This window comes from Pseudomonas sp. JQ170C (assembly GCF_035581345.1).
Taxonomy (GTDB): domain Bacteria; phylum Pseudomonadota; class Gammaproteobacteria; order Pseudomonadales; family Pseudomonadaceae; genus Aquipseudomonas.
On sequence record NZ_CP141608.1, the window covers coordinates 3779760 to 3892121 of the forward strand.

At 63.6% G+C, this 112362-nt stretch carries 109 protein-coding genes, 1 tRNA gene and 2 pseudogenes (2 of these 112 running past the window's edge); 53 read left to right on the top strand and 59 right to left on the bottom strand.

Going from position 1 to position 112362, the window contains the following annotated elements; all coding sequences use genetic code 11:
• The 6 genes from U9R80_RS17070 to U9R80_RS17095 form a co-directional block, all read left to right on the top strand.
• Nucleotides 1-187: the 3' portion of a hypothetical protein gene (locus U9R80_RS17070; protein WP_301842949.1), read on the top strand. 110 nt of this gene lie to the left of the window's left edge; 187 of the gene's 297 nt are visible here — the last part of the coding sequence; the start codon falls outside the window, past its left edge; the stop codon is at nucleotides 185-187.
• Nucleotides 188-265: 78 nt separating this feature from the next.
• On the top strand, nucleotides 266-580 hold the full coding sequence (locus tag U9R80_RS17075; RefSeq protein WP_301842950.1) for a hypothetical protein: 315 nt from the start codon (nucleotides 266-268) through the stop codon (nucleotides 578-580).
• Complete coding sequence (locus tag U9R80_RS17080) at nucleotides 577-1017, top strand: hypothetical protein (protein ID WP_301842951.1); 441 nt, start codon at nucleotides 577-579, stop codon at nucleotides 1015-1017. The genes U9R80_RS17075 and U9R80_RS17080 overlap by 4 nt, the downstream gene beginning before the upstream one ends.
• 61 nt (nucleotides 1018-1078) lie before the next feature.
• A complete protein-coding gene (locus U9R80_RS17085; RefSeq protein WP_301842952.1) occupies nucleotides 1079-1558 on the top strand; it encodes a class I SAM-dependent methyltransferase in 480 nt (159 codons plus the stop codon).
• A gap of 44 nt (nucleotides 1559-1602) precedes the next feature.
• A complete protein-coding gene (locus tag U9R80_RS17090; protein WP_301842953.1) occupies nucleotides 1603-1839 on the top strand; it encodes a DUF4224 domain-containing protein in 237 nt (78 codons plus the stop codon).
• Nucleotides 1840-1842: 3 nt separating this feature from the next.
• Nucleotides 1843-2907: an integrase gene (locus U9R80_RS17095; RefSeq protein ID WP_301842954.1), complete on the top strand. Its 1065-nt coding sequence runs from the start codon at nucleotides 1843-1845 to the stop codon at nucleotides 2905-2907.
• Between the two features lie 99 nt (nucleotides 2908-3006).
• Here U9R80_RS17095 and U9R80_RS17100 read toward each other — a convergent pair.
• Nucleotides 3007-3080: transfer RNA gene (locus U9R80_RS17100), tRNA-Cys, on the bottom strand.
• Between the two features lie 307 nt (nucleotides 3081-3387).
• On the opposite strand from U9R80_RS17100, the gene alkB reads away from it, so the two are divergent.
• From alkB to U9R80_RS17115, 3 genes are all read left to right on the top strand, one after another.
• Nucleotides 3388-4044 (top strand): DNA oxidative demethylase AlkB, encoded by a 657-nt coding sequence (gene alkB / locus U9R80_RS17105; protein ID WP_301842955.1) that lies wholly within the window; start codon nucleotides 3388-3390, stop codon nucleotides 4042-4044.
• Between the two features lie 77 nt (nucleotides 4045-4121).
• Nucleotides 4122-5399, top strand: coding sequence for a bifunctional O-acetylhomoserine aminocarboxypropyltransferase/cysteine synthase (locus U9R80_RS17110; protein ID WP_301842956.1), 1278 nt, complete (start codon nucleotides 4122-4124; stop codon nucleotides 5397-5399).
• 167 nt (nucleotides 5400-5566) lie between these two features.
• Nucleotides 5567-7480: a DNA topoisomerase III gene (locus tag U9R80_RS17115; RefSeq protein ID WP_301842957.1), complete on the top strand. Its 1914-nt coding sequence runs from the start codon at nucleotides 5567-5569 to the stop codon at nucleotides 7478-7480.
• A 62-nt stretch (nucleotides 7481-7542) separates the two neighbouring features.
• Here the strand turns inward: U9R80_RS17115 and U9R80_RS17120 are convergent, their stop codons facing one another.
• The 3 genes from U9R80_RS17120 to U9R80_RS17130 are packed head-to-tail and all read right to left on the bottom strand — an operon-like array spanning nucleotide 7543 to nucleotide 11105.
• The gene (locus U9R80_RS17120) at nucleotides 7543-8364 is read right to left on the bottom strand and encodes a class I SAM-dependent methyltransferase (protein ID WP_301842958.1); all 822 of its coding nucleotides are present in this window, start codon (nucleotides 8362-8364) and stop codon (nucleotides 7543-7545) included.
• Nucleotides 8365-8412: 48 nt separating this feature from the next.
• The gene (locus U9R80_RS17125; protein ID WP_301842959.1) at nucleotides 8413-10506 is read right to left on the bottom strand and encodes a TonB-dependent siderophore receptor; all 2094 of its coding nucleotides are present in this window, start codon (nucleotides 10504-10506) and stop codon (nucleotides 8413-8415) included.
• Nucleotides 10507-10562: 56 nt separating this feature from the next.
• On the bottom strand, nucleotides 10563-11105 hold the full coding sequence (locus tag U9R80_RS17130) for a hypothetical protein (protein WP_301842960.1): 543 nt from the start codon (nucleotides 11103-11105) through the stop codon (nucleotides 10563-10565).
• A 153-nt stretch (nucleotides 11106-11258) separates the two neighbouring features.
• On the opposite strand from U9R80_RS17130, the gene U9R80_RS17135 reads away from it, so the two are divergent.
• Nucleotides 11259-12266 carry a GlxA family transcriptional regulator gene (locus U9R80_RS17135; protein WP_324803354.1) on the top strand — a complete coding sequence of 336 codons (1008 nt, stop codon included), beginning with the start codon at nucleotides 11259-11261 and terminating at the stop codon, nucleotides 12264-12266.
• Here U9R80_RS17135 and rarD read toward each other — a convergent pair.
• On the bottom strand, nucleotides 12230-13165 hold the full coding sequence (gene rarD, locus U9R80_RS17140) for an EamA family transporter RarD (RefSeq protein ID WP_301842962.1): 936 nt from the start codon (nucleotides 13163-13165) through the stop codon (nucleotides 12230-12232). The two genes, U9R80_RS17135 and rarD, sit on opposite strands and share 37 nt — an antisense overlap.
• 100 nt (nucleotides 13166-13265) lie before the next feature.
• On the opposite strand from rarD, the gene U9R80_RS17145 reads away from it, so the two are divergent.
• The gene (locus tag U9R80_RS17145) at nucleotides 13266-13736 is read left to right on the top strand and encodes an Lrp/AsnC family transcriptional regulator (RefSeq protein ID WP_301842963.1); all 471 of its coding nucleotides are present in this window, start codon (nucleotides 13266-13268) and stop codon (nucleotides 13734-13736) included.
• 94 nt (nucleotides 13737-13830) lie between these two features.
• Here U9R80_RS17145 and U9R80_RS17150 read toward each other — a convergent pair whose 3' ends face one another.
• Both U9R80_RS17150 and U9R80_RS17155 read right to left on the bottom strand, forming a co-directional pair.
• Nucleotides 13831-14292 (bottom strand): FAD/FMN-containing dehydrogenase, encoded by a 462-nt coding sequence (locus U9R80_RS17150; RefSeq protein WP_301842964.1) that lies wholly within the window; start codon nucleotides 14290-14292, stop codon nucleotides 13831-13833.
• Between the two features lie 63 nt (nucleotides 14293-14355).
• Complete coding sequence (locus U9R80_RS17155; protein WP_301842965.1) at nucleotides 14356-15846, bottom strand: DASS family sodium-coupled anion symporter; 1491 nt, start codon at nucleotides 15844-15846, stop codon at nucleotides 14356-14358.
• 366 nt (nucleotides 15847-16212) lie between these two features.
• Here U9R80_RS17155 and U9R80_RS17160 point away from each other — a divergent pair, with 366 nt between their 5' ends.
• Together U9R80_RS17160 and U9R80_RS17165 are read left to right on the top strand one after the other, a co-directional pair.
• A complete protein-coding gene (locus U9R80_RS17160; protein ID WP_301842966.1) occupies nucleotides 16213-16545 on the top strand; it encodes a hypothetical protein in 333 nt (110 codons plus the stop codon).
• Between the two features lie 103 nt (nucleotides 16546-16648).
• The gene (locus U9R80_RS17165) at nucleotides 16649-17071 is read left to right on the top strand and encodes a group II truncated hemoglobin (protein WP_301842967.1); all 423 of its coding nucleotides are present in this window, start codon (nucleotides 16649-16651) and stop codon (nucleotides 17069-17071) included.
• On the opposite strand, the gene U9R80_RS17170 is transcribed toward U9R80_RS17165, so the two are convergent.
• The 3 genes from U9R80_RS17170 to U9R80_RS17180 all read right to left on the bottom strand — a co-directional run bounded on the left by U9R80_RS17170 (nucleotide 17062) and on the right by U9R80_RS17180 (nucleotide 18177).
• Entirely contained in the window at nucleotides 17062-17364 is a 303-nt protein-coding gene (locus U9R80_RS17170) for a hypothetical protein (RefSeq protein WP_301842968.1), read from the bottom strand. The genes U9R80_RS17165 and U9R80_RS17170 overlap by 10 nt on opposite strands.
• 143 nt (nucleotides 17365-17507) lie before the next feature.
• Nucleotides 17508-17696, bottom strand: coding sequence for a hypothetical protein (locus U9R80_RS17175; protein ID WP_301842969.1), 189 nt, complete (start codon nucleotides 17694-17696; stop codon nucleotides 17508-17510).
• Nucleotides 17697-17856: 160 nt separating this feature from the next.
• A complete protein-coding gene (locus U9R80_RS17180) occupies nucleotides 17857-18177 on the bottom strand; it encodes a YbjQ family protein (RefSeq protein WP_301842970.1) in 321 nt (106 codons plus the stop codon).
• 177 nt (nucleotides 18178-18354) lie between these two features.
• On the opposite strand from U9R80_RS17180, the gene U9R80_RS17185 reads away from it, so the two are divergent.
• Together U9R80_RS17185 and U9R80_RS17190 are read left to right on the top strand one after the other, a co-directional pair.
• The gene (locus tag U9R80_RS17185) at nucleotides 18355-19785 is read left to right on the top strand and encodes an MFS transporter (protein WP_301842971.1); all 1431 of its coding nucleotides are present in this window, start codon (nucleotides 18355-18357) and stop codon (nucleotides 19783-19785) included.
• A gap of 36 nt (nucleotides 19786-19821) precedes the next feature.
• Nucleotides 19822-20496 (top strand): helix-turn-helix transcriptional regulator, encoded by a 675-nt coding sequence (locus U9R80_RS17190; RefSeq protein ID WP_301842972.1) that lies wholly within the window; start codon nucleotides 19822-19824, stop codon nucleotides 20494-20496.
• Here U9R80_RS17190 and U9R80_RS17195 read toward each other — a convergent pair.
• From U9R80_RS17195 to U9R80_RS17205, 3 genes are all read right to left on the bottom strand, one after another.
• Nucleotides 20477-20962: a DUF2165 family protein gene (locus U9R80_RS17195; RefSeq protein ID WP_301842973.1), complete on the bottom strand. Its 486-nt coding sequence runs from the start codon at nucleotides 20960-20962 to the stop codon at nucleotides 20477-20479. The two genes, U9R80_RS17190 and U9R80_RS17195, sit on opposite strands and share 20 nt — an antisense overlap.
• A 78-nt stretch (nucleotides 20963-21040) precedes the next feature.
• A complete protein-coding gene (locus tag U9R80_RS17200; protein ID WP_301842974.1) occupies nucleotides 21041-21934 on the bottom strand; it encodes an EamA family transporter in 894 nt (297 codons plus the stop codon).
• An 89-nt stretch (nucleotides 21935-22023) separates the two neighbouring features.
• Complete coding sequence (locus U9R80_RS17205) at nucleotides 22024-24348, bottom strand: FdhF/YdeP family oxidoreductase (RefSeq protein ID WP_301842975.1); 2325 nt, start codon at nucleotides 24346-24348, stop codon at nucleotides 22024-22026.
• Between the two features lie 385 nt (nucleotides 24349-24733).
• Here U9R80_RS17205 and moaA point away from each other — a divergent pair, with 385 nt between their 5' ends.
• Nucleotides 24734-25747, top strand: coding sequence for a GTP 3',8-cyclase MoaA (gene moaA, locus U9R80_RS17210; RefSeq protein WP_301842976.1), 1014 nt, complete (start codon nucleotides 24734-24736; stop codon nucleotides 25745-25747).
• 26 nt (nucleotides 25748-25773) lie between these two features.
• A complete protein-coding gene (locus U9R80_RS17215; RefSeq protein WP_301842977.1) occupies nucleotides 25774-26673 on the top strand; it encodes a bestrophin family protein in 900 nt (299 codons plus the stop codon).
• 141 nt (nucleotides 26674-26814) lie between these two features.
• On the opposite strand, the gene U9R80_RS17220 is transcribed toward U9R80_RS17215, so the two are convergent.
• Together U9R80_RS17220 and moaB are read right to left on the bottom strand one after the other, a co-directional pair.
• Nucleotides 26815-28020: a molybdopterin molybdotransferase MoeA gene (locus tag U9R80_RS17220; RefSeq protein ID WP_301842978.1), complete on the bottom strand. Its 1206-nt coding sequence runs from the start codon at nucleotides 28018-28020 to the stop codon at nucleotides 26815-26817.
• Complete coding sequence (gene moaB, locus U9R80_RS17225; protein WP_301842979.1) at nucleotides 28017-28556, bottom strand: molybdenum cofactor biosynthesis protein B; 540 nt, start codon at nucleotides 28554-28556, stop codon at nucleotides 28017-28019. The genes U9R80_RS17220 and moaB overlap by 4 nt, the downstream gene beginning before the upstream one ends.
• Nucleotides 28557-28785: 229 nt before the next feature.
• On the opposite strand from moaB, the gene U9R80_RS17230 reads away from it, so the two are divergent.
• Nucleotides 28786-29673 carry a LysR family transcriptional regulator gene (locus tag U9R80_RS17230; protein WP_301842998.1) on the top strand — a complete coding sequence of 296 codons (888 nt, stop codon included), beginning with the start codon at nucleotides 28786-28788 and terminating at the stop codon, nucleotides 29671-29673.
• A 15-nt stretch (nucleotides 29674-29688) separates the two neighbouring features.
• On the opposite strand, the gene U9R80_RS17235 is transcribed toward U9R80_RS17230, so the two are convergent.
• Nucleotides 29689-30639: a Dyp-type peroxidase gene (locus tag U9R80_RS17235; RefSeq protein WP_301842980.1), complete on the bottom strand. Its 951-nt coding sequence runs from the start codon at nucleotides 30637-30639 to the stop codon at nucleotides 29689-29691.
• A gap of 172 nt (nucleotides 30640-30811) precedes the next feature.
• Here U9R80_RS17235 and U9R80_RS17240 point away from each other — a divergent pair, with 172 nt between their 5' ends.
• From U9R80_RS17240 to U9R80_RS17250, 3 genes are all read left to right on the top strand, one after another.
• Nucleotides 30812-32233, top strand: a complete 1422-nt coding sequence (locus tag U9R80_RS17240; RefSeq protein WP_301842981.1) for a purine-cytosine permease family protein — start codon at nucleotides 30812-30814, stop codon at nucleotides 32231-32233.
• A 126-nt stretch (nucleotides 32234-32359) separates the two neighbouring features.
• The gene (locus U9R80_RS17245; RefSeq protein ID WP_301842982.1) at nucleotides 32360-32992 is read left to right on the top strand and encodes a hypothetical protein; all 633 of its coding nucleotides are present in this window, start codon (nucleotides 32360-32362) and stop codon (nucleotides 32990-32992) included.
• A 13-nt stretch (nucleotides 32993-33005) separates the two neighbouring features.
• Complete coding sequence (locus tag U9R80_RS17250; RefSeq protein ID WP_301842983.1) at nucleotides 33006-33623, top strand: helix-turn-helix transcriptional regulator; 618 nt, start codon at nucleotides 33006-33008, stop codon at nucleotides 33621-33623.
• Here the strand turns inward: U9R80_RS17250 and U9R80_RS17255 are convergent.
• Complete coding sequence (locus tag U9R80_RS17255) at nucleotides 33618-33833, bottom strand: TOBE domain-containing protein (RefSeq protein ID WP_010227092.1); 216 nt, start codon at nucleotides 33831-33833, stop codon at nucleotides 33618-33620. The genes U9R80_RS17250 and U9R80_RS17255 overlap by 6 nt on opposite strands.
• 211 nt (nucleotides 33834-34044) lie before the next feature.
• On the opposite strand from U9R80_RS17255, the gene U9R80_RS17260 reads away from it, so the two are divergent.
• Both U9R80_RS17260 and U9R80_RS17265 read left to right on the top strand, forming a co-directional pair.
• Nucleotides 34045-35220: an acyl-CoA dehydrogenase family protein gene (locus U9R80_RS17260; protein ID WP_301842984.1), complete on the top strand. Its 1176-nt coding sequence runs from the start codon at nucleotides 34045-34047 to the stop codon at nucleotides 35218-35220.
• Between the two features lie 10 nt (nucleotides 35221-35230).
• Nucleotides 35231-36331, top strand: coding sequence for a sigma-54 interaction domain-containing protein (locus U9R80_RS17265; protein WP_301842985.1), 1101 nt, complete (start codon nucleotides 35231-35233; stop codon nucleotides 36329-36331).
• 215 nt (nucleotides 36332-36546) lie between these two features.
• On the opposite strand, the gene U9R80_RS17270 is transcribed toward U9R80_RS17265, so the two are convergent.
• The 10 genes from U9R80_RS17270 to U9R80_RS17315 are packed head-to-tail and all read right to left on the bottom strand — an operon-like array spanning nucleotide 36547 to nucleotide 50379.
• Nucleotides 36547-37959, bottom strand: a complete 1413-nt coding sequence (locus U9R80_RS17270) for an MFS transporter (RefSeq protein ID WP_301842986.1) — start codon at nucleotides 37957-37959, stop codon at nucleotides 36547-36549.
• A 1-nt stretch (nucleotide 37960) separates the two neighbouring features.
• Nucleotides 37961-39169 (bottom strand): acyl-CoA dehydrogenase family protein, encoded by a 1209-nt coding sequence (locus U9R80_RS17275; protein WP_301842987.1) that lies wholly within the window; start codon nucleotides 39167-39169, stop codon nucleotides 37961-37963.
• A 27-nt stretch (nucleotides 39170-39196) separates the two neighbouring features.
• Nucleotides 39197-40858 (bottom strand): dipeptide ABC transporter ATP-binding protein, encoded by a 1662-nt coding sequence (locus U9R80_RS17280; protein WP_301842988.1) that lies wholly within the window; start codon nucleotides 40856-40858, stop codon nucleotides 39197-39199.
• On the bottom strand, nucleotides 40855-41757 hold the full coding sequence (locus tag U9R80_RS17285; RefSeq protein WP_301842989.1) for an ABC transporter permease: 903 nt from the start codon (nucleotides 41755-41757) through the stop codon (nucleotides 40855-40857). Before U9R80_RS17285 ends, U9R80_RS17280 begins: the two co-directional genes overlap by 4 nt.
• Before the next feature lie 30 nt (nucleotides 41758-41787).
• Entirely contained in the window at nucleotides 41788-42843 is a 1056-nt protein-coding gene (locus U9R80_RS17290; protein WP_301842990.1) for an NADP(H)-dependent aldo-keto reductase, read from the bottom strand.
• A gap of 26 nt (nucleotides 42844-42869) precedes the next feature.
• Nucleotides 42870-44213 (bottom strand): LLM class flavin-dependent oxidoreductase, encoded by a 1344-nt coding sequence (locus tag U9R80_RS17295; protein WP_301842991.1) that lies wholly within the window; start codon nucleotides 44211-44213, stop codon nucleotides 42870-42872.
• A 22-nt stretch (nucleotides 44214-44235) separates the two neighbouring features.
• Nucleotides 44236-45525, bottom strand: coding sequence for an acyl-CoA dehydrogenase family protein (locus tag U9R80_RS17300; protein ID WP_301842992.1), 1290 nt, complete (start codon nucleotides 45523-45525; stop codon nucleotides 44236-44238).
• Nucleotides 45526-45545: 20 nt separating this feature from the next.
• Entirely contained in the window at nucleotides 45546-46478 is a 933-nt protein-coding gene (locus U9R80_RS17305) for an ABC transporter permease (RefSeq protein WP_301842993.1), read from the bottom strand.
• Nucleotides 46475-48184, bottom strand: coding sequence for an ABC transporter substrate-binding protein (locus tag U9R80_RS17310; RefSeq protein ID WP_301842994.1), 1710 nt, complete (start codon nucleotides 48182-48184; stop codon nucleotides 46475-46477). The genes U9R80_RS17305 and U9R80_RS17310 overlap by 4 nt, the downstream gene beginning before the upstream one ends.
• Nucleotides 48185-48228: 44 nt before the next feature.
• The gene (locus U9R80_RS17315) at nucleotides 48229-50379 is read right to left on the bottom strand and encodes a TonB-dependent receptor family protein (protein ID WP_301842999.1); all 2151 of its coding nucleotides are present in this window, start codon (nucleotides 50377-50379) and stop codon (nucleotides 48229-48231) included.
• Between the two features lie 456 nt (nucleotides 50380-50835).
• Here U9R80_RS17315 and fdnG point away from each other — a divergent pair, with 456 nt between their 5' ends.
• From fdnG to U9R80_RS17340, 5 genes are read left to right on the top strand one after another with little or no spacing between them, the layout of a single operon-like run.
• Nucleotides 50836-53886, top strand: coding sequence for a formate dehydrogenase-N subunit alpha (gene fdnG, locus U9R80_RS17320; RefSeq protein ID WP_301842995.1), 3051 nt, complete (start codon nucleotides 50836-50838; stop codon nucleotides 53884-53886).
• Nucleotides 53887-53902: 16 nt separating this feature from the next.
• Nucleotides 53903-54793: a formate dehydrogenase subunit beta gene (fdxH, locus tag U9R80_RS17325; RefSeq protein WP_301843000.1), complete on the top strand. Its 891-nt coding sequence runs from the start codon at nucleotides 53903-53905 to the stop codon at nucleotides 54791-54793.
• Entirely contained in the window at nucleotides 54790-55434 is a 645-nt protein-coding gene (locus U9R80_RS17330; protein WP_301842996.1) for a formate dehydrogenase subunit gamma, read from the top strand. The genes fdxH and U9R80_RS17330 overlap by 4 nt, the downstream gene beginning before the upstream one ends.
• Entirely contained in the window at nucleotides 55431-56339 is a 909-nt protein-coding gene (gene fdhE / locus U9R80_RS17335; RefSeq protein ID WP_301842997.1) for a formate dehydrogenase accessory protein FdhE, read from the top strand. Before U9R80_RS17330 ends, fdhE begins: the two co-directional genes overlap by 4 nt.
• Nucleotides 56340-56363: 24 nt before the next feature.
• The gene (locus tag U9R80_RS17340; RefSeq protein ID WP_028941721.1) at nucleotides 56364-56591 is read left to right on the top strand and encodes a hypothetical protein; all 228 of its coding nucleotides are present in this window, start codon (nucleotides 56364-56366) and stop codon (nucleotides 56589-56591) included.
• Nucleotides 56592-57585: 994 nt separating this feature from the next.
• Here the strand turns inward: U9R80_RS17340 and U9R80_RS17345 are convergent.
• Nucleotides 57586-58230 (bottom strand): RES family NAD+ phosphorylase, encoded by a 645-nt coding sequence (locus U9R80_RS17345; RefSeq protein WP_301843335.1) that lies wholly within the window; start codon nucleotides 58228-58230, stop codon nucleotides 57586-57588.
• On the bottom strand, nucleotides 58223-58852 hold the full coding sequence (locus U9R80_RS17350) for a hypothetical protein (RefSeq protein WP_301843334.1): 630 nt from the start codon (nucleotides 58850-58852) through the stop codon (nucleotides 58223-58225). Before U9R80_RS17350 ends, U9R80_RS17345 begins: the two co-directional genes overlap by 8 nt.
• Nucleotides 58853-59015: 163 nt before the next feature.
• On the opposite strand from U9R80_RS17350, the gene U9R80_RS17355 reads away from it, so the two are divergent.
• Entirely contained in the window at nucleotides 59016-59630 is a 615-nt protein-coding gene (locus U9R80_RS17355; RefSeq protein WP_301843333.1) for a LysE family translocator, read from the top strand.
• A 12-nt stretch (nucleotides 59631-59642) separates the two neighbouring features.
• Nucleotides 59643-61166: an FAD-dependent monooxygenase gene (locus U9R80_RS17360; protein ID WP_301843332.1), complete on the top strand. Its 1524-nt coding sequence runs from the start codon at nucleotides 59643-59645 to the stop codon at nucleotides 61164-61166.
• Nucleotides 61167-61176: 10 nt separating this feature from the next.
• Here U9R80_RS17360 and U9R80_RS17365 read toward each other — a convergent pair whose 3' ends face one another.
• From U9R80_RS17365 to U9R80_RS17375, 3 genes are all read right to left on the bottom strand, one after another.
• Entirely contained in the window at nucleotides 61177-61299 is a 123-nt protein-coding gene (locus U9R80_RS17365; protein WP_301843331.1) for a putative transporter small subunit, read from the bottom strand.
• Complete coding sequence (locus U9R80_RS17370) at nucleotides 61290-62957, bottom strand: sodium:solute symporter family protein (protein WP_301843330.1); 1668 nt, start codon at nucleotides 62955-62957, stop codon at nucleotides 61290-61292. The genes U9R80_RS17365 and U9R80_RS17370 overlap by 10 nt, the downstream gene beginning before the upstream one ends.
• Nucleotides 62958-63302: 345 nt before the next feature.
• Nucleotides 63303-64496, bottom strand: a complete 1194-nt coding sequence (locus U9R80_RS17375) for a sugar transporter (RefSeq protein ID WP_301843328.1) — start codon at nucleotides 64494-64496, stop codon at nucleotides 63303-63305.
• A gap of 245 nt (nucleotides 64497-64741) precedes the next feature.
• On the opposite strand from U9R80_RS17375, the gene U9R80_RS17380 reads away from it, so the two are divergent.
• The 3 genes from U9R80_RS17380 (at nucleotide 64742) to U9R80_RS17390 (ending at nucleotide 65843) form a co-directional block, all read left to right on the top strand.
• Nucleotides 64742-64966, top strand: coding sequence for a hypothetical protein (locus U9R80_RS17380; RefSeq protein WP_028941714.1), 225 nt, complete (start codon nucleotides 64742-64744; stop codon nucleotides 64964-64966).
• Between the two features lie 84 nt (nucleotides 64967-65050).
• Entirely contained in the window at nucleotides 65051-65314 is a 264-nt protein-coding gene (locus U9R80_RS17385; RefSeq protein ID WP_301843336.1) for a PepSY domain-containing protein, read from the top strand.
• A gap of 1 nt (nucleotide 65315) precedes the next feature.
• Entirely contained in the window at nucleotides 65316-65843 is a 528-nt protein-coding gene (locus U9R80_RS17390) for a cytochrome b/b6 domain-containing protein (protein WP_301843327.1), read from the top strand.
• A 68-nt stretch (nucleotides 65844-65911) separates the two neighbouring features.
• Here the strand turns inward: U9R80_RS17390 and U9R80_RS17395 are convergent, their stop codons facing one another.
• From U9R80_RS17395 to U9R80_RS17405, 3 genes are all read right to left on the bottom strand, one after another.
• Nucleotides 65912-67978, bottom strand: coding sequence for a TonB-dependent receptor (locus U9R80_RS17395; RefSeq protein WP_442964981.1), 2067 nt, complete (start codon nucleotides 67976-67978; stop codon nucleotides 65912-65914).
• A gap of 236 nt (nucleotides 67979-68214) precedes the next feature.
• A complete protein-coding gene (locus U9R80_RS17400) occupies nucleotides 68215-68685 on the bottom strand; it encodes a copper chaperone PCu(A)C (protein ID WP_301843324.1) in 471 nt (156 codons plus the stop codon).
• A complete protein-coding gene (locus U9R80_RS17405) occupies nucleotides 68685-69293 on the bottom strand; it encodes an SCO family protein (RefSeq protein WP_028941709.1) in 609 nt (202 codons plus the stop codon). Before U9R80_RS17405 ends, U9R80_RS17400 begins: the two co-directional genes overlap by 1 nt.
• A gap of 292 nt (nucleotides 69294-69585) precedes the next feature.
• Here U9R80_RS17405 and U9R80_RS17410 point away from each other — a divergent pair, with 292 nt between their 5' ends.
• Entirely contained in the window at nucleotides 69586-70266 is a 681-nt protein-coding gene (locus U9R80_RS17410; protein WP_301843323.1) for a TetR/AcrR family transcriptional regulator, read from the top strand.
• Here U9R80_RS17410 and U9R80_RS17415 read toward each other — a convergent pair.
• The 3 genes from U9R80_RS17415 to U9R80_RS17425 form a co-directional block, all read right to left on the bottom strand.
• Entirely contained in the window at nucleotides 70263-71846 is a 1584-nt protein-coding gene (locus tag U9R80_RS17415; RefSeq protein ID WP_301843322.1) for a sensor domain-containing diguanylate cyclase, read from the bottom strand. The two genes, U9R80_RS17410 and U9R80_RS17415, sit on opposite strands and share 4 nt — an antisense overlap.
• 43 nt (nucleotides 71847-71889) lie before the next feature.
• Complete coding sequence (locus U9R80_RS17420) at nucleotides 71890-72345, bottom strand: YbaK/EbsC family protein (protein ID WP_301843321.1); 456 nt, start codon at nucleotides 72343-72345, stop codon at nucleotides 71890-71892.
• Nucleotides 72346-72436: 91 nt separating this feature from the next.
• Nucleotides 72437-72940, bottom strand: a complete 504-nt coding sequence (locus U9R80_RS17425) for a GNAT family N-acetyltransferase (protein ID WP_301843320.1) — start codon at nucleotides 72938-72940, stop codon at nucleotides 72437-72439.
• 146 nt (nucleotides 72941-73086) lie between these two features.
• Here U9R80_RS17425 and U9R80_RS17430 point away from each other — a divergent pair, with 146 nt between their 5' ends.
• Nucleotides 73087-73785 (top strand): methyltransferase family protein, encoded by a 699-nt coding sequence (locus tag U9R80_RS17430; RefSeq protein WP_301843319.1) that lies wholly within the window; start codon nucleotides 73087-73089, stop codon nucleotides 73783-73785.
• Between the two features lie 38 nt (nucleotides 73786-73823).
• Here the strand turns inward: U9R80_RS17430 and U9R80_RS17435 are convergent, their stop codons facing one another.
• The 6 genes from U9R80_RS17435 to U9R80_RS17460 all read right to left on the bottom strand — a co-directional run bounded on the left by U9R80_RS17435 (nucleotide 73824) and on the right by U9R80_RS17460 (nucleotide 82309).
• Complete coding sequence (locus U9R80_RS17435) at nucleotides 73824-76337, bottom strand: TonB-dependent siderophore receptor (RefSeq protein ID WP_301843317.1); 2514 nt, start codon at nucleotides 76335-76337, stop codon at nucleotides 73824-73826.
• Nucleotides 76338-77274: 937 nt separating this feature from the next.
• Nucleotides 77275-78249, bottom strand: coding sequence for a FecR family protein (locus tag U9R80_RS17440; RefSeq protein WP_301841872.1), 975 nt, complete (start codon nucleotides 78247-78249; stop codon nucleotides 77275-77277).
• A 5-nt stretch (nucleotides 78250-78254) separates the two neighbouring features.
• Complete coding sequence (locus U9R80_RS17445; RefSeq protein WP_301841873.1) at nucleotides 78255-78773, bottom strand: sigma-70 family RNA polymerase sigma factor; 519 nt, start codon at nucleotides 78771-78773, stop codon at nucleotides 78255-78257.
• Nucleotides 78774-78867: 94 nt separating this feature from the next.
• Complete coding sequence (locus U9R80_RS17450; RefSeq protein WP_301841874.1) at nucleotides 78868-79254, bottom strand: DUF1850 domain-containing protein; 387 nt, start codon at nucleotides 79252-79254, stop codon at nucleotides 78868-78870.
• Entirely contained in the window at nucleotides 79251-81275 is a 2025-nt protein-coding gene (locus U9R80_RS17455) for a TRAP transporter permease (protein WP_301841875.1), read from the bottom strand. The genes U9R80_RS17450 and U9R80_RS17455 overlap by 4 nt, the downstream gene beginning before the upstream one ends.
• 80 nt (nucleotides 81276-81355) lie before the next feature.
• A complete protein-coding gene (locus U9R80_RS17460; protein ID WP_301841876.1) occupies nucleotides 81356-82309 on the bottom strand; it encodes a TAXI family TRAP transporter solute-binding subunit in 954 nt (317 codons plus the stop codon).
• Between the two features lie 161 nt (nucleotides 82310-82470).
• Here U9R80_RS17460 and U9R80_RS17465 point away from each other — a divergent pair, with 161 nt between their 5' ends.
• The 3 genes from U9R80_RS17465 to U9R80_RS17475 all read left to right on the top strand — a co-directional run bounded on the left by U9R80_RS17465 (nucleotide 82471) and on the right by U9R80_RS17475 (nucleotide 83965).
• Nucleotides 82471-82800: a hypothetical protein gene (locus U9R80_RS17465; protein ID WP_301841877.1), complete on the top strand. Its 330-nt coding sequence runs from the start codon at nucleotides 82471-82473 to the stop codon at nucleotides 82798-82800.
• A 50-nt stretch (nucleotides 82801-82850) separates the two neighbouring features.
• Nucleotides 82851-83237: a GFA family protein gene (locus U9R80_RS17470; protein ID WP_301841878.1), complete on the top strand. Its 387-nt coding sequence runs from the start codon at nucleotides 82851-82853 to the stop codon at nucleotides 83235-83237.
• Nucleotides 83238-83632: 395 nt separating this feature from the next.
• On the top strand, nucleotides 83633-83965 hold the full coding sequence (locus U9R80_RS17475) for a YegP family protein (RefSeq protein WP_301841879.1): 333 nt from the start codon (nucleotides 83633-83635) through the stop codon (nucleotides 83963-83965).
• Between the two features lie 29 nt (nucleotides 83966-83994).
• Here the strand turns inward: U9R80_RS17475 and U9R80_RS17480 are convergent, their stop codons facing one another.
• The 4 genes from U9R80_RS17480 to U9R80_RS17495 form a co-directional block, all read right to left on the bottom strand.
• On the bottom strand, nucleotides 83995-84747 hold the full coding sequence (locus U9R80_RS17480) for a FecR domain-containing protein (protein ID WP_301841880.1): 753 nt from the start codon (nucleotides 84745-84747) through the stop codon (nucleotides 83995-83997).
• A gap of 90 nt (nucleotides 84748-84837) precedes the next feature.
• The gene (locus tag U9R80_RS17485; protein WP_301841881.1) at nucleotides 84838-85173 is read right to left on the bottom strand and encodes a DUF2790 domain-containing protein; all 336 of its coding nucleotides are present in this window, start codon (nucleotides 85171-85173) and stop codon (nucleotides 84838-84840) included.
• A gap of 66 nt (nucleotides 85174-85239) precedes the next feature.
• Nucleotides 85240-85992: an anti-sigma factor family protein gene (locus U9R80_RS17490; protein WP_301841882.1), complete on the bottom strand. Its 753-nt coding sequence runs from the start codon at nucleotides 85990-85992 to the stop codon at nucleotides 85240-85242.
• Nucleotides 85989-86498: a sigma-70 family RNA polymerase sigma factor gene (locus U9R80_RS17495; protein WP_301841884.1), complete on the bottom strand. Its 510-nt coding sequence runs from the start codon at nucleotides 86496-86498 to the stop codon at nucleotides 85989-85991. The genes U9R80_RS17490 and U9R80_RS17495 overlap by 4 nt, the downstream gene beginning before the upstream one ends.
• A 145-nt stretch (nucleotides 86499-86643) precedes the next feature.
• On the opposite strand from U9R80_RS17495, the gene U9R80_RS17500 reads away from it, so the two are divergent.
• The 4 genes from U9R80_RS17500 to U9R80_RS17515 all read left to right on the top strand — a co-directional run bounded on the left by U9R80_RS17500 (nucleotide 86644) and on the right by U9R80_RS17515 (nucleotide 90131).
• Nucleotides 86644-87690, top strand: coding sequence for a catalase family peroxidase (locus U9R80_RS17500; RefSeq protein ID WP_301841885.1), 1047 nt, complete (start codon nucleotides 86644-86646; stop codon nucleotides 87688-87690).
• A complete protein-coding gene (locus tag U9R80_RS17505) occupies nucleotides 87687-88229 on the top strand; it encodes a cytochrome b (RefSeq protein WP_301841886.1) in 543 nt (180 codons plus the stop codon). The genes U9R80_RS17500 and U9R80_RS17505 overlap by 4 nt, the downstream gene beginning before the upstream one ends.
• A gap of 76 nt (nucleotides 88230-88305) precedes the next feature.
• Entirely contained in the window at nucleotides 88306-89526 is a 1221-nt protein-coding gene (locus U9R80_RS17510; protein WP_301841887.1) for an MFS transporter, read from the top strand.
• A gap of 56 nt (nucleotides 89527-89582) precedes the next feature.
• On the top strand, nucleotides 89583-90131 hold the full coding sequence (locus U9R80_RS17515; protein WP_028941688.1) for a cupin domain-containing protein: 549 nt from the start codon (nucleotides 89583-89585) through the stop codon (nucleotides 90129-90131).
• Nucleotides 90132-90173: 42 nt separating this feature from the next.
• Here U9R80_RS17515 and U9R80_RS17520 read toward each other — a convergent pair whose 3' ends face one another.
• Together U9R80_RS17520 and U9R80_RS17525 are read right to left on the bottom strand one after the other, a co-directional pair.
• Nucleotides 90174-90734 carry a thioredoxin family protein gene (locus U9R80_RS17520; RefSeq protein WP_301841888.1) on the bottom strand — a complete coding sequence of 187 codons (561 nt, stop codon included), beginning with the start codon at nucleotides 90732-90734 and terminating at the stop codon, nucleotides 90174-90176.
• 23 nt (nucleotides 90735-90757) lie between these two features.
• Nucleotides 90758-91024, bottom strand: coding sequence for a DUF2790 domain-containing protein (locus tag U9R80_RS17525; protein ID WP_301841889.1), 267 nt, complete (start codon nucleotides 91022-91024; stop codon nucleotides 90758-90760).
• Nucleotides 91025-91248: 224 nt separating this feature from the next.
• On the opposite strand from U9R80_RS17525, the gene U9R80_RS17530 reads away from it, so the two are divergent.
• Both U9R80_RS17530 and U9R80_RS17535 read left to right on the top strand, forming a co-directional pair.
• Complete coding sequence (locus U9R80_RS17530) at nucleotides 91249-91989, top strand: response regulator (RefSeq protein WP_301841891.1); 741 nt, start codon at nucleotides 91249-91251, stop codon at nucleotides 91987-91989.
• 8 nt (nucleotides 91990-91997) lie between these two features.
• Entirely contained in the window at nucleotides 91998-93293 is a 1296-nt protein-coding gene (locus U9R80_RS17535) for an ATP-binding protein (RefSeq protein WP_301842108.1), read from the top strand.
• A 429-nt stretch (nucleotides 93294-93722) separates the two neighbouring features.
• Here U9R80_RS17535 and U9R80_RS17540 read toward each other — a convergent pair whose 3' ends face one another.
• From U9R80_RS17540 to U9R80_RS17560, 5 genes are all read right to left on the bottom strand, one after another.
• The gene (locus U9R80_RS17540) at nucleotides 93723-94127 is read right to left on the bottom strand and encodes a cupin domain-containing protein (RefSeq protein ID WP_301841892.1); all 405 of its coding nucleotides are present in this window, start codon (nucleotides 94125-94127) and stop codon (nucleotides 93723-93725) included.
• A 22-nt stretch (nucleotides 94128-94149) separates the two neighbouring features.
• A complete protein-coding gene (locus tag U9R80_RS17545) occupies nucleotides 94150-94905 on the bottom strand; it encodes an SDR family oxidoreductase (RefSeq protein WP_301841893.1) in 756 nt (251 codons plus the stop codon).
• A 75-nt stretch (nucleotides 94906-94980) separates the two neighbouring features.
• Nucleotides 94981-96018, bottom strand: coding sequence for a histone deacetylase family protein (locus tag U9R80_RS17550; RefSeq protein ID WP_301841894.1), 1038 nt, complete (start codon nucleotides 96016-96018; stop codon nucleotides 94981-94983).
• A 10-nt stretch (nucleotides 96019-96028) separates the two neighbouring features.
• The gene (locus U9R80_RS17555; RefSeq protein WP_301841895.1) at nucleotides 96029-97258 is read right to left on the bottom strand and encodes a Zn-dependent hydrolase; all 1230 of its coding nucleotides are present in this window, start codon (nucleotides 97256-97258) and stop codon (nucleotides 96029-96031) included.
• A 28-nt stretch (nucleotides 97259-97286) separates the two neighbouring features.
• Nucleotides 97287-98591, bottom strand: coding sequence for an MFS transporter (locus U9R80_RS17560; protein WP_301841896.1), 1305 nt, complete (start codon nucleotides 98589-98591; stop codon nucleotides 97287-97289).
• A gap of 169 nt (nucleotides 98592-98760) precedes the next feature.
• Between U9R80_RS17560 and U9R80_RS17565 the strand changes: the two genes are divergently transcribed.
• The 4 genes and pseudogenes from U9R80_RS17565 to U9R80_RS27365 all read left to right on the top strand — a co-directional run.
• Nucleotides 98761-99696 (top strand): LysR family transcriptional regulator, encoded by a 936-nt coding sequence (locus U9R80_RS17565; protein WP_301841897.1) that lies wholly within the window; start codon nucleotides 98761-98763, stop codon nucleotides 99694-99696.
• A gap of 327 nt (nucleotides 99697-100023) precedes the next feature.
• Nucleotides 100024-101376, top strand: coding sequence for an APC family permease (locus U9R80_RS17570; protein WP_301841898.1), 1353 nt, complete (start codon nucleotides 100024-100026; stop codon nucleotides 101374-101376).
• Nucleotides 101377-101707: 331 nt separating this feature from the next.
• A pseudogene (locus U9R80_RS27360) lies at nucleotides 101708-102670 on the top strand (PDC sensor domain-containing protein); the annotation flags it as partial.
• A 390-nt stretch (nucleotides 102671-103060) separates the two neighbouring features.
• Nucleotides 103061-103576: pseudogene (locus U9R80_RS27365) on the top strand (methyl-accepting chemotaxis protein); the annotation flags it as partial.
• 45 nt (nucleotides 103577-103621) lie between these two features.
• Here U9R80_RS27365 and U9R80_RS17580 read toward each other — a convergent pair.
• From U9R80_RS17580 to U9R80_RS17590, 3 genes are read right to left on the bottom strand one after another with little or no spacing between them, the layout of a single operon-like run.
• Nucleotides 103622-104953, bottom strand: a complete 1332-nt coding sequence (locus U9R80_RS17580; RefSeq protein WP_301841900.1) for an MFS transporter — start codon at nucleotides 104951-104953, stop codon at nucleotides 103622-103624.
• Between the two features lie 38 nt (nucleotides 104954-104991).
• Nucleotides 104992-106521: a class I adenylate-forming enzyme family protein gene (locus U9R80_RS17585; RefSeq protein WP_301841901.1), complete on the bottom strand. Its 1530-nt coding sequence runs from the start codon at nucleotides 106519-106521 to the stop codon at nucleotides 104992-104994.
• A gap of 2 nt (nucleotides 106522-106523) precedes the next feature.
• Nucleotides 106524-107702, bottom strand: coding sequence for an acetyl-CoA acetyltransferase (locus tag U9R80_RS17590; RefSeq protein WP_301841902.1), 1179 nt, complete (start codon nucleotides 107700-107702; stop codon nucleotides 106524-106526).
• A 148-nt stretch (nucleotides 107703-107850) separates the two neighbouring features.
• Here U9R80_RS17590 and U9R80_RS17595 point away from each other — a divergent pair, with 148 nt between their 5' ends.
• The 5 genes from U9R80_RS17595 to U9R80_RS17615 all read left to right on the top strand — a co-directional run bounded on the left by U9R80_RS17595 (nucleotide 107851) and on the right by U9R80_RS17615 (nucleotide 111925).
• Nucleotides 107851-108423, top strand: a complete 573-nt coding sequence (locus U9R80_RS17595) for a LuxR C-terminal-related transcriptional regulator (protein WP_301841903.1) — start codon at nucleotides 107851-107853, stop codon at nucleotides 108421-108423.
• A gap of 161 nt (nucleotides 108424-108584) precedes the next feature.
• Entirely contained in the window at nucleotides 108585-108776 is a 192-nt protein-coding gene (locus U9R80_RS17600; RefSeq protein ID WP_301841905.1) for a hypothetical protein, read from the top strand.
• A 212-nt stretch (nucleotides 108777-108988) separates the two neighbouring features.
• A complete protein-coding gene (locus U9R80_RS17605) occupies nucleotides 108989-109228 on the top strand; it encodes a helix-hairpin-helix domain-containing protein (protein WP_301841906.1) in 240 nt (79 codons plus the stop codon).
• Nucleotides 109229-109967: 739 nt separating this feature from the next.
• Nucleotides 109968-111176 (top strand): S1C family serine protease, encoded by a 1209-nt coding sequence (locus tag U9R80_RS17610; protein ID WP_324803416.1) that lies wholly within the window; start codon nucleotides 109968-109970, stop codon nucleotides 111174-111176.
• A 281-nt stretch (nucleotides 111177-111457) separates the two neighbouring features.
• Nucleotides 111458-111925 carry a hypothetical protein gene (locus U9R80_RS17615; RefSeq protein WP_301841910.1) on the top strand — a complete coding sequence of 156 codons (468 nt, stop codon included), beginning with the start codon at nucleotides 111458-111460 and terminating at the stop codon, nucleotides 111923-111925.
• 218 nt (nucleotides 111926-112143) lie between these two features.
• Here the strand turns inward: U9R80_RS17615 and U9R80_RS17620 are convergent, their stop codons facing one another.
• Nucleotides 112144-112362: the final stretch of a hypothetical protein gene (locus U9R80_RS17620; RefSeq protein ID WP_301841911.1), read on the bottom strand. Its footprint extends 276 nt past the window's final position; only the last 219 of its 495 coding nucleotides appear in the window; its start codon lies beyond the right edge, outside the window; the stop codon is at nucleotides 112144-112146.

A 112362-nucleotide genomic window follows, 5' to 3' on the forward strand; every position in this document is an offset into this window, starting at 1 on the left:
TTACCGGGGGCTACTGGCCCAGGGCTGCATCAAGGCGCTGGCCGGGTGGCACCAAGGCCACACGATCACCACCATCCTGGAAGAGCTTCGCCTGATCAGTTGGAACAGGCAGGCCAGTAAGATCAAGGTCACCGCCAAAGGCCGGCACTATATCTGGCTGGCCTTCAAATGCCGCCCCGGCACTTAAGAGCACATTTGTACTCCTTCTGATTTAACCCCTCTCCCCTCTATTGAACAGCCGCGATATGGCGGCCAAGGAATCGTCATGCCTGAAGAAATCAAGCTGATCCAACGTGTGGCCGTCGAGCGTGACCAGGACGGCTGGTGGAGCCACCCGGACGAACCGGACTTCGATGAAGACCTCGCCGCCTTCAAGGCATGGCTCGCACAGCAGGGGCTGGAGTTGAAGCAGTGGCACATGGACGCGGATATCAACGACCACCACCCCTACGATGACGGCGAGTGCCATTGCCTCGGGTGGGATCCTGAATCCCCTGGCCACGATTGGTTCCTCCTCGGGATCTTCGACACCGAGGATGGTCCGTGCGTGAGCTGGGCGCGCCGTAAGGTGCAACCATGAGCCGCAGCGGATACAGCGACGACTGCGATGGCTGGAGCCTCATCTGCTGGCGAGGCGCGGTGAAGTCGGCCATCAGGGGCAAGCGCGGCCAGGCACTTCTGGTCGAGCTCCGTGATGCACTGGACGCCATGCCGGACAAGCGCCTGGTAACTGACACACTCGAAGCCGACGGCCAGTTCTGCACCCTCGGCGCGCTCGGCGCCAAGCGCGGCCTCGACATGACCAAGATCGACGCCCATGACCGCGAGAGCGTGGCGCAGGCCTTCGGGATCGCTGAGGCCATGGCTGCTGAAATCGTCTACGAGAACGACGAGAGCCCAGGCGAGCTCGTGCAGGAAGCGGATGGGAGGTGGAAGTTGCTCTCGGACACGCCTGAGCAGCGGTGGCGGCGCATGCGCGCTTGGGTCGAATCCAACATCCAGCAGGTGCAGCCATGATGCTCCTACCCATCGCCGCCCCGCTCTACATGGCCTGGCTCATCTGGAAGGGGCCGAGGCCATGAGCGCTGCAGCCAAAGTTCTCGACCCCTGCAGCGCCAGCCGAATGATGTGGTTCGACAAGCAGGATCAGCGCGCCCTGTTCGGCGACATCCGCGACGAGCAGCACCTGCTCTGTGATGGCCGGGTGCTGAAAGTCGAGCCGGATGTGCTCATGGACTTTCGGCGGTTGCCGTTCGAGGCCTCGACGTTTCGCCTGGTGGTTTTTGATCCTCCGCACCTGACCCGCGCCGGCGTCGATAGCTGGATGCGCGCCAAGTATGGAGTGCTCACCTCCGACTGGCGCGAAGACATCCGCAAGGGCTTCGCCGAATGCTTCAGGGTGCTGGAGCCCGAAGGAATCCTGATCTTCAAGTGGAACGAAACCCAGGTGCTGGTGAGTGAGCTGCTTTCCCTGACCGACGAAAAGCCCCTGTTTGGCCACAAGTCCGGTAAGCGTGAGAAAACGCACTGGATCACCCTCATGAAACGCCCCGCCTAACCCCTCCCCACCTCTGCCGCCATACGCGGCGTGGAGACCATCTCATGGAACATGCAAGCGAGTTTCTCGACGAGGAAGAGGTGGTGCGGATCACCGGCTACCAGCTCCCGAGCAAACAGATCGCGTGGCTGGCCAACAATGGCTGGCAGTACACGCTGACTGGGGCCAGGCGCCCAATCGTCGGCCGTGTATACGCCCGACTCAAGATGGCCGGAGTGAAACCAACTGCAACTAATGCCACAGCAGAAACCTGGGCACTTGACCTGTCACGCGTGGGATAGCAAATGCGCCATAGAAAGAAGGAAAACCGGGACCTGCCGGAGCGACTGCTTCGCAGGACCAGGAAGAGAAAGAAAGGGAAATTGTGGGTGGCGTACTACTACTGCGGTAGAGACGCTGAAGGAAGGAGGGTTGAAATCCCTTTGGGGCAGGACCTCGCGGAGGCCAAGCTAGAGTGGGCGCGCCTCGAGCAGAAAGCTATGCCGAAAGCGATGGCAACGATGGGCGAACTGTTCGACCGGTACGAGCGGGACATCATCCCGACCAAATCACCCCGCACCCAGAAAGACAACAAGTACGAGCTGGAGCGGCTGCGCAAGGCGTTCGCGGACGCGCCGATTGAGGCCATCACGCCACCGGTCGTTGCTCAGTACCGAGACGCCCGCACCGCGAAGACCAGAGCGAACCGGGAAATAGCCCTGCTCTCGCACGTTTTCACTGTGGCTATGGAGTGGGGATTCGCAGAGCGCAACCCATGCCTGGCTGTACGCAGGAATAAGGAAAAGGTGCGCGACTTCTACGCGGCCGACGACATTTGGGATGCGGTGTATGCCGAGGCAGATCAAGGCCTGAAAGACGCCATGGACCTGGCCTATCTGGCTGGCCAGCGCCCTGCGGACACATTGAAGTTCAGCACCGTCGACCTGGACGATGACTATCTCTGGGTTGATCAGAACAAGACCGACAAAAAGCTACGCATCCGGCGGCATGTGAATGGCGAACTGACCGGTTTGGGCTTGTTCATCGATGCGCTACTTGAACGTCGGAAGCTGCAAGGCGTCCGCAACTCACGCCTCATCACCAACGACTCTGGCCTGCGCATGAGCTGGGAAATGCTGAGGAACCGCTTCAGCGAAGCCAGAGACAAGGCAGCCAGGAAACTTGTCGCCGATGGCAACGCGGACCTGGCAGCCAAGGTTCGGCAATTTCAGTTTCGTGACATCCGGCCAAAAGCCGCTTCTGAGATAGAGGACCTTACCCAGGCTAGCAGGCTGCTCGGACACTCCAAGGAGGAGATTACCAAGCGCGTTTATCGTCGAGTTGGTGAGGTCGTCAGCCCGACAAAATAGATCGAGTTGCGGAACACATGCCTAAAGTTGCGGAACACTTTGCTTTTTCCAGCCCAAACGAAAAACCCCGCAGACGTTAATCTGCGGGGCTTTCAATAATGGAGGCCGAGGTCGGAATCGAACCGGCGTAGACGGATTTGCAATCCGGAGCATAACCACTTTGCTACTCGGCCTCAAATGCCCGAGACTCAAAAAAAGCAATCTCAAACATATACAACTCTTTAAGGAAACAACTCGCTAAAACCGCTATCTCCTTGAAAACGCTAGCCTTTTCAGCTACCTCGTTTTCGATGGACGCAATTATGTACTCATTCCTTTGTGCTGACAACCCCTTGAATTCAAAAAGTTTTATTTTTTTCAATCAAGGGCTCATACATGCCGCTGTGCCGGGGTTTACTCGCAGGATTCGGGGTGACGCCGGCCCGGCAAAGGGTCTTATCATACAGGTTATGCCCTGCCCCGTTCCGGATATCCGCACCGATGATGCAAACCGAACTGGATCTGTTCAACCCCACAAGCCCGCAGCCACCGCAGTGGGTCGCTGCGCGGGCGGTGGTGCTGCCCGGTTTTGCCTTGTCTACGGTACAGGCGTTGTTGCCAGCGTTGCGCAAGGTCATCGGCGATGCGCCGTTTCGCCATATGGTCACGCCGGGTGGGTTGAAGATGGCGGTGGGGTTGACCAACTGTGGGCACTTGGGGTGGGTCAGTGATGTTCAGGGCTACCGTTACAGTCCGGTCGATCCACTGAGTGGTCGTCCCTGGCCAGCGTTGCCCGATGCGCTGCTGACGCTGGCCAGTACTGCTGCCGCTGCCGCCGGGTTTGAAGAATTCGTACCCGATGCCTGCCTGGTCAATTGCTACCGCCCCGGTAATCGCTTGAGCCTGCATCAGGACCGCGACGAGCGCGACTTCACTCAGCCCATTGTGTCGGTGTCCCTGGGGTTGCCGGCGGTGTTTCTATTGGGTGGCCACAAACGCGGCGATCCCACCCAGCGTATCGAACTGCGCCACGGCGATGTGCTGGTCTGGGGTGGCGAGGACCGGCTGCGCTTTCATGGCGTGCAGCCTCTCAAGCCGGGGGTGCATCCGCTGCTGGGCAGTCGGCGGATCAACCTGACCTTGCGCAAGGCCGGATAACCCGCCCGATACCTTGACCGGCGCCTGGCCGCCGCTCCATGATCGGCCTCTTTCCCCGCCTTTCAAGGAACGATTGCATGAAGCTGGAAACCCTGGCCATCCACGCGGGCTTCAGCCCCGATCCCACCACCAAGGCCGTGGCGGTACCGATCTACCAGACCACCTCATTCGCCTTCGACGACACCCAACATGGTGCCGACCTGTTTGACCTGAAGGTCGCCGGCAACATCTATAGCCGCATCATGAACCCTACCAATGATGTGCTCGAACAGCGCATGGCCGCCCTCGAAGGCGGGGTCGGTGCGCTCGCGGTAGCGTCGGGCATGGCGGCCATCACTTATGCCATCCAGACCGTGGCCCAAGCCGGTGACAACATTGTTTCGGTGGCCAAGCTCTATGGCGGCACCTATAACCTGCTGGCCCACACCCTGCCGCGCTTCGGTATCCAGACCCGCTTCGCCGCCCACGACGACATCGCCGCGCTTGAAGCGCTGATCGACAGCAACACCAAGGCGGTGTTCTGCGAGTCGATCGGCAATCCGGCCGGCAACATCGTCGACCTGCAAGCGCTGGCCGATGCCGCCCACCGCCACGGCGTGCCGTTGATTGTCGACAACACCGTGGCCACTCCAATCCTGTGCCGGCCGTTCGAGCATGGCGCCGATATCGTCGTGCACTCGTTGACCAAATACATCGGCGGCCACGGCACCAGCATTGGCGGCATTGTGATCGACTCGGGCAAATTCCCCTGGGCCGATCACAAGGAGCGCTTCGCCCTGCTCAATACGCCCGACCCCTCCTACCACGGCGTGACCTACACAGAAGCCTTCGGCCCTGCGGCCTTTATCGGTCGTTGCCGGGTGGTGCCGCTGCGCAACACAGGAGCGGCGCTGTCACCGTTCAACGCCTTCCTCATCCTGCAAGGCCTGGAAACCCTGGCCTTGCGCATGGAGCGCCATACAGAGAACGCCTTGAAAGTTACCCATTACCTGCAGGCCCATGACCAGGTGGCCTGGGTCAAGTACGCAGGCCTGCCCGACCACCCCGAGCATGCGCTGGCCGTGCGTTACACCCAGGGCAAACCGGCTTCGATCCTGTCGTTCGGGATCAAAGGCGGGCAGGAGGCCGGTGCGCGCTTTATTGATGCACTGAAGCTGGTGGTACGGCTGGTGAACATCGGGGATGCCAAATCCCTGGCCTGCCACCCGGCCTCCACGACTCACCGCCAGCTCAATGATGAAGAGCTGGAAAAGGCCGGCGTGCCGCGCGACATGGTGCGCTTGTCGATTGGCATCGAGCATTGCGATGACATCATCGCCGACCTGAGCCAGGCGCTGGAGGCCAGCCGGCCATAACCTTGTAGGAGCGGGCTTGCCCCGCGATGCGATGTGCCTGACAGATCGCTATCGCGGGGCAAGCCCGCTCCCACATAGCTGTATATTCATACAGATAAAACTTGCCACTCCCGCCGATCCTGCGCATGCTATGCCCTCCCCCAGCCACAGAACGACACCTCGCCGGCATGCGCCTGTTTCTCTGCGAAAAACCCTCCCAGGCCAAGGATATTGCCAAGGTCCTCGGCGCCAACCGCCGCGGTGACGGCTGCTGGGTAGGCACCGATGTCACTGTCACCTGGTGCATCGGCCACCTGCTCGAAACGGCCCCGCCCGACAGCTACGACGCCCGCTACAAGCGCTGGGCCCTGGCGGATCTGCCGATCATCCCGAGCCAGTGGAAGATGCTGGTCAAACCCAAGACCGCCAGCCAGTTCAAGGCGGTCAAGCGTCTGCTCGGTGAAGCCCGGGAGCTGGTCATCGCCACCGATGCCGACCGCGAGGGCGAGATGATTGCCCGGGAGCTGGTGGAGCACTGCCGCTATCGCGGGCCGATTCGCCGGCTGTGGCTGTCGGCACTGGATGACGCCTCGATTCGCAAGGCACTGGCCGCGCTCAAGCCCGACAGCGAGACCTTCAGCCTTTACCATTCGGCCCTGGGCCGCTCGCGGGCCGACTGGCTGATCGGGATGAACATGAGCCGGCTCTTCACCCTGCTCGGACGTCAATCCGGCTACCAGGGCGTACTCCCCGTGGGCCGGGTACAAACCCCGACCCTGCGCCTGGTGGTTGACCGCGACCGCAGCATCGCCGACTTCGTGCCGGTGGCGTTCTGGGCCATCGATGTCCAGCTCGACAGCGCCGGCGCTCGCTTCACCGCGCAATGGCGCGCCGCCGAAGACGCCTGCGACGATCAGGGGCGCTGCCTCAATCAAGCCCTGGCCCGGCAGGCTGCAGCGGCCATCGGCAATGCGGCCGCTGCCCGGGTTGTAAAGATAGCCACTGAGCGCGTGCGTGAAGCCGCGCCCCTGCCCTTCGACCTCGGCACCCTGCAGGAACTGTGCTCGAAGAAGCTCGGCCTCGGCGCCCAGGAAACCCTCGACATCGCCCAGGCCCTGTACGAAACCCACAAGCTGATCACCTACCCGCGCAGCGACTGTGGCTACCTGCCGATAAGCCAGCACGCCGAGGCCCCGGCGATTCTTGCCGCCTTGCTGCGTGCCGATCCAAGCCTTGCGCCATTACAGGAACACCTGCAAGCCCAGCGCCGCTCACGGGCCTGGAACGACGCCAAGGTCAGCGCCCACCACGGCATCATCCCTACGGCCGCGGCCAGTGATCCCTCACGACTGCCGGCCAAGTACAAGGCGGTCTATACCCTGATTCGGGCCCGCTACCTCGCACAGTTCCTGCCCAACCACGAGTACGACCGTACCCAGGCCGACTTCGACTGCGCAGGCTTTGCCTTGCGCGCGGTGGGCAAGCAAATCGTCGAGCCTGGCTGGCGCCGCGCCCTGCCCGAAGCCCTGACCCCGGCCAAAGGCCGTGAAGCGCCGGTGGCCCAGGTGCTGCCGACATTGCGCGAAGGCCAGGACTGCGCCGTGGCCGAGGTCAACCTCAAAGACTTATGGACCCAGCCGCCGAAGCCCTTCACCGAAGGCGACCTGATCAAGGCAATGAAGAACGTCGCCAAGCTGGTAGACGACCCGCGTCTTAAACAAAAGCTCAAGGACACCACCGGCATCGGCACCGAAGCCACCCGTGCCGGCATCATCCAGGGCTTGCTGGACCGTGGCTACCTGGTCAAGAACGGCAAGGCCCTGAGCGCCACCCCGGCAGCCTTCAGCCTGATCGATGCGGTGCCGCGCGCGATTGCCGACCCGGGGACCACAGCGATCTGGGAGCAGGCTCTGGACATGGTCCAGAGTGGCGAGATGAGCCTGGAAGAATTCGTCGCCAAGCAGTCGACGTGGATGAGCAAGCAGGTGGAGCGCTGCGCCGGATTGAGCCTGACCATCAGCGGCCCGGCACCGGCGAGTGCGCCGTGGAAGAAGAAGCGCAAGAGCAACACCCGCAAACCCAAACCCAAAGCCAAACCGTAGGAGCGGGCTTGCCCCGCGATAGCGATCTGTCAGACACAGCGCATCGCGGGGCAAGCCCGCTCCTACGGTTTCAACGCCTGCAAGGTGTAGCTCAGCGGCAGCCGCCAGCGGTCCTGGCTCAATGCCCACTCGCCGTTGTCCTGCAGGCTCATCTGCCCCGGCAAGGCTTCCCAGGGGATGCTGTCATGCTCCACCAGTGCGGTGATCTGCAGGCCATGGCCCAGCAAGGCGCTGACGACCTCGCCCAGGCCGTGGTTCCATTCATGGGTGACGGTCTTGGTCAGCGGCGTGTCGGTCTGGACGTAGGTCTGGTCACTCTCCCAGAGCATCGGCGACTCACGCTCGAAGTACGGGTACTCGATCACAAGCTTGTCCCGATGATCCTCGTTCACGGCCAGCAACATCGGATGCCCTTCGCGCAAGAACAAGCGCCCTCCCGGCTTGAGCAACGCCGCCACGGTGCGCGCCCAGCGCTCGATGCTGGGCAGCCAGATCAACGCACCGATGCCGGTGTACACCAGATCAAAACTGCCGGCTGCCAGCACCTGGTCTGCGGCATACACATCCGACTCGACATACTCGATCGACGCCCCGCAACGCCCGGCCAGGGTACGGGCCTGAACCAGTGACTGCGCAGAGAAGTCCAGCCCCGTCACCTGGGCACCCAGTCGCGCCAGCGACAAGGTGTCGGTGCCGATATGGCATTGCAGGTGCACCGCCCGTGCTCCGCGAATGTCCCCTAGCCGTGGCAGGTCAAAACGCACCACCTCACTCAAATGTTCGGGGTCGGTAACGAACGCATCGACCTCATAGTCGCTGGACGCCGCATGCAGCGGCGCCCGCTCGTCCCAGCTCTGGCGGTTCAGTTCCATTGAGTCGTTCATGTCAGTCCTTGCGGGAGCAATTGCCGAAGAGCTGGAACTATAGTCGGCTCACAGCTCCAGACTCAAACTGACCATCAGATTGCGCGGCTCACCCGGCAGGTTCCATACCGCGTTGTAGCCGCGCTCGTAGTATTTGCGGTCGAACAGATTGTTCAGGTTGAGCCCGACAGTGGCGTGTTCATTGACCTTGTAGTGGGCCAGCAAATCCACGGTGCTGTAGCTCGGCAGCCGGAAGCTGCTGCCCGCCTGCCCCGACCGCTCACCCACATAGTTGGCCGCCGCCCCCAGATCCGATCCCTGCAGAAACCCGCTCTGGAATTCATACACGGCCATCAGGCTGCCGCTATGTTGCGGGATGCCCAGCAGATCGCTGCCCTTGGGCAGGTTGGCGTCGCCCTTGGTCACTTCGGCATCGATATAGGCATAGGCACCAATCACTCGCAGCGCCTCGCTGAGCTGGCCGCTGAACTGCACATCGACGCCCTGGCTGCGCGCCTTGCCGGCGGCGATGCTGTCACCGAAGGCATCGGTGGTGATGACGTTTTCCTTGTCGATGTGAAACAGCGCCAGGGTAGCCCCCAGGCGGCTGTCGAACAGGTCGAGCTTCAAGCCCGTTTCATAGCCCAGGCCCTTCTCCGGCTTGTACACCTGGCCCTGGGTACCGATGCTGTTGGGCTTGAACGAAGTGGAGGCGTTGGCGAACACACCCACCTCGGGTGTCAGTTGATACAGCAGCCCCACGCGTGGGGTGGCGACGTCTTTTTCCTGTGTATTGCTGACCTGGCTGGTTCGGTTCTGCGCGGTCTGCTCGATGTGCTCCAGGCGCACGCCGACCAGGCCGCGCAGGCGTTCGGTGATGGTGATCTGGTCTTGCAGGTTGAGCGCGTAGCTTTCGGTGCGCTCGAAGAAGTCGTTGGGGTTGACCAGATCAGGCTTCGGCTTGCCGTACACCGGGTTGTAGATGTCCAGGCCATAGCTGGGCGAGGTGATGCTCTGCGGGTACTTCTGACTGTTGCGGTAGTTCTCGTATTCGAGGCCGATCAGGCTCTGGTGCTGCCAACTGCCAACGTCGAACTGGCCGTGCAGCTCGGCCTGGGTGATGTTGTCGTTCCACTCGAAATCTCGCTCGCGGTAAAAGCGGCTGAGGGTCGTGTCCACCAGGCGTTGCGGCTCGGAACTGTTGCCCTTGAGTCGGCCCTGGGTGTAGTGGTTGGCCAGGCGTAGCTTCCAGCGCTCGGAGAGGTAGTGCTCCAGGGTCAGGTCGAGGGTCTGGTTGTCGTTGCGGATGCGCCCGTCATTGGGCTCGCCGAAAAAGCTGGAACGGCTGACCGGCCCCAACTCGTTGTTCACTGCCGGTATGCCGCGGTCAAACACCGACTCGGTGCGCGAGAACTCGCTGTCGATCGACACCAGGGTGTCCGGGCTCAGCTGCCAGCTCAGCGACGGGCTGACGATACGGCGCTCGCTGCCGACGTAATCGCGGAAGCTGCCATTGTCCTCCACCGCCATGTTCACCCGCGACAGCACGCGACCGTCTTCGCTCAGGGGCGTGTTCACGTCCAGGCTGCTGCGGTAACGATCCCAACTGCCGGCGCTCGCCTTGAAGTGGGTGAAGGCCTCGGCCTGAGGGCGCTTGGTGACAATGTTCACCAGCCCACCCGGATCACCCCGCCCATACAAGCTGGCGGCCGGCCCCTTGAGCACTTCGATGCGTTCGATGTTCGAGCTGTCCGGAGCGCTGTAACTGCCGCGATTGACGGCAAAACCGTTCTTGTACAACTCGCCGGTGGTAAAGCCACGCACGCTGTAGTTGAGAAAGGTCAGGCCGCCGAAGTTGTTCTGCCGGCTCACCCCGCCGGCAAAATCCAGGGCGCGGTCGATACGCGTGGTGTTGAGGTCATCAAGCACCTGGCTCGGCACCACGGCGATGCTCTGGGGCGTGTCGCGAACGTCGGTATCGGTCTTGGTGGCCGTGCTTGAGCGGGTCGCGCGATAGCCCTGCACGGGGCCCGTGGCGGTTTCTTCGAGTGAACGTTCGGTGACGCTCAAGGCTTCGAGCAAGACGGGTTCGACGGCCGCTGCCGGAAGGGCGAGCAACGAGGCAGACAAACCGAGGGACAACCTTCCTAGGGGGGCGTGCATGGGGGGCTCCTTAAAATTATGTAATAACATAACAATTCAGAGCGAAACATAAAAGATCAGCGGCCAAAGACCGCCAGCTCTCCCCCCGTCGCCAGCACCAGGCTCAGGCCGCTATAGGAAAACCCGAACGCGCGCACTTCAAGCTCCACTCCCAGCTTGTGAAATACCGCCGGCCGGTGATACCGCGCCCCGTGCAGCCACGAGCCCGGCTCGACCAGCAACAGGTGCTGCTCGGGCCAGGCCAGGGTGATGTCCTCGGTCATCCAGCCATCGGCAGTGGCTAACGGCAGGCGACCGCCATGGATGCCGGCCATGGGGATGACCCGGTCCTGCAACGGCCCCAGGCCCCGGGTTTCCAGAAAGCGGTCGCTGCCCAGGTTGTCGGTGCGATCGCGCGCGACCTTCTCACCGGTGCGGCAGTCGATCACGCTGCGCCCAGAGCTTGCGGCCACCAGCAACAGCTCGCTGTCGCGGTCGAAGCCGACTTCCATCAGGCCCACGATGGTAAAGCGCGCCTTCAACTGCCACGGCGCGGGGGGAAGTGTGACTTGCAGCTGCGCGATCTCCCGGCGCAGCGGGTCAAGGTGGGACGTGGGCATGGCGCGACTCCGAGTGTACGGCGGGCGTACCCTCGATTAGGCCCTATCCCGGGCGCGAAAGCGATACGCCACCGGCACATTGAGACGCGGTGCAAAGCGCCAATCTCTGGCATCATCCAGCGGTGCCGTCACCCCTGCCCTGCGGAGCTCAAATTGCCCACCCCTCGTCACTTCAGCCAAAAAACCAGTACAACAAACATGCTGAACCTCAAGCACCCGCAGGGCCCGTCCGCACCGACCTATCGCGTGGGCTTTCTGCTGCTGGAGAACTTCTCCATGGCCAGCTTCACCGTGGCCATGGATGTGCTGGTCACCGCCAACCTGCTACAGCCCAACCTGTTCGCCATCACCCCGCTGTCGCTGGGCAGCGAACGGGTGACCAGCGACCTGGGCCTGGAGATCTATGCCTCCAGCGTCGAGCGCAACACGCTGGAGTCGCTGGACCTGCTGGTGGTCTGCGGTGGCCTGCGCACCCCGCTCAAATACCCTGAACTCGACCGCCTGCTCGCCGATGCCGCCGCCCATGGCCAGGCCCTGGGCGGGTTGTGGAACGGTGCCTACTTTCTCGGCCGCGCCGGGGTGCTGGACAACTACAGCTGCACCATCCACCCCGAACAACGGGCCAGCCTGGCCGAGCGCAGCGCCCAGAGCACCATCACCCCGGCAAGCTTTGTGGTAGACCGCGACCGCTTGACCGCCGCCAGCCCGAACGGCGCGCTGGAGATGATGCTGGCCTTGCTCAAGGTGCAACAGGGTGAGGCGCTGGCCGGTGGCGTCGAGGAGATCCTGGCGTTTTCCGGCGCACGCTTTCGGCGGGTGGACAGCAGCTCGAAAAAGTCCATGAGTGCGCCACTGCGCACCATCGTCGAGCTGATGGAAAACAACCTGGAAGAAACCTTGAGCCTGGACCAGCTGGCGGAATACAGCGGGCGCTCACGCCGCCAGATCGACCGCCTGTTCCAGGCCCAGCTGGGCACCTCGCCCAGCCGTTACTACATGGAACTGCGCATCACCAAGAGCCGGCGCCTGCTGCAGTATTCGGACCTGCCACTGATGGATGTGGCCATCGCCTGCGGCTTTGTTTCGGTGTCGCACTTCAGCAAGTGCTACAGCGCCTACTTCGGCTATCCGCCTTCTCGGGAGCAGCGGCTGGGCGAGTAACCGCGACGGCGGCTACCCAGGCTCATCGTCCCTTCCAGCACCAGCACCAGCACTGCCAGCCAGATGGCAATGTACGTCGGCCATTGCGCGGGGGCGATGGTCTCGCCCAGCAGCACCGAAGCCAGCACCAGCAACACCGGCTCAACGTAGATCAACAGGCCGAACAGGGTCAGGTTCAGGCGCGGTCCCGACAGCGCCTGCAACGCCAGGGCCGAGGCACTGATCGCACCCAGCCCCATCACCAGCCAGGGCAAACTCGAACCACTACCGGCCACACCCAGCACCACCCCGCCCTTGAGCACCAGCAGCAGGCTGACCGGCAGGCTCAGGCTCATGTCGAACCACAACCCGCCCATGGTGTTGCTGTCGCTGACCCGGCGCAGCCAGAAGTACAGCGGGTAGCCCAACCCCACCGCCAGCACCGGCCAGGTAATGGCCTGGGCGATGGCAATCTGGTTGATGACACCCAGCGCCGCCAACGCGCACGCCAGCAGTTGCAGGCGGCTGATGCTGTCGTTGAAGGCCAGACGACCGACAATGACCATGGTCAGCGGCATCAGAAAATAGCCAAGCGACACATCCAGGCCATAGCCATTGATCGGTGCCCACATGAACAACCACAACTGCACACCGAGCAACGCCGCCGACAACAGGCGCACGGCCCAGAACAGCCGTTCCCGAAGCACCCGCGCAAACAGGCGGCGTACCTCGTGCCAATGGCCGCTGGCGATCACCATCAGGGTCAGGCAAGGCACCGTCAGCAGGATGCGCCAGCCGTAGATTTCCTCACCGCCCAGGTCTTGCAGCAAGTGGGTATAGGCGTACATCACCGCGAACAGCACCGAGGCGAGAATATTGAGCACAAAGCCAAGGGTGGCATTGGGGGTGCGAGTGTCCATGGTGCAAGCCTTCTTGTCAGGGGGCAGAGAGTGATAATTTATTGCGTTGCGCCTGAAAAGTGCCCTCGTTTTCCACCCTGCAAATGAGAAAATCTTGCACATGAACACTGCGCTAGACGACTTCGACCTTGCCCTGCTCGACGCCCTGCAACAGGACAACAGCCTGCCCCTGCGCGAACTGGCCGAGCGGGTACACCTGTCCACGGCATCGGTACAACGGCGCATACAGCGGCTGAAAAAGACCGGCTCCATCCAGGCCAATACGGCGGTGATCGACCCGGAAAAAGTCGGCCAGGTAATCACCTTGATGGTCGAGATACACGCCGATCGCACCCAGTCGGCGGACCTTGAAGTGATGAAACGCACCTTCTCGGGGCCGGAAATCCAGCAGTGCTACTACGTCACCGGTGACGCCGACTTCATGCTGGTGCTGACGGTGGCGAGCATGAGCGAGTTCCAGGCCCTCACCCAGCGCCTGTTCCACGATAACCCCAATGTGAAATGGTTCAGGACCATCGTGGTGCTGGAGCGGGTCAAGTCGACGTTACACGTGCCCCTGACCCGCCCGTAGGAGCGGGCTTGCCCCGCGATGCGATGTGTCTGACGTGAATGAATCTGCGTAAGCGGTTGAGACTGTATCGCGGGGCAAGCCCGCTCCTACGGCGTCAGTCCTGTCCCAGCGCCTGACGCAGCTCCTGCGCCGTAGCGTACTCACGCTGGGCCACGACCTGCCCCTTGTCCAGCTGCAACCACAGCACCTTGTCTTCGGCACCCGCGTAGCGCGTGGCCACGCTGCCCTCACGATCGAGCAGCACGCGGTAGCTGTAGTCGCGCATGGCCGGGATGGCGAAGAGTTTGGAGATCAACGCCGGCATGCGCTGGATGTCGGCAACAAACACCGCATTGCGTTCCTCCAGATACCCCTTGGGGCGATCAGCCAGGGCCGCCTTGACCAGCTTGGCGCCATCCATCGTGCGCGCCACCAGCAAGATGCGGGTCTGGTCGTTGAGGCTGTAGGCCTGGTCATGCTGGTCCTGCAACGTCCAAGGCGCCAGGCGCTCGCCCACTTCAACCGCCTGGGCCAGCAGCGGCATCAGGCTCAACAGCAACACTATCGGGTATTTCACAGGTGACCTCATTGTCGAAAAAATCAATGCCGATCCTACCCTGAAAGGCCGACCGCAGCGTCACTACATCCACCCCAGCCATTTCCACCAGGTCGCCGCAAACACCAGCATCAGCAGATACCCGATCAAGGTGATCAGTATCCCGACGCGGGCGAACTGCCTGGCACTGAAAGTTTCGGTGCCCAGGCACACCATGTTCTGCGGGGCATTGATCGGCAGGATGAAGCCATAGCTGACCACAAAGCCCAGGGCCATGGTCATGCCCAGGCGACTGAAGTCACCCGGCAAGGTCTGCAACACCGAGATCAGGATCGGCAGCAGCGCCGAGGTCAGCGCCGTGGCACTGGCAAACCCCAAGTGAATCAGAATCAGGAACGCCGCCAGGATCGCGAACACGCCCAGGGTGCCCAGTTGATCCAGCCCGGTGTGGGCCACCACCTGCGCGCCGAGCCATTGCCCGGCCTGGGTGGTCAGCAAGGTGGTACCCAGGCTGATGCCGACCCCGAAGACAATCACCGTGCCCCACGGAATGCGTGCCTGTACGTCTTTCCAGGTCATTACCCCAAGGTGCGGCAACAGCAGAATCACCAGGCCTGCATAAGTGGTCGAAGTGGTATCGAAGTGATGCAGCTTGCCCTCCGTGGCCCAGGCCAGCAACAGCAGGACCGACACCGCCAGCAAGCGCTTCTGCGCCCCGCTCATGGGACCGAGTTCGGCCAGGGTCTTGCTCACCGCGGCCTTGCCACCGGGGATGCTGTCACTCTCGGGCGGCATCATCTTGAGTACCACAAAGATCAGTACCGCCGACATGATCACCGCCCACGGGGCGCCTGCAATCAGCCAGTCGATCCACGACACCCGGGCACCGAGCATCTTGTCCATGAAGCCCACTGTAAGCAGGTTCTGCGCCGCGGCAGTCTGGATGCCGATGTTCCAGATACTGGTGCCCTGGGCCACGATGATCATGATCCCGGCGGCGATGTTGGAGCGTTTGTCGACACCAAACGCGGCAATCACCCCCATCATGATCGGCACTACACAGGCACTGCGCGCCGTGGCGCTGGGCACCACCAGGCTCAGCAGGATGGTCACCGCCACCGCGCCAAGCAGAATGCGCCGGGTACTGACGCCAACGCTTGAAAGCGTCACGAGGGCGATACGCCGGTCCAGTCCGGTGTGGGTCATGGCCGCGGCGATGAACAGCGCACCCACCACCAGGGCCAGGGCGCTGTTGGAGAACCCGGTCAGCGCCAGGCTGATGGCGGCCGAGGAGCCATAGGTCACCGAGGGGTCGGCCACGGTCGGCGCGGTACCCAGCAAAAAGGCCATCAGCGAGGTGATCATGATTGCGCTGGCTTCGTACGACACCGCCTCGCTGATCCACACCACCACGGCAAATGCCAGGATCGCCAGCACCCGCTGCCCGGCCACCGGCAGGTCGGCGGGCAGCGGCAACAGGAGTACGCCGATCATGGCGGCGATCCCCACCAGCAAGCCGATTGGAACCCTCACTCGGGTGGTTTGCGCATCCGGTGCGCTGGCCGACGAACTCATGTGAATCTCCCTGCAATGCATGAGCGGGCATGATCGGACACATCCCCCGCAGGCGAACTGATTCGCATCAATTACCGGGGAATCGCGCATTGTCCGACAAGAATGTAGTGCAAGAAAAAAATCACTACAAAACATATTGACGCCGTTCATCGGCCCTTGCATGATGAGGCCGTCTCCCCGATCGGGGACACTGGCAAGGGTGTTCCAGGCAGCTCGAAGGATCCATGAGCTGTATGCGGATGGGTACTGCCCAAAAGGCAGCGTGTAAAAGCCCCCAGTTGCGACGCTGCTGTAGCAGCTTTCTTTCAACGCTACATGTGATGTGCGCCGAGTTTGAACTCAACTACGAATGGTCTAGGGGGCTTTATGATGAATCTGAACAATCAACCGACTGTTGGCGAATTGGCCCGGCTGTTCGCCGCGCGCAAAGACACACTCGACAGCCACATCCTCTGGGTTTGCGAAACCGGTGAAGTGCGCCTCGACAGCCTGGGGCCGCTGACCGATGAAGCGCAGTTTGAGCAACGTACGCCGAACATGCGCGCCCGGTTGAAGATGTACCGCCGTGGCCAGGGCTATGTCGGCAAGAAAGCCGCCGCCGACACCCAATACGTCGGCCGCGTTCTGCAGACCCTGCAACATGAGTGGGCCGCGCTGCAGGACAAACCGGGCGTCGCGGTCATCGACCGCCTCTGCTAGGTCACCCAACGGCAACACGCAAAGCCCGATCCGCAAGGATCGGGCTTTTTTCATTGCCGCGCACACTGGCTACAATGACCGTCTTTTCTTCAAGAGCATGACGATGAACAGTCCCGCATTCGGCACCGGCGATGCCTCCTACCAGGCCGCCGGCGGTATCGACGGCCTGCGCCGCCTGGTCGATGACTTCTACCGCCTGATGGACCAGACCCCAAACGCCCGCCCGGTGCGCCAGATGCACCCGGACAACCTCGACGGCTCGCGGGACAAACTGGCCTGTTTTCTCAGTGGCTGGCTCGGCGGCCCGGCGCTGTTTCGCGAACGCTATGGCTCGATCGCCATCCCGGCCTTCCATGCCCAATGGCCGATCGAACAATCCCACAGTGATATCTGGTTGAGCTGCATGGAGCAGGCCATTGCGCTGCAGGGCTACTCGCCCGAGTTCGCCGACTACCTGCTACGCCAGTTGCGCGTGCCGGCCGAGCGCATTGTCCAGGCCAGCCGCAACCGCCACGCTCAGGCCTGACGGCGCAGCGGCGCCTGCTCCAGCGGCAGCCAGCCGATGGCCAGGGCCCGGGCGCGCTCGACACCCCAGGCCATGGCCCGGGTCATGGTTTCGCCGGGGCGATTGTCGTAGTACTCCTCCACCATCGCCTTGCCCTGGTGCGCATAAATCCCGAGGAACAGTTGCGTGGCACCGGTGCGCGACAGCCTGACCTGCACATCGATGCTGGTGCCGTCACTGAGCGCTTCGTCATGGCTGCGGCTGTGCAATTGCGCGTCTGCCCATTTCCAGAAAGTTTCTTCCCTGATACGCATCGAATGGCTCCTGTGTGGTTAACGGCGGGGGCAAGTAAGGCATACAAGCGCGTAACAGGCGAGCGCCCGTTCCGCATCCGTTGAGCAAGGTCAAGCAATGCAGAAAAAACCCCGCCTCAGAGGGCGGGGTGATGTGATCCTGTTCACTTTCTTGCTGGAACCCTGGGCGTGAACTTGCCCTGTTTGGTGCGTTGCAAATGGCTGGGCTGAACCTGGTCCGAGTCATCCAGGGTCATGTGGGCAAAGCCCAGACGGTAAGCCGCCTGACCACAACGCACCTGGCTGTTGATAGGAAATTCGTCGCCGTTGTCCTCGAAGTAGGATTCGCTCATGCCCTGTCTCCCTCTGACAGCGGGGCGGTACCGGCAAGCAAATGTTTGCCCGGGAAAATACCGACCCAAGAGCTTTTGAGACTAGCCGGTCATTTGCAGACTTCCTGGGCGAAAACAAAAAAGCCCGACCAATGGCCGGGCCAATTTGTCGCACCCCGGGTTATCGAAGCTTGACTGCGGTACCGGTGACGAACACCACGACCATGCCGCCCCGAGACGACGGCATGCTGATCTCGTAATCCAGCCCCACTACCGCGTCGGCCTGCAAGCTGCGGGCCCGGGCCTTGATCTCGTCTGTGGCCTGGATGCGGGCCTCCTTCAAGGCACTTTCCAGGGTTTGCGAGCGGCCGCCGAAAAAGTCGCGAAAGCTGGCGAACACATCGCGCACCACGTTGATGCCCTGGACCGACTCGGCGCTGACCACATCCAGGTAGGCGACGATCTGACGGCCTTCGACGGTGCCTGTGGTGGTGACAATCATGGTGTTCTCCTTCGGTCTTGCAGGGTGTACGCCGGGCGTTTGCACGCACCGGCAAAAGAAGGCGATGGTAGCAAAAACCGCTCGTTGCCCCGGCGGCTATTTATACAAGTCATTACTTGTTTAACCACAGTGGCACACCTAGACTTCGTGCCACTCACCCGTGCGAAGGAGTCGCGCATGTCCTCTACCCCTCCCCCTCAGAGCGCCTCCTGGGCGCAACTGCTCAAGGGCCGCAATGCCCTGCGCTCGATTGCCCTGGCCGGTGGCGTGGGGTTGCATGCGATCAACGTCTACATCGTCACCACGATCCTGCCGACGGTGATTGCCGACATCGGCGGCCTGGCCTTTTATGCCTGGAGCACCACGTTGTTCGTGGTCACCTCGATCATCGGCTCCACCCTCTCGGCGCAATTGCTCGAACGCCTCGGCGCCCGGCGCGCGTTCCTGCTGGCGCTGCTGGTGTTCGCCGCCGGCTCGGCCCTGTGCGCGGCAGCGCCGAGCATGACGGTGCTGCTGGCCGGGCGCAGTGTGCAGGGGTTTGGTGGTGGCATCCTGTTCGCTTTGAGCTATGCCCTGATCCGCCTGGTGTTCGATGAAGCGTTGTGGCCCCGAGCCATGGCCATGGTCTCGGGCATGTGGGGCGTCGCCACCCTGTGCGGGCCCGCCATCGGCGGCGTGTTCGCCGAACTCGGCCATTGGCGCTGGGCGTTCTGGTCGTTGTTGCCGGTGGTGGCGCTGCTGGCGCTGATCGTTATCCAGCAACTGCACAGCACCGTCGTCAACCCGGCGGCGCGTTCGCGCCCGCCCTATGGCCTGATCGCCTGCCTGGTCGTGTCGGTGCTGGTGGTCTCGACCGCAAGCCTGTCCAGCCAGTTACTGTGGAACCTGCTCGGAATGGGCGCCGGCGTTGCCATCGCCGTACTGATTGCCCGCCTCGATCGCAACCCCGAGCGTCGCCTGCTGCCCACCGGGGCTTATTCGCTGGGCACTCGCCTGGGCGTGCTGTACGGGATGATGTGCCTGTTGATCACGGCAATGACCACCGAGATTTTCGTGCCCTATTTCCTTCAACAGATCCACGGCCTCGGCCCACTCGCCGCCGGCTACATGACCGCGGCCATGGCGGCTGGCTGGACCCTGGGTGCGCTGTACGGCGCCGGACGCACGGGGGAGTCGGCCGAGCGCCTGATGCGCGCAGGCCCGGCGGTGATCGTCGCGGCCATGCTGGCCCTGGCGCTGACGACCCCCCAAGCGAACTGGCTGCACAGCACTGCCGGCGTGGCGAGTTACTGCCTGGCCCTGGCCGGGGTCGGCCTGGGCATCGGCCTTGGCTGGCCGCACCTACTGGCGCGGGTACTCAGCGCGGCGCGGCCCGGAGAAGAGAACCTGGCCTCGGCCTCGATCACCACCGTGCAACTCTATGCCACGGCCCTGGCGGCTGCCCTGGCCGGGCTGGTCAGTAACGGCGCAGGCCTGGTCGACCCCGGCGGTGCGGTCGGTGCCCAGCATGCCGCCACCTGGCTGTTCGGTGTGTTCGCCCTGGCGCCGGTGCTGACCTTGCTACTGGTCTGGCGCATCACCGGAACACCGACCAAGTCCCTGGCCTGACGCATTGCATTTCAACCTTTTTGCAGGACGCTTATCGTGCATGACTCCCCCGCTTCCCTGACCCCGACGGCGACTGCCGAACGCATCCTGTTCCTGCTCAAGACCCGGGGGCCGCTGAAAACCACCGACCTTGCCAGCCTGCTGCAGATCAGTTTCGAGGCCACGCGCCAGCAGCTTCAGAAGCTTCAGGGCGCCGATCTGATCAGCGGCATCAGCGCAACGGCCAGCGGTGCCGGACGGCCTTCGCAACAGTGGATACTCACCGAAGCTGCGCAACGGCGCTTCCCCGACACCCACAGCGTGCTCACGCTGCAACTGATCGAATCCGTCGAGCAGGTGTTCGGCGCCGACGGCGTCGATCAACTGATCAGCCGCATGGAAGCCAGCAATCTCAAGGAATACCAGCAAGCCTGTAGCCAGGCCCGGAACCTGGAAGACAAGGTCCGCACCCTGGTGCAACTGCGCGAACAGGCCGGCTACATGGCCCGGATGCAAGCCTGCGACAGTGGCTGGCTGATCATCGAGCACCACTGCCCGATCTGCGTCGCCGCCAGTCGCTGCCAGGGGTTTTGTCGGTCGGAGCTGCAGATCTTCCAGGCAGTGATCGGCGATCAGGCGAAGGTGGAACGCTGCGAGCACCTGCTCTCGGGTGACCGGCGTTGCGTCTACCGTGTCACCCCTGAGCCCGCCCTTACGTCCAGTGCAGGTTGAACACCACAAAGGCCAGCAATGCCCAGAGCACCAACACAAGGTGCGTGAGTTGCAGGCCCTCCTGACGAATCCAGTAGCCGAACCACAGTCCGCCCAGCAGCATGCTGAAGGTGAAGCCGAGCATCGCGCTCAGCGCCAGGTTCAGCCAGGGCCGCGCCGGCTCAAGGCCCGCATCGAACAACAAGGTGTAGCTGCCGATCAGCGCCGCCCCCGCAGCGACCCCCTGCAACACCAACACCATCACCAGCGCGAGCCGGTGCGCCAGCGGGGAATGCAGCGCCCGTGACAACAACGGGAAATCAATGGCCGGCGCCTGCTTCAAGGGGGCCATCGCCATGGTCGCCCCCACTGCACCGACAGAGGCCGCAAAGGCCTGGAGGTTATTGAGTACAGCGATGCAGAGCCAAAGGCTCAAGCCCAGCGCCAGGGTGACCTGAAACAGCCACAGGGAAGTGTGCAACTCCATTTGCGTGCAGTCCTTTTACACAAGAATTTGCTTGGATATTAGGACCGCCTTCGTCAATGCACAAGCCGCAATGGCGCTTCAGGCTTCGCGTCGGTCGGCCACCCTGAGCGCTGCCCACAGCCGCGCACCGAAGACATTGACCAGCAGCCCCGCCATCACCAGCAACGCCCCCCAACCCTGCATCGGGCTCAGGCGCTCGTCCAGCAGCAATGCCGAAGAACTCAGGCCCACGACCGGGACCAGCAACGAGAACGGCGCCACCTTGCCGGCCGGGTAGCGCGACAGCAGGTAACTCCACAAGCTATAGCCCAGCATGGTGGCGACAAACGCCAGGTAGGCCAGCGACAGGATCGAACTCCAGCCAATACCGCGCAGGGCACCCTCGATCAGCTCCGGCCCTTCCAGCCACCACGACAGCGCCAGGAACGGCAGCGGCGGAATCAGCCCGCCCCAGATCACCAGAGCCACCAGGTCGATGTTGCCGAACCGCCGGGTGATGATGTTGCCCATGGCCCACATGGCGGCCGCGCACAAGGTCAGGATCAAGGCGAAAAACGGCACGCTGGCACCGTTCTCGCTACCGATCAGGGCCAGCCCTGCCGCGGCGATCAACAGCCCCAGCACACTGGCCGCACGCAACCGCTCCCCGAGGAAGATCGCGGCAAAGAACAGGGTGAAGAACGCCTGCGACTGCAGTACCAGCGAGGCCAGTCCGGGCGGCATGCCATTGCCCATGGCCTCGAACAGAAAGGCGAACTGCCCGAGGGAAATGGTCGCGCCGTAGGCGATCAACCAGCGCCACGGCAACTGCGGGCGCTTGATCAGCAACACCGCCGGAAACGCCACCAGGGCAAAGCGCAACGCCCCCAGCAACATGGGCGGCAGGCCATCCAGGCCCACCTTGATCACCACGAAATTGACGCCCCAGGCGATGATCACCACCAGTGCCAACAGCAAATCCTTTAATGGCATTGTCCCTACCCGCTTTTTGTAATATTTCGCAACATCATAGCGGCTAAACAGCGGGGAGTGGCTATATCGCCCACCTCGGGCCGGCCCTCCTAGCGCTTCGTCGAGGGAATGCGGTTGTCTGGCCGCGCGCGCTCCAGCTTGATGGCGATGAATTTGGACGTCGGCGTGTAGGTTCGGTCGCCGTAGCTTTCCAGTGGCACCAGCGGGTTGGTTTCCGGGTAGTAGGCCGCCGCCTGCCCGACGGGAATGTCGTAGGCCACCAGGGTAAAGCCGCTGACCCGGCGCTCGCGCCCATCCTCCCAGAGCGAGACCAGGTCCACCTTCTGGTTCGGCGTGAAGCCCAGGCGGCGGATGTCCTGCTCATTGGCGAACACCACTTCACGCAGGCCGAACACCCCGCGGTAGCGATCATCCAGGCCGTACAGCGTGGTGTTGTACTGATCGTGGGAGCGCAGGGTCTGCAGGATCAGGTCGGGCCTGTCGCCGCGCGCCAGCACCGCCTCATTGACCAATTGCGCGGGCAACGCACTGGGGCTGAATTGCGCCTTGCCCGATGCCGTCTTCCACTGCCTTGCCGCCGCCGCATTGCTCAGGTGAAAGCCACCCGGGTGCTGCAAGCGGGCATTGAAATCCTCGAATCCCGGCAAGGTGTCGGCGATCAGGTCGCGGATACGACTGTAATCGGCCACGGCCCAGTCCCAGTCGATAGGCCGGTCGCCCAGGGTGGCCTTGGCCATGCCGGCGACGATCCACGGCTCGGAACGCAACAACGGCGAATGCGGCTTCAACTGGCCATAGGACACATGCACCATGCTGAAGGTGTCTTCCACGGTGACGCCCTGCGGGCCCTCGGCCTGCACATCGACTTCAGTACGGCCCAGGCAAGGCAGGATCAATGCATCACGCCCGGTGACCAGGTGCGAGCGGTTGAGTTTGGTGGCGATGTGTACCGTCAGCTCGCAGTTGCGCAACGCCGCATGGGTACGCGGGGTGTCGGGGGTGGCCTGGGCGAAGTTGCCGCCCAGGGCAACGAATACCTTGGCGCGTTTTTCCTCCATGGCCTGGATCGCCAGCACCGCGTTGTGCCCATGGGCACGCGGCACCTTGAACGCAAAGCGTTGTTCCAGTGCATCGAGCAACCCGGTGGGCGGCTTCTCGTCGATGCCCATGGTGCGGTCACCCTGAACATTACTGTGGCCACGCACCGGCGACAGCCCCGCACCCGGCTTGCCGACGTTGCCGCGCAGCAATTGCAGGTTGATGATTTCCTGCACCGTCGGCACTGAATGCCGGTGCTGGGTCACCCCCATCGCCCAGCACATGATCACCCGTTCGGCACGCCGGTACATGTGCGCCGCCAGCTCGAGCTCGGCCAGGCTCAGGCCCGACTGCTCGACAATGTGCGACCAGCCGGTGGCATCGACTTCAGCCAGGTAGGCGTCCAGGCCCGAGGTGTGCTCGGCAATGAAGGCGTGATCGAACACCGCCGGCTCGCCCTTGGCCTGGGCTTCGCGCTCCCACTTGAGCAAGAACTTGGCGATGCCGCGCATCACGGCCATGTCACCGCCCAGGGCCGGACGAAAGTACGCCGTGTTGGTCGGCCGTGAGCCATTGCTGAGCATTTCCAGCGGATGCTGCGGGTGCTGGAAACGTTCCAGGCCGCGCTCCTTGAGGGGGTTGAAGCACACCACCTGGGCGCCGCGTTTGACCGCCTCTCGCAGGGGCTCCAGCATCCGCGGGTGATTGGTGCCCGGGTTCTGGCCGATGACGAAGATCGCATCAGCCTGTTCCAGGTCGTGGTACACCACCGTGCCCTTGCCCACCCCGAGGGCCTCGCCCATCCCTACCCCGCTGGCCTCATGGCACATGTTCGAGCAGTCGGGAAAATTGTTGGTACCGAACGCCCGCACGAACAGCTGGTACAGAAACGCCGCCTCGTTGCTGGCCCTGCCCGAGGTGTAGAACTCGGCCTGATCGGGCGATTCCAGTGCGTTGAGGTGCCGGGCGATCAGCGCGAATGCTTCCTCCCACGAGGTCTCGACATAGTGGTCAGTGGCCGCGTCGTAGCGCATCGGGTGCGTGAGTCGCCCCTGGTACTCAAGCCAGTAGTCGGTCTGTTCGGCCAGGGCGCTGACGCTGTAGCGGGCGAAAAAGTCCGGGCCTACGGAGCGTCCGCTGGACTCCCAGTTCACCGCCTTGGCGCCGTTTTCGCAAAACTTGACCCTGTCGCTTTCAGGCGACTCGCCCCAGGCGCAACCCGGGCAGTCGAAACCGCCATTCTGGTTGGTCTTGAGCATGGCCCGCAGGTTCTTGAACGCGTTGTCACTGCCCAGCCAGCTCTTGGTCACGCTTTTGAGCGCGCCCCAGCCAGCGGCCGGGCCATTATAGTGTTTGATGTGTTCGTCTTGACTCATCAGGTTAATCCTCGAGGTGCACGCAGCGGTTTGAACAATTTCAAGACAAAGCGCAGCCGCCCGGTTTAATTAACTGGCGTTATTCAAATAACAGTCAGTTGCCCACCGGCCACGCTTCAAGTTGTTCTACCGTTTCAGCCTATTGACCCTCTTGGCACACGTCCAATCGAAAGTAATGACAGACCGATCAAGGCTCTCTATCACGCCACAACCCACAAAATACGCGGCCTGCAGCCCTGATAGACGACACTTATCGGTTGGTCACTAAAAGCAATTTGACGCCCCCTCCCGTGCTACCTATGCTCGACACAAGTTGGACGGCTTATTTAATTAACGATCACACAATGCGTTCACCACCACGCCCCGTTCGCAATTAAAAGAGGTAATGGCAACCGTGAATGCAACTGACAAGACACTGGTCGACGGTTTCAATCGAAAGATTGATTACCTGCGTATGTCGGTCACCGACCGATGCGACTTTCGTTGTGTCTATTGCATGGCCGAAGACATGCAGTTCCTGCCGCGCCAGCAAATCCTCAGCCTTGAAGAGCTGTACCAGGTGGCCGAACGCTTCGTCGCCCTGGGTACCCGCAAGATCCGCCTCACCGGCGGTGAGCCGCTGGTGCGCAGCGGCATCGTCGAGCTGTGCGCACGCATCGCCGCCCTGCCGGGCCTGCGCGAGCTGTGCATGACCAGCAACGGCTCGCAACTCGGGCGCCTGGCCGGGCCGTTGTTCGATGCCGGCCTTTCGCGCCTGAACATCAGCCTCGACAGCCTCGACGCCCAACGCTTCAAGACCCTGACCCGCACGGGCGACCTGGACCAGGTGATCGCCGGCATCGACGCCGCCCGCGCCGCCGGTTTTCGTCGCACCAAGCTCAACTGCGTGGTGCTCAAGGGCCGCAACGACGCCGAAGTCACCGACCTGGTGCGCTTTGCCATCGACCGCGAACTGGATATTTCCTTCATTGAAGAAATGCCCCTGGGCGTCATCAGCGAACACCAGCGCAGCGAGTCCTACTGCTCGAGTGATGAAGTGCGCGAGCGTATCGGCGAGCAGTTCACCCTGATCGAATCGGCCGAATCCACCCAGGGCCCTTCACGCTACTGGCGCCTGGCCGAAGCGCCGCAGATCCGCATCGGTTTCATCTCGCCCCACAGCCACAACTTCTGCGCCAGCTGCAACCGCGTGCGGTTGACCGTCGAAGGGCGCCTGCTGCTGTGCCTGGGCAATGAACACGCCAGCGACCTCAAACACGTGCTGCGCGCCCACCCGGGCGACAGCGCCCGCCTGGACCAGGCCATTTGCAACGCCATGGCCCTCAAGCCCTATCGCCATCACTTCGACGTCAATGGCGATGTACAGATCCTGCGCTTCATGAACATGACCGGCGGCTGAGTGCTGTCGCCGCCGATAGGACCCCCATGATCGTTCACCCCAAGCCCAACCTGCTCAACGTCCTGATCAGCCTCAAAGGTTCCATCGCCAAACGCATCGCCCGGCGCACCTTCATGGTCACCGCGCTCGCCTCGTTGATTGTGCTGATCGAGAACCTGCACCCGGCGTTGTTTTCCAAGGTCAATGCCACTCCCTTCACCTTGCTTGGCCTTTCGCTGTCGATCTTCATGAGCTTTCGCAACAACGCCTGCTACGACCGCTGGTGGGAGGGGCGCAAAGCCTGGGGGCTGGTGATCATCGAAGTGCGCTCGTTCATCCGCGAGAGCTGCGTGATTGCCGACACCCGACTGCGCGAACAACTGCTGCTGGGCCTGTGCGGCTACGCCCATGCGCTCAACGCCCGATTGCGCGGTGAAGACGAACTCAAAGCGGCGCGCACATGGGTGCCGGACGTACACACCCTCGCCGACCACAACATCAGCGACGCCATCCTGCAGCAGACCGGCAGCACCTGCTCGCGGCTTGCCGAACAGCACACCATCAGCGAATGGCGCTACATGACCCTGGAGCAGCGCCTGCGCGGATTGTCCGAAGCCCAGGCCGTGTGCGAGCGAATCAAGAGCACACCGCTGCCCTTCCCCTACACCTTGCTGCTGCACCGCACGATCTACATCTTCTGCGTCCTGCTGCCCTTCGCCATGGCCCAACCGCTGGGTTGGCTGGCACCGATATTCACCGCGATCGTCAGCTACACCTTCTTTGGCCTGGACGCCATCAGCGACGAACTGGAAGACCCGTTCGGCCGTGAAGAAAACGACCTGCCCACCGATGCCATAGTGCGCACCATCGAGCGGGAGATCCTGACCGCCATCGGCCGCCCGGACCTGCCCGCGCCACTGCAGCCGGTGGACTTCGTCCTCACCTGATCAAGCCCCGCACACTCAATCAAGGTAGGAGCGGGCTTGCCCCGCGAGAAGCCGGTACAGCCAGCAAAATGGGTGTGGCCTGAACGATTGGTCGCGGGGCAAGCCCGCTCCTACAGGCAGCGGTCGTGGTGGCGCCCAGGCCTACGCCAGCAAACTGGCAAAGGGTATGAAGTCGAGCGAGTCGCCCGCCTTGAACGTGGCACCCACCGGCACCTCCAGCAGTCCATCCGCCCAGGTGGCACTGAGCAAGGTCCCCGAGCTCTGGTTCGGCTGCAGCACCGCTCGCCCTTGCTCGATACTGACGCGCAGGTACTCCTGACGCCCTCCCGCCTTGGGCCAGTCAAACCCGCAGACCACCGGCAAGCGCATCGGCTCGACCTGGGCGCGCCCCATGCGGCGCAGAATGTAAGGCCGGGCCAGCATCAGGAAGGTCACCAGCGACGAGCCCGGATTTCCCGGCAAACCAATGAACGGCACCCCATTGAAGTGAGCAAAGGTGAAGGGCTTGCCAGGCTTGATCGCCAGCTTCCACATCAGCACTTCACCCGACTCGCGCAACAGCGACCCTATGCAATCGGCATCCCCTACCGACACGCCGCCACTGCTGATGATCAAATCGGCGTTGCCTGCCCGCTCAAGGGCGGCGCGAATCAACGCCAGTTCGTCGTTGACCTTGCCCAGGTCGATGACCTCACAGCCCATGCGCTGCAACAACGACTGCAGTACCACACGGTTGCTGTCGTGGATCTGGCCCGGGGCCGGCACTTCGCCCTCGCCCACCAGCTCGTTGCCCGTGGACAGCAAGGCGACCTTGAGCCGGCGCACAACCGATACGCGATAGATACCCTGGCACGCCAGCACACCCAGGGCGACCGGGTTCAGCACCGTGCCTTTGCCCAGCAGCAACTGGCCGACAGCGGTCTCGCTGCCTTGCAGGCGAATGTTGGCGCCCTCGTGCAAGGTACCTTGCACGGCAATCCGGCCGTCCTCCAGCACCGTGCAGTTTTCCTGCATCTGCACGCAATTGGCGCCCTCGGGGATCGGCGCGCCGGTGAAGATGCGGGCACAGGTGCCCGGTGCCAGCGGCTCACCGGCCTGGCCGGCGAACAGGGTCTGGGATACCGGCAAGGGAAAACCGATGGCATCGACCAGGTTGAAGGCGTAGCCATCCATGGCACTGTTCGACCAGGCCGGCGCATCGACGATCGCCATCACGTCACCGGCCAGCACACGACCATCGGCGTCGGCCAGGCCCAGCGTCTCGACCGTGTCGAGGGGAGCACGCGCAGCCAGCGCCATCAGCTGGCCCAGGGCATCGTCAACCGCAAGTAGCGCAGGTGTACTCATTGGCGCGACTCACATGGCTGGCCAGGTTTGAGATGGGCGACAAAGTTGCACGGCCGGTGACGGGCATCGAGCTGCTCGGCAAGAATCCCCTCCCAGGCGGTGCGACAGGCGCCGGTGGAGCCCGGTACGCAGCACACCAGCGTGCCATTGGCCAGGCCCGCCAGGGCGCGGGATTGGACGGTGGAGGTGCCGATGTCCAGGATCGACAGGGCGCGGAACAATTCACCAAAGCCCTCGATGTGCTTGTCGAGCAGGCACGCGACCGCCTCGGGGGTGCTATCGCGGGCGGTAAATCCGGTGCCACCGGTCACCAGCACCACTTGCACCTGCTCGTCGGCGATCCAGGTCGCCACCTGGGCGCGGATCTTGTAGATATCGTCCTTGACCAGCTCACGCGCCACCAGGCGATGGCCCATCTCCACCGCACGGGTGGCCAGCAGTTCACCGGAGGTATCGGTCTGGAAGGTGCGTGTATCACTGACCGTCAGTACGGCAATGTTGAGCGGCACAAAGACCGCGTCCAGTTTCACACTCATATCGGTAGGCTCATCAAGGTTCATTATCCCTGGGCAAACTAGTGTCTAACATCAGGGCCGTCCAATCGACAGTTCCCAACACCCCATCGACCTCGTCTATTGGCAATCCACCGCTCTGGACCGGGCCTGATCGACCTCACCTATCAGCCGTTCACGATTTCTCATTGGACGATTATCCGTGCCATCGGCAACACTGGACCATCGCTTCGATCAATTGCCGGGCCGTGCCATGGACATCAAACAACTCAAGTTTCTCATCGCCCTGGACCAGACCCGCCACTTCGGCCAGGCCGCCGCCCTGTGCCACGTCACCCAGCCCACCCTGTCGATGCGCCTGCGCAACCTGGAAGACGAGCTGGACCTGGTCCTGGTAACCCGCGGCCAACGCTTTGAAGGCTTTACCGAAGCCGGTGAACGTATCCTCGCCTGGGCCCGCACCCTGCTGGCGGCCTATGACGGCCTGCAGGCCGAAGCGGCCAGTTGCCGCGGGCAGATCGTCGGCAGCCTGCGTCTGGGGATGGTGCCGCTGTCGAGCATCAACCCCATGAGTTTTCTCACCCCGCTGGCCCAACGTTACCCTGAACTGCAATTCCAGCTCTCGTCCCTGAGCTCGGAGCAGGTCATCGATGGCTTGAGCCGCAACCAGCTCGACCTCGGGATCTGCTACCTGGACCAGATCAACACCGCCTTCTTCGAGGTGATCGAGCTGGGCTCCACCAGCATGGGGCTGCTGTACGACACCCGCCACTTCCAGTTCGACCAGCCCGAACTGCCATGGGACCTGATCAGCGACCTGCCCCTGGGGATGCTCTCCAAGGGCATGCACTATCGCCAGTCGGTGGACCTGAGCTTCCGCAGCCGGGGCCTGTACCCCAAGCCTGTGCTGGAGAGCGACTCCACCTACCAATTGATCCAGGCGATCTGCACCGGCATCTGCTGCGCCATCATGCCGCTCAACTGCGGGCTGGACGATTTGAGCGAACACATCCGCATCGTACCGATTGCCAGTGCCAGCGTGCATGCGCCCATCGGCCTGTTGCTGCGCCGCAGCGAACCGCGTTCGGCCCTGGCGGAAAAATGCTTTGCCGAGGTCAAGGCCCTGCTCGACACGCCATGACAGCAAGCGCCCGGCTCAAGGCACACGCTGCGCCAGGTCTTCGAGCAGGTCGGCCGAAGGCACGAAAAACAGCCCCCCGGTGACCGCCGTGCTGAAATCCAGCAGGCGGTCATAGTTGCCCTCGGGGTTGCCGACAAACATGTTCTCGAGCATCCGTTCGATGGGCTCCGGGGAGCGTGCGTAGCCGATGAAGTAAGTGCCGAATTCACCGGCACCTGGCCGGCCGAAGGGCATGTTGTCGCGCAGGATCTTAAGCTCCTCGCCGTTGCTGTCGGTGATGACGGTCAGGGCACTGTGCGAGCAACTCGGCTTCACCGACTCGTCCAGTTCGATATCCGACAGCTTGGTGCGCCCGATCACCCGCTCCTGGGCTTCGACCGACAACGCATTCCACGCCGTCATGTTGTGCAGGTACTTCTGCACCAGCACATAGCTGCCCGCCTTGAACGCCGGATCTTCATCGCCAATCAAGGTAGCGCTCTGGGCCTTGCGCCCTTGCGGGTTCTCGGTGCCATCGACAAAACCGATGATGCTGCGCATGTCGAAGTAGCGAAAGCCCTGCACCTCATCGACCACCGTGACCGCATCGCCCAACGCCTGCATCAACTGGGTGGCCAGTTCAAAGCACAGGTCCATGTGCTCGGCGCGAATATGCAGCAACAGGTCACCCGGGGTCGCCAGGGCCCGGCGCTCGGCCGGGCCGAACTCACGAAAGCCGTGCAGACTCGCCGGGCGCGGCTGGCCGAACAGTCGATCCCAGGCACTTGCCGCAAAGCCACACACGCACGAGAGGTTGCCGCCCTGGGAGCGCGTGCCCACCGAACGGGTCAGCCCGGCGACGTCGGCACACCAGCCGCGTACCTGTTCGGCCGCCTCATCGCCAGGGTTGAGGGTTACCACGAGGTAGATCGCACTGCGGGTGATCGGGCTGCACACGGCTTGGGGTTCAGGCATCGAATCAGGCATGGCGGCGCACACTGTCGGGCTGAAAACCTGCAGCCTAGCAGAGCGGAAAACTTTCGACACATTCACTTGACCGTAATTGTATATACATGCTCATATCGGCTGGCGTCACCGCCCCCGCGTCCGGCCGGTGACCCGACCGCTCGACAACAACAATATGCGGAGATCCACAGCAATGACCCAGGTCAGCGCCTCGCGCAGCAAACCCTTGATCGAGCGTCGCTCGATCGACTACATCCCGGAAAACGAACGGCACGGACGCCTGTACAGCCAGTTCACCCTGTGGCTGGGTGCCAACCTGCAAATCACTGCCATCGTCACTGGCGCCCTGGCCGTGGTGCTGGGCGGTGATGTGTTCTGGTCGTTGATCGGCTTGCTGATCGGCCAACTGGCCGGCGGTGCGGTCATGGCCCTGCATGCAGCCCAAGGCCCCAAGCTGGGCCTGCCGCAGATGATCTCCAGCCGCGTGCAGTTCGGTGTGTATGGCGCGGCCATCCCGATTGCCCTGGTGTGCCTGATGTACCTGGGTTTCACCGCCACCGGCACGGTGCTCTCCGGCCAGGCCATCGGCCAGTTGCTGAGCGTCAGCGACAGCACCGGGATTCTGATCTTTGCCGCGGTCATCGTGCTGGCCACGGTGTTCGGCTACCGCGTGATCCACTGGATCGGCCGCATCGCCAGCGTGCTGGGGATCATCGCCTTCGTCTACCTGTTCAGCCGCATCATGGCCATCGCCGACATCAGCCAGTTGCTGGAAAACCGTCACTTCACCTGGGCGTCTTTCCTGCTCGCGGTGTCGCTGTCGGCGTCCTGGCAGATCGCCTTCGGACCGTACGTGGCGGACTACTCCCGCTACCTGCCAAGCAGCACCTCCTCGTTCAAGACCTTCCTCGCCGCCGGCCTGGGTTCGGTGATCGGCGCCCAGGCATCGATGATCCTCGGGGTGTTTGCCGCCGCCATCGCCAACGGCCAGTTCTCCGGGCGTGAAGTGGCCTACATCGTCGGCCTGGGGGGGACCGGTGCCACCGCTGCGCTGCTGTACTTCAGCATTGCCTTTGGCAAGGTGACCATCTCGACCCTCAACTCCTACGGCAGCTTCATGTGCATCGCCACCATCATCAGTGGCTTTCGCGGGCACATCGACGTCACGCGGCGCCAGCGCCTGTTCTTCGTCCTCGCCATCGTGGGTGCCTCGACCGTGGTGGCCCTGCTCGGCCAGCACTCGTTCCTCAGCGCCTTCAAGTCGTTCATCCTGTTCCTGCTGACCTTCTTCGTGCCCTGGAGCGCGGTCAACCTGGTGGACTACTACTTCATCACCAAGGAGCGCTACGACGTACCGGCGCTGGCCGACCCCAAGGGTCGCTACGGACGCTGGAACATGCCCGGCATCATCGTCTACACCGTCGGCGTGCTGGTACAGATGCCGTTCATTTCCACCAAGCTCTACACCGGCCCGATGGTCGCCTACCTGGGCGGCGTGGACGTGTCGTGGATCATCGGCCTGGTGGTACCGAGCGTGCTGTACTACCTGGTAGCCCGTGGCAAGGCCGCCCATGCACCGGCGCGGATGATCCTCCCAGACCCCGTGCGTTCCTGAGCCAAACCCCTCGTTTGCCCACCGCCCCGGCGGTGGGCAAGCACCGTTCGGCGCCCCAATCATTAACGACATATTTTTATGCTGTAATTGATTTTGTAGGCCACTTCACCCCTCGAGGGTACTGCCATGAAAATCAAACTGCCCCTTGTACTGCTGCTCGCAGCCTTATGTACGCTCCCCGCCCTGAGCCCCGCCGCCCAAACCACCCCGCCCCCGGCCGACTCGGCCGCCCTGACCACCCGCCTGGCCCTGCGTGACCTGTGGGTGGAGCATATTTTCTGGATTCGCAATTACGCCCTGGCCAACCAGCTGGGTGATCGCCAGCAAGCCGAAGTCGCCAGCCAGGAAGTGGTCAGCAACGCCACCGCCATTGCCAACAGCATCGCCCCGCTCTACGGCCAGCCCGCCGCGGACCAGCTGCTGAAACTGCTCGGCGGGCACTGGGGCGCGGTCAAGCACTACAGTGATGCCAGCGTCAGCCAGTCGGCCAGCGGCAAACAGGCCGCCGTGGCCGAGCTTTCCAGCAATGCCAAGGCCCTGGCCAAGTTCCTCGCCACCGCCAACCCCAACCTGCCGGAATCGACGCTCAACGCCATGCTCGCCGCCCACGGCGGTCACCATGTCGCGCAGATCGACGAGTTCGGCAAAAAGGACTACAAGGCAGAAGCGGTCACCTGGAAACACATGCGCGAACACATCCTGGGCCTGGCCGACGCCCTGACGGCGGCATTGGTCAAGCAGTTCCCGGACAAGTTCTGAGTGAGGTCAACCGATGTTTGAAGGCTTGGGACGCACCCAGCAGGATCTGCTCTCGGCGCTGCTGTACACGCCCGACGGCATGAGCATTGAAGAGCTGGCCGGCCAGCTGGCGGTCACCCGTACGGCGGTGCGTCAGCACCTGTCGGCGCTGGAGCGCGACGACCTGGTAGTGCGCGGCGAGCTGCGCGCTACCGGCCGGCGCCCCGAGCAGTTGTACCGCCTCAGCCGGCAAGGCCAGGAGTTGTTCCCGCGCCACTACCACCTGCTGGCCAACTTGCTGATCAGTGAGGTAGCCAGCCTTATCGGCCATGAGGCATTGGTCAGCCTGATGCGCAGCCTTGGCGAAAAAATGGCGCGGGACCTGAGCGCGACCCGGCTCGACGAAGCACAGATCGCTGCCCACATGAAGGCAGTCGGCTACGAGGCCGAAGTTTTTTTCCGCTCAGGGGGCCCTGCGCAGATCGTCGCCCATAACTGCGTGTTCCATCAGCTGGCCGAGGCTCACCCGCAAATCTGTGAGCTCGACCTGGCGCTGATAGGCCGCTTGGGCGGTGGGCAGGTGCAGCACCTGGAATGCATGCTGCGCGGTGGACAGGTGTGTCGCTTTCAATTGACGCGCGACGCCTCATAGTTTGGCGATCGACACCTCGGTGGATTTGACGAAGGCAATCACTTCACTGCCCACCCGCAACTCCAGCTCATGCACCGAGCGGGTGGTGATCACCGAGGTGACGATACCGGCGGAAGTCTGCACATCGATCTCCGAAACCACCGGCCCTTCAATGATCTCCTTGACCGTGCCCTTGAACTGATTGCGTACGTTGATCGCCTTGATGGTCATGTGCTGCTTCCTCGTTCTGGATGCACTGCCGCGCAGTGCTTGAGGTGCAGAGTGCGCCGGGACAAATAAAATTAAAAAGAATAAATATTCACTTGATTAGAACTGTAGGGAATATAAGAAACGGCATATCAAAAGACCTATAAGTTATTTATTTTCAGTTTTTTAGATCATTTAGCATCAGTGCATCTCTCGAAGCCCCAGTGAGCGCACCTTGCATATCGCCCCCTCAACCCCATTGCAGACGGCCCGGGCCCTGGCCAGTGAATTTGCCCGCACCGTCGTCGAACGCGACCGCCAGGGCGGCACGCCCAAGGCCGAGCGCGATGCCATCCGCCGCAGCGGCCTGCTCGCCCTGAGTATTCCCCGGGAATTCGGCGGCCTGGGCGGTAGCTGGACGCAGACCTTCGAGGTGGTGCGCGAATTTGCCCGGGTCGACAGCTCCCTGGCCCACGTCTTCGGCTTTCACCACCTGATGCTCGCCACCGTGCGCCTGTTCGCCACACCCGCGCAGTGGCAGCCCTGGTTCGAGCTGACCGCCCGCAAACACTGGTTCTGGGGTAACGCCCTGAACCCGCTGGACACCCGCACCGTGGTCAAGGACCACGGCAGCTATCGCGAATTTTCCGGCAAGAAGAGCTTCTGCTCCGGCGCCAGCGACTCACAAATGCTGATCGCTTCAGCCGTGGACGAAGCCGCCGGCGGCAAGCTGCTGATCGCCGCCATTCCCAGCGGCCGCAGCGGCATCACCCTGCATAACGACTGGCACAACATGGGCCAGCGCCAGACCGACAGCGGCAGTGCCACGTTCGAGCGGGTGCGGGTGGAGGAAAGCGATCTGCTGCTCGACCCCGGCCCCCTGAGCACGCCCTTTGCCTGCCTGAGGCCGTTGATTGCCCAGTTGCATTTCGCCCATGTCTTTCTCGGCATTGCCGAAGGCGCTTTCGAGGAAGCGCGCCACTACGTCCTGAACGAGTCGCGGCGCTGGTTCAAATCCCCGGTCGAACAGGTGCATCACGACCCCTTCGTTCTCAATCATTTCGGTGACTTCTGGGTACGCCTGCAGGGTGCGCGAGGCCTGGTCCAACAGGCCACCGCCGCGCTGGACGAAGCCTGGAGCAAAGGCTCGGCGCTCACCGCCGAGCAACGCGGACGCCTGGCGGTCACCATCGCCACCGCCAAGGTCGCCGCCAGCCGCGACGGCCTGGAGATTTGCAGCAAGGTCTTCGAGGTCACCGGTGCCCGGGCCACCCAAGCCTCGGTGGGGCTCGACCGCCACTGGCGCAACCTGCGTACCCAGAGCCTGCACGACCCGCTGGACTACAAGCTGCACGAACTCGGTGAGTGGGCCCTGAAGGGGCAACTGCCGACTCCGACCTTCTACTCATAGTGTGACCGCCATGCAATTGTTGACCCTCCCGCCCTCACCGGCCCTGGCCACCTCGATCCGCGCCACTGCGCAGGTGTTCGAGGACCCCAAGTCCCGGGCTCTGCTCGCGCACCTGCACCAGGTCGCCCCCAGCGAAGCCAGCGTGCTGATCATCGGCGAGACCGGTACCGGCAAAGAGCTGGTGGCCCGCCACATCCACAACCTCAGCGGCCGACGCGACAAACCCTTTGTCGCCGTCAACTGCGGCGCGTTCTCCGAGTCGCTGGTAGAGGCCGAACTGTTCGGCCATGAAAAAGGCGCCTTTACCGGCGCCCTGGGTGCCAAGGCCGGGTGGTTTGAAGAAGCCAACGGCGGCACGCTGTTCCTCGATGAGATTGGCGACTTGCCCATGGCCATCCAGGTCAAGTTGCTGCGCGTATTGCAGGAGCGCGAAGTGGTGCGCCTGGGGTCGCGCAAAAGCATCCCCATCGATGTACGGGTACTGGCGGCCACCAACGTCCAACTGGAAAAAGCCATCAACGCCGGGCACTTTCGCGAAGACCTCTACTACCGCCTGGACGTAGTCAGCCTGGAACTGGTGCCCCTGCGCGAACGGCCCGGCGACATCCTGCCGCTGGTGCGCCACTTCATCCAGGCCTACAGCCAGCGCCTGGGCTACGGCGCGGTGAGCCTGAGCAGCGAGGCCGAGGCCAGGCTGCGCAGCTATGGCTGGCCGGGCAACATCCGCGAGTTGGAGAACGTGATCCACCACACCCTGCTGATCTGCCGCGACGGCGTGATCCGCCAGCAGGACCTGCGCCTGTCGAACCTGCGCATCGAACGCGCCGACGACAGCAGCGACTGCGACGACTCGGCCGAAGGACTGCTTGAGCGGGCCTTCCAGAAACTCTTCGAGCAAGCGCCTGGGGCCTTGCATGAAAAAGTCGACGACGCACTATTGCGAGCGGCCTACCGCTTCAGCCACCACAACCAGGTCCACACCGCCAACCTGCTCGGGCTCAGCCGCAACATCACCCGTAGCCGCCTGATCAAAATCGGCGAACTGGCGGTAAACCGACGGCGGCCGGCCGAGACTGTTCAGGGAGAGCGCGTCCTGAACCTCTCCATCTAAACCGGGTACGACCTGAACCGCGCCCACTTCATGTAGGAGCGGGCTTGCCCCGCGAAAGGCCGTCACAGAATTCACCATCCCGCCAGCCGCACCCCATCGCGGGGCAAGCCCGCTCCCACAGGAATACACCCGGTAGGAGCGGGCTTGCCCCGCGAGAGGCCGTCACAGAATTCACCATTCCGTCAGCCACAGCGCATCGCGGGGCAAGCCCGCTCCTACTGATACACATCCCGCCCCGCCTCCGGCGCCAACCGGCGGAACACCAGCGCCGACGCCATGCACACCAACGCGCACACCCCCATCACCGTCGCGATGTCCCCCACCCCGACCTGCTGCTCGCCCTTGAAGCTCATCAGCGCCCCCAACAACGAAGCCGCGATGCCCACCGACAGGCTCATGGTCAGTTGTACCGTGGCCGCCGACAGGCTGCTGGCCCTGCTGTGCAACCGCGCCGGTACGTCGGCATAGGTCAGCCCGCCCATGGCACTGAATTGCAGCGAGCGGATCAACCCACTGCAAAACAACACCAGCACCACCAGCCAGTACGGCGTATCCAGGTCGAAGCGGGCACAGGCCAGCAGGCTCAACCCGGTCATCAGCGAGTTGAGGCTCAAGGTCCGGCGAAACCCCAGGCGCCTTACGATCCGTACCGCCAACAGCTTCACCACAAAGGCCCCCACCCCACCGGTGAAGGTCAGCAGCCCCGCCTGCAACGGACTCAAGCCAAAGCACAGCTGAAACAACAGCACCATCAGGAACGGCTGCGCCGCCGTCCCCAGGCGAAACAGGTTCCCGCCCCAAAAGGTGAGGGCAAAGCTGCGCACCCGCAGCGGCGAAAAATCCAGCAAGGGCTGCGCGCACCGCCGGGCATGGCGTAGATACAGCAACGCCGCCAGCACCCCGAGCACCAACAGCACCACCACCCAGCGGCGCGCCAGCAAGCCGTGGCCCAAGGCCTCGAAGCCGAACACCAATGCCGCCAGGGCGATGCTGCTGAGCAACAAGCCGCGCCCATCCAGCGGCCGATCGCGGGCGCCCGGGTAATCCGGGATATGCCGCAGCACCAGCCAGATGCCCAGCACCCCGATGGGCAGGTTGACCAGGAAGATCCACTGCCACGACAACAGCGTGACCATCAGGCCGCCCAGCGGCGGCCCGAGCATGGGCCCGATCAGGGGCGGGATGGTCAGGTAGGACATGTTGCGCAGCAGGTCTTCACGGGGCGACCAGCGCAGCAGGATCATCATCCCCACCGGCACCATCATCGCCCCCGCCGCCCCCTGGCACAGCCGCGCCAGGCACAGTTGCAACAGCGAGCCCGCCATTGCGCAGGCCAGCGACGACAGGGTGAACAGCACCATCGCCAGCACGAACAAGCGCCGTGGCCCGAAGCGATCCGCGGCCCAACCGCTGACCGGCACCGCCAGGGCGGCGGCCAGCATGTACAGCGACACCACCAGGTTCATCCGCACACTGGGCACACCGAACTCCACGCCCATCTGCGGCAAGGCGGTCATCACCACGGTGGCGTCGATCAGCTCCATCAAAAACGCGCAGCCGATGATCACCGGCACCCGCCGCGAGGTACCGGCTACCGGGACCAGGGGCGGCGCCTGCAGCGCGCCCAAGTCAAAACAGCCCCGAGGTCGGCGGGGGCGTGTCGGTCAAGTGCCAGGCCCCCACCGCCGCCGCTTTCCAGTGACGCGGGTTGTGGTTGGCGACGGTGCGGGCATTGCGCCAGTGACGGTCGAGGTTGTGGCTGCGCCCGGTGGTCGAGGCGCCGCCGACATCGAACAGCAACTCACCGGCCTTGAGCGCCGACTCGGCGGCAATGTACTGCGCCTGGGCGACATCGATGGCAGCCTGGTCGACCAGCGCCGGGTCAAGCCCGGCCGCCCAGGCCCGGTCGATGGAGGCCGCCGCGCGCAGCACCACCGCTTCGGCAGCAAAGGCGCGGGCGGCGATGTCGCCGACGCTCTGTTGCACATAGGGGTCGTCTACCGAGCGGCTGGCGCTGCTGTGCTTGATCGGGCGGGCATGCTCGCGGGCAAAGCGGGTGGCATCGTCCAGGGCATTGCAGGCGATACCGGCCTGCACCGTGGCCAGGAACAACTGCAAAAACGGCGTGACGATGGTGCGCTTGCCCTCCTCCACGGTGCGCGTGCGAATCTCGTCGGCATACACCCGCACATCGTTGAGCCGGGTGGTGCCACTGGCCGTCAGGCGCTGGCCCATGGCGTCGAAATCGTCCAGCAGCTCCAGGCCCTGGCGGTCACGGGGCAGTACGAACGACACCGGCTCGTCGTTCTCATCCAGGGCCACGGCACTGACCCAGTCGGCATACAGGGAACCTGTGCTGTAGTACTTGCTGCCGCTGGCCCGGTAGTGCTCGCCGTCACGCACGATGCGCGCGCTGATCGCGCCGTTGACGCCGCCCACTTCCCAGCCGGCATTGCCCAGCACCGCACCGTCCAGGTAGCGGGCGAACCAGCGCTGGCGCTCGGCCTCGGCACCCTCGGCACGGGACGCCAGCAGCCCCTCGACAAAGCCGAAGCCGGGGCGCAGCGCCTGGGCGACGTTGGAGTCCACCGAGGCAATGCGCAGCAGCAGGCCGATCACGTCGCTGACGCTGCCCCCCGGCCCGCCGTGGGCCTCGGGGATGCGGCAGGTGTAGAGCCCGGCCTCGGCAATCTGGCGCACGGCGTCATAGGGCAGCTGGCGTTCGCGCTCACGTTGCGCGGCACCGGCGCCGATCAGCGGCAGCAGGTTTTCGGTGTTGCCCTTGAGGTCCTCCAGATGACGACGTTGGGTCCGGGGTACTGCAGATAAACCAGGCATAAAGCGTCCTTGTAGAAGTCGAGTGAGTCAGATCGCCAGGCGGAGAAATTCAAAGCTGGTGCGCCTGCCGCTTTCCAGGTGCGGGATGGCATCGAGCAAGGCGCGGGTATAGGGGTGTTGCGGACGGTCGAAGACATCGCGCACCGGGCCGGTTTCCACCGCCACGCCGTCTTTCATCACCAGCACCTGGTCGCTGACATGGTTGATCACCCCCAGGTCGTGGGAGATGAACAGGCACGCCAGGCCCAGGCGCTGCTTGAGGTCGTCGAGCAGTTCGAGGATCTGCGCCTGCACCGACACATCCAGGGCCGAGACCGGCTCGTCGCACACCAGGATCTGCGGCTGCGCCGCCAGCGCCCGGGCAATGGCGATGCGCTGGCGCTGGCCACCGGACAGCTCGATCGGACGACGCTCCAGCAGGCCCGCATCAAGGCGCACCAGCTCCAGCAGCTCCAGGGCCCGGGTGTGCCAGCTGGCGCGCAGGTGGCCGGCCACTTCCAGTGCCTCGAACAGCACCCGCTGCACGGTGTAGCGGGGATCGAAGGAACTCAGAGGGTCCTGGAACACCACCTGGATGCTGCGGCGCAGCTGACGCTTCTCAGCCTCCGGCAGGCTCAGCCAGGGTCGGCCCTTGATCTGGATGTCGCCGCCATCGGGGATTTCCAGGCCGAGGATCATTCGGGTCAGGGTGGTCTTGCCCGAGCCCGACTCGCCGACGATGCCCAGGGTGCGCCCCTTGTGCAGTTGCAGCGACACCCCGTCGACCACCGTGCGCAGTTGCCCGTCCGGGCCCTTGAAGGCTTTGCTCAGGCCCTGCACCTGCAACAGCGGCGCGGTGGTTTCCACCGGCGCCTGGACCACCGCCGCCAGTGCGGGCACCTGGGGCCGGCGAAAGTGAACGGCCGCACCGGCCTTGAGCAGGTACTGGGTGTAAGGATGCTGGGGGTCCTGCAGCACCGCCTCGACGCTGCCCTGCTCGACGATCACCCCGTTGTGCATCACCGCCACCCGGTTGGCCAGGCGCGACACCACCGCCAGGTCATGGCTGACGATCAGCATCGCGGTGCTGTCGCCACGCAGCGATTCGAGCAGGTCCAGCACCTGGGCCTGCACCGTGGCATCCAGCGCCGTGGTCGGCTCGTCGGCAATCAGCAGGCGCGGGTTGCAGGCAATCGCCGAAGCGATCAGCGCCCGCTGGCGCAGACCGCCCGACAACTGCCAGGGATACTGTCGCGCCCGCAGCTCAGGCGACGGCACGCCCACCAGCTGCAGCAACTCCAGCACCCGCGCCTGGCGCTGCTCGCGGTTCAGTGCGCTGTGCAGTTGCAGGGGCTCTTCGATTTCCTTGCCCACCGGGCGCAGGGGGTCGAGCGAGCCCAGGGCGTCCTGCATGACAAAGCCGATCTGGGCGCCGCGCACCTGGCGCCAGGCGCGCTCGGAGAACTCACGCAGGTCCTGCCCGGCAAAGGCCAGGCGGCTGGCCTGGACCTGGGCATGGGCGCCGGTGAGCCCGGCCAGGGTGCGCGAGGTGACGCTCTTGCCCGAGCCGGACTCGCCCACCAGCGCCAGGCACTCACCGGCCTGCAGGCTGAAACTGATGCCCTTGAGCACGGGCGCGCCTTGCGCGAAACGCACCTGCAAGTCGCGCACATCGATCAAGGGTTGCAGCGGTTGGATGCGGGCGTTCATAGGCGTTTACCTTCATTGCGGCGCAGCAGTTCGCGGCCGATGGCGGTGATCGAAACCACGGTGAGGGTGATCGCCAGGGCCGGCCAGGTCACCAGCCACCAGGCGTTGGCCAGGTAATTGCGGCCGATGGCGAGCATGCCGCCCCACTCGGGTTCGGGCGGCGGCGCGCCAAAGCCGAGGAAGCTCAAGGCGGCACCGGCAACGATGGTGCTGCCGATGCCGATGGTGGCCAGGATCAGGATCGGCTTGATGGCGTTGGGCAGCACATGCCGCCCGATCACCTGGCGACGTGCCAGGCCCAGGGTGGTGGCCGCCTCGACGTAGCCGGCACCCCGTACCACCAGGGTTTGCGCGCGCACCAGGCGGGCATAGCGCGGCACGCTGGCGATGCCCACGGCGATGATGGTGTTGACTGCGCCCTGGCCGAAAAAGGTGATGATCACCAGCGCCAGCAGCAGGTCGGGAAACGCCAGCAGCACGTCCACCAGGCGCATCACGGCGCCATCCACCCAGCGCGGTCCCAGCCCCGCCGCCAAGCCCAGCACGGTCCCCAGCAACAGGCCCAGGGCGGTGGCGCTCAAACCCAGCACCAGCGAGGGGCGCACCGCATACACCAGCCGCGCAAGAATGTCGCGGCCGTTCTCGTCGGTACCCAGCCAATGCAGGCTGCCCGGTGGCTGGAATGCCTGACGTGCGCTGGCCTCCAGCGGGTCGGCCGACACCAGCCAGCCAGGCGCCAGCGCCGCCACCACCAGCAACGCGACGAACAGCGCAGCCAGCACCAGGCCCGGCCGCACGGCCAGTTGTTGCAGCTGCCGACGCCGGGCGCCGAAGCGCGCCTGGGCCTGGATCAGGCCGGCGCTGGGCAACACGGCCGCAGTTGAATTGATCGGCGCCATCGGGCACCTCCACAGACATTGGGTTGGGGTTCAAGGCGCCGGGTTGGGGACCTGGCGATGGATCTGCTCGATGCGCGCCAGGGTTTCCGGGTCGAGCTTCACGTCCAGCGCGCCCAGGTTGTCGGCCAGTTGCGCCAGGCTGGTCTGCCCGGTCAGGGCGCTGCTGACGAAGGGCTGGTTGATGACAAAGGCCAGGGCCAACTGCGCCGGGCTCAGACCGCGTTCGGCGGCCAGGTCCACATAGGCTGCGATGGCCTGGTGGGCGCCGGGGCTGTCGTAGCGATTGAAGGTGCGGTACACCGACGACAGCCGCGAGCCCTCGGGCAAGGCGCCGTTGAGGTACTTGCCGGTCAGGGCACCGAAGGCCAGCGGCGAATAGGCCAGCAGGCCGAGGTGCTCACGCTGGCTGAACTCCGAGAGGCCGCCCTCGTACAGGCGATTGAGCAGGCTGTAGGGGTTCTGGATGCTGACGATGCGCGGCAGGTTCTGCTCGCGGGCCTGACGCAGGAACTCGGCCACGCCCCAGGGCGTTTCGTTGGACACGCCGATATGGCGGATCTTGCCCGCCTTCACCTGCTCGGCCAGCACCTGCAGGGTTTCGCCGATGCTCACGGTCTGGGCGTCGTCGGCCCCATAGGGGTATTCACGCTGGCCAAAAATATTGGTGGTGCGGTCCGGCCAGTGCAGTTGGTAGAGGTCCAGGTAGTCGGTTTGCAGGCGCTTGAGGCTGCCGTCCAGTGCCGCGACGATATTGGCGCGGTCGTGGCGGGTGCGTCCGTCGCGGATATGCGCGCCCGCACCCGGTTGGCGCGCCGGGCCGATGATCTTGCTGGCCAGTACCACCTCACTGCGCCGCCCGGTCCTGGCCAGCCAGCTGCCGATGAAACGCTCGGTGCTGCCCCAGGTTTCGGCGTGGGTGGGCGTGGGGTACATCTCGGCGGTGTCGATCAGGTTGATGCCGGCGTCCAGGGCCGCATCGAGTTGCTGGTGGGCGTCGCTTTCGCTGTTCTGGTGGCCCCAGGTCATGGTGCCAAGGCCGAGGAGGCTGACCTGGATATCGCTGTTGCCCAGTGTGCGTTTGATCATGATGAGTCCGTGTGCGATAGGGGAAGTCAGACAGCCGCGGCTGCCCGTTGGTATTGGCTGGCCGGGTACGGCAGGCCCAGGTGGTCACGCAGGGTGCTGCCCTGGTAGTCGTGGCGGAACACACCGCGCTTTTGCAGCAGCGGCACCACCTCATCGACGAACACCTCGACACCGGAAGGGAACATGTCGGGCATGATGTTGAAGCCGTCGGCGGCGCCGGCACGGAACCAGTGTTCCAGGGTGTCAGCGACCTGCTCCGGGGTGCCGACTATCAGCCGGTGGCCCACCAGAATCCGTCGCGACAGCTCACGAATGGTCAGGTTCTCCCGGCGCGCCAGGTTCAACTGGGCTTCGAGAAAACCATGGGAGCCGCGCTCGAAGGCATTGACCGGGCCGATACGCTCCCAGGGCAACGGCGCATCCAGCTGCAACTCGCTGACCGCCAGCCCTACCCGCGCGGCCACCTGGTTGATCAGCCCTTCTTCGCCGTAATAGGCATTGAGCTCATCGAAGCGCGCCTGGGCCTCGGCCTCGGTGCTGCCGATCACGGTCGACAGCCCCGGCATGATCTTCAGGTGCTCGGGGTTGCGCCCCCACTGGCGGGCGCGCTGCTTCATCTCCTGGTAGAACGCCAGGCCATCGACCAGGGTGGTCTGGGTGGTGAAGATCGCATCGGCATAGCGCGAGCCCAGGGCCTTGCCGCCTTCGGAGGAGCCTGCCTGCACCAGCACCGGCCGCCCCTGGGGCGAGCGCGGCAGGTTCAGCGGCCCCTTGACCGAAAAGTGCTGGCCGACAAAGTCGATGGCATGGACCTTGGACGGGTCGGCAAAGCGACCGCCCTGGGCATCGCCGATCACCGCATCGTCTTCCCAGCTGTCCCAGAGCTTGAGGGTCACGTCGATGAACTCGTCGGCCCGGGCATAGCGGTCGACATGCCGCGGCGCCCCGGCCAGGCCGAAGTTCTGCGCGGCTGCATCGCCGGCATTGGTGACCACGTTCCAGGCGGCGCGACCGCCGCTGATATGGTCGAGTGAGCTGAAGCGCCGGGCCAGGTTGAACGGGTCGTTGTAGCTGCTCGAGGCCGTGGCGATCACGCCGATATGGCGGGTAGCCAGGGCCACGGCGGTGAGCAGCACGGTCGGCTCCAGGCGCCCGGCGGGCTGCTGGGCAATGTCACCGGCCAGCGCCGGGCCATCGGCAAGAAAAATCGCATCGAGCTTGCCGCGTTCGGCGATGCGGGCGATGTTGCGGTAGTACTCGACATCCAGGTAGGCGTCGGCGGCCACCTCGGCCTTGCGCCACGCCCCGGCGTGGGCGCCGAAGCCGAGGATGTTCATACCGATGCTCATCTGTGCGGTGGACTGGCTCATGGCAACTCCAATGTGAGGGGGTTCAGACGGCACTGGCTTCATCCCGTGCACCGCTGTCCTGTTGCGCGGCATGCAAGGCACGCCAGGCAGCGCCGGGGCTGATGCCGTTGAGGTAGTAGTTGCCCAGCGCCTGCTCGCGGTAGATGGCCGGGTTGTGCGAAGCCAGGGTGCGGGCGTTGCGCCAGTGGCGGTCCAGGCGCCGGGCCTGGCTGGTGGCCGAGGCGCCGCCCACCTCGAACAGCAAGGTGGTGGCTTCGAGTACCTGCTCCAGCACGATTTGCTGGGCCTGGAAGGTGCGGATGTCGGCCTCGACGTAGTGGGCTTCGGTGACCGCGCCGCCCTGCTCGGCCTCGTGCACCTGCTGCAGCACCTGGGCCACGTCCAGCACCAGGGCTTGCGCGGCATAGGCCAGGCTCGACAGGCGACCGATCACCCGTTGCACCAGCGGATCCTCCTTGGGGCTCGACTGCCCGGGAACGCCGAAGGCGCGGGTGCGGCCCTGCACGAACGCGCTGGCGTCGCGCTGCACGGCGCGGGCGATCCCCGCCAGGGTGGCCAGGTGGAACAGCTGGTAGTAGGCCGACAGGTACGATTCGGCGCGCAGTTCGCCCGGCTTGAAGCGGCGCAGCACCTGCTCCGGCGCCACGGCCACCCGGTTGAAGCGGGTGGTGCCGCTGCCACTCAGGCGCTGGCCGAAACCATCCCAGTCGTCCTCCAGGCGCACGCCGGGGGCCGAGGTCGAGACCACCACGCTGACGAAGTCCTTGTCGTCCACCGCCACCGCTGCCAGCCAGTCGGCGTAGATCGCGCCGGTGCAGTAGTACTTTTCGCCGTCCAGCAACCAGCCGGCTTCAGGTGCCTCGGGGTCGGCCGGGCTGAGCAGCACCGAGTTGCCGGTGGTGTCGGTGCGCTCGGCCATGGCCGCGCCCCACAGCTGCCCCGCCGCCACCTTGGCCAGCCAGTACTGGCGGGACTCGGCATCGTCGCTGGAGAGCCGGCCTTCGACAAAGCCGAAGTGGGCGCGGAAGATCTGTGGCAGGTTGGAGTCGGCTTCGGCCAGGTCGATGAGCAGGCGAAACAGCACCGGCAGGCTGACCTGCGAGCCGCCCTGGGCCAGCGGCACACGCAGCGCGCCGAAGCCTGCCTCGCGCAGCCAGGTGACCGGCTCATGGGCCAGCTCACGCTGTTGTTCACGCTCGACCGCGCCTTGGGCAATGCGGGCGAACACCGGGGCGTAGCGCGCCAGCAGGTGCGGATAGTCCAGGCCGGCGCTGCTGGCGGCCTGTGGGGTGTGCGGTTGATGGGCAGTCATGGTGAGTCCTTGATGCGGGTTCATACCCGAGTGCTACGGGGGTCGACCCAGTGGTTGATCAGGTCGACGAGAAAATTGACGACCACATAAATGGCCGCCGCCAGCAGGGTGATGCCCAGCAGCAACGGCATGTCCTTGCTCAGGGCGGCATCGAGCATCAGCCGGCCGATGCCCTGGCGGGCGAAGAGCATTTCGATGATCACCGCCCCGCCCAGCAGGCTGGCGAAGACAAAGCCCGACAGCGTCACCAGCGACACCAGGGCATGACGCAGGGCGTGCTTGAGGCGCACCCCGGTCTCGGACATGCCGCGGGCCCGGGCCATGGCGATGAAGGGTTGTTCGAGGATGTCTTCAAGCTCCTGGCGCAGCACCTGGGTCAGCACCGCGGCCACCGGCAAGGCCAGCGCCAGGCTGGGCAGGATCAACGCCTGCCAGCTGCCGGAGCCCGAGGGCGGCAACAGGTGCCAGCCGAACGAGAACAGCAACAGCAGCACGATGCCGATCACGAACGACGGCGCCGACGACAGCACCAGCTCCGTGCCGGACACCAGTGATCGCACCCAGCGCGGCCGGTTGGCACTGAGCACCGCGCACACCACCGCCAGCAGCACCGACACCAGGGCGGCGGCCAGCGACAGCTGCACCGTGGCACCCAGCTGGCCGCCGATCACTTGCAGCACCGGCATGCGCAGCCGGTACGACTCGCCCAGGTCGCCCTGGGCCAGGCGCCCCAGGTACTGGCCGTACTGCACCAGCAGCGGTTGGTCCAGGCCGTACTCGGCGCGCACCTGGGCGATCAGTTCGGCGCTGGGCATTGCATCGGGGCCGCCAAGAATCGCCAGGGCCGGGTCGCCGGCACTCAGGTTGATCGCCAGGAAGGTCAGGGTCGCCGCGCCCCAGAGCACGCCGACACCGGCCGCCAGGCGCCAGAAAATCCGCTGCAGCGTATTCATATGCCCTCCTGGTCGAGCCAGACGCTGGTGAAGAACGGGGTGTTGTGCGAGGTGTCGAAGATCAAGCCCTTGACCGCCTTGCGGTAGGCCAGCAGCACATGGCTCTCGAACACCGGCACCGCCGGAATGGTTTGCGCCAGGCGCTCCTGGGCGGTGCGGTAGAGCCCGGTCAGTTCGGCCGGGTCGGTGGTGCTTCGGGCAGCGCTGAGCACCCGGTCCAGTTCGGCGTCGCGAAAGCGCCCGGCGTTCTGGCCGATCAGCTTGGCCGTGCTGATCGCCTGGCTGTGGTAGAGGATGAACAGGCCGTCCGGGGTGTTGGTGTGCCAGTAGCCGCCGCCGATCAGCTGGAAATCGCTGGCGTAGCGGCGCTGGGTGACCTGCGCCAGGGGCAGCAGGTCGATGTCGATTTCCAGGCCGATCTTTTTCAGGTCCGACTGAATGGCCACGGCGATGCTGCTGGGGTAGGCGGCGGTCTCGTAGGTGAGCAGGTGCGCGGCCAGGCGCTGGCCGTTCCTGACCCGATAACCCTGGTCATCGCGCTGCTGCCAGCCGGCCTGGTCGAGAATGCGGTTGGCCTCGTTCACGTCATAGGCCAGAACGTCCTTGAACGCCGGGTCGTAGTAGCGGGTGTTGGCGGCCAGGAAGTCGCCCTTGGCCAGGTACTCGCCAAACCCGGTGATCCACGCCAGGCCGTCGCGGTCGATGGCCTTGGCCACTGCCCGGCGCACCTCGACGTCGTCAAAGGGAAAGCGCTCGACATTGAAGGTCAGGCTGCGAAACGGATTGGCCTTGCGGATGCGGCTGCGCAGTTCAAGGTCGGGGTTGCCGCGAATGGCCCGGGCGTTCTGGGTCGGGGCATCGACGGTGAAGTCCGACTGGCCCGATTCCAGGGTGCTGAAGCGGATCATCGGCTCCGGGACGATGCTCAGTTCCAGCCGGTCCAGGTAGGCCTCGCCCTGGTGGCGGGTCACCGGCGGCGCCCAGTTGTAGCCCTTGCGCTTGACGAAGTTGGCGCCCTGGTCGCGGGTGTAGCTTTCCAGCACGAAAGGCCCGGAGCCGATCGGATGCTCGGCGATGCTCTTGGGCGCTTCGAGAATCTGGCGGGGCGAAATCATGCTCAGCCAGGATTGCGCCAGCACATCGAGAAACGGCGAGTACGGCTCGCGCAGGTGCGCCTCGAAGGTGTACTCATCGACGATGCGCCCGTCCACATAGGGGGCGATGTAGGCCGCCGCCAGGGGCGACTTGGTGGCCGGGTCGCGCATGTGCTCCAGGTTGACCTGCAGCGCGCGGGCGTTGAATTTTTCGCCGTCGCTGAAGGTCACGTCGTCGCGCAGATGAAAGGTGTAGGTCTTGCCGTCGGCGGAGATGTCCCAGGCCTTGGCCAGCCACGGCGAGATATTGCCCTGCTCGTCCTGGTACAGCAGGCAGTCGAACAGGATGCGCCCCAGCCACTGCACATTGCCGTGGGAAATCGAGTGCACATCCAGGGTGGTGGTGTCCGAGGCGGTCGACACCCGCAGGGTGCCGCCGGGCTTGCCCGGTGCGGCCTCGAAGTAATCCTGGGCGGCATAGCTCAGGGTGCCGTTGCTGAACGTGCCGTCGATCGCGCTGGTACTACCGCCCTGCCCCGCGTCGCCCGCAGGCTCGCAGGCCGCGAGGGCCAACAGCGCGCCGAACAGGCCCAGCCGTGTGAATACACTCATGTGGTTCTCCCGCAGGTGCCGCGCGAACGGCACCCGCCCCTGGCTCAGAAGTTGTAGGCAATACCGGTGTAGGCACCGAAACCGTCACCCGGATACAGCGCCGCAGTGTCCTGGCCCTTGGCGTCGTAGGTGGGCAACAGTGCGGTGGCGTAGTCCTGGTCGGTGAGGTTCTTCAGGTCCAGGTACACCTGCCATTTGTTGTTCGGCGCGTCGTAGCCCAGGCGTGCGCCCCACAGGGTGTAGGACGGCGCGTAGAAACTGTTGGCGTAGTCCACCGCCGTGCGCGAGGCCGTACGCACGTTGACCCCGGCGTAGAAGCCGTTGGCGTACTGGTAGAACAGCTCGCCCTGGTAGATGTGCTTGGGCAGGCCGGGCAGTTCGTTCTTGCTGAACAGCGGGTCGTGCTGGTAGTGGAAGTCGTTGAGGGTGTAGGCCTGGCGCCAGCTCAGCACATCGCCATTGGCGCGCTGCCACAGCTTGGTGGTCAGCCCCGCCTCGACGCCCTGGTGAATGGTCGGGCTGGCGTTGGCGGTCGACACCACCGAGGCCGAGGTAGTGGTGGCCGGGATGATCTCGACGTTGAGCAACTCGTCCTTGATCCAGGATTTGTACAAGGTCAGGCTGCCGTCGAAGATCTCCGAGCGACCGCGAATGCCCAGCTCCACGGTGTTGGCGCTTTGTGGCACCAGGGTCTTGGCGAAGTTGGTGGTGACCCCGGAGCCGGAGCTGGACCAGGAGCTGGGCGGGTCGATCGAACGGCTGACGTTGCCGTACACCTGCACATCGGGCGTCAGGTAGTAGCGCAGGCCAGCCCGCGGCGCCAGCTTCCATTCCTGGTAGCGGTAGTGGCTGGGAAAGCTGCTGGTGTTGGGCCGGTCGCTGAAGCTCACATCGACGTTGCGCTTGACCTCGATGGCCGAGACACCGGTCGACAGGTACAGGTTGTCGGTCAGGCCCAGGTCATTGCCCAGGGTGAACACGTGGTCGAAGGAGCCGTCGTACTCGACCTGCTTCTGCAGCACACCGAGGTCCTTGTCACCCTTGTAGGTACGCACCCCCGAGCGGATGTGCTGGGTGCTGGTCCAGCCCGCCGTGGTGATGCTGGGCAAGCCCAGCAGTTCATCGCTGCGGGTGTAGTTGAGCGAGTAGTTGATGTCGCGCCAGTCCCAGTAGTTGGGGTTGACCGTGCTCTTCTTGCTGAGGATCTGCGGGTAGTTGTGGTAGACCAGGCCGGCCACCAGGGTCGAGTCGTCGTCGAAGGTGTAGGTGGTCTTGCTGCCGACCCAGGTCGAACCTTCCTTGGTCGAGTCGGAACGGGTGGCCTGGGTGGCCGGGTTGGTCTGGGTGGAGTTCTTTTTCAGTTGCGCCCGGGTCAGGGTGCCGGAGTTCTCGTGGTACTCCTCGCGGTAGCGGATGTACAGGCGAGTCTCGAGTTTCGGGTTGAAGCGATAGCCGAAGTTGCTCACCACGCCCTTGGCCTTGGTGAAAGTGAAATCCTGGTAGCCGTCGCGGCGCGAGTTGTCGACGCTGATGAAGTAGTCGCCACTGCCCGCCGTGCCGCCGGTGCTCAGGGTCTGCTTTTGCCAGCCGAAGCTGCCGCCCTCGACCTTGATGCGGTTGCCCGGTGCGGTAAGCCCCGACTGGGTGACGAAGTTGATCGCCCCGCCCAGCGACAAGGCGCCGAACTCGAAGGCGTTGGCCCCGCGCAGGACTTCGGTGTAGCTCAGGCCCTGGGTGTCGAGCAGCTCATAGGGCGTGCCACCGGCGCCGGTCAGCGCCAGGCCGTCGAACAAGAACTTGGTGCCTTCGCGAAAGTAGCCGGGCGAGGTATTGGCGCCCGAGCCACGGATGGAAATCTTGATCGCATCGTTGCCACCGGCGGCCTGGGCATACACGCCCGGCTGGTAAGCCAGGGTGTCTTCCAGGGTCGCCGAACGGCCCTTCTCGACCTCGGCCTGGGTGACCAGGCTGGTGCCCCCGGGAATTTCGTCCAGTTGCGCCTGGGCCTGTTCCACCGGGGTGACTTTTGCGGCCTGGACCGTCACGGTTTCCAGGCGTTGTTCGGGTGCTGCGCCGTCCTGGGCCTCGGCCAAGGGGGCCAATGTCAGCAGTGCGGCGCCGACGCCGGCCAGTGTCCAGTCTCTCCCTACTACTTTGGTCGAATGAGTGCGTGTTGCGGATGTTGCCCGAGGCACGAAATTCAAGGTCTTGCTCCCCACCTGATTAAAAAAATAGGCGAGTTTCTATTGGTATAGTCAATCTCGAAGTGAGCTGTTGCAGCGACCGTGCCAACCTTTAAAACCCTTGAATTACGGGGACTTGGCGCACAATCCTCGGTTAAACAATTGTTCGGATTAGAGGCGATGTGTGGATCTGCTGTTGCCTGGCGAACAGTTGGCCGGGCGATAGATCAAGCCTTGGCAAAAATCGCCTTGATAGATTTGCTCGATAGGTTCATCGACAGCCTTGATTAGCCCGTACATTCCGTAAGGGAATACACTACCGCGCATCCGCGTCATCCGAGCCCCGCGCCAGACAGGGCCTGCAACCAATCGTGACCTCACCCCAGCCAACTGCGCTTGCGACGCCTTGTTGCCGGGCATGCCTATGCCTGTGGCTTTGTGCAGCCGCAAAAGAATAAGGAGATACTCATGGGACTCGGCAGACGCCAGTTCTTCAAGCTCTGCACCGCCGGTGTCGCCACCGCCACCTGCGCCACCCTGGGCTTTGCCCCCGGCATGGCCCAGGCCACGCAGTCGCGCCAGTACAAACTGCTGCGCGCCAAGGAAACCCGCAACAACTGCACCTACTGCTCGGTGGGTTGCGGGATTCTGATGTACAGCCTGGGCGACGGCGCCAAGAACGCCAAGGCGCGTATCTTCCACATCGAAGGCGACCCCGATCACCCGGTCAGCCGTGGCTCGCTGTGCCCCAAAGGCGCGGGCCTGGTGGACTACGTGCACAGCGAGCAGCGCCTGCTGTTCCCCGAATACCGCGCGCCCGGCTCGGACAAATGGCAACGCATCACCTGGGACCACGCCATCGAGCGCATCGCCCGGCTGATGAAGGACGACCGCGACGCCAACTTCATCGAGAAGAACGCCAAGGGCACCACGGTCAATCGCTGGTTGAGCACCGGCATGCTCTGCTCCTCGGCCGCCAGCAGTGAAACCGGCTCGCTGGACCAGCGCTTCACCCGCGCCCTGGGGATCCTCGGCACCGACAGCCAGGCCCGGGTCTGCCACGCACCGACCGTGTCGGCCCTGGCGCCGACCTTCGGCCGTGGCGCGATGACCAACAACTGGGTCGACATCAAGAACGCCAACGTGGTGCTGATCATGGGCGGCAACCCGGCCGAGGCGCACCCGGTGGGCTTCAAGTGGGTGATCGAGGCGAAGATCCGCAACGGCGCCAAGGTCATCGTCGTCGACCCGCGCTTCAACCGCAGCGCCGCGGTGGCCGACATCTATTCGCCGATCCGCGCAGGCTCCGACGTGACCTTCCTGATGGGCGTGGTCAACTACCTGATCAGCCACGACAAGGTCCAGCACGAGTACGTGCGCCACTACACCAACGCCAGCCTGATCGTGCGCGAGGACTACCACTTCGACGACGGCCTGTTCAGCGGCTACGACGCCAGCAAGCGCAGCTACGACCGCAGCTCCTGGACCTACGAGCTGGATGAAAAGGGCCATGCCAGACGCGACCTGACCCTGAGCCACCCACGCTGCGTCTGGAACCTGCTCAAGGCCCACGTCAGCCGCTACACCCCCGAGGTGGTCACCAATATCTGCGGCACGCCCAAGGAAGATTTCCTGGAGATCTGCGCGGTCCTGGCCAGCACCTGCGTGCCTGATCGCACGGCCACCTTCCTCTACGCCCTGGGCTGGACCCACCACACCAACGGCGCGCAGATGATCCGTGGCTCGGGCATGATCCAGCTGCTGCTGGGCAACATCGGCATGGCCGGTGGCGGGGTCAACGCCCTGCGTGGCCACTCCAACATCCAGGGCTACACCGACCTGGGCCTGCTGTCGCTGCGCCTGCCCGGCTACATGAACCTGCCCTCCGACGAACAGACCACGCTGGCCACCTACCTCAAGCAGACCACGCCCACGGCGCTGCTGGAGGACCAGGTCAACTACTACAAGCACACGCCGAAATTCTTCATCAGCCTGATGAAGAGCCTCTGGGGCGACAAGGCGACCAAGGACAACGACTGGGGCTTTGATTGGCTGCCCAAGTGGGACGACAGCTACGACGTGCTCAACTACAGCAACCGCATGTTCGAGGGCAAGGTCAACGGCTACATCGCCCAGGGCTTCAACCCGGTGGCGGCCTTCCCCGACAAGAACAAGGCCCAGGCGGCACTGGCCAAGCTCAAGTTCCTGGTGATCATCGACCCGCTGGCCACCGAGACGTCGAGCTTCTGGCAGAACCACGGCGAGCAGCACGACGTCGACACCGCCGCGATCCAGACCGAAGTGTTCCGCCTGCCCTCCTCCTGCTTTGCCGAGGAAGACGGCTCGATCGTCAACTCCGGACGCTGGCTGCAGTGGCACTGGGCAGGCGCCGCGCCGCCCGGCGAGGCCTGGCACGATGGCAAGATCCTCGGCCACCTGTTCATGAAACTGCGCGAGCTGTATGAACAGGAAGGCGGTGCCAACCCGGCGCCGATCCTCAACATGGCCTGGGACTATGCCGACCCGTATGACCCCAAGCCTGAAGAAGTGGCCAAGGAGTCCAACGGCCGCGCCCTGGCCGACCTGCACGACGAGCAAGGCAAGCTGATCCTGCGCAAGGGCCAGTTGCTCAGCGATTTTTCGCAGTTGCGCGATGACGGCAGCACCCAGTGCTTCAACTGGATCTTTGCCGGCTCCTGGACCGAACAGGGCAACCAGATGGCCCGTCGCGACAACGCCGACAGCGGCCTGGGCTGCACACCGGGCTGGGCCTGGGCCTGGCCGCAGAACCGGCGCATTCTCTACAACCGCGCCTCGGCCGACCCCCAGGGCAACCCCTGGGACCCGAAACGCAAGCTGATCGGCTGGGACGGCCAGCGCTGGAGCGGCGTCGATGTACCCGACTTCGCCGTCAACGCCGCCCCCGGTGGCAAGGTCAACCCGTTCATCATGCTGCCCGAAGGCCTGGGCCGGCTGTTTTCGGTCGGCGCCCTGAACGACGGCCCGTTCCCGGAACACTACGAGCCGACCGAAAGCCCGCTGGCGAACAACCCCTTGCACCCGAACGTCACCTACAGCCCCACGGCGCGGGTGTACGAAAGCGACCGCAAGCGCATGGGCAAGCGTGAAGACTTCCCCTACGTCGCCACCACCTACTCGATCACCGAGCTATTCCGCCACTGGACCAAGCACGCGCGGCTGAACGCCATCGTCCAGCCCGAGCAGTTCATCGAGATCGGCGAAAAGCTGGCCAACGACAAGGGCATCCAACAGGGCGACACGGTCAAGGTGACCACCCAGCGCGGCTACATCAAGGCCAAGGCGGTGGTGACCAAGCGCATCCGTCGCCTGGCGGTCAACGGCCAGGATGTCGACACCATCGGCATCCCGTGCCACTGGGGTTACGAGGGCGCCACCCGCAAGGGCTTCCTGGCCAACACCCTGACCCCCGGTATCGGCGACTCGAACACCCAGACGCCGGAGTACAAGGCGTTTCTCGTGAACATTGAAAAGGTCTGAGGGCGAAACCATGTCCATGCAATCCCAAGACATCGTCCGCCGCTCGGCCACCAGCGTGCTGACCCCGGCGCCACACACCCGCGACCACCAGGCCGAAGTGGCCAAGCTGATCGACGTGAGCATCTGCATCGGCTGCAAGGCCTGCCAGGTGGCGTGCAACGAATGGAACGACCTGCGTGACGAAGTCGGTCACAACGTTGGCGTGTACGACAACCCGGCGGACCTGTCCGCCGAGACCTGGACGCTGATGCGCTTTGACGAAGTCGAAGACGAAAGCGGCAAGCTCGAATGGCTGATCCGCAAGGACGGCTGCATGCACTGCGCCGACCCCGGCTGCCTGAAAGCCTGCCCGCAACCGGGGGCGATCATCCAGTACGCCAACGGCATCGTCGACTTCCAGTCCGAGCACTGCATCGGCTGCGGCTACTGCATCGCTGGCTGCCCCTTCGATGTGCCGCGCATCAGCCAGAAGGACAACAAGGCCTACAAGTGCACCCTGTGCGTGGACCGTGTCTCGGTCGGCCAGGAGCCTGCGTGCGTCAAGACCTGCCCCACCGGCGCGATCAACTTCGGCAGCAAGCAGGACATGCTGCACCAGGCCAGCGAGCGGGTCACTGAACTGCAGGGCCGCGGCTTTGCCGGCGCCGGCATCTACGACCCGCAAGGCGTGGGGGGTACCCATGTGGTGTACGTGCTGCAGCACGCCGACAAACCGCAGCTGTACCACAAGCTGCCCACCGACCCGCGTATCAGCACCGCTATCCAGGGCTGGAAAGGCTGGATGAAACCGGTGGCAGCGGCAGCCTTCTTCGCCACCCTGGCCGGCACCCTGTTCCACTACATCGGCGTGGGCCCAAACGAGGTCGACGAAGCGGACGAGAAACGTGAGGAGGACACCCACGCATGAACACCGACAAACTGATCCTGCGCACCCGCTTCATCGACCGCGCCTGTCACTGGTTCATGGTGATCTGCTTCTTCGCCGTGGCGTTGTCGGGCCTGTCGTGGTTCTTCCCCTCGTTCAACGGCCTCAACGCCGTGTTCGGCACTGCGCAACTGGCGCGGATCCTCCACCCGTTCTTCGGGGTCGTGGTGTTCGTGCTGCTGATGTTCCTGTTCGTGCGCTTCGTGCGCTACAACCTGCCCGAACGCGAGGACGTGCAGTGGTTCAAGAACGTCAAGCAAGTGCTGGCCGGCAAACATGACCCGGCACTGAACATCGGCAAATACAACGCCGGGCAGAAGGTGCTGTTCTGGGGAATCATGGGCCTGATCACCCTGTTGCTGCTCAGCGGCGTGGTGATCTGGCGGCCATACTTCGCGCCGCTGTTCAGCATCCCGACCATCCGCATCGGTTTGCTGGTGCATGCCCTTGCCGGCATTGCCCTGATCCTGCTGATCATTGGTCATGCCTACCTTGCGTTCTGGGTCAAAGGCTCGATCCGCGGCATGGTCACCGGCTACGTCAGCCGCGCCTGGGCCAAGACCCACCATGACCGCTGGTACCGCCAGATCAGCAAGCAGGACAAGAACGGGAGCAAGCCATGAGCATCCACATGACCCCGGTGCAAACGCCGGTTGGCGGCGTCAACGAAATCGTCGCCGTGCTGCTGCCCACGCTCAAGGACCGCTACAGCAAGCGCGCCGCACGCCTGCGTCAATTGGCCCAGGAACATGCCATGGGCGACTACCTCGAATTCTGCGCGCAACTGGCCCAGGCCCAGCACACGCTGCTCGAACACCTGCCGTTGCCGCCGACGCTGGTGGCGGGGCTGGCCGAGCGCCTGGTCGACGGCCAGGCGCCGCTCGACAGCGCCGACTACCCCCGTGATCGGTACTGGCACTCGCTGCTGCATGGCTTGATCGAACAATTGCAGGCCACCGCCAACCCGGCGGTGCGCGCGACCCTCGACAGCCTTCGCACGCACACACCCGAACAACTGGAAGACCTGGCCAGCGCCTTGCTGGCCGGTGACTTCGAGCGCGTGGGCAGTGGCCGGGCGCTGTTTGTGTGGGCGGCACTGTCGCTGTACTTCACCCAACTGGCCAGCGCCCTGCCGGCCTCGGCCAGCGCCGCGCTGGGCGAACAGCGCCAGCACTGCCCGGTGTGCGCCAGCGCGCCGGTGGCCAGCATCGTCATGACCGGCGCCCAGGCCGGCTTGCGCTACCTGCAATGCAGCCTGTGCGAATGCCGCTGGCACATGGTGCGGGTCAAATGCAGCAACTGCGAAGGCACCGGCGCGCTGGACTACTGGTCGCTGGACCGTCAGGATGCCGCGCTCAAGGCTGAAAGCTGCAACGACTGTCACAGTTACCTGAAAGTCTTCTACCCGGAAAAGGACCGCGACCAGGAACTGCTGGCCGACGACCTGGCGTCCCTGGCGCTGGATGCCGAGGTGGAACGTGAAGGGTATGGACGTAGTGGCGTGAGTCCGTTTCTGTTTCCGGGTTGATACCGACCCCCACCGAGGTTACCCATGGGCCTGAAAAAATCGTCTGCCGAACTCAAGCGCGACCTTAAAAGCGTCGCCTCCAACCTTGAGCGAACAGCGGGAGAAATCAGCAAACTGGCCGAACGCATCGACGGCGTCGACGTAGTGGCCGTGCTGCACCTGATGAACCGCCTGTACAAAGACTCCGACAAACTTCACGCGTACGCCGACGAAATCAAAAGCGGCCGTATCGTGCGGGGCAAGGCCGAGTAACGCATCGTCGCCTGAAATACGGCCGATCGCTGGCTATCGCCAGCGGCTACAAAGGCCTAGCTGTAGGAGCGGGCTTGCCCCGCGATGGATCTTGAATCCTGCCGAAAGATTCATGCTTGCCGGAGACCCGCTTCACCGTTGCATCTGGATGTGCATGACACGGGGTCATGTCGCCTGGATTGTGGCCGCTACGCGGCCGATCGCAGGCTGTCGCCAGCGGCTACAAAGGCCTAGCTGTAGGAGCGGGCTTGCCCCGCGATGGATCTTGAATCCTGCCGACAGATTCATGCCTGCCGGTGATCTCGCTTCACCGTTGCATCTGGATGTGCATGACTCGGGGTCATGTCGCCTGGATTGCGGCCGCTACGCGGCCGATCGCAGGCTGTCGCCAGCGGCTACAAAGGCCTAGCTGTAGGAGCGGGCTTGCCCCGCGATGGGTCTTGAATCCTGCCGACAGATACATGCTTGCCGGTGACCCCGCTTCACCGTTGCATCTGGATGTGCATGACTTGAGGGCCATCGCGGGGCAAGCCCGCTCCTACAACAGCCCGAAAGAACGCCACAGGCCAGCAAGAGCGCAGCGAATTGTGCTTTTGATCTTGATCTACCCGCCCCGTTAACCAGAAGGGCCGAACGGAGGTGTCGTGGAGGGGCTAGCGCGCAGCGCCTTCGGCGAATGCCGAAGATGCGAAGCGTAGCGTTGCTTGCAACGCGTAGCTCGCAATGCCCCGTAGCGACACCGCAGTGAGGGCACCCGAAGCGCAGCGTAGGGCCCCTGGTGGGGCAAGCCCTTTGCTTACTTTGGGGCGTTTGCCAAAGTAAGGCGCCGTAAGGGCGCAAAGGTGAATCAGCGTCACCTTGGCCAATGGATAAGACCACCAACACCAACACCAACACCTCATCGCGAGGCCGGTGATGGTCCTACCCGATGTGTACGATTTGGGGGCCATCGCGGGGCAAGCCCGCTCCTACAACGCAAGGCAAATGGATAAATTCACCCACCCCGCCCCGCCACAATCAACACCCCGATCTGCTCAGCCAACCCCAGCACCTGCAGATACGCCGCACTGTCCGCCACCAGACTGCGCCCCGCCCCCTGCCGCACCAGCGGCCCAACCCGATCCCCGAACAACATCAACGCCCGCGCACTGTCATCCTGGCGCGAAGTCCAGCACAGCCCCTGCACCTGCGCACATTGCCGGTGAATCGCCTCGGCCCACAGCCGGGTCAGCGGATACTGATCCTTTTCGGTATCGATCAACAGCTTGCGCGGCACCCCCAGCTTGCGCAGGGCCTTGCTGCCCAAATCCACCAGCAACAAATCCTGCCCACAATGCAGCAGCGAGTGTTGCTGACCAGCCAGCTTGCCCTTGTCATAGGTTTTGAACCCGGCGGCAAAAGGCACGTCATGAAACACCGTCTCCATCGCCGCACAATCGAAACTGGTGCCACCGTACAGCGTCGGAATCGGCTGCCCATGCACATCACGGATCGGACTGAAACGCGCATTCCCCTGAAGGCCTGGATTGAACTGATCAGCGCCATAGCACTCAAGGTGTACCCGATGAATCGGCGTTCCGGCCGCCCAGATCAGGGTCGATAGCTGCAGCCGGTCTGGCGGCTGCGGCGTATCAGCCATGGGCGACTACCTGCAACTCGTCCTCGGCGGCGGCAAGTACCCGGTCAGGCTCCCGGGCCAGCAGGTCCAGCGGACGCTGCCCGCCCAGAAAACTGTTGGCCGACATGAACCAGTACGCCAGGCCCCAGCTGTCCTTATGCTCGCCAAACCGCTCCAGCACCGGCGCCATGGCCTTCAGCGGCCGGTACCCGCCGGCAGCATCCAGACCATAGGCCGGAAAGTAGTCCACGCCATGGTGGCGCAAGGCAAAGATCGCCCCTTCACGCTTCCATTTGTTCGGTTGGGCGCTGGGGTTGCTCGGGCTGAAGCCGGCAAGCCCGGCAATCTGCGCCGCGGTCAGCCACTCGCCGCTCTCCAGCACCGCGGTGCGCGCCTGGGCCAGCATCGCGGCCTCCTTGAGCGCGGTGGGCGTGGGCGGCACCTTGGGTACCAGGGCCTCGACAATGGACTCCAGCGCCTGCCGGTGCTGGCGGCCGACCAGGTCCTTGACGAACCCGGCAATGCTGGCAAAGGTTTCGGCAATGGCATCGGCCTCGCGCGGGCTGGCCTGGGCCAGGGCCACGGCGACGACTTTTTCGGCTTCGCGCAGACGCTGTTGTTGAGGGTCGGTCCGGCGGCTCATGGGACCTCCTTTGGATTAGATCGGATAGACATATTTCATACTAATCCAGATCATCGGCCACAGCCAACCACACCGGCCTGCGCCGACGACCGGCGCGCAAATCCTGTGGGCCGTCTTACACTTGGGGGAGTGTCTTCCCCCTGCGTGCATGGAGCGCAACACAATGCCAAGCCTGGATTTTCTCATTACCTCCCTGATCGTCGTGCTGATCCCCGGTAGCGGTGTGATCCTGACCATCTCCACCGCCCTGGTGGCGGGCAAGCGCGCCAGCCTGTACACGGCGCTCGGTTGCACCGCCGGGATCGTCCCGCACCTGCTGGCCTCGATCCTCGGTCTGTCGGCAATCCTGCACACCAGTGCCCTGGCCTTCCAGGGGCTGAAGTTCGCAGGCGTCGCCTACCTGCTGTACCTGGCCTACGCCACCTGGCGCGATCGCTCGGCCTTTGCCGTCGACAGCACCACCAAGGTCGGCAGCGCCGGCCACCTGATACTGCGCGCCGGCCTGCTGAATATTCTCAACCCCAAGCTGACCATTTTCTTCCTGGCGTTCCTGCCCCAGTTCATCACCCCCCAGGGCGGCTCGGTGACCGCCCAGATGCTCAGCCTGAGCGGGGTGTTCATGCTCATGACGTTCGTGGTGTTCGTGTTGTACGGCCTGCTGGCCAACCTGTTCCGCCGCGCGGTGATCGAGTCGCCGCAGGTGCAGAACTGGCTGCGCCGCAGTTTTGCGGCATCCTTTGCCGGCCTGGGCCTGAACCTGGCGTTCGCCCAGCGCTGAGGAGCGCGTGCGATGAACCGCTGTGAGGTACTGATCGTCGGCGCCGGCCCCACCGGGCTGGTGCTGGCATTGTGGCTAAGCAAACTGGGCGTGAAGGTGCGCATCATCGACCGGACCGCCGGCCCCGGTACCACCTCCCGGGCCCTGGCGGTGCAGGCCCGGACCCTTGAGTTGTATCGTCAGCTGGACCTCACCTCGGCGGTTCTCGAACTCGGCCACCGGGTGCCGGCGGCCAATCTCTGGGTCAAGGGCGAAGCCGCCGCGCGCCTGCCCTTCAACGCCATTGGTGCCGACCTTACCCCCTACCCCTTCCTGCACATCTACCCCCAGGACCAACACGAGCAACTGCTGATCGAGCGCTTGCTGGGCTTTGGCGTAGAGGTGGAGCGCCAGACCGAACTGCTCGGCTTCAACCAGGATGAGCACGGGGTCAGCGCCCAGTTGCGCCACGCCGACGGTCTGCAGGAACAGTGCGAAGCGGCTTACCTGGCCGGCTGCGACGGCGCCCGCTCGACCGTGCGCAAGGCGCTGGGCATCGGCTTTCCGGGCGGTACTTACCAGCAGGTGTTTTATGTGGCCGATGTGCAGGCCCAGGGCCCGGCACTCAACGGTGAGCTGCATGTAGACCTGGACGAAGCGGACTTTCTGGCCGTCTTTCCCCTGGCCGGTACTGGCCGTGCGCGCCTGATCGGCACGGTGCGCGATGAGCGCGCCGAACACCCCGATAAACTGCGCTTCGAGGATGTCAGCCAGCGGGCGATCGAGCACCTGAAAGTGCAGGTGCAACAGGTGAACTGGTTTTCCACCTACCGGGTCCATCACCGGGTCGCCGAGCAGTTCAGCAAGCAACGGGCGTTCTTGCTGGGCGACGCCGCCCACGTCCACAGCCCGGCCGGTGGCCAGGGCATGAACACCGGTATCGGCGATGCCATCAATCTGGCCTGGAAGCTGACCAGCGTGCTGCGTGGCCAGGCCGAGGACAGCCTGCTCGACACCTTCGAGATCGAACGCAGCGCCTTTGCCAGGCGGCTGGTGGCGACCACCGACCAGGTGTTCAATTTCATCACCGCCGATGGCCGCCTGGCCGGCCTGCTGCGCACCCGCCTGGCGCCGCGACTGTTCCCGCGAGTGGTGGCGTTGAAATCGGCGCGCGAGTTCCTGTTTCGCACGGTCTCGCAAATCGGCATCAACTACCGGGACATGCCACTCAGCGTTGGCAGCGCCGGCCATGTTCATGGCGGCGATCGCATGCCTTGGGTGGCCGAGGACGGACGTGACAACTACAGCACCCTGACCCGCGTGCGCTGGCAAGTACAGGTGTACGGCGCGGTGGGTGCCGACCTGGTGCAATGGTGCGGCACCCGTGGCATTCCGGTGGAAGTGTTCAGCTGGAGCGAGGCCCATGAGGCCGCCGGGCTGATGCGCGATGCGGTGTACCTGCTGCGCCCCGACAGCTACGTCGCCCTGGCCTGGAGCAATGCCGGGGCGGACGTGCTGGAGCAGTATTTTGCCGAGCGCGGACTGACCGGCCGCTGATACGCCGCCGTCAGATCATTGCCTCACCGCGCTTGCGGGCGGCTCGCACATCGCGCCAGAGGGCCACCAGCAACACCATCAGTACCACCAGCGAGATCGCCGGCCAGACCAGGAAATACACTGTCAACCACATACCACTTCTCCTTGGATCGAGGATTGTTCACGCTGGAACGAGGTCACCCGCGTTGCCAGCAGGTCGAAGTCGAAGCGCTCGGTGTTGCGCAGGCTCAAGGCCACGCAGACCACCGTGCTGACCCCGTAGGCCGTCAGCGAGCCCATCAACACGATGTACTCGCGCAGGGTGCCGATGAATGCCGGCAGCATGATCGCCAGCGCCAGCGCCGCCACCGCAAAGGCCGCCCTGCGCCCGCAAAAGCCGAAGGTCATCAGCCCCAGCACCACCGCGCCACCCACCGCCGCGCAGACCTCGAAGAACACCGCCACCGCCCCTTCGACCGGCACCAGCTCGAAGCGCACCACGGTGAACAACAGCACCGCCGACAACACCGAGCAGACAAAGGCGCGGTTGTTGACCCGGTCCCAATAGCAACTGGCGATCACCGGAAACACGATGGCCCCCCACAAGGCGCCGACAAACACCAGCATGACCAGGATGTCGAACTTGAGGCTGGCGAATACCACCCCGAACAGGGTCGCGATCACCATGGTCGCGCGTCCCCACCAGAGCATGCGGCGCGGGTCCGGGTTACCTTTGGCGAGGTTCTTGCCATACACGTCGGTCATGACAATCGCCGAGAGCGCAGTCAGATCGGAGTCGGCAGTCGATGACAGTGAGCCGATCACCAGAATGAAGAACAAGGCAATGCCAATGGGCGGCAGGTAGGTGGAAGCCATCTGCGGAATGATGTTGTTCATGTCGCCATTGACGGGCTCAAGCCCGGTGAACAGCGCCAGCAGGCCCAGCATGCCCAGGCCGATGACGATCGCGCCGTAGCCTAGGGTGGCGGTCAGGAAGGTCGGTTTGATCAGGTCTTCGCGCACGGCGAACAGGCGCTGGGCAATGGTCTGGTTGCCGATGGCGTAGGCCAGCACGGCGACGAAGTACGGTGCGCCCTGCTCCAGGATCGCCTTGGTGGAGTAGAAGTCCGCCTGCTGGGCATCCAGGCGCCACATATTGGCGGCCAGCAGATCGGGACCTCCGGCATTGAAGAAGATCAGCGGAATGATGATGACCGCGGACAGGATCATCGCCACCAACTGGGCGAAGTCGGTCATGACCGAGGCGCGAAAGCCCGACCACAGCGTATAGGACAGCACCCCGAGGCCGGCGATCAGCACGCCCTGGGTGAAGGTCAGCGGGCTGAGCATCGATACCAGCGCACCGGCTGCGGTGAAATTGACCATCAGGCTGATGCAACTGCCGATGATGTTGGACACCGCCATGATCATCTGGCTGGAGGTGCCGTGGCGGGCGTGAAGGATTTCGGCCAGGGTGTGGGCCTTGGGCGCCAGCTGGCGAAAGCGCTTACCGAAGGGGTAGATGAACAGGATCATCAGCGCCCCCCAGAAGCCATAGTGCAAGGGCCCCGAAAGTCCGTACTTGAAACCCGACGTGGCGCTGGCATAGAACGAAGCGGCCCAGATCCAGGTGGCGATCATGCTCGCGCTGGACAGCCCGAAGCCCACGGCGCTGTTGGAGACCATGAAGCCATCGACGTTTTCGTTTTTCTCACGAATCAGCAGTGACAGGAGGAAGGTGGCGCCGTAGAAGCCGACCAGCAGCAGAATCGCTGAGGTGGCTGACAGCTGGAAAAAAGCAGTGTCGTGCATCGTGTTTTCCCTTTCTCTTTCGCAGGTTCGGTCATGCATGACCAGAGGTGGCTGCGAGCAGGCCGTTTGCGCGGGATGCGATGGGCGGCGAGCCCCATGGCCAAGCCGTCGAAACACTGAGCAGAATTGCGGATGCACGTGGACCTGCGCGAACGTGCAAGACGCGCCGGGGGCGCGAGGTATCTGCGAAAAAAGGCAGAGCGTGCTTCGACGCTGGGCGTCGGGCCACTGAGCGTGACCTGGATGTTGACCCTGCAGAGGCAGGGCCAGTGGTGAATTGCAAGTGGGGGAGTATAGGGATGCGGGGGGTGATGGTCCAGCCTTGGCCCCAACACCCCCTGATCGCTACAGCGGGCGATCGGCCACGCCGGCGTTGGCAAAGCGGTAGGTGGTGACCGCGCACAACAGCAGGCCGGCCACCGCCAGCGAGCCGCCCACCAGGCCGATATCGGCCAGCCCCATGTGCACGCTGACCAGGCTGCCGATCAAGGCCCCGGCGCCAATGCCGATGTTGTAGATCCCCGAGAACATGGCCATGGCCACGTCCGTGGCATCGGAGGCGAGGATCAGCACCTTGGACTGCAGCGCCAGGCTGAAGCACATGATCGAGATACCCCAGAACACACTCAGCGTACCCAGCAGTTTGAAATCACCGGACAGCGGCAGCAACAGCAGCAGGCACGCCGCCAGCATGGCGATGGCGGCGATCAGGAAACCACTGGGGAAGCGCTCGCTGTAGCGGCTGAACAGCACCGAACCAAACACCCCGGCGCCACCGAACAACAGCAGCAGCACGGTGGTCATCTCGCCACTGATCTGCGCAACGTTCAAGGCGAAAGGCTCGATGTAGCTGTAGGCGGTGAACTGCGCGGCAATCACCAGCGCCACCAGCACATACACCGTGACCAGTGCCGGGCGCTTGAACAGCACCGGCACACTGCGCAGCGAGCCCGAGTTCTGGCTGGGCAGCAGCGGCAGCGACTTGACCAGGCAAATCAGGGTTGCCAATGCCACCCCGGCAATTGCCAGGAAGGTCGTGCGCCAACCCAGTGCCTCCCCTACCACCCGGCCCAGGGGAATGCCCATGACCATCGCCAGAGTGGTACCGGTCGCCAGCAGCCCCAGGGCCTTGGCCTGTTGCCCCGGCGGCGCCACCCGCACGGCCAGCGAGGCGGTGATGGCCCAGAACACGGCGTGGGCCAGGGCGATGCCGATACGGCTGAGCAACAGCATGCCGAAGCTCTGTGCCACCCCCGACAGCAAGTGGCTGACGATGAACAGCGCAAAGACAATGATCAGTAACTTGCGCCGTTCGATATTGCGCGTGAGCAGCATCATCGGCAGGGACGCCAGGGCCACCACCCAGGCGTAGATGGTCAGCATCAGGCCGACCTGGGCGGTCGGCATCTGGAAGCTTTCGCCGATGTCACTGAGCAGGGCCACCGGCACGAACTCGGTGGTATTGAAGATAAAGGCCGCCAGGGCCAGGGCGATCACACTGAGCCAGCTGCCGGCTCGCGCATCCACGGGGGTATTCATCGGTGGGGGTGTTACTCCAGATCGTTTGCAGTCGCAAGGCACGGATCGTGCGCCCAGCATGAAGCACCCAAGGCCGTCGGACCTGAGTGGAAGCGTGTGCGCAGAGGAATTGGTTATAAGTATGCGGGGTATCGCTTGGCGGCAAGGATAGTACGTCGTGGGTCGGGTCACAACCGCGTGGCGGGCGTGCGCCTGCAGTTTTATCGGGCACTGCTACACTGAATTCGCACGCGGAGGATTACGCCATGTCCGACAAAGAAATCACCAAACTTCTGACCCTGATCGACCATCGGCAGACTACGTTGGCCAGCGCCTGCAAAGAGATTGCCGACTGGATAGACCGCCAGGGCGATATCCCGGTGGCCGGCAAGATCCGCGCCAGTCTCAAGGCAGTGGAAGCCGACGAAGCCCTGGTCAAAAAGACCCTGACCTCGCTCAACGTCGAACGCCCGCTGCCGCGTTTTCGCTGATCGTCGCCACACCTGACATCAGCTCAATCTGGCTTCATGGCTGTGCTGCCGCGCTTTCCATAATCGCGAGGACTTGTCATGCGTATGCGTCCCCTTCTGCTTGCTGCATTGCTGGTTGCCAGCCCGCTGGCGCTGGCCAAGACCGAATGTTCCAAGGCCGACAAGGTCCAGTGGCAAGACCCGGACAACTTCCAGCAAGACCTGAAAAATCAGGGCTACGAGATCAAGAAGTTCAAGATCACCGACGGTAACTGCTACGAGATCTACGGCTGGGACAAGGACAAGCGCAAAGTCGAAATCTACTTCGACCCGGTCACCGGCAAGAAGGTGAAAGAAGAGATCGACTGACGTGACGGCCGACACGCTGCGGCTCTGGGACCCCTTGGTGCGGTTTTGCCATTGGTCGCTGGTGCTGGCCTTTGTGGGCGGCTACTTCTTCACCGAAGAAGGTGACGGCTGGCACCGCTGGCTGGGGTACTACGCCGTGGCCATAGTGTTGATCCGCACGCTGTGGGGATTTGTCGGAACCCCGGCGGCGCGCTGGGCCGACTTCTGGCCCACCCCGGCACGGCTCAAATGGCACGCCCATGCGTTGCTCCATGGCGAGGATTACCACCGCCTCGGCCACTCGCCCATCGGCGCGCTGGTCATGGTGCTGATGCTGCTGTTGATGGTTGGCCTGGGTGTCAGCGGCTTTCTGCTGGAGGAAGTGGATTACTTCTGGGGCGAAGAGCTGCCGCGGGATATCCACGAGTACATGGCCAACACCCTGCTGGGGCTGGTCTGTTTGCATATCGCCGCGGCATTGTTTGAAAGCCTGCGGCTTAAAGAAAACCTGCCGCTGTCGATGATCACCGGCAAGCGCCGCAGCCGCTGAATGCAATCGCGGGGCAAGCCCGCTCCTACCCGCAGGAGCGGGTTTGCCCCGCGATGCATTTACCCGCCTCAGAAGCGGTAGTTGGTACTCAACTCCAGGGTGCGCGGTGCGCCCGGGGTGATCAGGTCGACCGAGCCGTGGGCCGAGGCGTAGTAGTCGCGGTCAAATACGTTGCGCAAGCGCAGGGCCATGTCCCACTTTGGCTGGTTGTACAGCAAGGCCGCATCGACGGTGGTGTACGACGGCATCACCACCACGTTGTCCAGCGCGGTGTAGCGCTGATCCACGTAGTTGGCGCCCATGCCCACCCGCCAGGTTTCGGTCAGGGAACGGACCAGCCAGAGGTTCGCGCTGGTGCGCGGGGTCAGGGTCGGGGTCTGGCCTTCGTTAGGAACGCCGTTGGTGCTGCTGTTGGATTTGGTGATCTGCGCATCCAGGAAGGCAAAGCCACCGTACACCTGCCACTTGTCTGTCAGCTGGCCACTGACGGTCGTCTCGAAGCCATCGGTGCGCTGCTCGCCCGACAACACCAGGTTGGCCGGGTTGGCCGGATCGGTGGTCTTCATGTTGGTGCGTTCCAGGCGGAACACCGCAGCCGTCACCGACAGTCGATTGTCGAGCAGGTCCCACTTGGCACCGATCTCATAGTTGGTGGTTTCTTCCGGCTCCAGCCCCTGGTTGCCGGTGCTCAGGGCGAACACCTCGGACGATGGCTGGTAGGAACGGCTGACCGACACATAGTAGGACTGGATCTGGTCGGGCTGGAACACCAGGCCCACACGCGGGCTCCAGGTGGTGTCGGTCCGGGTCAGGTCGGCACCGCTGAGGTCGTCGGCGTACTCCTGGTCGAACACGTCGTAGCGCACCCCGACCAGGGCCTTCCACTGCGGGGCCAGGTCGATCAGGTCCTGCACGTAGAAGCCTGCGGTGTCCTGGGTGGTGGTGCCTTTGGCGGTCTGGCGATTGGCCTGGAACGGTACGTCCACCAGCCCATCGCGGAACACCGGGACCTGGGCCACGTTGTTCTGGCTGAACACCGACTGGTCCTTGACCTGGCGACCCAGCTCCACCCCGTAGAGCAGGTTGTGGTTCATGCCGGCCAGCTGCGCCTGGTGCTTGAGCTCGGTCTGGTTGAACCAGCCGTCTTCGGTGCGTTGCACGTTGCCGCGGTTGAGCTTGACCAGCAGTTCGCCGTTGGCGGCGGTGACAAAGCGCGTGGGGCTGGAGTCGGCCAGGGTGTTGTTGCGGTCCAGGTCGTAGTGGTAGTAGCGGCTGGTGTTGCTCAGGGTGAAGTCGTCGTTGAGGCGGTAATCAACGCCTGCGGTGAACGAGAACACTTCGCTGCGGGCGTAGTCGTCATCGGGGTCGCCGGCACCGAAGCGCTTGTCGCGGTCGACATCCACCGGGCGGTCGCCCAGGGCAGGAATGCCGAAGTCGATCAGGCGCTTGTCGTACAGGTAGGTGGCGCCGACGGTCAGGTCCAGGTCGTCGGAGAGCTTGAAGTAGGCGGTCGGCGCGATGGCCTTGCGGTCGATGTAGCCGTCATCGCGGAAGGTGTCGCTGTCTTCCAGCGCGCCGGTGATGCGAAACGCCTTGTCGCCGTGCTGCTCATCGGCCCAGCCGGCATCGAACTGGGTGCGGCGCTTGCCTTCGCTGTCGAAGGTGACGCCCGCTTCCTGCACCGGGTTGAAGGTTGGCTTCTTGCTGACGTTGTTGATCAGGCCGCCGGAAGATCCACGTCCGTACAGCACGGCCGCCGGGCCCTTGATCACCTCGACCCGCTCGACGTTGGACAGGTCGCGGTAGTACAGCGCATCGTCACGCAGACCATCGACATACATGTCGCCGATGGCGCTGAAGCCGCGGATGGTGACCTGGTCGCGCTGGCCGTCGCCGTTGGACAGGCCGATACCGGGCACGTTCTTGAGCACGTCTTCCATCGACTGTGCGCCCTGGTCCTTGATCACGCTTTGCGGCACGACGTTGACCGTCTGCGGGATGTCGCGCAGCGGGGCGTCGATTTTCAGCGCGGTCTTGCTTTCGCTGGCCTTGTAGCTCTGTTCTTCATAACTGCTGTTAACCGAGGTTGCCGGGATAGCCAGGGTTTCAGCTTGCAGCGCGGGAGCAACCAACATGCCCAGCACAGAAAGAGAGGCCGGGCGAATGCGCGAAAATGCCACCTTGCGTTCCTTATTTGTAAAGATTGTAAAGAAGGGCGCGAATGGTAACGATTTGTAAATGAGAAGTTAATGCTATTGATACAAAATATTTTTGAAGCCGCGCACAAAAAAGCCAGGCTGCCGTCCTTGACTGCAGCCTGGCTTTTTTATTGCCAGATGATCACGGGCCAAGCCCGCTCCTACCCAGGCGATCAATGCATGTGCTTGTGGCCCTGCATTTCGGCGTTCAAGGCACGTACCGGCGCCTTGATCTCGAGGGTCTGCTTCTGGCCCTTGGCGTCTTCGATCACCAGGGTCAGGGGCACCTGCTCGCCTTCCTTGACCTGTTGCTTGAGCTTCATGAGCATCACGTGATAGCCGTTGGGGTCGAGACTGACGGCCTTGCCGGCAGGCAAGTCGACGCTCTGCACCTGCTTCATGCCCATGACGTCGTTGTCCATGGTCATCTGGTGCACCTGGACGATTTCGGCCACAGGCGACTGCACGTCCACCAGCTTGCTGTCGCTGCTGGCGGTCAGGGTCATGAAGGCACCGGTGGACTGCTGGTGCGCCACGGTGGCGCGAACCCAGGCATCGGTGACGCTGGTGTCGGCCAAGGCCGGCAGTGCCAGGCCGAAAACTGCCAGGGCAGCCAGGGTGCGTTTCAGGATTGGGTAGCGCATCAACATACCTCCATGACCGTGAGCAGATCTTCCGTGCACTCTTTGGCGGTCAGTGAATGGGACAGTCCCAGGCGCAACTGGCCACGGGAATCGAAGACGTAGCTGGTCGAGGTGTGCGAGATCGTATAGGTATCGCCTGCCGGGACCTTTTCATAGAACACGCCGAATTCCTTGGCGGCCGCAGCGGTTTCCTCAAGGGTGCCCGACAACGCCACGAACGAGGGGTCGAACGCCTTGACATAGGCATCGAGCACCTCGGGGGTGTCGCGTTCCGGGTCCAGGCTGATGAACACCACCTGCAAAAAGCCGCCGTCGCGGCCCATCAGCTTCTTGATCTGCGCCGCGCGCGCCAGGGTGGTCGGACACACCGCCGGGCACTGGGTAAAGCCGAAGAACACCATGGGCATGGTGCCCCAGAAGCTGGACAGCGTACGTTCGTTGCCCTGGGTGTCCTTGAGTTTGAAGGAGCGGCCAAGGATCTTGTTGCTCATGTCCTTGCCGTACTTGAACGACAAGGCGCCACCGCCTCTGTCGCAACCTGCCAGAACCCCGAGGCTCAGCAGGCTGATCCCGGCCATGACCTGGCGCCGGGTCAGTAAATCAGTCATGTAACCATCCTTTTGGGAAGGTGTTTCGCCTCGTGTGCGAGGCCTGTCGAAAAAGCGCGACATTTTGTCATGTGGGCCGCTCAGGGTTCCAGCGCCGATCGCTCCGTACGTCTGTAAGCCTTGAATTCCGGGGTGCGGCCCGTTGTCGCAGAATGTGACAGGAACCCCGACCACCCCTTCGCCCCCCACCGCCCTGCTCGCCCCTGCGATCAAACGCCTCACAAAGCCTAACGCCACCGCTATATATTTTTGTATATTGCGAAAGGAACGGCCAAGCCTGTCGAGAGCATTGATGGAAAACATGGTGTACGAGCCCACCCCGGGGATTGCCGCAGGAGTGTCCTTTGCGAGTAACCGCAAGGGGGAGAAAAAGCCCAATGAGCCGGGACGGCGCAATCGCGCCTTGATACTGCGGGTCGCTGCCAAGGCGTTCGCCCGCAATGGCTTCGCAGCCACCACCCTGAGCGAGGTGGCGCAGTTGAGCGGCTTGCCCAAGGCCAACGTGAACTACTACTTCCAGTCCAAGGAAAACCTTTACCGGCAGGTGCTCGACAGTGTCGCCCAGCGCTACCTGGACGCCTTCAGCCAATTGCGCCCGGAAAACCCGCCGCTGGAAGCCCTGGAGCGATTGATCCAGGCCAAGTTCAAGATCATCCGCACCCGCCCGTGGGCGGCGAAAGTCTTTGTCGCGGAAATGATGCATGGCGCCCGGCACCTGCCCCGCGAACACGCCGTGCGCCTGCAGCAGGAAGTGAACCAGGGCATCGGTTGCCTGCAGCAGTGGATCGACAACGGCCAACTGGCCGCCGTCGACGCCCGGCACCTGCTGATCAGCCTCTGGTCGACCACCCAGGCCTACGCCAATTTCGGCGCCCACCTGGCAAACGATGCGCACAAGGGCAAGGCCACCGACCTGGACAACGCCGTGGCCAGCATCACCCGCCTGGTGCTGCGCGGGGTGTTGCCGGCCTAGGCGCTCTGCGTCTGGGCATCGTCGGCCACCACGCGGTTGCGTCCAGTGGTTTTTGCGCGATACAAGCGCTGGTCGGCGCGCTTGAGAATGGCCTCGTGCGCCTGCATGTCGACGCTGCGGCAGGCCACGCCGATAGAGATCGTGAGCATGCCGACCTGGGCTATCTCGGTACCGGCAAGGGTCTGCCGGATACGTTCGGCAATCTCACTGGCCACTTCCAGGCTGGCCTCCGGCAACACCAGTACAAACTCCTCGCCTCCGGCCCGGCAGGCCAGGTCCTCGGCCCGGGAGCACCGTTCAATGATGGCGGCCACCTGCTTCAAGGCAATGTCGCCAACGTCGTGGCCAAAGGTGTCATTGACCCGCTTGAAGTGGTCGATATCCAGGGCCAGCACTGCGTAGTGGCGACCGGACTGATCGAGTGATTGCAACGACGCATCCATGGCACGGCGGTTGGCCAGTCCCGTCAGCGCATCACTTTGCGCGGCGTGGCTGAGGCTGCCGATTTTCTGCTGTACGTGCTCAACGCTGCCGAGCAAGGCCAGGCGAATGGCCGCCGCTTCCTTGTACCAGGCCTTGATCACGCGCAACGCCTCGCTGGCTTGCGGCGCCGACAGTTGGTTTGCGCTTTTGGCCAGTTGCTGCAAGGGCCGGGTGATCAACAGGGTGCCCAGCAGAATCAACCCCAACCCCACCAGGCCCGCCGGGACGATATTGAGCAGCATGTCGCGCATTAGTTTGCTCAAGGGCGCCAGGGCCAGTTCCCTTGGCTGCTGCGCGACCACCGCCCAGTTGGCATTGGCGACCTGGGCGTAACCGGCCAGCATCTGGACGCCCTTGGAGTTGGGCACGTCCATTGCCCCGTTCTCGCCGCGCAAGGCGGCATCGACCGTCGGGCTGGAGGTCAGCACTTCGCCGATGCGGGGAGGATCGGAGTGGTACAGCAAGCGCCGGTTGTCATCGGCGACGAAAGCGAAGGTGCCGTCGTGGTGAAAGTGGTTGCCGATCAACGTGTGCAACACGCCCTGCTCGCGGATGAAGACCGAAGCGCCGATGATGCCGAGGAACTCCCCCGTCGCACTGAAGATCGGATTGGAAATGAACACGATCAGGTTGCCCGTTACCGTTACATAGCCATGACTGACCCGCGGGCGGCGCTCATTGAGCGCCTGCTGAACTTCCTCGGATATGGCCGTGGTGCCGATCAGGTGCGCCTGATCGGGGTACGCCTGCAGGACCTTGCCGCTGGCATCGATGACGCGTACGGCGTTGAAATCCGTGTCCTGGGCGTGCAGCCGCACGACTTCGTCCTTGAGCAGCACAGGGTTGTGGAAATCCCGGGCGACCATCTGGCTGCTGTAGCCCAGATGGTGGTGCGCCGAAGTGAGGAACTGGCCGATGCTCGAGGCCACCTTCGAGGCGTAGGCGCGGTTGGCTTCCAGGCGTGAATGGATCAACGCATCGCGCTGGACGCCGTAGGCCACCCACAGGCTGTTGCACAGCGTGGCCATGACCGCCAGGAGAACGAAAGTCAGCATCAGGCCGCGCAGGCTGATGGAGGTCGGACGTAAGTACTTCATGCTTCCTGCCGTAAGTAATTTCCGCATCTGTAGCGTAGTTGCCCTACACCACATCCACCCACTGCGCGCCTACCAGGCTCGCCAGGTGCCCGGGCTCGATCCGCACCGCCGCGTTGGGTGCACCGCCCGCAGGGAATACCACAGGAAAACTTTTAAGCGACACATCGCAATACACCGACAGCGGCCGCACCAGCCCGAACGGGCAAACACCACCGACCGGGTGCCCGGAGGCCTCCTCGACCTGCGCGGCATCGAGCATGCGTGCCTTGACGCCGAAATGCTGCTTGTACTTGCGGTTGTCCAGGCGCGCATCGCCGCGGGTGACCAGCAGAATGACCTCCTCGCCCACCCGCAGCGACAGGGTCTTGGCGATCTGGCCATGCTCGACACCCAGGGCCTCGGCGGCCAGGGCGACGGTGGCGGTGCTGGTACCCAGCTCCACTACTTCGATATCGGGGGCGTGATGGGCGAAATAGGCCCGGACTGACTGCAAGCTCATGGTCGACGTGTCCTTGTTATTGAGGCGTTGCGATTTGACGCAACGTCGCAATGGAACATGACGTCATCACCCTTGGCAAGCCTTGCGCCGGTCAGTGCAGCGCCCGTGTCACCAGGTAGTTCTGCAAGTCGGGCTCGTCATCGAGTTCGATCATCCGGGCGGAGCGTGGCAAGTTGTCGAACACCTTGCGCCAGAATGCCTGGGCGGTTTCGTCCTGGTCGTAGAAACGGATCAGCCAGTCGCTCTCCCCGCTCATCAGTACCTGGCTGGCCAATGCGCTGGCGATGCCCTTGCGCCGGTAACGCTTGAGGATGAACAGGTCGGCCAGCTCCAGCGCGTTGAGTGCCGGCAGTTCGCTGCGCTCGATCAACATGAAACCGGCAATGCAGCCTTCGACCAGAATCAGGTTGGCGCTCCAGTCCGGCTCTTGCCAGTAACGCAGCAGGTGCTCGTCGTGAACGTAGAAACGACCGTCCGTCTCGACGTCTTCCTGTTCCCAGTCCGAAGACTCGTAGGCATAGAATTGGTAGAGGTTGCGGATCAGGTCGGCAAGCTCCGGGCCGGTTTGCACAAGCTCGACAGTGAGCTCGCTCATGGCTGGGCCTCGAAAACGGACGGGCTGGAAACATGGATCGAAAGCATAGGGATCTCGGTCTATAAACACGGGTGCCTTTTTTGGCGGGCGCCATTGTTATCAATGCCGGATCACGGGGCAAGCTCGCTCCTGTAAGGAATTCCTCCATGAAGGCGATAGACCCACCCGCCATGCCCCGCCGCACCGCCCTGGCCTACGCCGTTGGCCTGCCCCTTGCACTGCTGGCCCTGATCTTCCTGCCCGCCGGCAGCCTGACCTGGGCGCCCGGCTGGTTGTTTCTCGGCGTGCTGGTGATCGGCTTTGCTCTCTCGGCCCTGGTGCTGGCCCGGGTCAATCCTGTGATCTTCCGCGCCCGCAGCCGCTTTCAACCCGGCACCAAGGGCTGGGACAAGGCGCTGCTGGCGGTGATGCTGCCCGCGATGACCGCCGTGCTCCCGGTGGCGGCGCTCGATGCCGGGCGCTATCACGACGCCTCGGTACCCGCCTGGATGGTGGTGCTGGGCTACTTCGGCATGCTGGCGGGGATCGCGGTGGCTGCCTGGGCACAGGCAGTCAATCCGTTCTTCGAGCCCGGCGTGCGCATCCAGTCCGAGCGCCTGCAACGGGTGATCGACAGCGGTCCCTACCGGGTTGTTCGCCATCCCGGCTACATCGCCGCACTCTGGCTGTTCTTCGGCATGGCGCTGGCGTTGGGTTCGTTCTGGGCGCTGCTGCCGGCCGCCCTGGCCGCCGCGCTGCTGATCGTGCGGACCGCCTGGGAAGACCGCTTGCTGCAGGCCGAACTTGCCGGCTACGCCGCCTATGCCCAGCGGGTACGCTGGAAACTGATTCCCGGCCTCTGGTAGAGGTGACGCTCAACCCCTTCCGTTGAGCGCCGACACAGTCAGTAAGTGCCGCGCAGGGTCAGCATGAAGTTGCGCGGGTCGCCGTAGTAGTTGCCATAGGTCGAGGTGCCGACAGTCTGGTAGTACTTCTTGTCGAACAGGTTGTTGCCGTTCAGCGCCAGGTCCCAGTGCTCGTCCAGCTTGTAGTCCACCAGCGCGTTCCAGGTGGCATAGCCACCCTGGCTGAAGTCGAACGGCACGTTGCTCTGGGCGACACTGCCGTCGGGATTGAAGCGCGTCGTGGTGCCCGATACATAAGTGGCGCTCTGTACCTGCACACCGCCACCCACCTTGAAATCCTGCAACACGCCCGGCAGGCGGTAGGTGGTGTAGAGCTTGAACAGGTGCTTGGGCATCACCGTGCTCAGTGGCGCGTCGGCACTGCGGTTACGGTTGAGGTTGAAGGTGTAGCCACCGATCAGGGTCCAGTCCGGCAGCAGCTCGCCCGAGGCCTCGATGTCCACGCCCTTGCTCACCACCTTGCCGTTGCTCAGGTAGCAGCAGCTACCCGCGAACAGGCTGCTGGTGCCGGCGTAGGCCGGGTCGATCACCGCCTCGTTTTCGCGGGTGGTGTAGTACAGGGCGATGTTGGTGTTCAAGGCGCCGTCGAACAGCTCGCCCTTGAGGCCGGTCTCGTAGGTCTTGCCCTGCATCGGTTCGATCGGGCTGCCCGGCTGTGGGCCGGAGAGTTTGTTGGCCTGGGGTTTGTAGATTTCCGAGTAGCTGGCGTAGGCCGACCACTGATCGTTCAGGTCGTAGACGACACCGCCGAAGGGCGTGAGCTTGGTGCCGATGCGCTGGTCGACATCCGATACCGGGGTCCACACATCGCCACTGCGGGTCTGGTAGGTCTGGTTGAAGTGATAGCGCTGGGCCCGGGCGCCGAGGATCAGGTGCAACGGTTCGGCCAGCTGCAGGCGCAGGCTGGAGTACAGGCCGTACTGACGCTGGGCGTTGGGGTTGTAGTCGCGGCTGTAGTCGGTGTGGTTGGCCGGCTCCTCCCAGGGCGTTGCCGACGGGTCGAAGACGTTCACGGGGCCGCCAAAGCCCGGGTGCGGCGCGGTGCCCAGCCAGCGGCTGTCGATACGCTGGTAGTCGGCGCCGACCACCAATTGATGATCGAGGCCAAAGGCCTGGAAGTCGCCGGCCAGGTTGACGTCGTACAGGTGTTGCTCGTTTTCCTGGCGGCTCTGGGTGCCGTACCAGGTCACACCGGTGCCGGTGGTGGGGTTGACTGCATTGAGGGTGCTGGCGGTCTTGAACCAGGACACATCCCAGATGTTGGTGTACGACAGGTTCAGTTTCCAGTCGTCGTTGAAGCGGTGATCGTACTTGGCGAAGTACTCACGCGCGGTGGTGTCGGCAAACGCCCAGTTCTGGGTCAGGCCGGTATGCCGCGGCAGGCCCAGGTCGGCACCATCGCTGTAGCGCGGCACGGCGCTAGCGGTGCCGTTCTCATGGGATTTGTTGTAGCGCACGCCGAAGGTGACCATGTCGGCGTCGGTCAGATCGGCCTCCATCACCCCGTATACCAGCGGCTTTTGCGTGCTGCGATTGTCGACGAAGTACTGGCGGTCGGTGTTGGCCACCACCAGGCGTCCACGCAGGCGACCGTCCCAGCCCATGGGGCCGGTGAGGTCCAGTTCCTGGCGGTAGTTGTCCCAGCTGCCGGCACTCAGGGTCAGCTTGAGCTGGTTGTAGGCCATTGGCCGTTTGCGCACCAGGTTGATGATGCCGCCCGGGTCGCCAGATCCACCGAACAGCGCACCTGAACCCCGCAGCACTTCGACGTGGTCGAACTCGGCCATGTCAAAGATGTTCGAGGAGTAGAACGAGCCCATGGCGGTACCCAGCGACTGGGGGGCGGCGCCGTCGATCTGCAGGTTCTGGATGGAGAAGCCGCGGGAGATGAAGTCCTGGATACGGAAGGTCGTGCTCTGGGTGATCACCCCCGGCGTGACCTTCATCGCTTCGTTGATGTCGGTGATCTGCTGGTCTTCGATCAGCTGGCGGGTCACCACCGAGACCGACTGCGGCGTTTCCCGCAGGCTGGTGGGCGACTTGGAACCGACGCTGATCAGGCCGGGGGCATAGCTGCCGGTGTTCTCGGTACTTTCGCCCATGCCCTGGCCGGCCACGGTGGTCACGCCCAGTTCAAGGGTTTGCCCCGACTGCAAGTCGACCACCGGCAACAACAGATAACCGTTGTCACTCTGGCTGATGCGATAGCCGCTGCCATCGAGCAGGGTGGCAAAGCCGTCGTCCACGGTGTAGGTGCCGACCAGGCCATTGCTGGTACGCCCCGCCAGTTCATCGGCCTGGAACACCAAGGCGACACCGGCCTGCTGGGCAAAGCGGTTCAGCGCAGTGCTGAGCGGCCCGGCCGGAATATCGTAGCGCTGCTGGGACTGGGCCACAGCCAGCTGCGGCATGGCCACGATCACCCCGGCGCAGGCCAGGTGAATACATAGCGCAATGGGGCTCAGGGTCGGTGAGGCAGCAAATCGACGCATGGTACAACGGCTCCTGTTTTAATCATGTTGGCCCTTTGCTTGACGGGCCACGCTGACAATGCGGAACCGATGGGAATGATTATTTTTGGTTCATCACGGATTGTCGGGAACGTTTGGCTTGGCTTGGCTTGGCTTGGCTGGCTTGGGCGGTGGCGGTGGCGAGCTTATCCATTTTGTGTGGTGGGGCCACTGGCCCCTTCCGCCCTTACGGCGGCTTACTTTTTTTCAGTCGAAAAAAAAAGTAAGCAAAAAATTCTCGCCCCACCAGGGGCCCTACGCTTCGCTTCGGGTCCCCTCGCTACGGTGTCGCTACGGGGCATTGCGAGCTACGACTTGCTTCGCCAAGTCTACGCTTCGCAACTTCGGCCACGGCCGAAGGCGCTTCGCGCTAGCCCCTACACGACACCTCCGCTCGGCCCTTCTGGTTAACGGGGCGGGTGGATCAAGATCAAGAGCACAATTCGCTGCGCTCTTGCTTTTGGACCCCGGTGAATCAGTAGGCACCGCTCTTTTGCTCTTTTGCTCTTTTGCTCTTTTGCTCTTTTGCTCTTCTGCTCTTCTGCTTTTGCTTCTGCTTTTGATCTACCTGCCCCGTTAACCAGAAGGGCCGAACGGAGGTGTCGTGGAGGGGTGAGTGCGGAGCACCTTCGGCGCTAGCCGAAGTCGCGAGACGTAGACTTGGCGAAGCAAGTCGTAGGCCGCGATACCCCGTAGCGACACCGGAGTGAGGGGACCCGTAGCGAAGCGTAGGGCCCCTGGTGGGGCGAGAATTTTTTGCTTACTTTTTTTTCGACTGAAAAAAAGTAAGGCGCCGTAAGGGCGCAAAGGTGACTCAGCGCCGCCTTGGCAAATGGATAAGCCCGCAGCACTAAAAGCCACAAATTCACAAATCCACAAATCCACAAAGAACATCAAACCCGTAAATCCGTGAAGAACCTTATTTTTCGCCAGGCTGTCGTTCGATGCGCGTCCACAGCGGCGTAAACGACTGCAGGCGGATCGGCAAGGCCTGGGCCAGCAGTTGCAAGGCACGCTCGGTATCGTCCAGCGGCAGTACGGCAGACACCTTCAGATCGGCCAGGGCCGAGGCATCGAATTGCAGGTGCCCGCGACGCTGACGCCCCAGGGCCTCCAGCACCTTGGGCAGCGGCCATTGTTCGACCACCAGCTGATGACCCTGCCAGGCCTGCTCGAAGCTGGCGGGGTCGATGTCCGGCAGCCGGCCCACGGCATCGGGACGCACCCACACGCGCCCGCCGCGCTGCACGTCCAGGGCCTGGCGGTGGTCCGCGCTTTGCGCCGCTACGCGGGAGTGCAACATGCTCAACTCGCTCTGCCCGTCCCCACGGCTGACCACAAAACGCGTGCCCAGGGCCTTGAAACTGCCGTCGTCGGTGACCACCACGAACGGCCGCTCAGGGTCTGGCGCAACGTCCACCAGCACCTGCCCGCGCTGCAACTCGACACGACGCTGGCCACTGTCGAAGTTCAGGTCGACCGCGCTGTTGCCATACAGGGTGATACGCGAACCGTCCTCGAGCGTACGGGTGTGCCACTCGCCGGGCGCGGTGTGCAGGTCGACGAACAGGTCATCGATGCGGTAGCCGCCCAGGTGCATCACCAGCCCCAGGTTGGCCAGCAACACGCCGATGCCCAGCAGGTGACGGGCACGCGGTACCTTGCTGCGGCGCTTGCCGGTGACCTCCAGCGCGGCACGCACGGGCCGGCGCTGCGAGCGCAGGCTGTGCAGTTGCGCAACCACGCTGCTGATGCGATCGAAGGTGGCCAGGTGACGGCTGTCGAGCTGACGCCAGCGCTCGAACGCCTGGCGCTCCTGCTCGCTCAGCTCACCTTCGCCCAGGCGCAGGACCCACTCGGCCGCCTGGGCCTCGATACTGTCGTCAGCGTGCATCGGCTTCACACATCCAGGGCCTGGTTGCAGTGCATCAGCGCCTGCAGCAGGTACTTGCGCACCATGCGTTCGGACACCTCCAGGCGCTGGGCAATCTGGACCTGGGTCAGCTCGTCGAGGTAGTAGTCGACGAAGGCCTGGCGCACCTTGTCGTTAAGGCCTTCGAGTACAAAGGCGATCTGTTCCAGGGCTTGCAGGGTGGTGAGGATCTGCTCGGGCGACTGATGGCCTTCGAGCACATCGACGGTCATCGCCAGTTCGCGCAGGTAGGCATCTTCGATATGCTGGCGGCGGGCCTTGTCGATGATCAACCGGCGCGCGGTGGTGCTGAGGAAGGCCCGCGGCTCGCGAATGCCCACCAGCGAATCCCGTGAGCCGAGGATGCGCAGGAAGGTATCGTGGGCGGTATCGGCGGCATTCTGCGGGCAACGCAGCTTGCGCCGCAGCCAGGTGAACAGCCATCCATGATGCTCGCTGTACAGCTCATGGATCGCACGCTGGAAGGTCGGCTCGGCAGCAGACATGGACGCACCTGGCACAGATGTAAGTGAGAATTGTTCCGAATAGTATCGGCACAATGCCCTGCCGGCAACCGCTGAATCGACTGGCGCCGGCCTTTCAGCCCAGCTCGCAACTCCACAATTCCACCGCCGGCTGACTCGCCTGCGGCGGCCCCAGCCAGTGACTCAAGGCCAGGCAGCGGCCGTCGATGCACACCTGATAGTCCCCGGCCTGGGGCGTACGCCCCAGGCGCAGGGGCTGCAATGGCGGCAACCGGCGCTGGTAACGCCAACTGCCGTCCTGCAAGCGAGCATCGTCGGGGATCTCCATGCCCGCGCCGGAGCCCTTTACCCGTGCTTCACCGAGCAGCAGCCCCGAGGGCGTGACGCGATAGTCCTCCTCCCAGCGGATCTTCTCGATGCTGTGGGTCCAGGCCAGGGTGAAGTCGGTCAGCAGCAACTGACTCCACACCACGCCGGCCAAGCCCATGCACAGTCCGGTCACGCCAGTGCCACAGCCCTGCGGGAACGCCACAGGTGCTGACCGAGCAGCAGCGCACCCAAGGCAAAGCCCACCTGATCGGTGTACGGCATCGCCACGATCAGCAGTGCGCCAACGACCAATGCCAGCACACGTTCCCACCACGCCAGCGGCCCGTTCAGGTAGCCGATCGACGCCGCGCCCCAGAGCCCAATGGCAAAGGCGGCCTTGAACACCACGTAGACGCACTCCCACACACTGTCACCCTGCAGCATCAGCGCCGAGTCGTAGACCGCCATGAACGGCACGACGAAACCGGCAGCGGCGATCCGCACGGCCCACAGGCTGATCTTCAGGCCCGACGCCCGGGCAATCGGCGCGGCGGCAAAGCAGGCCAGAGCCACCGGCGGCGTGAGGTCGGCGAGGATGCCGAAGTAGAAGACGAACATGTGCGAAACGATCAGCGGAACGCCCAGTTCCATCAATGCCGGCGCGGCAATGGAGCTGGTGATGATGTAGTTGGGAATGGTCGGAATGCCCATGCCCAGGACCAGGCAGATGAGCATGGTCAGTACCAGCGACAGCAGCAGGCTGTCTTCGCCGATGGCAAGGATGTAGCCGGCAAAGGTGGTGGCAATGCCGGTGAGGCTGACGATACCGATGATCACCCCGACCAGCGCGCAGGCGATGCCCACCGGCACGGCATGACGGGCCCCTTCGACCAGCGCATTGAGGCAGACCCGCAAGGTATCGCGCCCGCCCTTGATGAACCAGCACACCGCCACCAGGGCAGCAATCACAGCAAAGATCACACTGATGCCCAGCTGGAAGAACCCGGCGCACAGCACACCCAGCGCGATCCAGAACGCCACCCGCAAGCCGGTGCTGGAGACCTTGAGAATGAGTGCCGAACCGAGAATGACGATGGCCGTCAGGGCAAGGCCGATGGTGCCCGAGAACAACGGCGTACGGCCGGAGAACAGCAGGTAGACAAGCACCGACAACGGAATCAGCAGGTACCAGCGCTCGCGCACCGCCGCCCAGGCATTGGGGCACTGGTCTTTGGGCAAGCCCTTGAGGTCGGCCTGCTTGGCCGAGAGGTGAACCATCCAGAATACCGAGCCGAAAAACAGCAACGCCGGAATCAGCGCCGCCTTGGCGACTTCGATGTACGGCACGTTGATGGTCTCGGCCATGATGAACGCCACGGCACCCATCACCGGCGGCATCATCTGGCTGCCCATGCTGGCGGTGGCTTCCACGCCACCGGCAAAGGCCGACTTGTACCCGGAGCGCTTCATCAATGGAATGGTGAACTGTCCGGTAGTAACCACGTTGGCCACCCCGGAGCCGGTGATGGTGCCCATCAGTGCCGAGGACACTACCGAGACCTTGGCCGGGCCGCCCACCTTGTGGCCGAACAGGCCCATGGAGAAGTCGGTGAACAGTTTGATCATGCCGGCCTGCTCGAGAAAGGCACCGAACAGGATGAACAGGAAGATGTAGCTGGCCGAAACATAGGTCGGCGTGCCGTACAGCCCTTCGGTACCAAAGGACAGTTGGTTGACGATCTGGTCCAGGTCGTAGCCGCGATGGGCCAGGTCACCCGGCAGGTATTCGCCGAACAGCCCATAGGCCAGAAACAGGCCACAGATGATCGGCAAGGCACTGCCCATGACCCGCCGGGCGGCCTCAAAGACCATGACGATGAGGATCAGCCCGATCACCATGTCGGCCTGGGACAGGTCACCCGAGCGCTGGATCAGGTCACCCTCGAACCACCACTGGTACAACGCCGTGCCCAGGCCCAAAAGGCCCAGCACCCAGGCCAGGGGCTGGTACGGGCGGGCCTTGCCAAGTGCCGGGTAGCTCAGGAACACCAGCATCAGCAAAAAGCCCACGTGGCCGGCACGTTGCACCTGGCTCGAAAACGGGTGGAAGGCTGCGGTAATTATCTGGAAGGTGGTAAAGGCCAAGGCGACGATAAACAGCGCCTTTGGCCAACTGCCAACGCCGGCCGTCAGGCCTTGCGGTTGTTCACTCATGGATCAGGACCTCGGTGATCGAAAACGTGCGATTCGCCGAGCCCGGCACTACCAGGCCCGACCGGCGAATACGCGATGGCTTACAGTGCCCCTTGTTCTTTGAAGTAGCGCTCGGCGCCGGGGTGCAGGGGGATAGGCAGGTTCTGGGTGGCCGTCTCAAGCGAAATGTCCTTGGCCACCGAGTGCGACGTGGACAGGCGATTGAGGTTGTCGAACATCAGCTTGGTCATCTGATACGCCAGCTCTTCGGAGACCTTCTCCTGGCTGACGAGGATGTTGGCCACCGCTGCCGTCGGCACGTCAGTGTCCTGCCCGTCGTAGGTGCCGGCCGGGATGGTGCCCGCCTGGTAGGCCGCGTTGCCGATGTTGGCGACGACCTCCTCAGGAATGGCGACGAAGCGGATCTTCATGGTCGAGGCCAGGTCGCGGATCGCTGCCATACCCAGGCCCGCCGACTGCAGAGTGGCATCGAGCTGGCGGTTCTTGATCAACTCGACCGACTCGGCGTAAGGCAAGTACTCGACCTTGCCCATGTCTTCGTACGAAAGGCCGGCCGCCTTGAAAATCGCCCGGGCATTGAGCTCGGTACCCGATTTCGGCGCGCCGACCGAAATGCGCTTGCCCTTGAGGTCTTCCAGGGTCTTGATGCCGGACTCTTCACTGGCAACCACCTGGATGTAGTTGGGGTAGGTACTGGCAATCGCCCGCAGCTTGGTCAGTGGTTTCTTGAAGCCCGCTTCTGCTTCGCCGTTCCAGGCGTCGGCCACCGAGTCGGCCAGGGCCAGGGCCAGTTCACCACGGCCTGCCTCCAGCAGATTGAGATTTTCAACCGACGCCTTGGTGGCCTGTACCGACGTCCGGGAGCCCTCGATACCAGTGCTGTAGGCCTGCGAAAGGGCGACACCAATGGGGTAATACACCCCGCTGGTACCGCCGGTGAGAATGTTGATGAAGGTAGGAGCGGCGAATGCCGCACTGCTGGCGGTGAGGGCCGCTGCGGCCGCAAAAAGGCCCAGGCGCATGCTCGATCGCATAGGGTTGACTCCACGAGGATTTTGTTTTTTGAACCCCGGATTATGGTGAGCCGTATCGGAACACTCCTTCAGAAACGTCGGAAAAAACGCCTCACTGGTGGCCCCCTGCCCTCTGCCACATTGGCAAACTCGCTTTCCTTTCAATAGCTTAGGTAGGCATCATGCGGGCTTATGGATTGACCCTCGCAACCGTTTTTCTCGCCACGTTGTCCGTTGGCGCACACGCCAAGGCACTGGGTCAGAACGATCGCTATGTGTGTAGCTGGGGGTCGGACATAGCCGCCGGCGCGCAACAATCGAAGCTTGCCGGGGTGACCCTGTACTCGGCGCGCAAAAAGCTGCAGGTGCGCAAATTCCCCAAACCCTGGATGCGCATGACCGCCATGGGCATCACCGAACAGACCTACAACAGCCAGTCACGCCTCAAGCCTGCGGCCATCAAGCAGACCTACTACGAGCAGTGCGTTCACCACGCGGTGGCACGCCGGTAATACGCGGTGCGTGTATCATCCTCGACGGACTTTTCACGGACGCTCGATTGATGAATGCGCTCTATCGCGGCAGCTGCTTGTGCGGCGCGGTGACCTACCAGCTCGACTCCCCCATCAAGGCCGTCAGCCATTGCCATTGCAGCCAGTGCCGCAAGGGCCATGGTGCGGCCTTTGCGTCCTACGGCAGTGTGCCCGCTGCCAGCCTGACGTGCCTGGACCCGCAAGGGCTGGTGCGCGTATTCCATTCTTCACCGACGGTCAGCCGCAGCTTCTGCGCGTGCTGTGGCGCGAACCTGTTCTGGGCCAATGCGGCAGGCGCTTTTCCAGACTGGATCAGCATCGCCCTGGGCACGCTGGATACGCCCTTTGAACCTGCCCGGCAGCGGCATGTGCATGTGGAGTCGAAAGTTTGCTGGTTGCTGGACGGAACGCACTGACAGGTAGGAGCGGGCTTGCCCCGCGATCAATGGTTCAGACAACACCCATTCTGCTGGCTGTACCGGCCTCTCGCGGGGCAAGCCCGCTCCTACCCAGTGCCAAGCCTGGCCTGCACGCTGTAGCCGCTGCCGAGGCACGAGGCCGGCAGGGTCAGGCCCAAAGGTGGCCCGCTCCCGCCGGCCGGCCCGGTAGGAGCGGGCTTGCCCCGCGATCAATGGTTCATGCAACACCCGTTCGGCTGGCTGTACCGGCCTCTCGCGGGGCAAGCCCGCTCCTACCCAGCAGCACATGACCGCTGCGTTGGACAACCCCACAAACCCCACCATACTGACTCGTCACTGCAAGCAAGCACGCAAGCAGCCCCTGAATGATTTACACACTCCAAGGAGCTCCCATGGCAGGTTGGTTCGAGTTGGGCACCAGCAGTGACGGCCAGTACCGCTTTGTTCTCAAGGCCGGGAACGGCGAAGTCATCCTCACCAGTGAGTTGTACAAAGCCAAGGCCTCTGCCGAGAGCGGCATTGCCTCGGTCCAGGCCAATAGCGGCACTGACGAGCGCTATGAAAAAAAGGAGGCCAGCAACGGCAAGTTCCACTTCAACCTCAAGGCGGCCAATCATCAGATCATCGGCACCAGCCAGCTGTACGCCACCGCGCAATCACGCGACGCGGGCATTGCCTCGGTGAAGATCAATGGCAGCAGCAAGACCGTCAAAGACAATACCTGAGCACGGCTCCTCACCAGACAACCCCGCGCCTACCGAACAGGCGCGGGGTTGTCTCGCGATACCAGGGTGATCCAGTAACGGCTGCGGGCTTGAACCGTCACCGGCAGGCTGGCGGCCAGGCAAGCAAGAATGGAGTCGGTGTCATGCAGCTGGAACGTGCCACTGACCCTATGCGATTCCAGCGCCGGCTCCCACCGCAGTACGCCCGGGCGATAGCGTGAAACTTCGCGCAGAAACTCGCCCAGCGGCCAATCCATGACACTCAGCACACCGTCACGCCAATCCGGTACGTGCGGGTCAAGACGCCCCATGGCGCCACTGCCATCGGCATACACCGTCAGCTGGTCACCGTAGTGCAGCGCCAGCGCCGTCCCCTGCTTGATCTGCACCTGCACCGTGCCGTACAGCACCGACAGCCGGCACACCCTGTCATCGCATCGCACGCTGACCTGGGCCTGGCCCACCGTCACCCGCGCCGGCCCAAAGTCGACATGCAAGGGGCGCGCATGGCTGACACTCAGGGCGATCTCGCCCTCGATCAGCCTTACGCAATGCCCCGCCAGGTCCAGGTTCACCGCCGTCGCGGTGTTCAATTGCAGCACGCTGCCATCCGCCAGGCGCACCCCGCGCCGCTCGCCAACCGCCGTGCGCAGATCGGCGCTCCATGCGGCCAACGGCAATTGCCAGCCCAGCAACCCGCTACCCGGCACCGCAACGGCCAAGGCCAGCCCGCACTTGAGCACGCTGCGACGGCTGGCCGGTGTGCTCGCTGGCACGTTCATGGCCAACCCCTGTGGCACAAATAAAGCCGCAGATGCTAATTGGCCATCACCTGATCAGCCAGCACTTTCTGCGTTGGTGCGCAGCGTCACTCATCGCGTGGATTGAAACCGCGGGCACTGCCCCTCCAACCGATAACGCAACGTCACCAGTTGCCCGCTCGTGTCTTCGTAGGTCATCAGCATCGGCGCCGCTTCGCAGCCGCGGGCCTGAGGGGTCTGTTCGATCAAGCGGGCTACCGCAATGGGCTTGCCATAGCTGTAGTCCTGAACAGCCGGGACGGGTTTGCCGGTTCTTGCCGCATAGGCCTGCACTGCCTGCTCATGGGCAACCAGACGCGCATCCTTCACTTCTGGTGCCGAGGCCAGCACGCTTTGGCCGGCCAGCAGCAACACCGAGGCCACCACCAAACCTTGCTTGCGCTTCATTTCGCCTTACCTCGCACGTAGTGGAACGATTTGCCTCATGAGCTTACGCCCGCATTGGCAGACCGGCTACAAGGCGACACCCAGCGCATTGCGCAGCGTTGCGCCGCGGCTGTCGGAGGCGGCACTGATCAAGGCGTAGTTGTAGTCACCCTGGGACCAATAGCGCGCCTGCAGTTGCCCGTCGATGCGCTCGCCACTGGGCATGCGCCCATAGCGCTCGCCGGGTGAGCGCAGAAACAGGCTGACCCGCTGGCCCTGGGCATCTTCAAACACCAGCAAGGCGGCCGGTCCTTGCTCGTTGCTCAACAGCCGTGCGCCTACGGGCGTGAAGCCATAGACGGAAAAGTCCGGCAGGTTGCCGACATGCTTGAAGTGCTCGCCCAGCCACGCCTGCAGGCGCGCCGGATCGCGCGCGCTGAGGTCCAGGGCGCTGGCAGCGGCGAACAAGCGGTGCGCCTGCACGGCATCGGCCATGGGCGGGTTGCTGGCCAGCAGGCTTGACTCGCGCACTTGCCAACCGCCCACGCCGCCAATACCCAGGGTCACCAGCAAGACAGCGGCATTGACCCAACGCCGCTGGCGCTTGCGCCGCAGTTCACGACGGATCGCTGCAGGATCCAGGCGCGGGTTGGGTGCTCGCCCGGCAAGCCCGGACGAGGCCGCGCGCAGGTGCCGGGCATCGATGCGCCAGCCTTCGACCCGGGCCGCCTGCTCGGGGTTGGCCGCCAGGTAACGCTCCACGGCGCGCCGGCGCTCGCTGTCCAGGCGCTCGTCGACATAGGCATGCAGCTCTTCTTCAGAGGGGATCAACGGACTCATTTCAACCTCCGTAACGCCGGGGGCGGTGTATTGCCCTCGGCCAGTTCGCGCAACGCCGTGCGCGCCCGCGACAAACGTGACATCACCGTACCGATGGGCACCTGCAACGCCTGGGCCGCCTCCTTGTAGCTCAGGCCCTCGACGCTGATCAACAGCAACAGGGCCCGCTGCTCGGTGGGCAGGCGTGCGAAAGCGGCGAGGCCCGACTCGGCCAGGACGATGTCCTCGGTGGCATTGCCCGCCTCCTCCCCACGGCCGAACCAGGCCAGCCAGCGGGCATGGCGGCGCTCCCGGCGCTTGCCGTCGATGAACTGCCGGTACAGGATCGAGAACAGCCAGGCCCGCAGGCTACCGTCCTCGCGCTGCTGGCCACGATGGGTCAGGGCGCGCTCGACCGTGGCCTGGACCAGGTCGTCGGCGCTGCTGGCTTCACGGGTCAGCCACAGGGCGAAGCGGCGCAGCCTCTCAAGCATTTCGCGTAACTGATCGTCATCCAGGTCATTCATAAGCGGGCCTTGGCCTGTAGGAGCGGGCTTGCCCCGCGATAGCATTCCACCAAAGACGCCCAAGCACACAATTTATTCCCGGGCTCTGGAATAAATACCCGCCGCCAACGTCGTACCGGCTCATTCATTGACCCGGATTGTTCCCATGAACACACCGTTACGCGGTACACCTCGCGCCTTGCGCCTGGCAGCCATCGGTGTCGGGCTGGCGGCCCTCGGCGCAGCCTTTGCCTACGCTGCCGGCTGGATCGGCGCCGAGCGCCTGACCCCGCAACACATCATCGACACCTTTGAAGCCCAGGGTGGCCACTTCCCTGGCTACCGAAAAAACCACGCCAAGGGCCTGTGCGTCAGTGGCTACTTCCAAAGCAGCGGCCTGGCCGAACCGCTGTCCCGCGCCCGGGTGTTCAGCCAGGCAAAGGTGCCGGTGATCGGGCGCTTCGCCATCGGCGGCAGCAACCCCTACAGCCCCGACACCAGCGTGCCCGTGCGCAGCCTGGCGCTGCAGTTCAGCAGTGATGACGGCCAGCAGTGGCGCACCGGCATGAACACCCCGCCGGTGCTGCCGGTGAATACACCCGAAGCCTTCTACCAGCAAATCCTCTCCATGAAGCCCGACCCGGCCACCGGCAAACCGGACCCGGCGCGGATCCAGGCATTCTTTGCCGCTCACCCGGAAAGCGCGGCCTTTCGCCAATGGGCCAAGGACTACAAGGCACCCGACAGCTTCGCCAACTCCAGCTACAACAGCATCAATGCCTTTGCCTTGGTCAACGGCGGCGGCACGCGTCAGTTCGTACGCTGGAGCCTGATACCGCAAACGCCGTTCGCAGCCCTGCAAACCCCGATCGACGACCGCGATTATCTGCAGCACGACCTGCACCAGCGCCTGAGCGAAGGCGCGTTGCGCTGGACCTTGCGCCTGACCCTGGCCGAACCTGGCGATGCGGTCGATGACCCGTCGCAGCCGTGGCCGGCCCAACGCCGCAGCATCGATGCGGGCACCCTGGTGATCGAACAGGTGGACGGCCCCGAGCAAGGCGCCTGCCGCGACCTCAACTTCGACCCACTGATCCTGCCCTCGGGCATCGAGCCCTCGGACGACCCGATCCTCGCGGCGCGCTCGGCCGCCTATGCCGTGTCGTTCAACCGTCGCAGTCGGGAAGCCGGCCACCAGGAAACCCAACCATGAACACCTCCTCCCCCGCTGCGTTTCACCCCCTGGCAAGGCTGCTGCACTGGCTGATGGCGCTGCTGATCCTGGCGATGTTGTTCGTCGGGGTGAGCATGGTCGTCGACCTGTCACCCCGCCACACCGTGCTGATCAGCCTGCACAAAGCCATCGGCCTGGCCTTGCTGGTGCTGGTCGTGGTCCGCATTGCCATGCGCCTGACCCTGTCCCACCCACCGCTGCCCAGCGATCTGCCACCCTTGCAACGCCTGGCCGCCGGCGCCTCGCACCTGCTGTTGTACGCCCTGATGCTGGCCATGCCCCTGATCGGTTGGGGCATGCTGTCGGCCGGTGGCTACCCCCTGCCGCTGCACCTGCCGGCCCTGGTGCCGCATGACCTGCAGCTGTATGCCGTGTTGCGCCGGGCCCATGGCTGGCTGGCCTATGTGCTGTTCGCCACGGTGCTGGTGCATCTGGGCGCGGCCTTGATCCACGCCCTGATACGACGCGACGGCGTCATGCGCAGCATGTGGCCCGGGCCGGTGCGACGCGATCAATGACCTGGCCATGGCCGGTATTGTCGGCCGGCCTTTTGCGGCACAATGCCCGGCCCGCCTTCACTGCCTTGGATAGCCCATGAACGCCGCACAGGACCCTGCCCAACCCGACACCACCCAGGCCACCTTCGACCTGCGCCCGCTGTTGATCGCCAACATGGCCTGCACCATGGCGATGATGGCGTTCGTCGCACTGATCGGACCCATCGCGCGCACGTTGGGGCTGGCCACCTGGCAGGCGGGGGCCGCGGTCACAGTGGCGGGGGTGATCTGGATGCTGTTGGCCAGGCCCTGGGGCCAGGCCAGCGACCGCCTGGGCCGACGCCGTGTGCTGCTGCTCGGCACGGCCGGTTTCACCGTCGCCTACTGGGCCTTGTGCCTGTTTATCGACACCGCCCTGCAGGTGCTGCCCAGTGCCGCGCTGGCCTTCGCCGGCCTGGTGATCGGCCGCGGCCTGATCGGCGCGTTCTATGCCGCCCTGCCGGTGGCGGGCGCGGCGCTGATTGCCGACAACATTGCCCCGCAGTACCGCGCCCGGACCCTGGCGACGCTGGGTGCGGCCAACGCCGTGGGCCTGGTGATCGGCCCGGCCCTGGCGGCGCTGCTGGCCCGCCACAGCCTGAGCCTGCCGTTCTATGCCATGGCGATCCTGCCGATGCTGGCGTTCCTGGTGTTGCTGCTCAAGCTCAAGCGCCAGGAACTGCACCTCAAGCAACCCCCGCGCCCGGTACGCCTGACCGACCCGCGCCTGCGCCGACCATTGCTGGTGGCCTTCGTGGCCATGGTCAGTGTGTCGGTGGCGCAGATTACCGTCGGCTTCTTTGCCCTCGATCGCCTGGGGATGGGCCCGGCAGAAGCGGCGCAAACGGCCGGCATTGCCCTGACCATGGTCGGCGTGGGGTTGATCGTGGCGCAATTGCTGGTGCGCAAGCTGCAGTGGCCACCCCTGCGGATGATCGCCGTCGGCGCCAGCATCTGCGCCGTGGGCTTTGCCACCGCCGCCTTTGCCACCAGCGCGACCCTGTTGTCGGCGTGCTTTTTTGTTTCGGCCTGCGGCATGGGCTGGGTGTTCCCGGCGTTTTCGGCCCTGGCGGCCAATGCCATGGACGCCTCCGAGCAGGGTGCCACAGCCGGCTCCATCGGGGCTGCGCAAGGCCTGGGCGTGGTGGTCGGGCCACTGGCCGGTACCCTGATCTATGCCGTGGATCCCCGCCTGCCGTACCTGATCGTTGCCGCCATGCTGCTGTTGATCGGCCTGTGGCCGCAGCCGCGCCCGGCATCCGTACAAGCGGACCGCTAATACCTGACGGAATGTGCTTTAATGCTCCGCCCAAAATTTCAACTTATAAGGCGGCTATGGACACGGGGACACGACTCAAACTGGTGCGTGAACGCAACAAACTCTCCCAGCGGGAGCTGGCCCGTCGCAGCGGGTTGACCAACTCGACGATTTCCCAGATCGAGCAGAACCGCGTCAGCCCTTCGGTCAGCTCCCTGAAAAAACTGCTCGAAGGCATTCCCATGTCCCTGGCAGAGTTCTTCAGCTTCGACGAGCCGCCACGCGAGGAACGTTTCGTCTTCCGCTCCACCGAACAGCCTGACCTTGGCAACAGCGGCCTGCGCCTGCTGCTGGTCGGGGCCAGCGTCGAGGGCCGGCAGATGCGCATGCTGCGCGAACTTTACGCCCCCGGTGCAGATTCCGGCGATGAGCCGATCGTGCATGCCGAAGGTGAAGAGTGCGGCCTGGTGACCCGTGGCACCATCGAACTGCGAGTCGATGGCCAGGTCAGTATTCTCAACTCCGGTGACGGCTACTACTTCCCCACCACCCTGCCCCACAGCTTCAAGAACATCGGCCCCGACGAGGCCGAAATCATCAGCGCCAACACCCCGGCGAACTTCTGACAGACAGGCGGCTCTTGCACCGACGTTGTGGGAGCTGGCCCGTTACATCGGCGCGCGGGGCGCGCCCGCCTCTGCGCCCAGCAATTGCTGGATGACCTGCTCCTGCTGCTCGTACGCGCCTTCGCCGAAATGCACAAAGCGCACCTGGCCCTGCTTGTCGACAAAGTAATGCGCCGGCCAGAACTGGTTGGAAAAGGCATTCCAGATCGCATAGCGGTTGTCGATGGCCACCGGGTACTCGATGCCCAGCTTCGCCACCTGCTCACGCACATTGTCGATGTCGTTTTCATAGTCGTACTCGGGCGTATGCACGCCGATCACCACCAGGCCCTGGTCGGCGTAGCGCTTGGCCCAGCCATTGACGTACGGCAGGCTGCGGCGGCAGTTGATGCAGTCGTAGGTCCAGAAGTCCACCAGCACCACTTTGCCCTTGAGCGCTTCGCGGTCCAGAGGCGATGAATTGAGCCACTGTACCGCGCCGCTCAAGGGCGGCATCGGCCCCAGGCTGTCCAGCTGCGAACTGCCGGCGAACAAACGCCCGCCCAACGCCGCCAGGGCAGTGACCAGCACAAAGGCAATGCCCAGGGTTGTCTTCAATCGCATCGAGAGTCACTCCCTGTGAAGGCTCAGCCGCCTTCGTGGCAGCCATTGGTGGCGTAGGTCTGGTACTGCACGCTGCGTGACTGGCCATGGGAGTCCAGGTAGTCCATCTGCGCGGTCGTCACGCCACAGCCACGCGTGCTGTCTTCGTGCACCGCCAGGACTTTCTGCACATCCAACTGCTGCCCGTAATGGTAGCGCTGTACCGGCACGCTGCTATCGGCAAAGGCACTGAGGGCACCCAGGCCCAGGGTGGCGAGCAGGCCGATGCGCACCAAATTCTTGAAAGTCATGTCGAGTCTCCCGGGTGAAGGATTCACCGTTTGCCGGGGAGGAAGTGCCCGCCCCGTTGAGACCTATTTGAGGCGCGCAAGGTATCGCCGATGTGTCTGGAAATGCCTGGATTGCTTCACCAGGTATCTGTGGCCATAGCGGATACACTGCAATACAAACCCCGGCAGGCAGGCGCCGCGGGGCTCGATACACTGGCGCCAGAACGCTTGAACAGGAGCCCGGCATGGACCATGTCGATCACGTACTGGTCGTCGATGACGACCGCGAAATCAGGGAATTGGTTGGCAATTACCTGAAGAAAAACGGCCTGCGCACCAGCATCGTCGCCGATGGCCGGCAAATGCGTGCCTTCCTCGAAGCCAATGTGGTCGACCTGATCGTCCTCGACATCATGATGCCCGGCGAAGACGGCCTGCAGCTGTGCCGCGAACTGCGCGCCGGCCGGCACAAAGCCACGCCGGTGTTGATGTTGACCGCACGCGGCGATGAAACCGACCGTATCGTCGGCCTGGAAATGGGCGCCGACGACTACCTCAGCAAACCCTTCTCGGCCCGCGAGCTGCTGGCGCGGATCAACGCGGTACTGCGTCGCACGCGGATGCTCCCGCCGAACCTGAGCATCAGCGAAAACAGCCGGCTGATCGGTTTCGGTCATTGGCGCCTGGACACCACTGCCCGCCACTTGCTCGATGCCGACGGCACCCTGGTGGCCCTGAGCGGTGCCGAATACCGGTTGCTGCGGGTTTTCCTCGACCATCCGCAACGGGTGCTCAGCCGTGAGCAATTACTCAACCTCACCCAAGGCCGCGAGGCGGACGTGTTCGACCGCTCCATCGACCTGCTGGTCAGCCGCCTGCGCCAACGCTTGCAGGACGACGCCCGCGAACCGGCCTATATCAAGACGGTACGCAGCGAGGGCTACGTGTTCTCGCTGGCGGTGCAACACGTCGAGGCCCAGCCATGAGCGCGCCTCTGCGCTGGCCGCACACCCTGGCCTCGCGCCTGGCGCTGATCTTTTTCACCGGGCTGGTGCTGGCCTACGGGCTGTCGTTCAGCTTCCAGTTCTACGAGCGCTATGTCAGCGCACGCTCGATGATGCTGGGCAACCTGGAGCTCGACGTATCGACCTCGGTGGCCATCCTCGAGCGCCTGCCGGCGGCGGAACGCGAAGCCTGGCTGCCGCGCCTGGAGCGGCGCAACTACCGCTATCTGCTTGATGGCGGTGAACCGGGCCAGCCGCTGGAGTTGAACGATGCGCCGATGGCCGCGCAGTCCATCGACAAAGCCATCGGCAGTCACTACGCCCTCGACTACCAGAACATACCCGGCCCGCGCCCACACTTTCAGGTTCACCTGCGCCTGGCCGACGGTGAACCGCTGACCGTCGATGTCACCCCGACCACGGTGCCTCTGTCGACCTGGTTGCCGGTGGTGCTGGTGATTCAGCTGATGGTGCTGCTGTTGTGTACCTGGCTTGCCGTCAAGACCGCCATCGGCCCGCTGACCCGCCTGGCCAGGGCGGTGGACAGCCTCGACCCCAACGCGCCCGGCCCACGCCTGGAAGAGCGCGGGCCGCGAGAGGTGCAGTACGCAGCCGTGGCGTTCAACTCATTGCAGGCGCGCATAGCCGCGTACCTCAAGGAGCGCATGCAACTGCTGGCCGCGATTTCCCACGACCTGCAAACCCCAATCACGCGCATGAAGCTGCGGGTCGAAGTGATGGACCCCTCCCTTGAGAAAGACAAACTGTGGAGCGACCTGGAAGCCATGGAGCACCTGGTACGCGAGGGCGTGGCCTATGCCCGCAGCATCGACGGCAGCACCGAAGCCCGCTGTCGGGTCAACCTGGATGCCTTGCTCGACAGCCTGGTGCTCGACTACCAGGACAGCGGCCAGCACGTCACCTTGGGAGCAACCACCGGCGCGGTGATCGACACCCGTCCCCATGCCTTGCGCCGGGTGCTGGCCAACCTGATCGACAATGCCCTGAAATTCGCAGGTGCTGCGCAACTGGAGGTGCTGACGGGTAGCGATAACAGCTCGCTGATCCGGGTACTGGACAACGGCCCCGGTATTCCCGCCGATGAGCTGGATGAAGTGCTCAAGCCCTTCTACCGCGTCGAAGGCTCGCGCAACCGCAGCACCGGCGGCACCGGCCTGGGCCTGGCGATCGCCCAGCAATTGACCCAGGCCATCGGCGGCACCCTGACCTTGAGCAACCGACCGGGTGGCGGTCTGTGCGCGCAGGTGGACCTGCCTTCGTCGTAGCCGCCGGCGAACGAGGCTACGAACGACGGTAGGAGCGGGCTTGCCCCGCGATCAATGGTTCAGACAACACCTGTTTTGCGGGCTGTACCGGCGCCTCGCGGGGCAAGCCCGCTCCTACATAGAACCACGACCGCTTCGCGGCCGATCGCAGGCTGGCGCCAGCGGCTACGGGGCCTGTGGGAGCGGGCTTGCCCCGCGATCAATGGTTTAGACAACACCTGTTTTGCAGGCTGTACCGGCCTCTCGCGGGGCAAGCCCGCTCCTACATAGAACCACGACCGCTTCGCGGCCGATCGCAGGCTGGCGCCAGCGGCTACGGGGCCTGTGGGAGAGGGCTTGCCCCGCGATCAATAGCTCAGACCACAGCCATTTTGCTGGCGGTGCCGGCCTCTCGCGGGGCAAGCCCGCTCCTACCTGGCCGTGGGTGTATCACTGTGCTGGCAACACCGCCGCCTTGTTCACGTCCTTGAGCAGGAACACCACGAATTTCGCCGGTTTGCTCTGGCTGGCATTGCGCCCCACTGTGTGGATGTCGGCCGGGCCTTCATGGAAGCTCTGCCCCGGCATGAGGGTGACTTCCTTGCCCCCCTTCACGCCCATCACCACAGACCCCTCCAGCACATAGACAAACCCGTGGGCATCGTGGCGATGCACAGGGTCGGCGCCGCCTGGCGGGTACTCGACCTCCAGGATCAACACTTCCTTGCCGGGGTACTCGGGCAGCGCCTGGGTCATCACCGGTTTGACGCTCGGAGGTGGCGCACTGGAGGGCTGGGCGTGAACGGCCATGGCGGCCGTCAAGGGTACAAGCATGAACAAAGACTGGATGCGCATGTCGCTCTCCTGGTCCTGTGTATCAGTGTTGGACGGGGGTGGTTTTCAGCCAGGTCTGGAAGTGAATGGCGCCAAGGCGCGCATCGTCATCGGGCGTCAGCGAGCGGTCGTCGATGGGGGCACCGAAATAGGTGGCCTGGGGGTCGGCGATGACTTCGCGAGGGTCCTGGTTGTATTGCAGGTAGGTGCGCACGAACTCCACCAAGGGCAAGCGCTCGGGACCGGCGACTTCCAGGGTGCGGTTGGCCGGGGCCTGCTCGGCGATGTCGGCCAGGGTCTGGGCTACGTCGGCCGAGGCCACCGGCTGCAGGGCGGCGTTGGTCAAGCGCACCTGGTTGCCTTCTGCACCGGAGTAAGCAATGCCCGCCATGAACTCGTAAAACTGCGTGGCACGCAGCAGGGTGTACGGCACCCCCGAGCGCTTGATCAGTTCTTCCTGGGCCATCTTGGCGCGAAAGTAACCGCTGTCGAGCATGCGTTCGGTACCCACCACCGACAACGCAATGTGATGGCCCACGCCAGCGGCCTTCTCGGCGGCAAACAGGTTACGCCCGCAGGTTTCAAAGAACGACAGCGCCGCGGCATCCTCGAACGACGGCGAGTTGGAGACATCGACCACCACCTCGGCGCCCTGCAACGCCGGGCCCAGGCCTTCGCCGGTGAGGGCGTCGACGCCGGTTCTGGGGGAAGCGGCCAGCACAACGTGGCCCTTCGCCCGCAAGTTGTTGCACAGCTGGGTACCGATCAGACCGGTGCCCCCGATCACGACGACTTTCATGGCCGACCCTCCCACGGTTGGGTGATAGCAACCCTTCATCGTAGTCCGTCGTACAACCGCAAGCGTGAGAGCGGATCAGTGGTTGTCGGGCAGTTGCCACTGGGCACTTTGGCCAAAAAACGCCTGGGCGTTGTCCTCCAGGCTTTCCAGGTGATAGCCGCCCTCCTGCACGATCAGGCACGGCAGGCCGAGGCTGCGAATCCGCTCGCCCAGGGTGGCGAAGCCGTCGCGGGTGACGGCGACCTTGCTTTGCGGGTCCAGCTCGAAGATGTCGAAGCCCAGCGACAGCACCAGCACCTGCGCGCCAAAGCGCTTCACTGCGACCAGGGCTTGCTCCAGTTGTTCGAGGAAATCCGCCTCGCTGGCACCGTGGGCCATCGGCAGGTTCAGGTTGTAGCCCTCCCCGGCGCCGCTGCCGCACTCATCGGCAAAGCCGGCCACGCCGGGGTAGAAGTTGGTGGGGTCGCCATGCACCGAGACGTACAGGACATCATCCCGTTCATAGAAAATTTCCTGGATGCCCTGGCCGTGGTGCATGTCGGTGTCGAGCACCGCGACCCGCTCGAAGCGCTCGCGCAGCACCTGGGCGGCAATGGCGGCGTTGTTCAGGTAGCAGAAACCACCGGCGGCTTCGGCCCGGGCGTGATGACCCGGTGGCCGGCACAGGGCATAGGCCGCCGGCTCGCCATCGAGCAGTGCCCGCGCCCCGGCCACCGCGCTTTGCGCTGACCAGTAGGCCGAGCGCCAGGTCAGCTCGCCCACCGGACAACTGCCGTCGGCCAGATACCGGGCCGCCTGGGCGAGGATGCCGCGCAGGGCGTTGGGTTCGCGCACGAAGATGTTCGACATCACTTCATCGCCCCAGTCCTCGGGCACTTCCTTCCAGCGCCGATGGGCCTCTTCAAGAAACGTCAGGTAAGGCGCGCCGTGCACCGCCAGCAGCGGCTGCAGGCCGCCATCCGCCGGCTGGGCGATCTCGAAGCCCAGGCCCTTGGCCGCCTGCAGCAGGTTACGCGCGCGTTCGGGCACTTCCTGAGGGGTACGCATCTGGCCGCGGGAATAGTAGCTGCGCGGGTGATGCAGCAGCTGTTCAGGGTGAAAGTAGCAACGCATGAGCTTCTCCTTAGTCGACCCGGCCGGCACGGGCCAGCACGGCGTTGAGCAGTACGTCGGCGCCCTGGCGCACGTCTTCGGGCAACACGTCTTCGGCCTCGTTATGACTCAGGCCGCCCACGCAAGGGATGAACACCATGGCCGTCGGGCAGTAACGCGACAGCAGGATCGCATCATGACCGGCACCGCTGACGATGGTTTGCTGCGTGTACCCCAAGCCATCCACCGCCGCCTGCACGGCGGCCACGCAGTCGGCATCGAAGGGCGTGGCCGGGCTGACCCAGTGGCGGCTGAGGCTGACCTTCAAGCCGCGCGGAGCGGCAATCGCCCGCAAGCGCGCTTCGACCTGCCGCTCCATCTCTTCGATGGCGCTGTCGTGGTGGTGCCGCAGGTCGACGGTGAACTGCAGCAGGCCGGGAATGGTGTTGCGCGACGATTTGGCGATGCTCAATTCGCCCACGGTGGTCAGGCCTTCGGGGGCGAAGTCGCTGGCCAGCTGTTCGATCGCCTGGATCATGGGGGCGGCGCCATAAAGGGCATCCTTGCGCAGAGGCATGGGGGTGGTGCCGGCATGGGCAGCCATGCCTTGGACCTGCACATCGAGCCAGCGAATAGCTTGGCCGCCGCTGACCACGCCGATGCTCTTGGCGTTGTCTTCAAGGATCGGACCTTGCTCGATATGCGCCTCGAAATAGGCATCCACCGCACCGCCCAACGGGCGTTTGCCGGCGAAGCCGGTTTGCTCCAGGGCCTGAGCGACACTGATGCCGTCGGCATCACGCACCGCCAGGGCGTCTTCAAGTTTCATGCTGCCGGTGAACACCGCCGAGCCGAACATGGCCGGGGTGAAGCGCGCGCCCTCCTCGTTGGTCCATACCGCAATCTCCAGCGGCTTTTGCGTCTGGATCTTCAAGTCATTGAGACGCCGTACCACCTCGAGGCCGGCCAGCACACCGTACACACCATCGAAGCGCCCGCCTTCAGGCTGGGTGTCGAGGTGGCTGCCGATCATCACCGGGGCGGCGTGCGCATCGCGCCCCGGGCGACGGGCGAACAGGTTACCGATAGGGTCGACACTCAGGGTCAGGCCGGCTTCACGGCACCAGTGGGCGAAGAGGTCGCGCCCGGCCTTGTCGTCTTCGCTCAGGGCCAGGCGGCAACTGCCGCCCCGGGCGGTGGCGCCCACTTCAGCCATGGCCATCAGGCTCGCCCACAGGCGTTCGCCGTTGCTTTTCAACATCGCAGCTACTCCAGAACTCATCGGATTTTCAGGCCATTTCCAGGCGGTGGGCGGCGGCATGGCGGCGCGCAAGGGCCAGTACACAGAGCAGCGAAATTGCCGCAATCACGCTGTAGAACACTGCCATCGGCCACCATTGGCCGGTGAATGTGTGGGCAAGCCAAGTACCCACCAGCGGCGTCAGGCCGCCCGCAATGGCGCCACACACCTGGTAGGCCAGGGAGATCGCGGTGTAGCGCACATGGGTGTCGAACATGCCACTCACGTAGCCTGCAATCACCGCATAGAACGACGCCATGCAGATCACCGCCAGGGCAATGCCGACGATGATCAACGGCGCCTGGCCGGAACTCACCAGCACGAACATCGGATAGGGCGAGGCCATGGCCAGCAGCGACACCAGGCACAGGAACCGGGTGGCACCCACTTTCTCCGCCACCCAGGCGGCCATGGGCTGGATGCAGAACTGAATGATCGCCACCACAAACAGGCACTCAAGGATCAACGAGCGTGGCAAGGCCAACTGCTGGGTGCTGTAGGCGATCATGAAGGTGTTGGTGAAGTACACCCCGGCAATCCCCAAGGTGTTGGCGCCGATGCACAGCAGCAGAGGGCGCCAGGCAGTACGCAGCACTTCCATGACCGGCGCCTGCTCCTTGCGCTTGGCCTTGCTGGCCTGTTCGCGACTGGCGAGGAACTCCGGCGACTCATTGACCCCCAGGCGAATCGCCAGCCCCACCAGCAACAACAGCGCACTGGCCAGGAACGGCAGGCGCCAGCCCCAGCTCATCAAGTCTTCTTCGGGCAGGCGGGTGACGGCGCTGAAGGCCAGCAGCGACAGGATCAAGCCCGCCGGGCTGCCCAACTGGGCGAAGGAGGCGAAGAAATTGCGCCGCCCCTTGGGTGCATGTTCCCCGGCCATCAACACCGCGCCACCCCACTCCCCGCCCACGGCAATGCCCTGGACGATGCGCAGCAGGATCAGCAGCACCGGCGCGGCGGCGCCGATCTGCGCGTAGGTCGGCAGCAGGCCGATGCACACGGTAACGACGCCCATCATCAGCAAGGTAATCACCAGCGACTTCTTGCGCCCGATGCGGTCACCGATATGGCCGAAGACGATCCCGCCCAGGGGCCGGGCGAAAAAGCCCACGGCGAAGGTGCCGAAGGCGGCCATGGTGCTGAACAGTTTGTCATCGGAGGGGAAGAACAAGGCGCCGAACACCAGGGCGGCGGCGGTGGCGTAGATGTAAAAGTCGTACCACTCGATCATGGTGCCGATAAAAGCGGCAGCCGCGGCCCGGCGAGGCTGGGGCGAAGCGGAAGGCGTCATGGGTCAGGCTCCTTTGATTATTTTTCTGGCAGGAGAGAACGGTGCGGCTGGGCGTTCTGGTCGACGCCTCTGTAGGATCGATTTTTCGGCTCGGGACTATGATTAGTCAATTTTCTATTTATTATTCGCACTATTAGCCACCGTTATATTCACGCCACCGGGGCCCGCCATGCCTGACCGCCTGCTCAACGACCGCCTGGACTGGAACCTGCTGCGCACCTTCCGGGTGATCGGCCAGGAACTGAGCATCAGCCGCGCCGCCGCCCGTCTGCACCTGACCCAGCCTGCGGTGAGCCAGGCGCTCAAGCGCCTGGAGGAACAACTCGGGCGCCAACTGATCGCCCGGCGCGGCCCGCGCTTTGCCCTGACCGAAGTGGGCGAGCAGATCTTCCACCTGGCCGGGGAAATCTATGGGCAGATGTCCCAGGTCAGCGGTGTGCTGGAACAGCCGGCCGATGAGGTGATCGGCAAGGTGCGGCTGCTGATGATCAGCCGGATCTTTTCCGAGCCCTTCGATGACTTCCTGGCCGCGTTTCATCGCCAGCATCCCCGGGTGGACCTGGAAATCGACGTGATGCGCAGCTCCGACATCATCAGCGCCCTGCAGGAAAAGACCGCGACCCTGGGCCTGAGCCTCAACCGTCGCCCGCAGCCTCGCCTGGAGCAGCGCTTGTTCCTGCGCCAGCGCTACGCCTTTTTCTGTGGCAGGCACCATGGGCTGTTCGGCAAGGAAAACGTGGCCGAAGGCGACCTGCAAAAAGAGAACTTTGTCAGTTTTACCAGCGACCAGATTGGCGGGATGCTCTCGCCCTTGACCATCTTTCGTGACCAGCAGGGCTTCAGTGGGCGCATCGTCGCCTCGTCACCGAGCCTTGAAGAAGTGCGGCGCCTGGTGATCGCCGGGTTTGGCATCGGCTGTTTGCCGGCCCATGTGGTGGCAGCCGATGTCGAGGCCGGGTTGCTCTGGCAACTGCCGCCCACGGAAGGGATTGCCGACGTCGACATTCACCTGCTGTGGAACCGTGAGCAGCGCATGAGCCGGGCTGAGTCGGTGTTTATCGAAGCCTGTGCGAACGGGCCTTGTGGCAGCGCAATTGACCGATAAATATCGGCAACCGAGCCCTACCCGTCTATTTTAATAGACGCACAACCAGCACCACCCTCGATCAAAACCAGCGAAATAGAGCGTTTTTGTCGATAAACGCCGACAAAACCTTGAAACAATTTGTCAGAATTTAATTGACACGCTCCTGTCACCTTCTTATTTTCCTTCCTGCATCACCTCCTTCAGAAAAATAATTCCAAACAAAACACGGGCCAGTGCCATCCATGATGCCAGTCTCTTCACGCGCACCCAGCAAGCAGAACAAAGGACCCGTTCTCAGCGTTACACCTCGCCAGCCCGCCCCTCAGAACCAGGAGCGCGCCCAGCATGTCCAGTAACAACGCCGCAGCCCCCGACGCCCAATTCAAAAAAACCCTGAAGCTCTGGCAGGTGGTCATCATCGGCCTGGCCTACATCGCCCCGATGACCGTGTTCGACACCTTCGGCATCGTCTCCGGCATTACCGATGGGCATGTGCCCAGCGCCTATGTACTGGCCCTGCTCGGCATCCTCTTCACCGCCGTGAGCTACGGCGTGCTGGTTCGCCGCTTTCCCGAATCCGGCTCGGCCTACACCTACACCCGCCGGGCAATCAATCCGCATGTGGGCTTTCTGGTTGGCTGGTCGTCGCTGCTCGACTACCTGCTGCTGCCGATGGTCAACGCCTTGCTGGCCAAGCTGTACCTTTCGGTGATGTTCCCCGAGGTGCCGGCCTGGGCCTGGGTGGTGGGCTTCGTGACGATCATGAGCCTGATCAACATCCGCAGCATCAACCTGGTGGCCAGCTTCAACACCCTGTTCGTGGCGATCCAGGCCATCATCATCGGTGTGTTCATCTACCTCACCGTACGCGGCCTGCACAACGGCGAAGGCCTGGGCACGACGTGGAGCCTGCTGCCGTTCGCCGGCGAAGACACCCACCTCAATGCCCTGGTGGCCGGCGCCACCATCCTGTGCTTCTCGTTCCTGGGTTTTGACGCGGTCACGACCCTGTCGGAAGAAACCGAGAACGCCGAGAAGGTCATCCCGCGGGCAATCTTCCTGATTGCGCTGATCGGTGGCCTGGTATTCATCATCGTGTCGTTCTACATCCAGTCGTACTTCCCGAACATGGACCGCTTCCAGGACCACGAAGCCGCCCTGCCGGAAATCGCGCTGTATGTGGGCGGCAAGCTATTCCAGTCGATCTTCATCTGCTGCACCTTCATCAACACGCTGGCCTCGGGCCTGGCCTCCCAAGCCAGCGTGTCGCGCCTGCTCTATGTGATGGGCCGTGACAACGTCATCCCCAAACGCTACTTCGGTCGCCTGCACGGCAAGTGGAAAACCCCGGCGATCAATATCGTGATCGTAGGCTTCATCTCGCTGTCGGCGATTTTCTTCGACCTGGTGACCGCCACCTCGGTGATCAACTTCGGTGCGCTGGTGGCGTTCAGCTTCGTGAACCTGTCGGTGATCGTTCACTGCTACTGGCGCGAGGGCAACAACAAGACCCTGGCCGACAAGTTCAAGTACCTGGTCGTACCCACCATCGGCTTTTGCATCATCGCCATCCTGTGGCTGGACCTTGATGAACACTCGCTGTTGTTCGGCGGGGTCTGGGCCGCGACCGGGGTGTTGTACCTGGCGTACCTGACCAAAGCCTTCAAGGTCGCGCCGCCGAGTTTCATTGCCGAGTAGTGTCCCCATGAAAACAGCCCGTCGATATCGACGGGCTTTTGCGTTCAATACCGCCAACAATAAGGACGTCCCCATGCTGCTGCGCCGCCTGCTGATTCAATGGAAGATCACCTTGCTGGCAGGCTTGTGCCTGCTGGCTATCGTCGCGGTGTTGATGGCGGCGGCGCTGTTTCAAGCCGGACGCAGTGCAGCGCTGGTCAACAGCGCCAACACGCAAATGCTCGACCAGAACGCCCGCCTGCGCCTGCACACCTATGCCCAGCTGCAGGCGTCGCGGATTCAGCGCTACTTCAAGGATGCCTACCTGTATGGCAACGGCGTCGCCCACCTGATGACCGTGCTCAAGGCGCAAGGCACCGACAACCTGCGCCAGGTGCTGACCGCGCAGGCGAAAACGGCACTGGGCGACAACCCTGAACTGCTGGGCCTGTACCTGGTGTACTTGCCCGATGCGCTCGATGGCAAGGACAGTGCCTTCACCGATCAGGCCGACCTGGGCAGCAACGAAACCGGCCGGTTTTCCCTGTACTGGTCGCAGCCCAAACCCGGCCAGCTGGAGCATGAGGCGATGCCGGAAGACATGCTCGCCGACACCACACTGGGCGCCAACGGCGTTGCCTACAACCGCTGGTTGACCTGCCCGCTGGAGACGGGCAACACCTGCGTAATCGACCCCTACTTCGACACCGTCGGCGACCGTACGCCGCTGATGACCAGCATTGCCATCCCGCTCAAGCAGGACGGCAAGGTGATTGGCGTGATGGGCCTGGACATCAGCCTCGACAACCTGCAACAACTGAGCCTGGAGGGGCGCCAGGAACTGTTCGACGGCAACGGCCAGGTCAGCATCGTCAGCCCCGCCGGCCTGCTGGCCGGGCACAGCCGTGACGGCGGCCAGCTGAGCAAGAACGTCGAAGCGGTGTTCGGTCCGCAAGCCAGCGCACTGACCACGCAGATGCGCGCCGGCAAAGCCGCCGAGTTCACCGACAACGGCATGCTGCAGGTCAGTCAATCGTTCGTGCCGGTGCCCGGTGCGCAGCCATGGAGCGTGTTGCTGGAGGTGCCCGAGGCGGTACTGCAGGCCCCGGCCATTGAACTCAATGCGCGCCTGGACGCCCACAACACCCGCGCCAACCTGACCAGCCTGCTCATGGCCCTGGGCGCCGCCGTGCTCGGGTTGCTGGTGATCTGGATGACCGCCCGCGGCGTGACCCGGCCGATCCTCAAGGTGGCGGCGATGCTCAAGGACATCGCCAGCGGCGAAGGCGATCTGACCCGCCGCCTGGACTACAGCGGCAAGGATGAGTTGGGCGAACTGACCGGCTGGTTCAACCGCTTTCTCGACAAGCTGCAACCGGTGATCGCCGACGTCAAAGCCTCGGTACAGGATGCACGCGGCACCGCTGACCAGTCGGCGGCCATTGCCAGCCAGACCAGCGCCGGCATGCAGCAGCAATTTCGCGAAGTGGACCAGGTAGCCACGGCCTCGCAGGAAATGAGCGCCACCGCCCAGGACGTTGCCCGCAACGCCGCCCAGGCGGCAGAGGCGGCACGCGGTGCCGACCAGGCGACCCGTGAAGGGTTGGCGCTGATTCGCACCACCACCCACGCCATCGAACAATTGGCCTGCGAGATGAACGCCGGCATGGAGGAAGTCCAGCAACTGGCCAGCCGCAGCGAGCAGATCGGCTCGGTGCTTGAGGTGATCCGCTCCATTGCCGAGCAGACCAATCTGCTGGCCCTGAACGCCGCCATCGAAGCGGCCCGCGCCGGTGATGCGGGCCGGGGCTTTGCCGTGGTGGCCGATGAAGTACGCAACCTGGCCAAGCGCACCCAGGACTCGGTGGATGAGATCCGCGTGGTGATCGAAGGCTTGCAGCAAGGCACGCGCGAGGTGGTGGGCTCGATGCACAGCAGCCATCGTCAGGCCCAGAGCAGCGTGAGCCAGGCCGAACAGGCGCTGCCGGCGTTGCAGCGCATTGGTGAAGCGGTGACGGTGATCACCGACATGAACCTGCAGATTGCTTCGGCAGCTGAAGAACAGAGCGCGGTGGCTGAAGAGGTGAACCGCAATGTGGCGAGTATTCGAGACGTGACCGAATCGCTCTCCGGGCAGGCCGAAGAATCGGCGCAGATCAGCCAGGCGTTGAACCGCCTGGCCAATCATCAGCAAGGGTTGATGGCGACGTTCAAGGTGTAAACCGGCGCGGGTGGGGCCTGATCGCCGGCAATGCCGGCGATGGCCTCAGCGCGGCGTCATCACAAGGTCACCGGCAAGCCGCCCTTCCCCGGCCCCCTGGCAGGCTACGAAGTCTTCCTTGCGCAGCACCACCAGGGCAATCAGCGACACCACCCCGGTGCCGATGTAGAAGTACCACGGTGACGAAATATCCCCGGTCTGCTGGATCAGCCAGGTCGAAATGAACGGCGCACTGCCGCCAAACACCGCCACCGGAATGTTGTACGCCACCGCGATCCCCGTGGAGCGGATGCGTGTAGGCAGCAGTTCGCTCATGGTGGCGTAAGTGGACGAGGCATACAGCCCGAAGAAAATCGCCACCGCCATCAACGGCAGGAAAAACGAACCCGGCGTGGCCGTGGGCGCGGCCTTGAAGAACCAGTACATCGCCAGCGTCGCCAGGACCCCCACCACGATCAGGAAGGGTTTGCGCCCGTACCGGTCGGTGAACAGGCCGCCAAAAGGCATGACGAACGCAGCCGTCAAACTGGCGATGAAGACATAGAGCAGCGTGGTGCCACTGTCGAACTTGAGGATCCGCGACATGTAGGTGGAAGCGAAGGTCAGCACCAGGTAGAAGATCGAGCTGTGCAGGGTGATGATGAAAAACACCAGGGTGATCGCCCGCTTCCATTGCCACACTTCACGCAGCGGCGCCTTGGAGGTTTCCCCGGCCTTTTGCAGCGCCAGGAACTCCGGGCTGTCCTCAAGCTTGAGGCGAATGTACATGGAGATCAGGCCCATGGGGCCGGCGACCAGGAACGGAATGCGCCAGCCCCAGTCCTGCATCAGCTCAGCGCCGAGCAGCCAGGTCATACCATTGGCAACCACCCCGCCCAGCACCAGCCCAAGCACGGCGGTCACCATCAGCCAGCAGGTGGAAAAGCCCCGCCGGCCGGGCCCTGCGTATTCAGAGATGAAGCTGGTGATGGTGCCGATCTCGCCCCCGGCAGAAAAGCCTTGAACACAGCGAATCAGCACCAGCAGGATCGGCGCGGCGATGCCAATGGCGGCGTAGGTGGGCAACAGGCCCAGCAGGCACGTAGAGCCCGCCATCATGACCAGGACGGTGATCAGGGTTTTGCGCCGACCGATCTTGTCGGCCAGCGGCCCGAAAAACAGACCGCCCAAGGGCCGGATGAAAAAACTCAAGGCAAAGGCGGCAAAGCTGCTGAGCAAACTGGTGGTCGGGTCGTCGGAGACGAAGAACGCCTGGCCGATGTACACCGCCAAAAAGCCGTACACGCCATAGTCATACCATTCGATGAGGTGCCCGGAGGTTGCACCGATAAAGGCGCGGCGCCGTTGCCGGGCCGGGTTGTGCTGATGCGTTGCCATAGAAGTATTCCTGTCTTGTTCTTATTGATGGAAAACAGTCACGGAGTAACAGCGCTACCGCCAGCCTCCTGCAGCCATTGGCGCAGTGCGGTCTTGAGCACCTTGCCGTAGCTGTTTTTCGGCAACTCGGCGAGGAACACGTACTTCTTCGGTTTTTTGAACGAAGCCATGCGCCCGATGAACCAGGCAGTGAGCGATCGCTCATCCAGCGGCTGGTTGTCACGGGCAACCACAAAGGCCACCACTGACTCGCCCCACTCTGCGTCCGCCTCGCCCACCACACACACCTCGAACACCTCGGGGTGCAGCGCCAACACCTCTTCCACCTCACGGGGATACACATTGCTGCCACCGGAGATGATCACGTCCTTGCAGCGGTCGGTGAGGGTCAGGTAACCGTGATCGTCGAGATAGCCGATGTCGCCGGTGAGCAGCCAGCCATCGACCAGTGCCTCACCCGTGGCCGCCTCGTTGCGCCAGTAGCCGTGCATGACCGTCGGGCCGCGCACGGCAATCTGGCCGGGCTGCCCCGCCGGCAGCGCGTGCAACTGGGCATCGAGCACGCGGACATCGACACAGGCATGCGCCCGCCCCACCGAGGACACGATGGCGGACCAGTCCGGGCGCCCGCGATCGGCAATCAGCTCACGGGACAAGGCGCTGATGGTCATCGGGCTCTCGCCCTGGCCGTAGATCTGCACCAGGCGTGGGCCGAAGGTGCTGAGCGCTTCCTGGAGGTCGGCCAGGTACATCGGCGCGCCACCGTACACGATGGTCTTGATGCCCTCGCCGGCGTAGCCGGTACACCGGGCCTGTTCGACCATACGCTTGACCATGGTCGGCGCCGCGAACAGCGTTACATCGCCCAGCCGGGCGGCAAGCCCGAACAGCTCGTCGGCCTTGAAGCCACGGCTCTCGGGCACGACATGCCGGGCGCCGCAGCGCACATGGATGAAGTTGTACAACCCGGCACCGTGGGACATGGGCGCGGCATACACCACCGCGTCCCGGGCGCTGACCGCATCGACATCCAGCGGGTAACACAGCGACATCGCCGCCAGGTTGCCATGGGACAGCATCACGCCCTTGGAGCGCCCGGTGGTGCCGGAGGTGTAGAACAGCCAGGCCAGGTGATCGGCATTGCAGCTATAGGGGATGGGCTGGAGATCGCCGGCGTCCAGCGTTGTCCGACTGCGCCCCGCCAATTCGCGGCAGGCCAGTTCGTGGGGGGCGAACACCTGCCCGCCATCCGTGAACAGCACCCGGGCCTGGGCGTTGTCGACGATCCAGCCGGCCTCGCTGCGGTGCAGCTTGCAGTTGATCGGCACCGCCACGGCACCGACCCACCACACCGCGTACATCAGCTCCAGGTACTCGCAGCAATTCTTCATGAACAGCGCCACGCGATCACCCGGCTCGACCCCGTGCTGGTGAGTCAGCTCATGGGCCAGACCGCGTACCCTGGCAGCAAAACCCTGGTAGTCGGCAACCTGCCGCGCCCCTTCAAACAACGCCGGACGCTCGGGCCAGCACTGGGCGGCGGCATGCAGCCAATTGGCAATATTCACTGTTACGCCCTCCGCGCCTGCAACACCGTGGCGTAGTTGGCCACCGCCATCCCGCCCATGTTGAACAACAGGCCGAACTCGGCATTGGCTGCTGCCAGGCCAATCGGGTTGCCCGTCAACTGGCCGAACGCCAAGGCATGCATCGACACCCCTGTGGCCCCCACCGGATGCCCCTTGGCCTTGAGCCCGCCCGACAAGTTCACCGGCAACCTGCCGCCGGCCTGTACGATGCCCGCTTCGAGCACCCGATGGCCCTGCCCTTTCGGTGCCAGGCCCATGGCTTCGTAGATCAGCAATTCGGCGATGGTGAAGCAGTCATGAACCTCGGCAAAATTCAGCTCATCCAGGGTGACCCCAGCCTGGCTCAAGGCAGACTGGATCGCCCGCTGCGGGCCCTCGAACGCCAGGAGGTCGCGTCGCGACAGCGGCAAAAAATCATTGACCTGGGCCATGCTGCGGATCGCCACTTCACGGCGGAACTGCCTGGCGCGTTTTGCAGACGCCAGCACAATCGCCGCGGCGCCGTCGGTGACCAGCGAGCAGTCGGTCAGACGTAGCGGCTCAGCGATGTAGGGGTTGCTCTCGGATACCGTGTTGCAGTGCTCGAAACTCATTGCCTTGTGCATCTGCGCCAGCGGGTTGGCCATGGCATTGGCGTGGTTCTTCGCGGCAATCGCCGCCATGGCCGACAGCGGACTCTGGTAACGCTGGCCGTAACCTGCGGCGGCCAGCCCGAACAACTGCGGGAAGCTCAAGCCGGCTTCCTCGGCATCATGCTGATACCCCGCCCCGGCCAGGGCCTGAGTGACCTGGGCAGTTGAGTTCGAGGTCATCTTCTCGGCCCCCACCACCAGCACCAGCTCCGCCTCGCCCGAGCGAATCGCATTGATCCCCGCCTGAATCGCCGCCGCGCCCGAAGCACAGGCGTTCTCGCAACGAGTGGCGGGTTTGAAGCGCAGCGCGGGATCGGCCTGCAACATCAACGATGCCGGAAAACCGTCGGGCACCAGCCCCGAATTGAAATGCCCGAGAAACAGCGCGTCGATCTCCGACGCTGCAACATCCGCATCCGCCAACGCGGCACGGGTGACATCAACGATCAGATCTTCCAAGGTGGCATCGCTCAAGCGGCCAAACCGCGAATGCGCGGCGGCGACGATGCTGACGGAGTCGGTAGCCATGGTTTTATCCTTGTAGTTGAACAGGCGTTCCCTACAATGGCCCCAACCTCCAGGCCCTCGCTATCCGTGCAACTACGTATAGGGATGAGTAGCCCGACTGATGGATACTGCGTGGGAAAATCCCCTAGAAACGAGGGAGGCCTGGCCCATGACCGACCCAGCCCGACAACTGCAAGACCTTGAGCGCCTGGCCTTCCAGGTGTCGCCCGCGCCGCAAGTCATCACCGGCAACCGCCGCATGCTCGACCTCAATGAAGCCTTCCAGAGCCTGTTCGGCTACGAGCGTGACGAACTGATGGGCAAGCTGATCCTCAAGCTCTACCCGTCACAGGCCGACTACCAGGCCATCGGCGAACGCAGCCTGAGCTGGCTGCGTCACGCCAGGAACGGTGCCTACTCCGACGAGCGCTTCATGCAGCATCACAGTGGCGAAGTCTTTTGGGCCCGCGCCAACGGCTACACCCTGACCCCGGACGATCCCTTTCAGCTGATGGTGTGGCATTTCGAGCGCATGGACCGGGTGTTCAGGCCGACCGTCAACCTCACGCCCAGGGAACGGGAAATATCGGCGCATATCGTCAATGGGCTGACGTGCAAGGAAATTGGCCGCAAGCTGGATATTTCGCACCGGACGGTGGAAGTGCACCGGGCGCGATTGATGAAGAAGCTTGACGCGAAAAACAGTGCGGAACTGGTGTCGCGAATTATTGTGTTGAACTGACCCTACGACCTGCCCCACCATTCGTCGCATTTGGAAACACTACGCCAACTGTCCATCAACCTCTGGCTTGGCTATTGCACAAGCCGGCTCTAGCGGCCCCGGGAAGACGTAATTCTGACGCGGCAGCGGCCACAATAATTGCTTGTTATCGGAGATGTACCGTGTCGACGCTCAGTGAAATCGCAATGAACCACGCGAGAATGGTCAAAAGGTTGGCGGAGGAAACGCTTGAGCAGGAAGCTCGACAGCCACTGATCGTGGGTGGTTTTGAAGTATCGACCCTTGATACGCCTGAGCATATGCCGCTGCACTTCATCATGGATGCTCAAGACAGGACCGCTGCAGGTGTCTGAACGATAGGAAAGGCCCTGTCCTGCGGACCTGTTCCACCACCTTGACAAATTTTTCACGGGCCAAGGTGCACAGTAGCCCTACTCTCTCGTGACACCTTAGGCCCGCTTTATGGCGGGCTTTTCTTTGCCTGTCATTCCACCGCTACCGTTGAGCCACACTCGAAGTTCGTGCAAGCTCCAGGGCACTCTCGCACCCGAAAAGGAATTCAAGGATGCCATTTCCACCGAACGAGCGAACCGCGCTGCTGGCACTCAAAGGCGTAGGGCCCACCGTCATCACCCGACTTGAACAGATGGGCATCGAAACCCTGGCTGAGCTGAGTAAATCGAATGTCGGCGACATCCTGGCTCAAGCCTCAGCTGCGGTGGGATCAACTTGCTGGAAGAACAGCCCGCAAGCCCGAGCGGCCATCACTGCGGCGGTTGAGCTTGCCAGGGGGTCGGCTGGGTAAACGTGCTCGTCCGTATACCCATGCCATAGTCCCTTAGGGCTTTTGTTGCCCGCTGCTAGGCTTACTCATGCGCCATGTCTGCGGCCCAACACAGATGCCGGCCGTTTACTTGGCCATCATGGCAGGTAACGTTGCCTGCCATTGGGAGGCAGCATGAAACCGTTATATGTTGTTGTCTTGAGCGCTGGCTTGTGTCTGTTCGGAGCAAGCGCTGCAATCGCTGATGAAGTGATTTCCCAGGAAGGTGACACGACGGTTGGATCTGGATTTGGTGCGGGCACAGGGCTGCTGGTTGGCGGCGCGGTAGGTGGCCCCATAGGAGCGTTGGTAGGCGCAGGGGCAGGACTGTTTGTTGGATCTGGTGTGCAGTCTGCAACTGGGCAGGAGGGACACGCATACACGGTGCGAAGCAGTACAGGCGAGGAACGAACTGTTCGCTCCCCGCGTGAAGAATTCGCCATTGGCCAGCAGGTCGAAGTGAGTGGCATAAGGTTGCGGGCTGCTACGCCATAGGTGGTTGCTGGCGCCCCGAGAAGAAGCCCGCTTTGGCGGGCTTTTTGCTGCCGCGTGTTATCAAACCACTTCCAACATGCGCCTTCCGTCGCCCCGCATCCAAGCCCCATATCTGACGCTATACAAAATCAAGGCAGATCGCCATTATGCCGAAAAATTAAGAATGCCTATCGCATCAGCCCCGGGGAATTAAATGCTCGCAAACATCTCGAAGTCAGTTCGCAGTATGGCTATTGCCTCCTGCTTTACAGGTCTCAGCGGCTGCGCTACTGATGGGGCTGTTGGGGAACTTGCCGCGATGGGCATGTTGGTGGGTGGGGCAGCGAGCGGTGATTCGGGCCTGTTGATGGCCGGGGTAGCGGGTTACGCTGGCGTCATGATTGTTGAACCACTCCTTTCTGAATCTTCGGAAACGGAAACAGGCTATTCAACTTATCCGCCGTCGGCAGTTCCCTCTACAACGCCAACTGTGCCTGCTACGCCTCCTGTGACCGCTGCCACTCTGATCGCTGCAGAGGTGCCCGATGCTTACCGTAACGAATCCTGCGAATACCTTGAAGTTGCCCTCGTATTTGCCCATGAGCGCCTGGAGGGTAGAAAAAAGGTAAATGACGTTCAGGGCCAACAGATAGCTCAAGCCCGAATCGCAGCACGAAGCAAAGCACTGAGCGATAAAAAGTGTCCTCCTTCCAGCTGGGTGGGTGGTCGTATTGGCATCAGCATGGATAACGTAGACCCCCGCTATGTGGCGACCTACAACATCCCCGCTGAAGGCGCGATGGTTATTATGGTGAGTCCAAATAGCGCGGCGGAAAAAGCTGGAATCAAGGTCGGCGATATCATCGTCGCCGTTAACGACAAGCCGGTCAGGAACGCCATCGACCTGCGCACAATGCTAGGCCATGCACCTATTGGGTCGGTGAATAACCTGCAAGTAAGGCGTGATACGAAACTTCTGGTAGCGAGTGCCCAGATGGGAGGCCCTGCTGTACCGCTGCCCATAGTCCCCGTTTCCGCCTCAACACCCCCAGCAACAGCGGTAGCCCAGGCACCTCTCGCACCTCCAGACAAACCTTCGAGCACATCAAATTACTGCTACGCATACCTGACAATCGGAGAAGAGCGCGGCTCAACTTGCAGCCCCGTGGTCAAGATTGACGATACCGATCGGACTGGCTCTGTATTTCAAACACGGTTGAACAGTTATGTGGCAAAAGTGAAGCAATCCCAACCTAGCATTTGGGGGGATTTTGAGTATGCAGAGACGATTCAGATGCACAACGCATTCATCTATCAAATGAAGCCAAAAGGCAGCCCTGAGGCGTCAAAACAAGATGCGGGGCTGATTTGCTACGCGTCTCGAGCCGATGCAGATGCCCAACTGAAGCAGTCGCAAAAAAATGATTCGTCCCTGAAAATCGTGGGTTGGCCGTAACCGACCGAGTGCGTTCCGTCCACATTCTTTTCGCAAGCGAAAGTGCGATTCACATCGCGCCTTCAGATGCTTCTAGCCCGCCTCGACGGGCTTTTCTTTGCCTGTGTACCGGCCTCAAGCGCCAAGCCTCGATCGCTGTACAGCGCCTGGCTCGATTCGTCGATGCCTTCGAGGCTGGGCAAGGGACAAAAATGCGGGCCCTGTTTGTGGGAGCAAACGCTTGACTGCTTTTTACATTGTAATTACATTGCACACATAATGTAATCGCATTGGAGAAGCACATGAGCTCTGTACAGTTCATTCACGGTGACAACGGCGAAGCGGTATTTGCGGTGATGCCCATTGATATGTATCGCGCACTCATTGCTGGCGGATCGAGGTCAGAGGCTCCGGCCTCATCACATCCGCTTTTGAATGAGGATCAAACCATGATCAAACTCCCTTACGGTGGCACCAACGCTTATCTCCATGTACCGGACCTGCTGAAGTATCTGAAGGAACGCGACATCAAGGATCTCGCGATCAATCAGCGTGCCCAGACGTTGGATAAATTTCCGAAAGAGCAACAAATGACCCTCGACCCGATTATCCGCCGCGAGTTTCTTGGTGACCTTCGCTACCGGAACACCATGCAGGCAACTACCGAGGTGGTAGACGCCTTGGTCGCTACCGGTCACTTCCGTCGCATCAAGAAACGCTATGAAGGTATGTTCTTGCGCGCGGTGAATGCGCTCGAAGTGGTCGAGTAACTGGTCGCTGGCCTCAACTTGAGGCCAGCGCCTGAACATCCTGTTGGCGCTGGGGTTGACCCGCGTCAATAGTGAAAGGACGGAAATTCCCCCACAATCCGCACGCCGAAGGATCGGCACGCACTGCATTACAAACAGCCCACCATGTCCCGCCATGTGTGGGCTTTTTGCTGCTGGAGTGATGGCGAGTCAGCCGCCCTCCCCGCTATTTCCACAGATCAGTTGATTGGCACTAGTTGCTCGCGTTGAGCAGCACTCAGGTCATCAATCAGGGCAACTTTCAGCGAGCCAGCGGATGTGCCAGCAAGGGGCTTGCCCATGTCCGCTGAGGCGTGCTCGGGAAGCTTGTACATTGCGCCCGTGAGTGGGTCGACGATCAGCATCCCGATCAAACCACCAATGAGAATGTTGCCCCAGTACCAACCACTCAAGCTGGA

Bases quoted from the DNA above. Each gene is read 5' to 3' on its own strand.
- U9R80_RS17075 (WP_301842950.1), top strand. From the start codon at position 266: ATGCCTGAAGAAATCAAGCTGATCCAACGTGTGGCCGTCGAGCGTGAC.
- U9R80_RS17080 (WP_301842951.1), top strand. From the start codon at position 577: ATGAGCCGCAGCGGATACAGCGACGACTGCGATGGCTGGAGCCTCATC.
- U9R80_RS17085 (WP_301842952.1), top strand. From the start codon at position 1,079: ATGAGCGCTGCAGCCAAAGTTCTCGACCCCTGCAGCGCCAGCCGAATG.
- U9R80_RS17090 (WP_301842953.1), top strand. From the start codon at position 1,603: ATGGAACATGCAAGCGAGTTTCTCGACGAGGAAGAGGTGGTGCGGATC.
- U9R80_RS17095 (WP_301842954.1), top strand. From the start codon at position 1,843: ATGCGCCATAGAAAGAAGGAAAACCGGGACCTGCCGGAGCGACTGCTT.
- alkB (WP_301842955.1), top strand. From the start codon at position 3,388: ATGATGCAAACCGAACTGGATCTGTTCAACCCCACAAGCCCGCAGCCA.
- U9R80_RS17110 (WP_301842956.1), top strand. From the start codon at position 4,122: ATGAAGCTGGAAACCCTGGCCATCCACGCGGGCTTCAGCCCCGATCCC.
- U9R80_RS17115 (WP_301842957.1), top strand. From the start codon at position 5,567: ATGCGCCTGTTTCTCTGCGAAAAACCCTCCCAGGCCAAGGATATTGCC.
- U9R80_RS17120 (WP_301842958.1), bottom strand. From the start codon at position 8,364: ATGAACGACTCAATGGAACTGAACCGCCAGAGCTGGGACGAGCGGGCG.
- U9R80_RS17125 (WP_301842959.1), bottom strand. From the start codon at position 10,506: ATGCACGCCCCCCTAGGAAGGTTGTCCCTCGGTTTGTCTGCCTCGTTG.
- U9R80_RS17130 (WP_301842960.1), bottom strand. From the start codon at position 11,105: ATGCCCACGTCCCACCTTGACCCGCTGCGCCGGGAGATCGCGCAGCTG.
- rarD (WP_301842962.1), bottom strand. From the start codon at position 13,165: ATGGACACTCGCACCCCCAATGCCACCCTTGGCTTTGTGCTCAATATT.
- U9R80_RS17145 (WP_301842963.1), top strand. From the start codon at position 13,266: ATGAACACTGCGCTAGACGACTTCGACCTTGCCCTGCTCGACGCCCTG.
- U9R80_RS17155 (WP_301842965.1), bottom strand. From the start codon at position 15,846: ATGAGTTCGTCGGCCAGCGCACCGGATGCGCAAACCACCCGAGTGAGG.
- U9R80_RS17160 (WP_301842966.1), top strand. From the start codon at position 16,213: ATGATGAATCTGAACAATCAACCGACTGTTGGCGAATTGGCCCGGCTG.
- U9R80_RS17165 (WP_301842967.1), top strand. From the start codon at position 16,649: ATGAACAGTCCCGCATTCGGCACCGGCGATGCCTCCTACCAGGCCGCC.
- U9R80_RS17170 (WP_301842968.1), bottom strand. From the start codon at position 17,364: ATGCGTATCAGGGAAGAAACTTTCTGGAAATGGGCAGACGCGCAATTG.
- U9R80_RS17175 (WP_301842969.1), bottom strand. From the start codon at position 17,696: ATGAGCGAATCCTACTTCGAGGACAACGGCGACGAATTTCCTATCAAC.
- U9R80_RS17180 (WP_301842970.1), bottom strand. From the start codon at position 18,177: ATGATTGTCACCACCACAGGCACCGTCGAAGGCCGTCAGATCGTCGCC.
- U9R80_RS17185 (WP_301842971.1), top strand. From the start codon at position 18,355: ATGTCCTCTACCCCTCCCCCTCAGAGCGCCTCCTGGGCGCAACTGCTC.
- U9R80_RS17195 (WP_301842973.1), bottom strand. From the start codon at position 20,962: ATGGAGTTGCACACTTCCCTGTGGCTGTTTCAGGTCACCCTGGCGCTG.
- U9R80_RS17200 (WP_301842974.1), bottom strand. From the start codon at position 21,934: ATGCCATTAAAGGATTTGCTGTTGGCACTGGTGGTGATCATCGCCTGG.
- U9R80_RS17205 (WP_301842975.1), bottom strand. From the start codon at position 24,348: ATGAGTCAAGACGAACACATCAAACACTATAATGGCCCGGCCGCTGGC.
- moaA (WP_301842976.1), top strand. From the start codon at position 24,734: ATGGCAACCGTGAATGCAACTGACAAGACACTGGTCGACGGTTTCAAT.
- U9R80_RS17215 (WP_301842977.1), top strand. From the start codon at position 25,774: ATGATCGTTCACCCCAAGCCCAACCTGCTCAACGTCCTGATCAGCCTC.
- U9R80_RS17220 (WP_301842978.1), bottom strand. From the start codon at position 28,020: ATGAGTACACCTGCGCTACTTGCGGTTGACGATGCCCTGGGCCAGCTG.
- moaB (WP_301842979.1), bottom strand. From the start codon at position 28,556: ATGAGTGTGAAACTGGACGCGGTCTTTGTGCCGCTCAACATTGCCGTA.
- U9R80_RS17230 (WP_301842998.1), top strand. From the start codon at position 28,786: ATGGACATCAAACAACTCAAGTTTCTCATCGCCCTGGACCAGACCCGC.
- U9R80_RS17235 (WP_301842980.1), bottom strand. From the start codon at position 30,639: ATGCCTGATTCGATGCCTGAACCCCAAGCCGTGTGCAGCCCGATCACC.
- U9R80_RS17240 (WP_301842981.1), top strand. From the start codon at position 30,812: ATGACCCAGGTCAGCGCCTCGCGCAGCAAACCCTTGATCGAGCGTCGC.
- U9R80_RS17245 (WP_301842982.1), top strand. From the start codon at position 32,360: ATGAAAATCAAACTGCCCCTTGTACTGCTGCTCGCAGCCTTATGTACG.
- U9R80_RS17250 (WP_301842983.1), top strand. From the start codon at position 33,006: ATGTTTGAAGGCTTGGGACGCACCCAGCAGGATCTGCTCTCGGCGCTG.
- U9R80_RS17255 (WP_010227092.1), bottom strand. From the start codon at position 33,833: ATGACCATCAAGGCGATCAACGTACGCAATCAGTTCAAGGGCACGGTC.
- U9R80_RS17265 (WP_301842985.1), top strand. From the start codon at position 35,231: ATGCAATTGTTGACCCTCCCGCCCTCACCGGCCCTGGCCACCTCGATC.
- U9R80_RS17275 (WP_301842987.1), bottom strand. From the start codon at position 39,169: ATGCCTGGTTTATCTGCAGTACCCCGGACCCAACGTCGTCATCTGGAG.
- U9R80_RS17280 (WP_301842988.1), bottom strand. From the start codon at position 40,858: ATGAACGCCCGCATCCAACCGCTGCAACCCTTGATCGATGTGCGCGAC.
- U9R80_RS17285 (WP_301842989.1), bottom strand. From the start codon at position 41,757: ATGGCGCCGATCAATTCAACTGCGGCCGTGTTGCCCAGCGCCGGCCTG.
- U9R80_RS17290 (WP_301842990.1), bottom strand. From the start codon at position 42,843: ATGATCAAACGCACACTGGGCAACAGCGATATCCAGGTCAGCCTCCTC.
- U9R80_RS17295 (WP_301842991.1), bottom strand. From the start codon at position 44,213: ATGAGCCAGTCCACCGCACAGATGAGCATCGGTATGAACATCCTCGGC.
- U9R80_RS17300 (WP_301842992.1), bottom strand. From the start codon at position 45,525: ATGACTGCCCATCAACCGCACACCCCACAGGCCGCCAGCAGCGCCGGC.
- U9R80_RS17305 (WP_301842993.1), bottom strand. From the start codon at position 46,478: ATGAATACGCTGCAGCGGATTTTCTGGCGCCTGGCGGCCGGTGTCGGC.
- U9R80_RS17310 (WP_301842994.1), bottom strand. From the start codon at position 48,184: ATGAGTGTATTCACACGGCTGGGCCTGTTCGGCGCGCTGTTGGCCCTC.
- fdnG (WP_301842995.1), top strand. From the start codon at position 50,836: ATGGGACTCGGCAGACGCCAGTTCTTCAAGCTCTGCACCGCCGGTGTC.
- fdxH (WP_301843000.1), top strand. From the start codon at position 53,903: ATGCAATCCCAAGACATCGTCCGCCGCTCGGCCACCAGCGTGCTGACC.
- U9R80_RS17330 (WP_301842996.1), top strand. From the start codon at position 54,790: ATGAACACCGACAAACTGATCCTGCGCACCCGCTTCATCGACCGCGCC.
- fdhE (WP_301842997.1), top strand. From the start codon at position 55,431: ATGAGCATCCACATGACCCCGGTGCAAACGCCGGTTGGCGGCGTCAAC.
- U9R80_RS17340 (WP_028941721.1), top strand. From the start codon at position 56,364: ATGGGCCTGAAAAAATCGTCTGCCGAACTCAAGCGCGACCTTAAAAGC.
- U9R80_RS17345 (WP_301843335.1), bottom strand. From the start codon at position 58,230: ATGGCTGATACGCCGCAGCCGCCAGACCGGCTGCAGCTATCGACCCTG.
- U9R80_RS17350 (WP_301843334.1), bottom strand. From the start codon at position 58,852: ATGAGCCGCCGGACCGACCCTCAACAACAGCGTCTGCGCGAAGCCGAA.
- U9R80_RS17355 (WP_301843333.1), top strand. From the start codon at position 59,016: ATGCCAAGCCTGGATTTTCTCATTACCTCCCTGATCGTCGTGCTGATC.
- U9R80_RS17360 (WP_301843332.1), top strand. From the start codon at position 59,643: ATGAACCGCTGTGAGGTACTGATCGTCGGCGCCGGCCCCACCGGGCTG.
- U9R80_RS17365 (WP_301843331.1), bottom strand. From the start codon at position 61,299: ATGTGGTTGACAGTGTATTTCCTGGTCTGGCCGGCGATCTCGCTGGTG.
- U9R80_RS17370 (WP_301843330.1), bottom strand. From the start codon at position 62,957: ATGCACGACACTGCTTTTTTCCAGCTGTCAGCCACCTCAGCGATTCTG.
- U9R80_RS17375 (WP_301843328.1), bottom strand. From the start codon at position 64,496: ATGAATACCCCCGTGGATGCGCGAGCCGGCAGCTGGCTCAGTGTGATC.
- U9R80_RS17380 (WP_028941714.1), top strand. From the start codon at position 64,742: ATGTCCGACAAAGAAATCACCAAACTTCTGACCCTGATCGACCATCGG.
- U9R80_RS17385 (WP_301843336.1), top strand. From the start codon at position 65,051: ATGCGTCCCCTTCTGCTTGCTGCATTGCTGGTTGCCAGCCCGCTGGCG.
- U9R80_RS17395 (WP_442964981.1), bottom strand. From the start codon at position 67,978: ATGTTGGTTGCTCCCGCGCTGCAAGCTGAAACCCTGGCTATCCCGGCA.
- U9R80_RS17400 (WP_301843324.1), bottom strand. From the start codon at position 68,685: ATGCGCTACCCAATCCTGAAACGCACCCTGGCTGCCCTGGCAGTTTTC.
- U9R80_RS17405 (WP_028941709.1), bottom strand. From the start codon at position 69,293: ATGACTGATTTACTGACCCGGCGCCAGGTCATGGCCGGGATCAGCCTG.
- U9R80_RS17410 (WP_301843323.1), top strand. From the start codon at position 69,586: ATGGAAAACATGGTGTACGAGCCCACCCCGGGGATTGCCGCAGGAGTG.
- U9R80_RS17415 (WP_301843322.1), bottom strand. From the start codon at position 71,846: ATGAAGTACTTACGTCCGACCTCCATCAGCCTGCGCGGCCTGATGCTG.
- U9R80_RS17420 (WP_301843321.1), bottom strand. From the start codon at position 72,345: ATGAGCTTGCAGTCAGTCCGGGCCTATTTCGCCCATCACGCCCCCGAT.
- U9R80_RS17425 (WP_301843320.1), bottom strand. From the start codon at position 72,940: ATGAGCGAGCTCACTGTCGAGCTTGTGCAAACCGGCCCGGAGCTTGCC.
- U9R80_RS17430 (WP_301843319.1), top strand. From the start codon at position 73,087: ATGAAGGCGATAGACCCACCCGCCATGCCCCGCCGCACCGCCCTGGCC.
- U9R80_RS17435 (WP_301843317.1), bottom strand. From the start codon at position 76,337: ATGCGTCGATTTGCTGCCTCACCGACCCTGAGCCCCATTGCGCTATGT.
- U9R80_RS17440 (WP_301841872.1), bottom strand. From the start codon at position 78,249: ATGCACGCTGACGACAGTATCGAGGCCCAGGCGGCCGAGTGGGTCCTG.
- U9R80_RS17445 (WP_301841873.1), bottom strand. From the start codon at position 78,773: ATGTCTGCTGCCGAGCCGACCTTCCAGCGTGCGATCCATGAGCTGTAC.
- U9R80_RS17455 (WP_301841875.1), bottom strand. From the start codon at position 81,275: ATGAGTGAACAACCGCAAGGCCTGACGGCCGGCGTTGGCAGTTGGCCA.
- U9R80_RS17460 (WP_301841876.1), bottom strand. From the start codon at position 82,309: ATGCGATCGAGCATGCGCCTGGGCCTTTTTGCGGCCGCAGCGGCCCTC.
- U9R80_RS17465 (WP_301841877.1), top strand. From the start codon at position 82,471: ATGCGGGCTTATGGATTGACCCTCGCAACCGTTTTTCTCGCCACGTTG.
- U9R80_RS17470 (WP_301841878.1), top strand. From the start codon at position 82,851: ATGAATGCGCTCTATCGCGGCAGCTGCTTGTGCGGCGCGGTGACCTAC.
- U9R80_RS17475 (WP_301841879.1), top strand. From the start codon at position 83,633: ATGGCAGGTTGGTTCGAGTTGGGCACCAGCAGTGACGGCCAGTACCGC.
- U9R80_RS17480 (WP_301841880.1), bottom strand. From the start codon at position 84,747: ATGAACGTGCCAGCGAGCACACCGGCCAGCCGTCGCAGCGTGCTCAAG.
- U9R80_RS17485 (WP_301841881.1), bottom strand. From the start codon at position 85,173: ATGAAGCGCAAGCAAGGTTTGGTGGTGGCCTCGGTGTTGCTGCTGGCC.
- U9R80_RS17490 (WP_301841882.1), bottom strand. From the start codon at position 85,992: ATGAGTCCGTTGATCCCCTCTGAAGAAGAGCTGCATGCCTATGTCGAC.
- U9R80_RS17495 (WP_301841884.1), bottom strand. From the start codon at position 86,498: ATGAATGACCTGGATGACGATCAGTTACGCGAAATGCTTGAGAGGCTG.
- U9R80_RS17500 (WP_301841885.1), top strand. From the start codon at position 86,644: ATGAACACACCGTTACGCGGTACACCTCGCGCCTTGCGCCTGGCAGCC.
- U9R80_RS17505 (WP_301841886.1), top strand. From the start codon at position 87,687: ATGAACACCTCCTCCCCCGCTGCGTTTCACCCCCTGGCAAGGCTGCTG.
- U9R80_RS17510 (WP_301841887.1), top strand. From the start codon at position 88,306: ATGAACGCCGCACAGGACCCTGCCCAACCCGACACCACCCAGGCCACC.
- U9R80_RS17515 (WP_028941688.1), top strand. From the start codon at position 89,583: ATGGACACGGGGACACGACTCAAACTGGTGCGTGAACGCAACAAACTC.
- U9R80_RS17520 (WP_301841888.1), bottom strand. From the start codon at position 90,734: ATGCGATTGAAGACAACCCTGGGCATTGCCTTTGTGCTGGTCACTGCC.
- U9R80_RS17525 (WP_301841889.1), bottom strand. From the start codon at position 91,024: ATGACTTTCAAGAATTTGGTGCGCATCGGCCTGCTCGCCACCCTGGGC.
- U9R80_RS17530 (WP_301841891.1), top strand. From the start codon at position 91,249: ATGGACCATGTCGATCACGTACTGGTCGTCGATGACGACCGCGAAATC.
- U9R80_RS17540 (WP_301841892.1), bottom strand. From the start codon at position 94,127: ATGCGCATCCAGTCTTTGTTCATGCTTGTACCCTTGACGGCCGCCATG.
- U9R80_RS17545 (WP_301841893.1), bottom strand. From the start codon at position 94,905: ATGAAAGTCGTCGTGATCGGGGGCACCGGTCTGATCGGTACCCAGCTG.
- U9R80_RS17550 (WP_301841894.1), bottom strand. From the start codon at position 96,018: ATGCGTTGCTACTTTCACCCTGAACAGCTGCTGCATCACCCGCGCAGC.
- U9R80_RS17555 (WP_301841895.1), bottom strand. From the start codon at position 97,258: ATGTTGAAAAGCAACGGCGAACGCCTGTGGGCGAGCCTGATGGCCATG.
- U9R80_RS17560 (WP_301841896.1), bottom strand. From the start codon at position 98,591: ATGACGCCTTCCGCTTCGCCCCAGCCTCGCCGGGCCGCGGCTGCCGCT.
- U9R80_RS17565 (WP_301841897.1), top strand. From the start codon at position 98,761: ATGCCTGACCGCCTGCTCAACGACCGCCTGGACTGGAACCTGCTGCGC.
- U9R80_RS17570 (WP_301841898.1), top strand. From the start codon at position 100,024: ATGTCCAGTAACAACGCCGCAGCCCCCGACGCCCAATTCAAAAAAACC.
- U9R80_RS17580 (WP_301841900.1), bottom strand. From the start codon at position 104,953: ATGGCAACGCATCAGCACAACCCGGCCCGGCAACGGCGCCGCGCCTTT.
- U9R80_RS17590 (WP_301841902.1), bottom strand. From the start codon at position 107,702: ATGGCTACCGACTCCGTCAGCATCGTCGCCGCCGCGCATTCGCGGTTT.
- U9R80_RS17595 (WP_301841903.1), top strand. From the start codon at position 107,851: ATGACCGACCCAGCCCGACAACTGCAAGACCTTGAGCGCCTGGCCTTC.
- U9R80_RS17605 (WP_301841906.1), top strand. From the start codon at position 108,989: ATGCCATTTCCACCGAACGAGCGAACCGCGCTGCTGGCACTCAAAGGC.
- U9R80_RS17610 (WP_324803416.1), top strand. From the start codon at position 109,968: ATGGCTATTGCCTCCTGCTTTACAGGTCTCAGCGGCTGCGCTACTGAT.
- U9R80_RS17615 (WP_301841910.1), top strand. From the start codon at position 111,458: ATGAGCTCTGTACAGTTCATTCACGGTGACAACGGCGAAGCGGTATTT.